The organism is Mesorhizobium sp. B2-3-12 (assembly GCF_006442205.1).
In the GTDB taxonomy this organism is placed as follows: Bacteria; Pseudomonadota; Alphaproteobacteria; order Rhizobiales; family Rhizobiaceae; genus Mesorhizobium.
Genome location: NZ_VFVR01000002.1, coordinates 503,216 through 615,104 on the forward strand (window position 1 = coordinate 503,216; position 111,889 = coordinate 615,104).

The window sequence follows — 111,889 nt, forward strand, 5'->3', positions numbered from 1 at the left end:
AGAATTATGACCGGGATCTCGACCCGATGGCCAGGACCATGCTCGGCCAAGCGCTGTCCTGCGCCGTCGTCGGCTCGCCCGAGACGGTCCGGCAAGGCATCGATGCCTTCGTGCGCCGCACCGGCGCCGACGAGCTGATGGTCACCGCGCAGATATTCGATCACGCCGCCCGCGTGCGCTCCTTCGAGATCCTCGCCGAGGCGCACAAATCGCTGTCGCAAGCGGCCTGAAACAGGGTCCTAGAGCTTTTGTCGAGATCAATGCTCTGCTACGTGCGGGGTATCCTTCGCAACAGCGAGCCTTGCCTTGCCCCATGATCTCGATAGACGCGAGCAGTTTGCCATCGAACTGGCGCGGCGCGCCGGCGAACTCGGGCTGAAATATTTCCGCGATCTCGACAGCCTGACCATCGAGAGCAAGGGCCATCAGGACCTGGTCTCGCAGGCCGACCGCGAGGTCGAGCTGTTCATCCGCGCGACCATCGCCGCCGACTATCCGCGGGACGGCATCGTCGGCGAGGAACACGCCTCGGTCGCCGGCGCGACCGGTTATTCCTGGGTGATCGACCCCATCGACGGCACCGCCAATTTCGTGCGCGGCATTCCGGCCTGGTGCGTGGTGATCGCTTGCGCCAGGGATGGAGAGACGGTCGTCGGCGTCATTCACGAGCCGTCGACTGGCGAGACCTTTCATGGCCGGCTCGGCGGCGGCGCCTTCGTCAATGCCAAGCCTATCAAGACGAGTGCGGCGACCAGCCTGGAAGAGGGCTCGGTGGGAACCGGGTTTTCAAACCGGGCCGAGGCCGAAAACATCGCCGTGCTGATCAAGAAAATTCTCGCCGAAGGCGGCGTCTTCTTCCGCAACGCGTCCGGCGCCCTGATGCTTGCCTATGTCGCCTCGGGCCGCCTGCTTGGCTATGTCGAGGAACACATGAACGCCTGGGACTGCGTGGCAGGCATGCTGTTGATCGAGGAGGCCGGCGGCACGGTGCTGAAGGCGGATCCCAAGACGGTGCTGCAAAGCGGGACACAGGTCATCACGGGCGGCAAGGGTGTGTTTTCCAAGCTGCAGCAGCTGTGCTCCGGCGTCTTTTAGTCGATGCGCGGACGCCTGTTCAGGCACTCACGCTCTGCACAACCGCAGCCAGTGGGCGGCATGAATTGCGGATCATCAGCCGGCCCTTGAGCACCAGCTTGCGCGGCGGCGCATCCCTGTTGCCAGCGAGACGGTCGAGCAGCAGATTGGCCGCCTGTTCGCCGATCGCCTGCACCGGCTGCGCCACCGTGGTCAGCTGCGGCTGGAACACATCGGACCAGGGAAAATCGTCGAAGCAGGCGACCGAAATGTCCTCCGGACAGGACAGGCCGATATCGCGGATGGCCTTCATGGTGCCGATCACCATCGGGTTGTTGGCCGAGAAGATCGCGCTTGGCCGGTCGTGCAGCGACAAAAGCTGCATGGTTGCGTTGTAGCCGTCGATCTCGTGGAAATCGCCGGAGCGGATCAGTTCCTCGGCCACGGGCAAGCCGGCGGCCTGGAGCGCCTCGCAATATCCGGTCATCCGGTCATGCATGGGTGAAATATCCGAGGTGCCGGTGATATAGCCGATGCGCCGGTGGCCGAGATTGACCAGATAGCTGATGGCGTCGAACACCGCGCGCTGGTTGTCGAGAACCACGGCGTCGGTGTCGACGCCCTCGCACAGGCGATCCAGCAGCACGACGGGCACATTGGCATCGGCGACGATCCGCTCGAGGATCGCGCCGTCACCGACGCGGGCCACGATCAGCCCGTCGACCATGCGGTCGAGCAGCAGCCTGATCTGGTCGTCCTGGGTATTCAGATCCTCGTCCGTGCAGCACAGCATGACGGCATAGCCGGCGCGATCGAAGGCCTGCTGGATAACCGAGACGACGGCGGTGAAGAACGGGTTGGTGATGTGCGGAACGGTCAAGCCGATGGTGCGCGTCGTCCCCATCTTCAGGCTGCGGGCGATGGCGTTGCGCTTGTAGCCAATATCGCGGATCGCCTGTTCGATGCGAGCGCTGAGTTCGGGGCTGACGGTCGCCGTGCCATTGATCAGCGCCGACACGGTGGCGACCGAGACACGCGCCGCTTCCGCCACGTGAAGCATGGTGGGCGCGGTGGATTTTCGCTGCTTTTTTCGCCCTGACCCTGTCATTTTCGAAACGTTTCGTCACCCCTTTGTCACCAATACGTACGGAATCCTGTCCTTTTAGGCAAGAATCGAAATGCATCAAACTTCCGACACCTGATATCGGCTTGACACATTCGAAACGTTTAGATTAGCTTTTATAGACGTTGACGACGACGGAAGGGAGGCCGCCATTGTCATGGAGCAGAGCAGTTCCCTTTCCTCGACGCAGGGTGCGGCATCGGATCGCTCGGATACGGTTCTGAGCGCCGAGCACATTTCCAAGAGTTTTGGCGGCATCGCCGCCCTGATCGATGTCGGCTTCGAACTGCGCCGCGGCGAGGTCCATGCGCTGATGGGCGAGAACGGCGCCGGCAAGTCGACGCTGATGAAGATCCTATCCGGCGTCTATACCGGCTACGAAGGCACGGTCCGCATCGACGGGCAGCCGGTCAGCTTCGCCGGCGTGCGCGATGCCGAGGATGCGGGCATCGCGATCATCCACCAGGAACTCAATTTGGTGCCGGAGCTCAGCGTCGCCGATAACATCTTCCTCGGGCGCGAGAAGCTGATCGCGGGACTGATCGTCGACCGCAAGGCGAGCAGCCGCGCCGCAAGCGCCCTTTTGCAGCGCCTCGGCATCGAACTCGATCCGGACGCACGCGTCGGCGCCTTGCGTGTCGGCGAACAGCAACTGGTCGAGATCGCCAAGGCGCTGTCGATGTCGGCGCGAATCCTGATCATGGACGAGCCGACCTCGGCGCTGTCGCCAGCCGAATGCCAGCGGCTGTTCCGCATCATCGGCCAGCTTGCCGACAGCGGCGTCGCCATCGTCTACATCTCGCACCGCATCGACGAGGTGATGCATCTGGCCGGCCGCGTCACCATTTTTCGCGATGGACGCCATGTGCTGACGCGGCCGATGGCCGAACTCGACGAGAATGCCATCATTTCGGCGATGGTCGGACGGGACCTGCTCGCATCCTCCCAAGACGAGCGGGATCCCGGCGGCCGTACCGTGCTTTCGGTCAGCGGTCTGTCGCTGTCGAAGCCCGACCGCCAGGGCTGGCGGCAGGTGATGGAAGGCGTCAGCTTCGATCTGGCCGCCGGAGAGATTCTGGGCATAGGCGGGCTGCTGGGCTCGGGCCGCACCGAGATCATGGAAGCGATCTTCGGCTCGAGCGATGGCCGCGCCGGCGGCGAGATCAGGCTCGACGGCCAGCCGGTGGATATTCGTTCGCCACGTGACGCACGGCGGCTGGGCATCGCGCTCGTCACGGAGGACCGCAAGACACAAGGTCTGCATCTGCAGGCGTCGATATCGGACAATGTGGCACTGCCGCTGGTCGGCGCGCTGGCGCGCTTCGGCATCCGCTCGCTGGCCGGCGAACAGGGGCTGGCGCGGCAGGCGGTGAAGGCGCTCGGCATACGCTGCCGCGACATCGACCAGCCGGCCGGCACGCTGTCCGGCGGCAACCAGCAAAAGGTGGTCATCGGCAAATGGCTGTCGACCAGGCCACGCGTGCTTTTGCTCGACGAGCCGACGCGCGGCATCGATGTCGGCGCCAAGCGCGAGATCTACGACCTTATCTTCCGGCTTGCGGGCGATGGCTTGGCCATTGCCGTCATCAGCTCCGAGCTGCCGGAATTGCTGCATCTTTCCGACCGCATCCTGGTGATGGCCGACGGCCGCCAGACAGGCATTCTTACGCGCGGCGCGGCAAGCGAGGAGGCCATCATGCGTCTCGCCGCACCGCGCCGGACCCTATCGAGACCCGCCGCATGACCGCACTGAAACTCCTGTCGCGCACCAAGCTCTACTGGGGCCTGATCGCCATCTTCCTGATCGGCGTGCTGGGCTCGCCGGTCAGCTCCAAGGGCAACAACATCTTCCTGTCCTATGGCAATCTGCTCGACGTGCTGCGCCAGGTGTCGACCACCGGGCTGATCGCGACCGGCATGACGGCTGTCATCATCACCGGTGGCATCGATCTTTCCGTCGGCTCGCTGATGGCCATCTGTTCGGTGGTCTGCGCCATGCTGCTGACTGTTCCGGGCGTGACGCCGGGCGTCGTGCTGGGCTTGCCGACCGTTGCCCTGGTGGCGCTGTGCCTCGGCTTCGTCGTCACCCGCTTCGTCTTCCTCAATTTGGAGAAGTCCCGCGCCGGCGCCGATGCCATGGCCCGCGACGTCAGGCTGGACACGGTTCGTGGCCTGGTCACGCCGGCAATCGTCGGCATCGTCCTGTGCTGCCTTTCGCTCTGGTACCTGCTGCCGCAGATCGAGCCCAAATTCGGCGTCCTCGGCGTGCTTTTGGTGGCGCCCTGCGTCGGCCTGCTGTTCGGCGCCATCAACGGGTTCATCATCGTCGGCGGGCGGCTGCAGCCCTTCATCGTCACGCTGGCGATGATGGTGACGGCGCTCGGCATCGCCCGGCTCACCGCCGGCCAGAACAATGCGGTGCTGCCGGTCTATACCGGCTCCAACGCCACCGCCGATTTCGAGCTGCTGCGCTCGCTGGTGTTCGGCGTCATCCCGATGCCCGGCCTGTTCTTCCTCGGCGCTATCGTCATCTATGGCGCGGTGCTGCGCTTCACCCCGTTCGGCCGCTATGTCTATGCCATCGGCGGCAATGAGGAGGCGGCCAGGCTTTCCGGCATCGCCGCCGGCCGCGTCAAGATCGCCACCTATGCCATATCGGGACTGCTCGCCGGCATCGCCGCGGTGCTCTACGTGGCGCAGTACCGGCAAGGCAAGCCGGACGCCGGCGCCGGGCTGGAGCTCGACGCCATCGCCGCCGTGGTCATCGGCGGCACCAGCCTGATGGGCGGGCGCGGCAGCCTGATAGGCACCTTCTGCGGCGTGCTGATCTTCGGGCTGCTCTCCAACATATTGCAGCTCCACAACATCAATTCAAACCTTCAGCTGGTGCTGAAGGGGATGATCATCATCGGCACCGTGCTCGTGCAGGAGCGCAATGCCGGCGATCTCATGGCCTATCTGCGCCTGCCCGGAGCGGCGCACAAGGAAACGGCCGCCGCGAAACGGCCGTCGCAGGAGACACCGTCTCTCAATCTCGGAGGAAACAAGAAATGAAACGACGTGACATGCTGAAGCTTGCCGCATTCGGCGCGGCCCTGCTGACCACCACGGCACTGCTCTCCACCGGCCATGCCTTCGCCCAGGACAAGAAGTGGAAGATCGGCTTCTCCCAGGTGACCACCATCGAGCCCTGGCGCGCCCAGTTCAACAAGGACATCATCGCCGAGGCCGCCAAGCATCCGGAAGTCGAGCTGATCATCACCGACGGCGAGGACAAGACCGAGAAGCAGGTCGCCGACGTCGAGAACCTGATCCGTCAGGAAGTCGACGCGCTTCTGGTGTCGCCGAAGGAATCGGCCGGCCTGACCGGTGTCGTGCAGCAGGCGATCGACGCCAAGATCCCGGTCTTTGTGCTCGACCGCAATGTCGATACCAAGGACTACACGCAGTTCGTCGGCGGCGACAATGCGCTGATCGGCCGCGCGGCCGGTGAATATGCCGTCGAACTGCTCGGCGGCAAGGGCAAGGCGGCGGGCAATGTCGTCGAGATCTGGGGCGGCATGGGCACCCAGCCGGCGCATGACCGCCATGACGGCTTCCATGAATTCACCGACAAGGAACCGGGCATCAAATACCTGCTCGACCAGCAATCGGGCGACTGGAAGCAGGACCAGGCCTACAATCTGATGGCCAACGCGCTGAAGACCAACGAGAAGATCGATCTCGTCTACGGCCACAACGACCCGATGGCGTACGGCGCTTATCTCGCCGCCAAGGATGTCGGCCGCGAGAAGGACATCAAGTTCATCGGCATCGACGGCCTGCCCAACGAAGGCGTGCAGATGGTGAACAAGGGCGAACTGACGGCGACCTTCACCTATGTCACCCCAGGTGCTGAAGGCCTGCGCCAGGCGATCAAGTTCCTCAATGGCGAGAAGGTGGAGAAGACCATCACCTTGCCAACCGAGAAGATCACCAAGGAAAACGCCGCCCAGGTGCTGAAGGACAACGGGCTGTAAGTTTTCACGGGAGATACGTGCCGGCCCAGGGTCCAGCTTGGCACCCTTCCTCTCCCCCGTCGATCGGGGGAGAGGTGTCGAGCGCAGCTCGACGGAGTGGGGGTCGACCCTTGGCGCAGTGCGGAAGATTCTTGCGCCCTTGTCCCCTTTTGAGTATCCGTCGGCGGCGGTTGCCAAGTGGTTCCCCCACTCCGTCGCTGCTTCGCAGCGCCACCTCTCCCCCCTCCGGAGGGAGAGGAAACGACTCGTACCTTACGCCAGCTTCGCCAGCAGCTTCATGAAAGTGGCGATCTCCTTGGCCGAGAGCGGCGCCAGGGTTTCCTGCGTGATCTCGCGGGCCAGCGGTATCAGGCGCTCGATCGCGTCGCGGCCCTCCGGCGTCAGGTTCACCAGCAGCCGCCTTTTGTCGACCTCATGCCTGGAAAGCTCGACCAGGCCACGCGCCTTCAGCCGGTCGATGACGCCTTTCACCGTGGCGGCATCCATGGCGATCAACGTGCCAAGCTGGTTCTGCGAGGTCTCGCCAACGTCGCGCAATTTGGCGAGCGCGGCGAATTGCGGCGGCGTCAGGTCGGCGATGCGGGCGGCGAAGATCGAAACATGGCGCTGATGCGCCTTGCGCAGGATGAAGCCGACCTGCTCCTGCAGGAGGTAGTCGTGATCGTCGACCTCCTCGGCCTCGACCAGCTTGAGCAGATTGTCCTCGGCGCTCACCGCAGCCCGTCCCAGGCTTTTATCCCGTCCGCCGCGAGGCCACCCATGCGATTGTGGATGCGCGGGCCGCAGGTCATGGCAAGGCAGAACAGGATCTCGTCGGGACGCGGGCCGTCGCTGATGCCGATTTCCATGGCGTCGAAATGGCTGCGCACATAGGCGGCGTTGATGTGGCCGAGCGGCACGTCGAGCTTCGAGCCGAAGGCGCCGACCTTCTTCGCCGACGGCACGATTGCCTTGGCATCGCCCAGCCGCTCGCGCATAGCGTAGCCGCCTGGCACATGCCACAGCGCACCGTGTTCCAGCTCGCCGGCGCTGCCGACGATGGCGCCCTTGCCGTAACCGTCGATCTGTTTGACGTCACCGCCAAGCGCGGCGATGAGCTTGTCGGAGAGCAGCAGACCGAGCGGCTTCAGATCCTCCATCGCGCTTTGCAGATCCTCGACATAGCGCCCGGCGAACGGATTCCTGACCACGGCCATGGCCGCGGCACGCCGGCGCGGCACCTCAGCGACAGGCCCGCCCTCATGAAAAATTTCCTCGCTCAGCACCGCGACCTTGCGGATCGGGAATTCAGGCATGGGCAACTTCCTCCGGTTCATGCTTGTCGGGCGCGCCGAGTGCCACTGCGCCGCTGATGCGGGTCTCCCCACCCAGAAACAGCGCCGATGCGGCAATCAGGCCGCGGCGGCGAAAATCTTCGGCGACGGCAAGGCCATTGTCCAGGGCGCGTGCCACTTCATCAGGTGCAAGCGTGCCGACGGCTTGTGTCACCAGACGCGTGCCAAGATCGCTGTCTGGCGACAAGTCGCGTGCGGGAACGCGTCTGATGGCGGGATTGCCTGGCAGGTCCACCGCATTGGCGATGAGCGTCGCCGCCGCATCTGCCTCGGCGCCGGTCCGCGCCAGCACGGTGACGGCGTCGGCGATGCCGAGCGAGAAGGAGCGGCCTCGCCAGCCGCTGGTGGCAACGCCACGCACGCCATCCGCCGCGCGGATCGTGATCCGGTCGGCCATGCCGTTGCCCGTGCCGGCGACCGCCAATCCCATCGAACGGCCCTTGCCGATGTGCAGGGCGCTGTCGCCGCCATTGTTGACATAGGCGCGATCGAGCTTGCGCCCGGCAAGCAGCGCGGCGAGCATTTCGTCGGCTACCGATCCGGCCACGGCGGCCATCGGGGTGATGAAGCATTCGGCCAGGGGCATGACGGCTGCTTCCATGCGGCGCGCCGTCGGGCCGGCAAAGGCGCGCGGCGCCAGGAAAAACGCCGGGAGGCGCAGGTCGGGGAGCTCTTCGACCAACTCCATCAGGATGGTCTGGAAGCGAGCGACGGCCTGCTCATAGGCCAGGCGGCTTTCATTCGCCTCGCCAAAAGCCTCGACGATCAGGTCGATCGGCCCGTGGTTCAGATGTAGCCGCTTGCCGTCCTGCAGCCAGTGCGCTTGCGGGCCTTGCATCACCCGGCCCCGTTCGAGCCGGCGCGGCGCAATTGCGCCAGCGGCGGCCACGGATTGCCGGCAGGCGCATCGCCGCCGCGGCGCGGATTGAGATATTCGCCGCCCTTGGCAACGATGTCTTCGACGCTGCGTATCTCGGCCTCGTAGCCGCCGAGCCTGACATAGTCGTCGCGGCGCAAGGTAAATTCGATCGGCGCCACCAAGGCCGGCGTCGGCACATAGCCGAAGGCGCCTTCCGGCACCCTGGTGACATCGACCATCAGCGTGATGCCGCCACCCGGCCAGACATAGACCGGCGCGCCGCCGACCGTCACGTAGGTCTTCAGGCCTTGCACCGAGCGGGTGAGATTGACGGGGTTTTCGGTGACGCCGGCGCGCAGCGAGCCGCCGGCGCCGCCGATGAACAGCACGGTGCACAAGGCCGGCTCGCAATTGTCCTCGATCAGATTGACGGATTTCCGCAACCGCTCCGGAAACGGTTTTTCGACCGGCTTCAGCTCGTCGTCGAGTTCGTAATAGGCGAACTGCTCGCCGGTGGTCGAAACCATCAGCAGCGACAGGCCCGGCCGTGCGCCCTTCTTGGCGTTCCATTCGCCGAGGATCGACAGCGGATCCGATATGCTGGTGCCGCCCCAGCCTAGGCCTGGCTCGGAGACCTTGAAATAGCGGCCCGGCGTCGAGCGGCGGCCGACGATCTTGATGCCGGTATCCTGCCAGCCCAGCACCTTGCCGGCCTGGTGTTCGGAGACGACGCCGGTGATGTGGTCGTCGACCACCACGACCTCGTCGACCAGTCCGCGCCATTGCGTGGCGAACATGCCGATGGTCGCCGAGCCGCAGCCGACCCGCATGCGGTGTTCGGCCTTGCCGTCGATGACAGGTGGTTTGCCGGCTTCGACGATCACCGTCGCGCCGCCGTCGATGGCGAGTTCCACCGGCTTGCGGTTGCACAAATCGAGCAGCGCATCACAGGTGGCGCGGCCCTCCGCCTTGGAGCCGCCGGTCAGGTGATGCACGCCGCCCAGCGACAGCATCTGCGAGCCATATTCGCCCGTGGTGACATGGCCGATGGCCTCGCCTTGCGACCGCACCACAGCCGTTTCGGGTCCGAGATGACGGTCGGTGTCGATCTTCACCTTGACGCCGCAGTAGGAGAAGATGCCTTCGGTTACCACCGTGACGAGATCGACGCCCTCGACCTCCTGGCTGACGATGAAGGGTGCGGGCTTATAGTCGGGATAGGTGGTGCCGGCGCCGATCGCCGTCACGAAGCGGCGGGCGGTGTTGACCAGTTCGCCATCCCACTGCTCGCCCTCGGCGACAAAGGGCACCATGGCAGCCCCGGTCTCGGCCGCATGGTCGAGGATGGTCAGCGGGTCCATGCGCACGATCTGGCCGGCGACATTGCCATAGCGGTCGCAGGCGCCGGTGCGGCCGTCGGCGATGTAGCACATGACCGGACAGGCATCGCAGCGGATCTTTTCCGCCACCAGCTTCTCGCCGGGATCATGGGTTTCGAAGCGCTCGGCAAGCTCGCTCATTGGCGTGCCTCCTTGTCGCGAATGGCCGCCAGGATGCGGCTTGGCGTTGCCGGCACCTTGGTGACCAGCACGCCGGTGGCGTGACGGATGGCGTTGAGGATCGCCGGCGCCGTCGGGATCAGCACATGCTCGCCCAGACCCTTGGCGCCGAACGGCCCTTCGCGATCGGGAACCTCGATCAGGATGGTCTCGATCGGCGGCACGTCGCCGATGGTCGGGATGAGATAGTCGTGCAAATTCTCGGTGCGGCCGGGGATGTATTCTTCCATCAGCGCCATGCCGATGCCTTGCGCTATGCCGCCCTCGATCTGGCCCTCGACCAGCAGCGGGTTGATCGCCTTGCCGACATCGTGCGCGGCGGTGATTTTCAAGAGCTTCACCGTGCCGAGCTTGAGATCGACCTCCAACTCGGCGATCTGCGCGCCGTAACCATAGACAGCATAGGGCTTGCCCTGGCCCTTCGCGTCGAGCGGCAGCGTCGGCGGGTCGTAGGTCTCCTCGGCGCGGAAGACGAAGCCGTCGGCATCGGCGTCGAGCGCGGCGAGGTCGATGCGGCGGGTGGCCTCGCCCTCGCGGATGACGATCGCCGCGCCATCCAGTCGCAGGGAAGCCTTGTCCGAGACATTGGCGAAGCGCAGGATTTTTTCGCGCAAGGCGCGGCCCGCCTTTTCGGCCGCCTTGCCGGTGACGAAAGTCTGTCGTGAGGCAGAGGTCTTCCCGGCGTCGGGGCTGATTGCCGTATCGGCGCTCTTCAGCTGGAATTTCTCCAGCGGCAGGCCGAGCGCGTCGGCGCAGATCTGGGTGATGACGGTGTTGGAGCCCTGGCCGATGTCGACGGCGCCCTGGTGCAGGATGACGGCGCCCGAGGGTGCGATGCCGACCCTAATGGTCGACGGATTGGGCAGCGAGGTGTTGCCGCAACCATACCAGCACGAAGCGACGCCGACGCCACGCTTTCTATCGATGCTGGCGCTGTTGAACGCATCGGCGTCAGCCGTCGCCCGCGCCCAGTGCGGCCGCAGGGCTTCGAGGCATTCGGCGATGCCGACGCCAGACTCCAGACGCTGCCCGGTAACCGTTTCGGAGCCGTTCCGAAGGCAGTTCGTCAGGCGAAACTCGAGCCGATCCATACCGAGCTTGCCGGCGAGCTCGTCATAAAGCGTCTCCTGCATGATCGTCGCCTGCGGCACGCCGAAGCCACGGAAGGCGCCAGCAATCGGGCCATGGGTGTGGATGGCGCGGCCCTCGGCGCGGTAGTTGGGCGTCGCATAGGGGCCGGACGCATGCACCGGCACGCGGTTGGCCACCGTCGGACCCCAGCTTGCATAGGCGCCGGTGTTGAAATCGCCTTCGAAGACCATGCCGGTGACATGACCGTCGGCATCGACACCGATGGTGGCCTGCATTTCGGCGGGATGGCGCTTGGTGGTCGACATCATCGATTCGTTGCGCGTGTAGGCGAGCGCCGCCGCCCGCCCGGTCTTCAGCGCCACAAGACCGATGAGGGGCTGCAGGGAAACGTCGAGCTTGGAACCGAAGCCGCCGCCGGTCGCGGTCGGCACGATGCGCACCTTGTCGACGGCAAGGCCAAGCACTTTGGCCGTATCGTCGCGGTCCATGTAGGGTGCCTGGGTGCAGGCGACGACGACCAGCGTGTCGCCGTCGAGATAGGCATAGCCGGCTTCCGGCTCGATATAGGCATGCTCGACATAGGAGGTCTCGATCGCGCCGGTCGCGGTGACGGCCGCATCGGCAAGCGCTGCCTCGGGATCGCCGCGCTCGACAAAGCCCTTGGTCAACAGATTGGCCGGGCGGTTTCCGTGGATCAGCGCCGCGCCCTCGGCCTGCGCGTCGCAAGGCTGGAGAACATGCGGCAATTCGGTCCAGCGAATCGGGAAACCCGACAGATCGAGATCGGCAATCGCCTCGCGCTCGCCGGCGACCAGCGCCACCGCCTCGCCGCGAAGCCGGGCAAAGCCTTCGGCCAGCGCCGGCTGGTCGGCGAATGGGCCGATAACGCCGAAACAGTTTTTTCCCGGGATGTCGGCGGCTGTGAAAACGCCCGCGATGCCTGGATGCGCCTTCGCCCAGCCATCGATGTCGCCGAAGGCGAAGCCGGCATGGTAATGGGGCGAGCGGATCACCAGCACGGCAAGCGCATCGGCCGGAAAGGAATCGCCGCCGAACTTTTCGTCGCCGGTGACCTTGGGAACGCCGTCGAGCCTGACCGGTGACGCGCCAATGGCGTGGCCGGCCCGAGGCAGACGGAAATCCAGGCTGGCGGTCTGGAGGGAGGCCTCCATCACAGCGGCGATGATCTTGCGGTAGCCGGTGCAGCGGCAGAGGATCCCGCCCAGCGCGTCCTGCACCTCGGTTTCGGTCGGCCTGGGTTCGGTATCCAGCAGCGCGGTGGCGGCGACCAGCAGCGCCGGCGTGCAGATGCCGCATTGCGCGGCGCCATGCGTCAGGAACGAGGCTTGCAGCGCCGACAGCCGGCCATTGGCCAGTCCTTCGACCGTCGTCACCGCGGTGCCAGCGGCCGAGGCCGCCGGCATCAGGCAGGCGCAGACGGGGTCGCCGTCGACCAGCACCGTGCAGGCGCCGCAATCGCCGGCGTCACAGCCGACCTTGGTGCCGGTGAGCCGCAACTCCTCGCGCAACACCGAAGACAGCCGGCGCAGCGGCGGCACGCTGACCGAGACAGCGGCGCCATTGACCGCGAAGGCGATATCGGCGCGATCCATGCTCATGCAGCCACCTTGTCGTCCGTCGGCATCGATGCCGCCGCAAGCACCGCGCGCGCAACGATCTCGCGCACGGCGTCGAGCCTGTATTCGGCGCTGCCGCGCACATCGGCGATCGGCGACAGTTCCGTCATCGGCGCGGACCGGACAGCCTCGGCAAGCCCAGTGCCCACTGGCAGCCCGCGCAATGCCGCCTCGACCCCAGCAAGCCGTCTGGCTACGGCCGAGCAGGAGCCGACGGCGACCGCCGCATCCGCGACAACGCCGTTCTCGACCACCAGACGCGCCGCCACCATGGCGATGGAGATGACGAGATAACGCCGGGCGCCGAGCTTGACGAAAGCCGATGTGCCGGCGGGTTTCGGCACGCGGATGGCCGTCAGCATCTCGCCGGGCTGCAAGGCCGTACGGCGGTTGCCGAGGATGAAATCCGACAAGGGCAGATGGCGTGTCGCCGCCGCCGAGCGCAGTTCGACCTCGGCGTCGAGCACGAGCAGCCCCGGCACGCCGTCGGCGGCCGGCGAGGCATTGCAGAGATTTCCGGCGACGGAAGCAACGTTCTGGATCTGCGGCGAGCCGACCTCGCCTGCGGCCTGTTTCAGCGCGTCAAAGGCTGGCGGCAAGGGATGGCGGATGACATCGGTCCAGGTCGTGCGCGCGCCGATCACCCAATGGGTATCGGTCTCGGCGATGCCGCGCAACGCGGCGAGGCCGTTGATGTCGAGGACATTGACGCGAAACGGCCTGCTGCCCTGCGCCGGATAGAAATCCGTGCCGCCGGCAAGGATGCGCCAGGCGCCCTCGCCAAGCAGCGCGAGCGCCTCGTCGACCGTGGTGGGTTTCGCGTAACGGGTCACGCTTTGCCTTCCCAACAAGATGGGCCTTCCCCGAAAGTGCCCGCCCAAGGCGCTTACCTCGGGACAATTCCCGGTTTTTGACCCGGAAATTCATTCGTATGCAAATGATATCAAGACGGCGGAAATTGTCAAAGCCAGAGTTTTGCTCACCGTCCTTGCCGGAACGCGGGCAACGCGATTGTTATGTCTTCGGAGGTTGACGCGGCCGGCCATCTGGTCAAGTTTCTGCGTCCGGTCGCGTCAGCGGCATCTTTCTACTGGAGCCTGATCCCAACACAGAGAAGAAGGAGGCCCCATGGCCGACGAAGCGCTTGTCGTCATCGACCTGCAGAATGATTTTTGCCCGGGCGGCGCGCTGGCCGTTACCGGCGGCGACGAGATCGTGCCGCTGGTCAATGACATGATCCGGCGAACCGACCATGTCGTGCTGACACAGGACTGGCACCCCGCCGGCCATTCCAGCTTCGCCTCCAGCCATCCGGGTGCACAGCCCTTCACGATGATCGAGATGCCCTACGGCCAGCAGACGCTGTGGCCGGACCATTGCATCCAGGGCAGCCTCGGCTCGGATTTTCACTCCGGCCTTGCCTGGACCAAGGCCGAACTTGTCATCCGCAAGGGATTTCGCCCTGATATCGACAGCTATTCGGCTTTCTTCGAAAACGACCGGAAAACGCCGACCGGGCTCGCCGGCTATCTCAAGGAGCGCGACATCGATACGCTGACGCTGGTCGGGCTGGCCACCGATTTCTGCGTCGCCTTCTCGGCGCTGGACGCCGTCAGGCAAGGGTTCAAGACCACCGTGCGGCTCGATGCCTGCCGTGCCATCGATCTCAATGGCTCGCTGGAGACGATGCTGCAACGGATGCGCGACGCCGGCGTGACGCTTGAAGATCCTGTGTCGGACTGAACAGGCCGTGAGGGTTTCGATAAAGGTTTCACTCGTTGCGACGGGGGTGATGGCAGGTGCGGTAGTCGCCAGCACCATGCTGCTTCCTGCACAGGCTTTCGCGGCAGAAGACCACGGCCTGCCCGGCGACACCATGTCGCTCTGGTGGGCGCTGCCCTTTGCCGGGCTGCTTTTGTCGATCGCCACCGGTCCACTGCTGTTCCACCATGTCTGGGAACACCATTACGGCAAGATCGCAGCCTTGTGGGCGGCGCTGGTGATCGTGCCGCTCGCGGTCGCCTTCGGTGCTCCGGCCGCAACCGAGGCGGTGCTGCACGCGCTGCTCACCGAATACATGTCGTTCATCGTGCTGCTGTTCGCGCTCTATACGATTTCAGGCGGCATCCTGCTTGCCGGCAACATCCACGGCACACCGCTGGTCAATGCCGGACTGCTGATCGTCGGAGCGCTGCTTGCCTCGGTCATCGGCACGACCGGCGCCTCGATGATCCTGATCCGGCCGATCCTGCGCGCCAACGATGCAAGGCCTTTCAACGCCCATGTCGTCATCTTCTTCATCTTCCTGGTGTCCAACATTGGCGGCTCGCTGACGCCGCTCGGCGACCCGCCGCTGTTCGTCGGCTTCCTGCGTGGCGTCGACTTCTTCTGGACGACGACGAATCTCTGGCGCGAGACGCTGTTCGTCGGCGTCGTCGTGCTGGCGGTGTTCCTGGCGATCGACATCATCCTGCACCGGCGCGAGGCTGGCACACCGAAGATCAAGGATCCGACACCCGATACGAAGGTGCGGCTGCGCGGCCTGGCCAACCTCCCGCTGCTGGCGGGTGTGATCGGCGCCATCCTGCTGTCGGCGGCCTGGAAGCCGGGCGTGAGCTTTTCCGTGTTCGGCGTCGGTCTCGAACTGCAGAACCTGGTACGCGACGCCGTCATCCTCGCGCTGGCCCTGCTGTCGCTTCCCCTTTCCTACAAGAGCCACCGCGAGGCGAACGGCTTCAACTGGGGCCCGATCGCTGAAGTGGCCAAATTGTTTGCCGGCATCTTCATCTGCATCGTGCCGGTCGTCGCCATTTTGAGAGCCGGCCATGACGGCGCGCTGGCGCCTCTGGTCGCGCTGGTGACCTCGGCGCAAGGCACGCCCAATGACCTCGCCTATTTCTGGCTGACCGGGGCGCTGTCGTCCTTCCTCGACAACGCGCCGACCTATCTGGTGTTCTTCGAGCTGGCCGGCGGCGACCCTCAGCACCTGATGACCGAGTTGGCCTCGACGCTCGCCGCGATCTCGGCGGGTGCCGTGTTCATGGGCGCCAACACCTATATCGGCAACGCGCCTAACTTCATGGTCTATGCCATTGCCAGGCATCGCGGGGTGAAGATGCCGGGCTTCTTCGGCTATATGCTGTGGTCCGGGCTGGTGCTGATCCCGACCTTTTTGATCGCGGGTTTTCTGTTCTTTGGTTGATCAACCGACCCCAACATAGCGCCTGACCGCCGACGGGTCGGCGCGCAGTTCCTCGACTTCGACCGTTTCGCGGTTGCGGCCGTTTTCGATGAAACAAACGCGGTCGGCGACCGACAGAACGGCATCGACCCGCTGCTCGACCAGGATGGTAGACACGCCCATCTCGCGCAGCTTCGACACCGTCTCGCGGATTTTCCCGATCATCGATGGCATCAACCCTTCGGTCGGCTCGTCGAGCAAGAGCACCTGCGGCTCGAGACAAAGCGCACGCGCCATGGCCAGCATCTGCTGCTCGCCGCCCGACAGCGTGCCGGAGCGCTGCCGCAGCCGCTGACGCAGCAGCGGGAAGAGGTCGAGCACCTGCTCCTTCGTCGCCTTGCCCTTGCCGCGCGCCATCAGCCCGATCTCGATGTTCTCGGCCACCGTCATCTCGGCGAACAGCCGCCTTCCCTGCGGCACATAGGCGACGCCGGCCTTCGGCACTTCATGCGCCGGCAGGCCGGTCAATTCCTTGCCGGCAAGGCTGATCGAACCGGCACTCGCCGGAACCAGGCCCATGATCGCCTTCAGCGTCGTCGTCTTGCCGGCGCCGTTGCGGCCGAACAGGCACAGCACCTCGCCCTTGTTCAGCGCGAGGTCGAGCCCGTAGAGCACCTGGACCTCGCCATAGAAGCAATTCAGCCCCGAGATCGCCAGTGCTTCCGCCTTGCTGGTCTCCGCCTTGTTCGTTTCGATCATGGGGCGGTCCCCAGATAGGCTTCCTGCACCGCCTTGTTTTCGCGGATCGCCTCGGGCGTGCCTTCAGCCAGGATCCTGCCGGCGTTGAAGACCGTGATGCGGTCGGCAAGCTGCATGACGACCGGCATGTTGTGCTCGATCAGAAGGACGGTGGCACTCTTGGCGATATCGCGCACGAGTTCGATGAAATTATCGATCTCGCCATCGGCCAGGCCTTGCGTCGGCTCGTCGAGGATCAGCAGGCGCGGCTTCAACGCCAGGCCCATCGCCACTTCCAGCAACCGCTGATGGCCGTAGGACAATTGCCCGGCCGGCATATGAGCGCGGTCGGCCAGCCCTGTACGTTCGAGCGCCGACATGACGCCCGTGCGCAAAGCATCCTTCGAGCGGATGTCGCTCAGTGTGAGCTGCACCGGCAGCGCGACATTGTCATATACGCTGAGGTTGGCGAAGACACTGGTGATCTGGAAGGTGTAGGCGATGCCCCGTCGGACCCTGACGTAGGTCGGCAGACCGGTGATGTCGGCGCCGTCGAAGACGATCGTTCCCGCAGATGGCTGGATACGGCCGCTAATCAGGCTGACGAAGGTTGTCTTGCCGGCGCCATTGGGGCCAATGACGGCGCGAATTTCGCCGGGCATCAAGGCGAAGTCGACATTGTCGACGGCGCGCAGACCGCCGAAGCTGCGCGACAGGCCCTTGGTGGTCAAAAGCGGTGTCATGGCAGCCATCCGAGCCAGCGCTGGCGGATGGTGCCGAGAATCCCTTTGGGAAAAAACAGCACCAGCAGGATCAGCGCGATGCCGACGATCAGCAGATAGGCCGATGTGTAGCCGCTGGTGAGGTCGATGACATAGTACATGAACAGCGTGCCGATCAGCGGTCCGAGCGTCGTGGCGGCACCGCCGAGCAGGACCCACAGTAGCGGCAGGATCGAATACTGCACCGAAGCGAAGCTCGACCCGACATAGCCGAACAGCAGCGCATAGGCGGCCCCCGAGGCCGCGCAGATCGTGCCGGAGACGACCACGGCGGCCAGCTTGTTCGAGAAGGTGTCGTAGCCCAGCATCCTCGTGCGTTCTTCGTTTTCACGGATGGCGACCAGCACGCGGCCATAGCTGGAGCGGACGACGGCAAGCGTGATCAGCAGCACGAGCGAGAACAACCCGAGTGCCGTCATGTAGCGCATGGTCGGATTGGTGAGATCGAGCGACGTCGCGCCGAAGGTAAGGACACGCGCCGGCTGCGGCACGACCTGGCCTTGATCGCCGCCGGTCCACGCCGCGAAATAGAGGATGGCGAGGTAGAAGACCTGGGCGAACATCATGGTGACGATCATGAAGGCGACACCCGTGGTGCGCAGTGCCAGCAGGCCGATGATCAGGGCGAGAGCGGCGCCGCAGGCGAGACCAGCGGCGAATGCCGCCGGCACGCTCCAGCCCAACTGGATGATGGCAAGCCCGGCGCCATAGAGCCCGGCGCCGAAGAACATGGCGTGGCCGAGGCTGAGCAGGCCGACATAGCCGAACAGCATGTTGTAGCCCATGGCAAAGACCGCCAGCACCATGATGCGGGCAAGCAGGCCGTGATAGTAGTCGGGCAAGAGGAAGCTCAGCACGAAGAGCAGGACGATGACGCCGAGATGGAGCGCGTAGGCCTTTGCCGGCGAAGCTTCGCTCATCGCGCTGCCGTCCCGAACAGGCCCTGCGGGCGGAACACCAGCACCATGGCGACCAGCAGCGTGGCGATGATCTTGGCCAAGGTCGGCGAGAAGAACATCGAGATGATGCCGTCGGACAGGCCGATCAGCACGGCGGCGACGACGGTGCCGCGCAGCGAGCCCAGCCCGCCGATGATGACGACGATGAAGGACAGGAGCAGCGGATCCTGTCCCATCAGATAATGCGCCTGGCTGATCGGCACGATCAGCACCGCGGCGATGGCCGCCAGCATGGCGCCGAGCGCGAAGACGCCGCCATAGACGCGGCCGACCGGGATGCCGAAGGCCTGCGCCGTCTCGCTGTCATACTGCGTGGCGCGCATGATCAGGCCGATTTTCGTGCGCGTCAGCACCAGCCATGTCGCGATCAGCAGCAGTGCTGAGGCGGCGATGATCGACAGCTTGTAGCCGGAATAGCCGAACCACGGCAGAAGGATGCGGTAGCTGAAGGGCGGCTCCACCGGGCGCGCTTCGGGACCATAGAACGTCAGCGCCAGCTGCTGGATAATGTAGAGCATGCCGATGGTGGCGACGATGGTGGCTTCCGGATTGTAATTGAGCCGGCGCAGCACCAGCCGCTCGGCGACCAGCGCGATGGCGCCGACGATCAGCGGCGCGATCACCAGCGCCGCCAGGAAGCCGAGCGCCGGGTGGCCCGAGATCGCCGTGGTGATCGCCCAGGCAAGCACGGCACCGAGCATGAAGAATTCGCCATGGGCGACGTTGACGACACGCATGACGCCGAACACCAGCGACAAGCCCAGCGCCGTCAGCGCCAACACGGCAGACGTGACGAGGCCTTCGAGGGTTGCCAGGAGGAGATGGGGTCCGAAGTGCATTGATTACACGCTTGAGAGGGCGGCACGAGGCTCCTCCCTCTGCCCTGCCGATTCCGGCAAGACAGAGGGGGGTGCCTTGGCGCTCACGCTCGGAGAATGGCCAAGCTCACAGTGCCTGCGTCGTGTAATCGCCTTCGGCCTCGTAGAGCCCGTCCTCGATCTTGGTCTTGTGGACGACCTTGAGCTTGCCGCCTTCGACCTTGGAGATGTTCTGGATGCCGAAGCACTGGTGGATCTTGCCGTTGAAGGTTTTTGCACCTTGCGGATGCTCCGGCCCTTCGGCGAATTCCTTCAGCGCCTCGGTCGCCTCGACCAGCTTGGCGCGGTCTTCCGGTCCCTTGTAGCCGGCATCCTCCATCGCCTTCTTGACGACGTAGAGCGTTTCCCAGCAGCCGAACATATGCGCGGCGGTGGAGACGTCCTTGGGATCGCCGACGGCGGCGCCATTGTCGTCGATGCCGACCGCGGCGCGATAGGCTTTCTGCGCTTCGGTGTCATCGGCCTGGGCGTAGCGCGGCGAGCCTTCCCAGAAATGGCTGCCGTCGAGGAATTCCAGCCCAGGGCTGTTGATGTCGACGGCTTCCAGCGAATCGATGAAGCCGAACAGCTGCGGCCGGTTCGAGCCGTAGAACTCGCCGAGTTCCTTGACGAAGGTGAGCACCGCCGGGCCAACCATAACGTGATAGATGACCTCGGTCTCGGCCGGGATCTGCGGGAAATATTTGGTGAAGGAGGATTCCGTAGGTGGAATGGCGATCTGCGCGATCACCTCGGCGCCTTGCGCCTTCAGCGCCGGCGGCAGGTAGTCGCGATGGTCGTAGCCGAAGGCGAAATCGGGGAAGATCTGCGTCACCTTCTTGCCGGCATTGGCCGCGATCCACGGCGCCATCGACTGGATCTGGCTCTTCACGTCGGTGATGCCGGGCTGGAAGACGTAACGGTTGAGTTTGGTCGAGGCGACGTGGTGGCCTTCGCTGACGACGAAATAGGGCATCTTGGCTTCGCCGGCGGCAGGCGCCGAGCCGATGACGACATGCGAGAACAGTGTGCCGAAGACGATGTCGGTCTTATGCTGGGTGGCGAACTTGCCGACCACCTCGGCGCCACGGCCGGGGTCGGTGCCGTCATCCTCGATGATGACCTCGACCTGGCGGCCGTTGATGCCGCCGGCGGCGTTGATGGCCTTGATCGCGGCAGCGGTCGTCTTCTCGTACCAGCGGCCATAGGCGGCGCCGATGCCGGTGCGGTGCGACTGGAAACCGATCTTGATCGGCGCCGAGCTTTGGGCCTGGGCGTAGCGGACGAAGCCGGGCGCCACGGCAAGGCCGGCACCTGCCGCGAGTCCCTTCAGTGCGGTGCGACGAGTGAAGCCTGACTTGGAGAGGTCGAAAAATCCGTTCTTGTCAGTCACGTTCGTTCCCCTGTTTTTGCGTTTTGACCAACGATAAGGCGGCTCGAACATCCTCGGCAAGAGGATGCAAAATTGCATGTGTACAAACTAAATCACCAAAGACCTGGCCTGGCAAGCGAGCTTTCCTCGGGGCATGCCCACGGGATCGCTTGTGTCATCCGACCGTCGGCGTGGCAAGCAGCCAGAGACCGAAAATGGTGTAGGCGATCATCAAAACGGTGAGCGGGAACTGGCTGAGCGCGGCGCGGGCGGGTTGGGGGTGCAGGCGCCAGGCAAAGCCGTGGGCGACAAGAACGGCCAGCACATGGCCCGATATGATGGCGCCGGCCTGGATGTTCCACAGCCACCAGGCGGAGCCAGCGCCGGCAACGATACCGGCCTCGACCTGCATGTCGGCGGTGCCGAGCAGGTTCCAACCCAGCGCCAAGGGGTCGGACAGGGAGGCCAAGGCATACTGGCCGTCGACGAGCAGCGCCGTCAGATAGTGCGCGACATGATAGGCGAGCGCGATCGGCACGATCGACCACACCAGCAGCCCCGCCGCCTGGGCGAGAGGTCTATCGCTGCCGGCCAGACGCTGGCCGAGCAAGACCGCGAGCAGGAACGCGCCAGCGAGCAGCACGAATGTCAGCACAAGACCCAGGCTACCGCTGCCGATCACGGCCGTGCGGCCGGGAAATTCCAGCGGATTGATGCCGAACAGGCCGAGCCAGAAGAAAGTCTTCGACAGGCCATCGAAGGAGACCGAGGACAAAGCGAGCAGCAGGAAGGCGATGCCGCTGGCCGGCAAGGGTTCGGCCGCCAGCAGCTTGGCACCCGGCCAGCACAGGCCGAGACGGCCCTGTTCATCGCGTCCGACAGGGGCGAAACGCGCCACCATCGAAAAGAACATGGTCAGGAATTCGCCGCTTCGGCTCCACTTGTCGTAGCCGAACAGCAGCATGGCGATGAGGGTAAACAGCCAATAGAGCCCGGCGGCAAAGGCAAGCCGTGCCGGATCATCGGGTGCCGGATCGATGAGCTCGAACCAGGCAAAGGCGAAAAACAGAACAACGGCCGGCCAGCAGCCGAGCCATTGCGGAAGACGCCAGGCCCCCACATCGCCTCTGCCGGTCAGGCGCGACAGCAGCCGCCACGGCCCGTACCAGGGGTTGAGCCACGACCAGAGATCGCCGAACACGCCTTGCAGCAACGTCAGGCCGGCCCAGAGCAGCGTCCAGATGACCAGCGGTAGCGGGTTGGAGAGTGGGTCGCGGCTGCCGAAGAGGCCGGCGGTGATGAGGATTGCAAAGCCGGCAAAGGAGATCAGGCTGACGATGGTGCGGGCACTGTCGTTGAATGTGAAAAGCGGCAGGCGCCGACGCCAGAAACGGCCGAGGGGGTCGGGCGGTAGCAGGGCAAGGACGAGGAAGCTGATGGCCACCGCGAAGGCGCCGCCGATCAGGTAGTAGCCGGTGGGGAGGAGGAGGACGTGACCACGGTCGGAGGCGTGGGCGAAGGCGGGGGGGGGTAAGAGGACCAAGGCAAAGGAGATAGGAACGAGGCCGCAAAGATAGCGCTCTATGGCTTGGCACCCTTCCTCTCCCCCGTCGATCGGGGGAGAGGTGTCGAGCGAAGCTCGACGGAGTGGGGGTCGACCCTGGCGCGGATCAAGACGCTGCGTACACGCGATCCTCTTTCCTATGTCAGTTGCGGCGGTTTCTAGGTGGTTCCCCCACTCCGTCGCCGCTTCGCGGCGCCACCTCTCCCCCCTCCGGAGGGAGAGGAAAGGAGCCAGGGAACTCGACCTATTCAAGAGCCCCGTTACCTCACACCTTGACCAGCTGCTCCACGCGGTCCTTCTGCCCGAAAATCCGCAAATACCGCTCGATCTCCTTCTTGTCCCCCGTCGCCTTGGCCGGATTGTCGGAGAGCTTGACCGCCGGGCGGCCATTGGCTTCGGTCACCTTGCAGACCAGCGATATGGCGTCCAGGCTGTTGGTTTCGGTGGGCGCGCAGCCTTCGAAGTCGTTGGTCAGGTTGGTGCCCCAGCCGAAGGACATGCGCACCTTGCCCTTGAAGTGGCGGTAGGTCTCCTCGATGGTTTCGACCTCGAGCCCGTCGGAGAAGATCAGCAGCTTCTGCCTGGGGTCCTTGCCCTTCTCGCGCCACCAGTCGATGATCTTTTCGCCGCCTTCGATGGGCGGAGCGCTGTCGGGACGGAAGCCCGTCCAGTCGGCGACCCAGTCCGGCGCGTCGCGCAGGAAGGAAGCGGTGCCGAAGGCGTCGGGCAGCACGATCAGCAGATTGCCGCCATAGTAGCGCTGCCAGTCCTGCAGCACCTTGTAGGGCGACTGCTTCAGCTCTTTTTCCGAATTGGCAAGTGCCGCAAACACCATCGGCAGTTCATGCGCGTTGGTGCCGAGCGCTTCGAGGTCGTTGTCCATGGCCAGAAGCACATTGGAGGTACCGGTGAAGGCTTCGCCAATGCCTTCCTTCAGCGCCTCGACACACCAGCGCTGCCAGAGGAAGGAATGGCGCCGCCGGGTGCCGAAATCGGAAATGCGGATGCCGGGCAGCGCCTTCAGCCGTTCGGTCTTGGCCCACATCTTGGCCTTGGCGCGGGCATAGAGCACATCGAGCGCGAACGGACCGAAGGCCCGCATGGCCGCGCGCGAGCGCAATTCGTTCATGATGGCGAGCGCCGGGATTTCCCACAGCGTGGTGTACATCCAAGGCCCGCTGAAGGTCAGCTCATACTGGCCGTCGCGCTTGGAGAGTTCGTAGTCGGGCAGCCGGAAGCCTTCGAGCCAGGCGAGGAATTCGGGCTCGAAAATCTGCTTGCGGCCGTAGAAATTGTTACCGCCCAGCCAGATCATCTCCTTCTTGGAGAAGCGTAGCGTGCGGGCATGGTCGAGCTGTTCGCGCAACTCGCCTTCGTCGATCTCGTCGGCGAGCCGAACCGAGGTGGTGCGGTTGATCAGCGAGAAGGTGGCATCGACCTTGGGGTACATGCCCCAGATCATCTGCAGCATCAAAAGCTTGTAGAAGTCGGTGTCGAGCAGGCTGCGCACGATCGGATCGAGCTTCCAGGTGTGGTTGTAGACGCGCCGCGCAATATCGGTCCTGGCCATGTCTCGTTACCGCCTTCGCTGCCCTGCCACCACAATAGCGACAGGCCTCATAGCATCGAATTGGCCAGAACGCTGCCCGCTTTCAGGCTGGCCCGACAAAAAGAGAGCCCTGCGTATGTCTATGAAGATTTGCCGCCCATCACCTTGAGCGCGGGACGTTTGCGGCGGGTGACGAGGCGGCCCGCCACCGGGGCGTCGGCGCGGCCGTCATCCCCGGCCTTCTCGGCGAACAGCCAGTCCATGAACACCTGCACGATCGGCGTCGCCCGCATTTCGTTGCGGCAAACGACATAGAAATCATCGACCGCCGGCACCGACAGGCTGAACGGAGCGACCAGCATGCCCCTGGCCAGCAGCGCGCTTGCCGTTACCGAGTCGCCCAGCGCCACGCCATGGCCGTGCACCGCGGCTTCCGCCGTCATGCGCGCATCGCCCAGATGATGGCGGCGGCCGCGCTCCAGGTCCAGTGCGTCGGCGGCGGCCAGCCAGGTGTGCCACTCGCGGCCATCGTCGCCATGCAGCAAGACATGGTCGGCAAGGTCGCGAACATTGCGGATCGGCCGGTTGTTGATCAAGGTCGGGCTGACCACCGGGAACAGCTCCAGGCCCGACCATTTGCGCATCCAGCAATCGGCCCAGCTGCCATCGCCATAGTGCACGCAGATATCGATATGTGGCGCACGGATATCCCTTGGGTCGTTGGAGGGAATGAGCGTCAGCTGGATGTCGGGATATTGCGCGGTGAAGCTGCCCAGCCTCGGCGTCATCCACAAGAGCAGCAAGGCGGGCACGCAGGACACCGAAAGCGCGCCGCTGCTTGCCGGCCGCGTCAGCCGCTGCGTGGCGGCGGCGATGCCGTCGAAGGCCGTCGAGACCGCCGGCAAGAGTTCGGCGCCATGCGGGGTCAGCTTGACGCGCTGGCCGACGCGTTCGAACAGCTTGACGCCGAGCGACTGCTCGAGCGCCTTGATCTGGTGGCTGACGGCGCCATGCGTGACATTCAGCTCACTCGCCGCCTTGGTCAGCGAAGCATGGCGCGCCGTGGCCTCGAAGGCGCGCAGCGGGTTGAGAGGGGGCAGGCGCTTGGCCATGGATGCTCGGCTTCATTGTGAGATTTTCTCACAGAAACCACCCTAACAATATCAATTGCTTTTTCAATGCGGCTGCCGGACACTTTTGCCTGGAACAAGCACCAAGGCGTGAAATTGCAGGCAGCCAGCGGGGCAGCGACCGACCGGGCGACGGCCGGTTTGCCTGGAGTCGCCGACGGTCGTACTGCGCCAGTCCAGGAGGAGCGGATATGGGTTACAACAGCGACAAGCTCGACGCGTTGCGGCGCAAATATGGCGAGAGCCATGGCGGCGAGATGTTCGACCCGAAATTCCGCAAAGTCGCCGACAAGATCTTCAACAAGGCGGGCACACGCCTTGCCCCCTATTCCGGCATCCCGACCTTCCTTGCCGCGCCCTACCGCGAGATCGCGGCCGAGAACCCGGATTTCGGCGACCTGCAGGTGGCGATGATAGGTGTGCCGATGGATCTCGGCGTCACCAACCGGCCGGGCTCGCGCTTCGGGCCGAGGGCGTTGCGCGCCATCGAGCGCATCGGCCCCTACAATCACGTGCTGGAATGCGCCCCGACACATGAGCTCAGGGTCGCCGACATCGGCGACACGCCGTTCCGCAGCCGCTACCGGCTGGAGATCAGCCATGAGGATATCGAGCGCCGCACCAACCAGATCGTCGATGCCGGCGTCATCCCGCTGTCGGTCGGCGGCGACCATTCGATCAGCCATCCGATCCTGAAGGCGGTCGGCAAAAAGGCGCCCGTGGGCCTCATCCACATCGACGCCCACTGCGACACCAGCGGCCTGTTCGACATGACCAAGTTCCACCATGGCGGGCCGTTCCGCAACGCGGTGCTCGACGGCGTGCTCGACCCGACCCGCACCATCCAGATCGGCATTCGCGGCTCGGCCGAATACCTCTGGGAGTTTACCTACGAGTCTGGGATGACCGTGGTCCACGCCGAGGAGGTGACCGGGCTCGGGATTCCCGCCATCATCGAAAAGGCGCGCAAGATCGTCGGCGACGGTCCGACCTACGTGTCCTTCGACATCGACAGCGTCGATCCGGCCTTCGCGCCGGGCACCGGCACGCCAGAAATCGGCGGGCTGACCACGCGCGAGGTGCTTGAACTGCTGCGCGGACTCAAGGGCCTCAACATCGTCGGCGGCGACGTCGTCGAGGTGGCGCCGCAATATGACGCGACCACCAACACCGCGCATGCCGGCGCCCAGGTGCTGTTCGAGATATTGAGCCTGATGGTGTTCAGCCCGGCCGTGACCGGCAAGGGAGCCTGACGATCAGAACCAAGGCGGCCGCCGCGCTGGAGCCGGCGGCCGACCCAAACAATCAAAAGCTTCCAGAAGGGGAATGACAATGACAATCCACTCGACACTGAAATCATCCATTGCCGCCATCCTGGTGCTGGGCGCCACCGGTCTTGGCTTTGCCACGCAGGCAGCCAATGCCGACGCGCTGGCCGATATCACCAAGGCCGGCACCATCAATGTCGGGGTCTTCGCAGACTTCCCGCCCTTCTCCTCGGCCAGTGCCGATATGAGCCTCAAGGGTTATGACATGGACGTCGCGCAATACATCGCCGACACGCTCAAGGTGAAGCTCAACACCGTCGCCGTCACCGGCCAGAACCGCATCCCATATCTCAACGACCACCGTGTCGACCTGCTGATGAGCGTCGGCTACTCGAAGGAGCGTGAGCAGGTCATCGACTTCGCCGCCGCTTATGCGCCCTATTACATCGCGGTGATCGGTCCCGCCGCAATGAACGTCAAAGGCAAGGAAGACCTTGCCGACAAGTCGATCGCCGTCAATCGCGGCACGCTCGAGGACACCTCGCTGACCGAGGCCGCTCCCGCTTCCGCCGACATCAAGCGTTTCGACAATTACAATTCGGTGATCCAGGCCTTCATCTCCGGCCAGACCCAGTTGATGGTGGTCGGCAACGATGTCGGCGCCCAGGTGCTGGCCAAGCAGGACGCGCTGAAGCCGGAGCAGAAGTTCCAGCTTCTGACCTCGCCCTCGCATATCGGCCTCAACAAGAATGAGGATGCCCTCAAAAAAGCGGTCAACGACGCCATCGCCAAGATGCTCGCCGACGGCAAGCTGGATGAAAGCTCGAAGGCCTGGCTGAAGACGCCGCTCAACCCCGACAATCTCAAGGATTGAGTTGCCGTGGCCTTCGGCTGGCTCCCGGGTGCCGTGGGCGACATCGCGCATGGCGCCGCCACGACGATCCTCTTGATCGCCGTGACCACGCTGGCGGGAACGCTGCTCAGTATCCTGGGCGCCGCCGGACGGCGAAACGGCCCCGCGCTGCTGCGCCGGGCCATCGCCTGGTATGTCGAGGTGATGCGCAACACGCCCTTCCTGGTGCAGCTGTTCTTCATCTTCTTCGGCCTGCCGAGCCTCGGCATCAGGCTCGATCCGATCCTGGCCGCCATGCTGGCGATGACGCTCAACATGGCGGCCTATACGATCGAGATCGTCGGCGCCGGGCTCGACGCCGTGCCGCACGGACAGACGGAAGCGGCCCTGGCGCTCGGGCTGCGGCCGCGTCAGGTGTTCATCAAGATCGTGCTGCCGCAGGCGCTCAAGATCATCTATCCGGCGCTGACCAGCCAGATCGTCATCATGATGCTGGAATCGGCCGTTGTGTCGCAGATCGCGGTGCGCGAGCTGACCTATGAAGCCGACATGCTGCAGGCGCGCACTTTTCGCTCGTTCGAGACCTATTTCGTCGTCACGCTGGTCTATCTCTTGATGTCGATGGCCCTGCGCCGGCTGCTGGTGACAGGCGGGCGCCGCGCGCTCGGAGCTGGTGTGTCATGATCGAGTTCACGCTCTGGGACATCATACGCAACCTTCTGCTCGCGGCCCGCTGGACGGTGCTTTTGTCGCTGGCCGCCTTCATCGGCGGCGCGCTGGTCGGAATGGCGGTGCTGTTCTTCAGGATCTCTGAGAATAAATGGAGCCGGCGCCTTGCCTCCGGCTATATCGCCTTGTTCCAGGGAACGCCGCTGTTGATGCAGCTCTTCCTGATGTTCTTCGGCCTGCCGATGCTCGGCCTGCGCATCGAGCCCTGGACGGCCGCCGTGCTGGGCCTGACCTTCTTCGCCAGCGCCTATCTGGCCGAAATCTGGCGTTCGGGGGTCGACGCGCTGCCGCTTGGCCAGTGGGATGCCGGCGCCAGCCTTGGCCTGCACTACCTCCAGGAACTGCGGCTGATCATCCTGCCGCAGGCGTTCGCGATCACCCGCGCCCCGACGGTCGGCTTCCTGGTTCAGTTGATCAAGTCGACGGCGCTGACATCGATCATCGGCTTCGAGGAACTGGTGCGGACTTCGAATGCCATCAACAACGCGACTTTCGAACCGTTCAAGGTCTATGGGCTGGTGGCGCTGATCTTCTTCCTCATGTGCTTCCCGCTGACGCAATATGCGCGCCGGCTCGAACAGCGCGCGGCGCGACACTGAGTCGAAGGATTGAAGGCGCGAATGGCTACTTTGCGCCGCATCCCGGTCATTCGGCGAGTTGCCAGTCTTCCAAAAAGCGGACGTTAGTTCGTCGATGACCATGCGCCCATATAAGCAGCCGCCCCTTACCTCAGGGAGCCAGGCCGTGCTTCCTCAAGTAATACCCGGTGATCGTGAGGCGTGCCTGATTGCCAATCGAATAGACAAATGCGGTGCCGCGTATCTGGGCTGGGTGCTTTCGGCAATCAGTTCGGAAAGCAGACCATCAGGTTCCGGCCCCGTTCCAGCCGTCCAGGGGGCGGCCGGTAAGAGCGCCCACTAACTTGGTCGTCAAAGCCGCGTTCGCCGATCTGCTCTCCGCATCGAGCGAGCTCCGATTGCCGCGACGCTCGTAACTCGTCTTGCCGTGCCCGCCCTTTATCCTCGACTGGCCTGGTGCTCTGGTGCCGCGCCGAGCCGGAGCACTATCCGGCGGACAAGGACGCCAGGGGCGGTCACAGCCCCAGTGCCGTAGCGACCCGTTCCTGGAAATACTGCACTCCCCGCTCATGCCGCCCCGAAAGCGGGCCGGAGCTATAGGCCCCGGCGGCATAGTTGCGATGCGTATCGGCGCAGATGGTGTAGTCCTCGCGTACGACGGCCAGAGTGCCTTGCACGGATTTTGCCCTGCTCTCGGATGCTTCCGCAGAGGTGTCGGCAAAGAAGAAATGGTAGTGCTGGTCTGTATAATGCGGTGAGGTTGGGTTGATCCGGCTAACGTTCATGCCGCCATCGAAAAGCGACAGCGTCCAGTTCGGCCACATCCAAAGCCATTTGCCGCGATAGAACAGACCGTCTTTCGGCGGTGCGGTCATCCGGACATAACCGGGATGGGCGGTGGTCTGGAAAGCTTCGAAGTCGATGGCAGCGTAGAACGAGGGGTGCGTGCCAGGGATGTGGTAGCCTTCGACGAAATTGTCGGTGTAGATCTTCCAGTTCGCCGCAAAGCTGACGGTGGCCTGATCGGTGGCGGCATAGGTCTCCAACGGCTCGTCCGCCAGTTCGGCGGGCAGAGAGCCAAGTTGATCCAGAAGACTTTCTTTCGGGTCGAGTGCCGCGAAGAGCAGCCCGCGCCATTCGGACAACTGCACCGCCTCCAGCGGCCAGTCCTCGGCGATGATCGCGGGATCCTTGCCATACCACGGGGCCTGCACCAGCCGTCCGGTGTCGGCAAAGGACCATTTGTGATAGGGACAAACGATCAGCCCACATTTGCCCGCGCCATCGGCCAGAAGTTTCGCCCCCCGGTGGCGGCAGACATTCTTGAATCCGCGCAAGGTCCCGTCCCGGCCCCGGATGGCGAAGACCGGCGTGCCGGCGATGTCGATGGCAAGGTATTGACCTGATGTCGCGACTGAGGCGACAGGCCCCATGAACTGCCAGGTGTGCGCGAAAATGCTGCCCCGTTCCTGCTGCCAGATGTCATCGCGGACATAAAGCGAAGGGTCCAGGTTCAGGTATTGCACGGGCGGATTGTCGAGTGGCAGGTGGTCGGGCCGCAAAGTGTCTGGCGTCATAGGCTAACCTCGAGTTGCTGCCATCCTGTCGTAAGCGGGGCGACATCGCAAGGGATGGGCTCTGCTGCGCACAGCCTGTAAGCCGGTGTGCAATTTTGCTTTAGCGCAGATTTGCTGGAATTGCGGTCCCATTCGCCGACCTGGTAGTCGACCGCGATCATCACCTCGGATGCCTTGACCTCTGCACAGGTTCCAGCCCGACTTCGAGCACAGTTCGTCGTCCGCTTGATGAGCGCCCGGTATCAGTGTGGTGCGGTTCGCTCGCGAACGACGAGAATGGGGTCGTCAGCTGACGAGGCAAACTTTGCCCGATGACTGTGAACTCGAACGGCAGCTTACCGACGAGCGCTTCCTAGAAGCAGACCGTCCGGATGCGGCCCTATTGAGATGTCCCTGCCGCCGCACCGGCGACCCCCTTTGCCTTCAGCGCCCAAACGCCAGCGACGGGGCGATGCGGTCGCGGCGCAGCCAGCGCGCCAGCAGCAGCGCCGCCACCACCGCCAGCCCTGTCGACAGGCCGATCCAGATGCCGACGCCGTGGAAGCCGAAATGGAAGGCGAGCAGCACGCCGAGCGGCAGGCCGACGCCCCAATAGCCGATCGCGGCGTAGATCATCGGCACCTTGGTGTCGTGCAGGCCGCGCAGCATGCCGGCGGCAACCGCCTGCGCGCCGTCGAAGACCTGGAACAGGGCGGCGAACACCAGGAACGACACGGCAAGCGCGATCACCCTGGCATTGGCGGGATTGCCAAGGTCGATGAAGGCGCTGATCAGCAGATGCGGCCAAAGCACCATCACCAGGCCCATCAGCGCCATGAACGAGACGCCGATGACGAAGGCGGTCCAGCCGGCGCGCGACACGCCCTCGGGATTGCCGGCGCCATGTGCCAGCCCGACCCGCACCGTCACCGCCTGGTTGAGCCCGAGCGGGACCATGAAGGAGATCGAGGCGATCTGGATGGCGATGGCGTGCGCGGCCAGCGAATCGGCGTCGATCAGGCCCATCAGCAGGGCCGCCGCGTTGAAGATCGTCACCTCGAAGGCAAGGATACCGGCGATAGGCAGGCCGAGCCGCAACAAGCCCTTGAAGCGCGGCCAGTCGGACCGCCAGAAGCGGCCGAACAGATGGTAGCGCCGGAACTTCTTCTCCCACATCACCACGACGGCCATGCCGACGAACATCAGCGTGCTGGACAGCGAGGTGGCAAGGCCGGAGCCGGCGATGCCCATGGCCGGAAAGCCGAGATTGCCGAACATGAATACCCAGTTGGCAAACACGTTGAAAGCCACGGCGACGAAGACGATGACCAGAGCCCAGCCGGGCCGCTCCAGCGCCGAGATGAACGAACGCAGCACGATGTAGCCGTAGAAGGGCAGTACCGCCCATTCGAGCCAGCGCAGATAGATGCCGGCCTGGTGCGCGAGCGCGGGCTCCTGGCCCATGGCCAGCAGAAGCCCCTCGCCGTGCCACAGCACGAGCCAGATCGGGATCGAGATCAGAATCGCCAGCCACAGGCCCTGGCGCACGGTGCGGCGCAGGTCACGCACCGAATGGCGGCGGCGGCCAAGTTCGGTGGCGATCATCGGCGAGGTCGCCAGCATCAGTCCGAGGCCGAAGATCAGCGGCATGAAATAGAGGTTGGCGCCCAGCGCGCCGCTGGCCAGCGTGTCCGCTCCGAGCCGCCCCATCATCATGACGTCGGTGGCGGTCATCGCCGTCTGGCCGAGATTGGTCAGCACCATCGGCCAGGCCAGCGCCAGCGTCGCCCTGATTTCCTGACGCCAAAGGTTTTCCGGCGCGCGGGCGCCGGCTTCGATCGCGGACATTGTTCCGTCTTTCAGAACACGGCGCATCGGGACCAGGCCCGGAAGCCGCACAGCAACGGCACAAAATGGCGCCGTTTGCGCCGTCTATTGAACGAGATGCGACATGAAGGCAAGAGAGGAGGCGCGGGAACAGATTGAGCCAGCGCCGTTGCCGGGAACCGCCGTCTCGTTCCCTTGCCGGCCCCGGACTGCTACGGATCAGATATCGGCAACCGGCGAATGTGGGAGGCGGGATGGCGTTCAGGCGCAGAAAGAACACGGCCGCGATCCCGCGCACGGCGCCTTCCTTCGAGCATATCGTCACCGAGGCGAGCGAGAGTTTCCTGTGGCGCCTGGATGACTATCCCTGGGAGCGCAATGTCTGGAATTTCCATCCCGAATACGAGATACACCTGCTGCGAAAATCCTCCGGCGTGGTGTTGGTCGGCGACCATATAGGCGAGTTCGGTCCGGGTTACCTCACCATCGTCGGTGGCGGCCTGCCGCATGACTGGGTCACCGCGGTGCAGCCGGGCGAGTTGATCGAGGGCCGCGACATCGTGCTGCAATTCGATCCCGAGCGGCTGCGCGGGTCGGCCGACATGCTACCGGAACTGCGCGAACTGGAGCCATTTCTGGAGCGGTCGCTGCGCGGCATCGTCTTCCATGGCGAGACTGCGCTGGAAGGCGCCGCGCTGATGGAGCGGATGGGCGCGGTGCATGGGCTCGCCCGTTTCTGCCTGTTCCTCGAACTGGTCGACCTGCTGGCCAGGACCGATGAGTATGAGCTGTTATCATCGCCGGACTTCCAGCCGGTCCTCGACGCCGCCTCGCTCGACATCATCCAGCGCACGCTGACTTATCTGTTCCAGCACTTCGCCGAGGATCTGAAGCTGCCTGAAGTGGCCGAGCTCGCCGGCATGAGCGAAAGCACTTTTTCGCGCTTCTTCCAGAAGAACACCGGAAATTCCTTCAGCGACCATCTTGGCAAGCTCAGGCTCTGGCAAGCCTGCAAGCTCTTGGCCGACACCGATATCCCGATCACCGACATCTGTTTCCAGGTCGGCTACATGAACATCTCCAACTTCAACCGCGCCTTCCTGCGCAAGCACAAGATCACGCCGTCCTCCTACCGCAAGCTGTCGCGGCAGCGTCTGGCGATGCGCGCATAAGCGCAGCCTAAATCACCGTTTCCCACCGGATTGATACTCGTGTGACAGGCTCGCCGGGTCGACGTCTGTTTTTGCGCTGCACAATGCATAAAAGTACAGGTCTGGTGCAACGGGGCTTCTAGCTTGACCCGTCGCAACCCCGCATTTTGGCGATGGGTGGCATGTCGCTCGGGCGATGGTGAGGATCGCGAGACCCGAGGATTTGCGTTTCCTGCGACATATTCCTGGAGGAGAAAAGATCATGAAACCAGTTCGGCTCGCTGCCAGCCTTGGCGCAGCTTTCGTGCTTTCCGCTACCGTTTCAACCCTAGCCCTGGCGCAGGCGCCGGTCTGCTCGGCGCCGGTCAAGGTGCTGGCGCAGCCACGCGACGGCCTGACGCTTCTGGAGGACTCCAAGGCCGAGTTCGAGAAGCTCTCCGGCGCGAGCTTCAAGATCGATTATCTCAACGAGAACGACCGCCGCGCCAAGTCGCGCGCGGACGCGTCCACTGTCGGCAATTACAATGTCTATTACGTCGATGAAGCGAATGTGGCGCTGTTCGCCTCGTCGAAATGGATCGTGCCGCTGACCGATTATTATCCGGCTGACTATGACTATGCCGACTTCGATCCCGGCCGCCAGAAAGTCGCCACCTATGACGGCAAGGTCTGGTTCGCGCCGCTGACCGGCGGCGGCGACCTGATGGTCTACCGCAAGGATGTGCTGGAAGCCGCCGGCATCCAGCCGCCGAAAACGCTGGACGAACTGATCGCCGACGTGCCGAAGCTGACCAACGCCGACAAGGGCATGTACGGCATCGCGCTACGCGGCGCGCGCGGCTCGGGCGCCAATGTCTGGCGCTGGATGCCCTTCTTCAAGGCCTATGGCGGCAAATGGTTCGACGGCGACAAGCCGGCCTTCAACTCGGAAGCAGCCGTCAAGGCGACCGAGGCCTATCTGAAGCTGTTCAAGGATTCGGCACCGGGAACGCAGACCGGCAGCTGGGACGAATCGACCGGCGCCTTCCTGTCGGGCCAGGTCGCCATCCTGGTCGAATCGACGCCGCTTTCGGGCATGGCTGTCGACCCGAAGACCTCTCAGGTGGTCGGCAAGATCGGCTTCCTGCCGCCGCCCTCGCCGCTTCCCGGCGGCGGTTACGGCCACGGCCTCGCCATCGCGGCAAAAGCCAATGCCGATGACGCTTCGAAGAAATGCGCCGGCCTGTTCATCGCCTGGGCAACATCGAAGGAAAACGAGAAGCGCCGGCTCGACGCTCACCAGTTCGGCGAGTTGAACCGCACCAGCATCCTGTCCAGCAAGGAATTCGCCGATATCTACGGCGCCGATCTCGGCCAGGCACTTGCCGAAACCGGCAAGGTGACGGCGGTGAACTTCTGGCAGGATCCGCGCTGGCCCGATCTCGGCGACCGCTGGGGCATCATCCTCGAAGAGCTGATCGCCGGCACACGCACCGACGTTAAGGGCAGCCTCAACGAGCTCGAGGCCTATGCCAATGAGCTGGTGAAGAAATAGGCCCCTCCCTCTTGCGGCGCACGGTCCACGGCATTCCCGGGAATGCCGGGACCTGTGTGTCGCAGGAGGGCCTGCCTTTCCCCCGAGCGCGCGACGGTTCCGCCACGCCCGGACATTCGAGACACAGCAAGGCCTGAGACCAATGCCTCGACGTTCATCCCTGCCGGTCACCTTTGTCGTGCCGACGCTGGTCATTCTGCTGATCCTGTCGATGGTGCCGACGCTTTACGCGATCATCATCGCCTTGCAGAACCGCGAGCTGAGTTCAACGGCCTATTCCTGGGTCTGGTTCTCGAACTTTTTCGACCTGTTCTCCGACCGCCGCTTCCTCAACGCCGTCTGGGTGTCGGTGAAGTGGGAGGTGGTCACAGTCGTCGCGACGATGGTCGTCGCGATCGGGCTCGGCGTGCTGATGTTCGAGGTTGCGTCGCAGCGCCTGCGCAATGTCTACTGCCTGCTGTTCATCATCCCGGTGCTGCTGCCGCGCGTCTCGGCCGCCTTCGTGTGGAAATTCGCCTACCATCCGCTCTACGGCATCGCCACCTACCCCTACCGGCTGCTGACCGGCGGGCTGATCTTCGACCCGCTCTCCAAGCCTTCGACTGCCCTGTTCGCCGTCGCTTCGGTCGATGTCTGGCAGTGGGGCCTGTTCTTCGCCGTCATCGTGCTGAAGCTCCTGGAAACCCTGCCTCCGCAGCCGATCGAGGCGGCACGTCTCGACCACGCCAAACGCTGGCAGATCCACGCCTATGTCACCTTGCCGATGCTGAAGGCGCCGTTGGTCAGCCTGATGTTCGTCAAGATGATCGAGTCGCTGCGCTCCTTCGACCTGATCTATGTGATGACCCGCGGCGGGCCGGGCGTGGCGACCGAAACGCTCGACATGTACGCCTTCTCGCAAGGCTTCATTGAATCCGGCAAGGTCTCCTATGCCTCGGCCATGGCGGTGCTGATGATGATCGCCACCGTCATCACCTTCACCATGCTGTGGAAGCGGGTGCAGGCATGAAGCCCGGCCGCATCATCGCCAAGGCCGTCCTGGCCTTCGCCGGTTTCCTCGCCGTGTTCCCGCTGCTGTGGACGGCGCTGAACTCGCTGAAGAACAGCGTCGACATCATCACCCGCGTGCCACGCCTGGTGTTTACGCCGACATTGGCCAACATCAGCTACATCCTTGGCCGCGACAGCGTCATCACCGGCCTCTACAATTCGGTCGTCGCCTGCGGCTCGGCCGTGCTGATCGGCGTCGTGCTCGGCCTGCCCGCGGCTTACGCGGTGGCGCGCTATCCCAACCGCTGGGCCGGCGACATCCAGTTCTTCGTCCTGTCGCTGCGTTTCCTGCCGCCGGTGGCGGTCGCGATCCCGCTGATGGTGATCTGGCTGCAAATCGGCCTCTACGACACTTTGCCGGCTTTGATCGTCACCTATTCGCTGCTGACCATTTCGGTCATCATGTGGCTCGCGATCCCCGCTTTTCAGGGCGTGCCGAAGGAGGTCGAGGAAGCGGCCTTCGTCGACGGCTACGGCGCCTATTCGGTGTTCTGGCGCATCGCACTGCCGGTCGCGGCGCGCTCGCTGATCGGCGCGGTCGCCTTCAGCTTCGTGCTGGTCTGGAACGAGTTCCTGATCGCACTGATGCTGTCGAGTTCCAACGCCAAGACCTTGCCGATCGTCGCGTCCGAACTCTCCCAGCAAGGCATGAACGTGCCGTGGGGAATCTTGAACGCCTCGGTCGTGCTCCTGTCGCTGCCGCCGCTGCTTTTCCTCGGCGTGCTCAGCGGCTTCCTGAATTCCGTTTTCCGGCAAAAGAAGAATTGAAGTGAGGCTTACCGCGATGCGAGCACTGGTGCTTGAGAAAAAAGGTGAATTGTCGCTGCGCGAGATCGCGTTGCCGTTCGATGTCGGAGCCGACGACGTCAGGATCGCCATCCACACGGTCGGTGTCTGCGGCAGCGACGTGCACTATTACACGCATGGCGCCATCGGCAGCTATGTCGTGCGCGCGCCGATGGTGCTCGGCCACGAGGCCGCAGGCACGGTCGTCGAGGTCGGCGCCAATGTCAGGAGTCTGAAGGTCGGCGACCGCGTCTGCATGGAGCCTGGCGTGCCGAACCTGTCGTCGCGCGCGACAAAGCTCGGCATCTACAATGTCGATCCGGATGTCACTTTCTGGGCGACCCCGCCGGTACACGGCATTCTTGCGCCCTATGCCGTGCACCCGGCTGCTTTCACCTACAGGCTGCCGGACAATGTCTCCTTCGCCGAGGGCGCGATGGTCGAGCCCTTCGCCATCGGCATGCAGGCGGCAAGCCGCGCCCGCATCGTCCCGGGCGATGTCGCCGTCGTCGTCGGCTGCGGCCCTATCGGTATCATGATCGCGCTTGCCGCCCTTGCCGGCGGCTGTTCGAAAGTGCTGATTTCCGACTTTTCCGCGCCCAAACTGAAGATCGCCTCGCAATATGCCGGCATCGTGCCGGTCAATATCGGCGAGCAATCGCTGGCCGATGCCGTCGCCGCCGCGACCGGCAATTGGGGGGCCGACATCGTCTTCGAGGCGAGCGGCAGCCCGAAAGCCTTCGCCGATCTGTTCGACATTGTGCGCCCCGGCGGCGCGGTGGTCCTGGTCGGGCTTCCGGTCGAGCCGGTAAGCCTGAACGTGCCGGCGGCGATCTCGAAGGAAGTGCGCATCGAAACAGTGTTCCGCTACGCCAACATCTTCGACCGCGCCCTGCAGCTCATCGCCTCCGGCAAGGTCGACCTCAAGCCGCTGATCACTGGCACCTACGCTTTCTCCGACAGCATCAAGGCCTTCGAACGGGCCGCCGAAGGCAACCCGCAGGACGTCAAGCTGCAAATCCTGCTGACCGACGAAAAGGGCTGACCATGTCCGCGATCGTTTGCTCCCATGTCGACAAGGCCTATGGCGCCACCACGGTGATCCGCGATCTCAACCTCTCGATCGAGGAACACGAATTCGTCGTCTTCCTCGGCCCGTCCGGCTGCGGCAAGTCGACCTTGCTGCGCATGCTGGCCGGGCTGGAGGATATCAGCGGCGGCGAGGTCTCGATCGGAGGCAAGGTGGTCAACGACCTCGACCCGGGCGATCGCGGCATCGCCATGGTGTTCCAGAACTACGCGCTCTATCCGCACATGACGATCTTCGACAACATCGCCTTCGGTTTGCGGCGGCAGAAGGTGCCTGCGCCCGAGATCGACAAGCGGGTCCGGGCGGTGGCGGCGACGCTGGGGCTCGACCCCTATCTCGGCCGCAAGCCGGCCGAGCTTTCCGGCGGCCAGCAGCAGCGCGTGGCGATCGCACGCGCCATGATCAAGACGCCGAAGGTTTTCCTGTTCGACGAACCGCTGTCCAATCTGGACGCCAAATTGCGCAACCATATGCGCGTCGAGATCGCGCGGCTGCACCAGTCGCTGAAGACCACCACCGTCTATGTCACACACGACCAGTTGGAGGCGATGACGCTCGCCGACCGTATCGTGCTGCTCAAGGACGGCGTCATCGAGCAGATCGGCTCGCCGGCGGAAATCTACGGGCGGCCGGCCAATATTTTCGTGGCCGGCTTCATCGGCACGCCGAACATGAATTTCATCGAGGTGACGGTCGCCCGAAGCGGGAACGGCTGGACGTTGACCGGCGCCGGAACGGCGCTGTCGATAGACGGGGCGGGCTTTCATCTGCAGCCGGGCGGTCGCGCCGTGCTGGGCATCCGGCCTCCGGACCTGAAGACAGCCCGTGATGGCGACGCCGGCATATTGCAAGGCACCGCCGATCTCATCGAATTCCACGGAAATGATGCGCTGGTGACATTCGGCTCCGGCGGCAAGGAGATCAGCGCCCTGGTTCCGGCCCGCGAATGCCCGGTGCTGCATGCCCCTGTGCGATATATGTTCGAGGAGGCAAACATCCACCTGTTCGACGCCACATCGGGCGCATCCCTGCGCCAGCAATAGCGCGAAAGTCTAACGGATCGCGTCGAGCACCTGCCGCTGCCGATGCATTTCCAGGAAAATCCGGTAGTCGCGATCGAAGCGGGCGCCGGCGGCCGGATTGGCGGCGCGTGTCTTGCCGCCCTGCTGCATGGCAAGACAAGCGGCGTTGAGATCGGGGAAAAGCCCGGCGGCGGTTGCCGCCACCATGCCGGTGCCGAGCAGCACCGCCTCATCGGCCAGCGGCTCGACCACCGTGCAGCCGGTGGCATCGGCATAGAGCTCCATCAAGAGCGGGTTCTTGGTGTGGCCGCCGGTGACATGCAGCGTGTCGATCAGATAGCCGTTCTCGTTAAGCGCCTCCAGCACGTGGCGCACGCCAAGCGCGATGCCGACGGCGGTGCGCCAGTAGAGCTTGCACAGGCTGTCGAAGGACGAATCCAGCGTCAGACCGCTGACCACGCCGACCGCGTGCGGATCGGCGAGCGGCGAGCGGTTGCCATGGAAATCCGGCAGCACGTGCAGCCTCGCGGCAAGGCTCTCGCCCTCTGCGGCGCGCAGTTCGGCGACGCGCGCGGCGATCCTGAAATGCATGGCGGCGTTCGGCTCTCCGCCGGCGCCATGCCAGCGGATGATGTGGTCGAGCAGCGCCCCGGTCGCCGACTGGCCACCCTCCGACAGCCACAGCTGCGGCAGCGCGGCGCCGTAATAGGGACCCCAGACCCCGGCGAAAGGCTGCGGATCCGGCGACATTGCCATGACGCAGCTTGATGTGCCGGCGATCAGCGCCAGATGGCGGCCGATATTCTCTTCGTCGCCAGCGAAGCCGCCGAGCACGCCAAGCGCTCCGGCATAGGCATCGATGACGCCGGCGCCGACGCGGCAGTTTTCGGTCAGGCCGAGTTCCGCCGCCGCCTGCGCCGTCAACGGGCCGATATCGGCGCCAACCGGGCTTGCCCTTTCGGGTAGACTGCCATGGTCAAAAAGGTCGTCAAGGCCGACGAGATCGAAGAAGTCTCGCTGCCATGCGATTTCCTGGTGCGCCAGATAGGTCCATTTGGCGGTCAGCGTGCATTGCGAGCGCGCCAGCGAGCCGGTCGCCTGCCAAGTCAGGAAATCGGCAAGGTCGAATAGAGTGCCGGCCTGCGCCCACGTTCCCGGCAGGTTACGCTTCAGCCACATCAGCTTCGGCGTCGCCATCTCGGGCGACATGACGCCGCCGATATAATTCAGCACCTCGTGGCCGCTCGCCGTGCATTCGTCGGCCTCGGCGATGGCGCGATGGTCGAGCCAGACGATGGTGTCCCACCGCCTGTCGCCGGTGGTCGAGACGCTGAGCTGGCCGCCTTGGCTGTCGCGCACGACCAGCGAACAGGTCGCATCGAAGGAGATGCCGGCAATATCTCCGGCGGCGACGCCGGCCTTTTCCCGAGCGGCGCGCACTGCGGCGCAGACGGCGGACCAGATATCGCGTGAATCATGCTCGGCATGATCGGGCTTTGGCTGGTTCATGGCGATCGGCCGCTCGGCGCGGCCAAGCAAGGTGCCACTGGTATCGAGAATGCCCGCGCGAGCGCTCCCGGTGCCGACATCGACCGCGCAGACAAACTGTTTCGTCAAGATGCTTTAACTCTCGCTCCCAGGCCTGCAATCAGATCGGGCAATTGCAGCATGTCAGCGAATATAAAGTCCGGTTCGGTCGACGCAAGCCGCGCTTTCAGTGCCGGGTTGCCGGCGTGGGCGCCACCGGTGAAGGCAAAGACGCGCATACCGGCCGCGCGCGCGGCCGCGACGCCGGCCGGACTGTCCTCGATGACCAGGCAATGGCGCGGATGCGCCCGCATACTGGCGGCGGCGTGGAGGAAAAGATCGGGCGCCGGCTTTCCCTTGGCCACCATGGCGGCGCTGAACAGATGCGGCTCCATCAGCGTGAGCAGGCCGGTGACGTCGAGCGCGTAGCGAATCCGTTCCAGCGTGCCGGAAGAGGCGACGCAGAACGGCAGGCCGAGCTTCGGCAGCATTTCCTTGACGCCGACGATCGGCTTCAACTCCTCGCGGAACTTGTGCATGAGGTCGACGCGCATGGCGGTGAGATGCTGGTCACTGATCTCCAGGCCGAAGTCGCGGCCGAGGATCTCGCGCACGCTCTTCATGCTCTTGCCGAGGAAATGCTCGTAGGCGGCGTCCTCGCTGAGACTGCCGCCGGCAAGTTCGATCATGCCGAGCAGCGCCGAGACGGAAAGCGCCTCGCTGTCGACCAGCACGCCGTCGCAGTCGAAGATGACCAGTTCAGGCGCCACGATGTCGACTGGCTCTCAGAGCTTGCCGGCGAGGTAGCGCGTCAGCGTGCTGCGCGTGCCATTGGCCCACAACACGCTGAGCGCATGGCTGAAGGCCTCGACGAAGGCGGTGGCGCGGCCGACATCGCCATAGATGTCGTCCATGGCAAGCCAGGCCGCGGGCGCGTCCTTTGCCGCCTTTGCCGTTGCTTGCAGCCGGTCCCAGCTCGGATCGTTGGGTTCGATGACGGCGCCGCTGTCCGTCGTGCCGAAGCAGTAGCGGCACCATAGCGCCGATTCCAGCGCCAGACCGGCAACCCCTTTGCCCGCCTTCAGCCGGTCGGCGATGGTCGGGATGATGAATTTCGGCTGGCGGTTGGAACCGTCGAGGCAGAGCCGGCGCACGGTGTCGCCGATCTTGGGATTGGAGAAGCGCTTCTCGATGAGCTGGTAGTAATCCTCGAGCACCGTGTCCGGCACCGGCGGCACGGTCGGGATGATCTCGTCATGCTCGAGTTTGTCGAGGAAACCGCGCACCAGCGGCTCCTGCATCGCCTCATGGACGAAGTGGATGTCCATCAGCCCGGCCGGATGGGCGATGGTGGCATGGCCGCCATTGAGGATGCGGATCTTCATCAGCTCGTAAGGGGCGACGTCTTTGACGAACTGCACGCCGACCTTTTCCAGCGGCGGCCGGCCGTCGGTGAAATGGTCTTCCAGCACCCATTGCCGGAACGGCTCGCAGAACACCGGCCAATTGTCCTCGAGGCCGAAATCGTCGGCGAGGATCTTGCGCTCGCGATCGCTGGTTGCCGGCGTGATGCGGTCGACCATGGCGTTTGGAAAGGCCACCTTCTCGCTGACCCAGTTCGCCAGATCCTCGTCGATCAGGCGGGCAAGGCCGATCACGCCATCCGACGTGACATGGCCGTTATGGGGGATGTTGTCGCAGGACATGACGGTGAATGGCACGATGCCGTCCTGGCGGCGGCGCACCAGCCCGGCCAGGATGATGCCGAACACAGTCTTTGGTGTCGCGCCTTGCTGAGCATCGGCGACGATGTCGGGATGGGTCGGGTTGAACACGCCGGAGGCCGGATCGATGAAGTAGCCGCCTTCGGTGATGGTCAGCGAAACGATCCTGATCGCCGGGTCGGCCAGCCGCTCGATGATGGCGGCGGCATCGCCCGGTGTCAGGAAATCGATCATCGCGCCAGTGACGCGGGCGCTCATATGGCCTTCATCCTGCTCGACCACCGATGTCAGCCAGTCCTGCTCTTCGAGCTTGCCGCGACCGATCTTCTCGCCATCGAACACGCCGGCGCCGACCAGCGCCCAATCATGGCCGATGCCCTGACCGAACAGGTCGTCGAGATAGACGGCCTGATGCGAGCGGTGGAAATTGCCGACGCCGAAATGCACGATGCCGGCTTTCAGCGCCGACCGGTCATAGTTCGGACCCGCGACCTTGGACGGCAGCCTGGCGAGGTTCGAGGAAGAGAGTTTCACGGTCATCTGCTTTACCCTTTGGCCGATTTGCAGCCCGACTGTTTCGCCTCCTTGGGGAGGGCGAGGATGAGGGGCCGCACCTGATGTTCCAGCATGCGGCCCCTCACCCGCCCCGCGGCGCCTTCTCCGGAGGAAAAAAGAGAAGCGCCTTCGCCCTCAACCCATCCTTTTCAACTCATCCATTGGCCGCCATCGACATTGTAGGTCTGGGCGACGATGTATTCGGCCTCGTCGCTGGCAAGGAACACGGCCATGCCGGCGAGATCTTGCGGCTTGCCCATGCGGCCATACGGCACGCCCTCGCCAACCAGCCGCTTCTTCTCGCCTTTCGGCCGGTTCTCGTATTTGGCGAACAGGGCGTCGACCTCGTCCCACATGTCGCTGTCGACGACCCCCGGCGCGATGCCGTTGACGTTGATACGGTGCTTGATCAGGTCGAGCCCGGCCGATTGGGTGAGCGAGATGACCGCGGCCTTGGTGGCGCAATAGACCGCGACCAGCGGTTCGCCGCGACGCCCGGCCTGGCTCGCCATGTTGATGATCCTGCCGCCCTTGCCCCGCGCGATCATCGACCTGGCGGCGGCCTGCAGCGTGAACAGCGTGCCGGCGACATTGACGGAAAACAGTTTTTCGTAGCTCGCCCGGGATATCTCCACGATCGGCGCCAGATCGAACAGCGCGGCGTTGTTGATCAGGATGTCGAGGCCGCCGGTCTTGTCCTCCACCGCCTTCACCGCCGCGTCGATGGAGGCCTGGTCGGTGACGTCAAGCTTCAGCGCATAGGCGTGATCGCCGATTTCAGCCGCGGTCTTGCGCGCCGCCTCCAGGTTGATATCGGCAATCGCCACGGTGGCGCCTTCACGCACATAGGCTTCGGCGAAGGCCCTGCCGATGCCGCGTGCCGATCCGGTGATCAGCGCCGATTTGCCTTTCAGCCTCACTGTCCCATCCCTCACTGGGCCATCGCTTTTCCGTCGGGGCCGAAGCGGTGCAGCTTGGCCTTGTCGGGGGTGAGATAAATGGTGTCGCCGTGATGAACGCTGAGTTCGCCGTCAGCTCGCACCGTCAGCGGACCGACGCCATCCGCCTGGACGTGCAGGAAGGTGTCGGAGCCGAGATGCTCGGCCACGCCTACCGTGGCCTTCCATTCGCCCGCCGTGGTCGAGATCTGCATATGCTCGGGCCGGATGCCGATGGTCTTGGCGCCGTATTTGGCCGCCGGCGCGCCCTCGATCAGGTTCATCTTCGGCGACCCGATGAAGCCGGCGACGAACAGGTTCTTCGGCGTCTTGTAGAGTTCCATCGGCGAGCCGACCTGCTCGATATTGCCGGCGTTCAAGACGACGATCTTGTCGGCCATGGTCATGGCTTCGACCTGGTCGTGGGTGACGTAGATCATGGTCGTCTTCAGTTGATGGTGCAGCTCGCTGATCTCGAGCCGCATCGTGCCGCGCAGTGCGGCATCGAGGTTGGACAGCGGCTCGTCGAACAGGAAAGCGGTCGGCTGACGCACAATGGCGCGACCGATGGCGACGCGCTGGCGCTGGCCGCCGGAAAGCTGCCCGGGACGGCGTTCGAGGTAATTGGTGAGGTTCAAGACGCGCGCCGCGTCTCCCACCTTCTTGTCGATGGTGGCCTTGTCTTCGCCGGCCATCTTCAGCGGGAAGCCGATGTTCTTGGCTACCGTCATATGCGGGTAGAGAGCGTAGGACTGGAACACCATGGCGAGCTTGCGCTTGGCCGGCGCCTCGCCGGTGACGTCACGGCCGTCGATGTTGATGCTGCCGCCGCTGGTGTCCTCCAGCCCGGCGATGAGCCTGAGCAGCGTGGACTTGCCGCAGCCCGACGGGCCGACGAAGACGACGAACTCGCCATTCTCGATCACCAGGTCGAGGCCGGGGATGATGGACGTCGATCCAAAGGATTTGGAGACGTTCTTGAGCGTGATGTTTCCCATGGTTTCCTCCCCGAGGGTTCTTTTTCGCCGATTGCTTCAGGCAAACGTCTTACTTCACCGCGCCGAAGGTCAGGCCGCGCACCAGCTGCTTCTGGCTGAACCAGCCCATGATCAGGATCGGCGCGATGGCCAGCGTCGAGGCCGCCGAAAGCTTGGCCCAGAACAGGCCTTGCGGGCTGGAGAAGGAGCTGATGAAGGCGGTGAGCGGCGCGGCGTCCGTGGTCGTCAGCCGGATCGTCCAGAACGCCTCGTTCCAGGCCAGGATGATGTTCAAGAGCATGGTCGAGGCGATGCCCGGCACCGCCATGGGTGTGAGCACATAAATGATCTCGTTCCACAGCGATGCGCCGTCCATGCGCGCCGCTTCGAGGATCTCGCCGGGGATTTCGCGGAAGTAGGTGTAGAGCATCCACACCACGATCGGCAGGTTGATCAGCATCAGCATGACCATCAGGCCCATGCGCGAGTCAAGCAGGCCGGCGTCGCGGAAGATCAGGTAAATCGGGAACAGCACGGCGACCGCCGGCATCATCTTGGTGGACAGCATCCACATCAGGATGTCCTTGGTCCGCTTGGTCGGCGAGAAGGCCATCGACCATGCCGCCGGGATGGCGACCAGCAGGGCCAGGATGGTCGAGCCGACCGACAGCAGCACCGAGTTCAGGAAGAACTTGAAGTAGCCGCTCTGCGCCTGGACCTCGGAATAGCTTTCGAAGGTTCCCGACGGGATCAGGTTGAAGCCCTGGATCGCCTCCTGTTCCGACTTGAACGAGGTGATGATCGTATAGAGGATCGGGAAGAAGATCAGCAGGGCGACGATCCAGGCGGCAATTGTCGCGATTGTCTTGTGCTGGGTGGTGACTGAGCGTGCCATCTTGACCTCCCTTACTTGTCCAGGTTCTTGCCGACGGCGCGCATGGCGAAGAAGGCGACGATGTTGGCGAGAATGACGGCGATCACGCCACCGGCGGATGCCTGGCCGATTTTGAACTCCAGCAATGCCTTCTGGTAGACGAGGAAGGGCAGGTTGGTGGAGGCGTAGCCGGGGCCGCCATTGGTGGTCACCAGGATCTCGGCATAGACCGAGAGCAGGAAGATCGTTTGGATCAGGATGACCACGGTGATGGCGCGCGACATGTGCGGCAGCGTCAGGTAGATGAAGCGGCTGATGAAGCCGGCGCCGTCCATCTCGGCGGCTTCCTTCTGCTCGCCGTCGAGAGACTGCAGCGCGGTGAGCAGGATCAGTGTCGCGAAAGGCAGCCACTGCCAGGCGACGATGATGATGACCGCCGTCATCGGATGCTGCCCGAACCAGTCGATCGGCTGGGCCCCGAAGAAGCGCGCTATATCGGCGAAGACACCATATTGCGGGTGCATGATCATGTTCTTCCAGACCAGTGCGGCGACCGGCGGCATGACGAAGAACGGCGAGATGACGAGGATGCGCACGATCCCCTGACCCCACATCGGCTGGTCGATGAGCAGCGCCAGCAGGATGCCGCCGATTACCGTGATCAGAAGCACGCTGACCACCAGGACAAGCGTGTTGAGGATCGACTGCAGGAAGGCAGGGTTGGAATAGAACAACGCGTAGTTCGAGAGGCCAACGAAGCCATCGCGGACCGGGTTGAGCGGATTGTACTGCTGGAAGGAGAACCACAGCGTGAGCGCCAGCGGCACGATCATCCAGACGAACAGCAGCACCACGGAAGGCGCCATCATGAAACGGGCAAGCGAACGGGTCTGCTGAGTAGCCATGACGGTCACCCTTCAAGGATCAGACTGAATTTTCACAGGCGTTGGAAAGGCGGCCGCCCGAACTGGGTTTCGGGCGGCCGTTGCCGGTCGAGGAGGTGACCGGCATTCGGCACCGGGAGGAGCCTACTTGATGTAGCCGCCCTCGGTCATCGCCGCGGTCGCGGCGTCCTGGGCCTGCTTCAGTGCGTCGTCGACGCTCGACTGGCCGGCAAGGGCCGCCGAGAACAACTGGCCGACGGTGGTGCCGAGGCCCTGGAACTCAGGGATGGCGACGAACTGCACGCCGACATAAGGCACCGGCTTGACGGTCGGATGCGTCGGGTCGGCGGCGTTGATGGAGTCCAGCGTCATCTTGGCGAACGGCGCCGCCTTCTGGTACTCGGCATTCGCATAAAGCGAGGAGCGGGTGCCAGGAGGAACGTTGGCCCAGCCTTCCTTCGACGCGACGAGCTCAGCGTAATGCTTGCTGGTCGCCCAGGAGACGAACTTCTCGGCTGCATCGGCCTTCTGCGTACCGGCGGGAATCGCCAGCGACCACGCCCACAGCCAGTTGCCGCGCTTGCCCAGGCCGTTGTCGGGCGCCAAGGCATAGCCGACCTTGTCGGCGACGGTGGAGTTCTTCGGATCTGAGACGAAGGAAGCGGCGACGGTGGCGTCGATCCACATGCCGCACTTGCCCTGCTGGAACAGCGCCAGGTTCTCGTTGAAGCCGTTGGACGAAGCGCCTTCCGGACCGTCGGCCTTCATCAGGTCGACATAGAACTGCAGCGTCTTCTTCCATTCCGGCTGGTCGAACTGCGGCTTCCAGTTCTCGTCGAACCAGCGGGCGCCGAAGGAATTCGACATGGCGGTCAGGAACGCCATGTTCTCGCCCCAGCCGGCCTTGCCGCGCAGGCAGACGCCGTTCACGCCATTGGCGCGGTCGGTCATCTTGTCGGCGGCCTGCTTGATGAAATCCCAGGTCGGCGCGTCGGGCATCTTGAGGCCGGCCTTCTCCATCAGGTCCTTGCGGTACATGACGAAGGAGCTCTCGCCGTAGAAGGGCGCGGCGTAGAGCTTGCCGTCGACCGAGAGGCCGCCAGCGATGGCCGGGATGATGTCCTTGGCGTCGTAGTCGTCGCCGAGCTTGTCGAGCGGCAGGAGCCAGCTCTGCTTGGCCCAGATCGGAACCTCGTAGGTGCCGATGGTCATCACGTCATACTGGCCACCCTTGGTGGCGATGTCGGTGGTGACGCGCTCGCGCAGCACGTTCTCTTCGAGCGTGACCCAGTTGAGCTGGATATCGGGGTTGGCCTTGGTGAAGTCGTCGGTCAGCTTCTGCATGCGGACCATATCGCCATTGTTGACGGTGGCGATGGTGATGGATTCGGCATGTGCGGCGAACGCCAGCGCGCTGGCCGAGCACAAGCCCAGGATGAGCGTACGAAGTTTCATCAAATTCCTCCCATGGACCAAGATGAGCATTTGCCTTGGCTGTGGGCAATTACTCACTAAGTGTGAATTATGTCAAGCCGGATTCGATGCTGCAGCGCAGCAGCGGGCTTGCCGATGGACAACCGACGGATGAAAATGGAGGCGGCGAGCCGCGCGCGCCGGACATCAGGCAACGGGACAGCAAGGAGTCCAGTATTGAAGCGGGCGCGACGGACCGGTCAGCAGGCGATCTCGGCCAGCAGCCAATCGCGGAAGGCGCGGATCTTGGGCACGTTGCGGCGGGCTTCCGGATAGACCAGCCAATAGGCGTGGCCGTCGTCGCCGACCAGGTCGAATGGCTGGACCAGGCGACCGTCGGCGAGTTCGGCCTTGAACAGGGCCCGGGTCAGGATCGCCACGCCATGGCCCGATATGGCTGCGTTGGCTTCATAGGCTTGCGCGCCCATGCTGCTGCCCGGCCGCTTGGCAAGGTCATGGCTGTGCACGCCGGCGGCCTCGAACCATTGCGTCCACCAGATATCGCTGGGATCGAGGATCGGCAGCTTGAGCAGATCGGCCGGTTCGTTGATGCCGCCGATGCTTGCCGCAAGCTTCGGGCTCAGCATCGGGGTGAAATCGGCATCCAGCAGCTTATGGGCTTCCAGCCCCGGCCATTTGCCGCCGCCCGAGCGGATGGCGAGGTCGACGTCCTCGCGGGCGAAATCCGTCAGCCGGCTCGACGTCTCGAGCCGCACGGCAAGCGCGGGATGCGCGATCTGGAACGCGCCCAGATGATGCGCCAGCCAATTCGAGGCGAAGGTCAGCACCGTGGTGACACATAGCAGCCCGTCCGCGCCGCCGCGCGCGGCGGCGTAGGCCTGGCTGAGGATGGCAAAGGCCTCGCTGACCGCCGGCGCCAGGCGCTGGCCCGCTTCGGTCAGTTCGATCTGCCGCGGCCGGCGCAGGAACAACGGCGCGCCGACGCGCTCCTCCAGCACCTTGATCTGATAGCTGACCGCTGCCTGCGTCATGGCGAGTTCGCCGGCAGCCTTGGTGAAGGAAAGATGCCGGGCCACCGCCTCGAACACCCGGATCGCCTGCAATGGAGGCAGCTGCGAAACCTGCGACGTGCTGAGGTCAGGCATAAGGCGTCCTTATGGGTCGTTATCGACGTTCGATTGGCAAAGGCGGCCGGCAAGGCCGACATTCACCTCAACCCGTCATTCGGGTTTCAGGATAGCGAAGGTTGACGATCATGACCATGACGCAGCAAAAATGCCCTCCCGCCCCCGATCATCGCTGGATTTCGTGGCTTGTGGACGGTTTCGGCTGGTTCGGGACCAGGAAAAAGGCGCATCTCGATATCAGGGACCTGTCGCCGCATCTGCAGCGCGACCTCGGTTTCCTCGATGGCAACGACCCTTTCGGCCGTCACCAATAGCCTTGGCGGCTTTATCGCAAAACAGTCAGATGCCGCCCAGCAGGGCGGCGGCCGTGCGCTCGTCGGTGATGAGCCCGTTGACCAGCCGGCGGTTCACGGCGGCCAGGATGCCGGGCAGCTTGCGCTCGCCCATGGCGAGCGCGATGACCAGGGACTTCTCGCGCGACGGCAGCGCCGCCGACGACACCCGATCGTTGGTGATGCCTTCGATCATGCGGCCCTCGCGATCGAACACCCAGCCGACGATTTCTGCGACGCCACCCGCCTTCTGCAGCGCTTTCAGTTCGCTTTCGGAAATGAAGCCGTCCTCGTAGAGCGGCGCCTTCGGGCCGAGGTCGCCAATGCCGATGAAGGTGACGTCGGCTTCCGCCGCAAGCGCCAGCGTCGGCTGGATCATCGGCTGGTTGAGCAGCATTTCGCGCTCCTGCGGTGAGGAGGCGATGACCGGTAGCGGCATCGGGAAGGACCGCGCCTTGACCCTGTCGGCCATGGTGAAGATGACGTTGTAGAAGGCGGCCGAACCGTCCGGCGAGATGTTGCCGGTCAAGGACACCACCTTATGCTGCGGACATTCCATCGGCGGCAGCTGTTCGATCGCCGCTTTCAGCGTGCGCCCGGTGCCGATGCCCATGACGATTGGTGTCGGCGATCGCAGCCGCCGTTCGATCTCGGCGGCGGCGGCTTCGGCGATACCGATGGTGGTGGAGGATGAATTGGGATCGCTCGGCACCACCTCGACAAGGTCGAGCGCGAAGCGCGATTTCAGCCGCGCCGCGAGGTCCAGGCAATTGGCGATCGGATGATCGACGCGGACCTTGATCAGGCCTTCCGACACCGCCAGCGACACCAGCCGCTGCGCCGTCTGGCGTGAGATGCCGAGCGTGGCGGCGATCTGGTCCTGTGTGTTGCCGGCAACATAATATAGCCATCCGGCGCGCGCCGCGTCGTCCAGCCTGTTGCTGCCGCCATCCTGCCGGGTATTCACGTGCTGCCTCCCCGAAACCCGCCGATCAGGCGGTCCCTATCAGTTTCGCAGGGAATGACCAACTGCGCAATTGTCAATCTCAGGAGCAAATGCTTGCCCTGCACACATGGAAATTTCTCCACCAACATCTGTTCGGAGCAAGCGCGACGGGGTTCCCTTTCCGTCAGCGGCCATGTTCTATCGCCGTCAAAGGTTTATCTCCCGGCGCAAACCCTTTAAGGGATCGCAAAAAGGAGCGCTGCATGACACCGAAGGCGGTTTTCTGGGACATGGACGGCACGCTGGTCGACAGCGAACCGCTGCACGAGGCGGCCCTCATCGCGGCGATGCGCAATGTCGGCCTGACGCCGCCCGACGACCTGCATGAGCGCGTGCTGGGCGTTGCCGCCTGGCCGGTCTACGAAATGATGCGCGACGAGTTCGGGCTGCAACTGCCCTTCGACGAGTGGATCGTTCATAAGTATGAGCATTACCTGCCGCTGGTCGAAGGGCTGAAGCCGCGCCCGGGCGCGATCGAGGTCTTCAATGAATTGCGCGCGCTCGGCGTGCAGCAGGCGGTGGTCTCCAACTCGGACCGGATGATCGTCGACGCCAATCTGCGCATGGTCGGTCTCACCTATCCCGGCATGAAGACGATCAGCCGCAACGACGTGCGCGAAGGCAAGCCGCATGCCGAGCCTTTCCTGCGCGCCGCCTATCTGGCCGATGTCGATCCCGCGCACGCCGTGGCGGTCGACGACAGCTGGCCGGGCGCCATGGCGGGGCTGGCGGCGGGAATGAAGACCATCTTCTGGCCTGAAAAGCCGATGGAAGGACCGCCCGGCGCCCTCGTCATCAACAGCGCCGAGGAATTGCGCAGAGAATTGGGGTTGAGCTAAGCAGGGCGTCTGCCGCGCTGGTCGACCCCCACTCCGTCGAGCTTCGCCGAGCCACCTTGCCGGGGCGAGCCACGGGTCTCGCCCGTCCTTCGGACCCCCCGATCGACGGGGTAGAGGAAAGGCGCCAAGACTTTGCCGTTAACGCTTGTCAAGTAAGATTCCCTTCCTTTCCCTCGGGAGGGGGGAAAGGTGGCGCTGCGAAGCAGCGACGGATTGGGGGAACCACGTGGCAATCAAGCGTCGCGCCGATTAGTCACGCAAGTCACAGAAGATATGTACATAGCGTAGCGTAAACGGCGAAAGGGAAGAGTCCGGTATCAGTTCCTGTACACCGGCTCTTCTTCGTCGAGGATCGCCTTCAACTCGGCGAGGTGACGCTCGGCCTGGCCGGGATAGTCGTCCATCTCGCTCGCCGCCTTCTCGGCGATGGCATCGGAGAGCGTGCGCAGCGGTCGGCCGGTCCACAGCGCCTTGATGTAGGTCTCGGCGGCGCGCTCGAAATAGAACATGCGGTTGAAGGCGTCGGCGACGGTGTCGCCGATGACCAGCACGCCATGGTTGCCCATCACCATCACCTTGACCTTGGGGTCGGTGAGAAGCTGTGAGCAGCGCTCGCCCTCCTCCTCGAAGGCCAGTCCGCCATAATGGGCGTCGACCACGTGACGATTGAAGAACATCGCCGAATTCTGGTCGATCGGCGGCAGCGTCGAGTCGGCGAGCGAGGCCAGCACGGTGGCGTGGATCGAGTGGACGTGCATGACGCAGCGCGCGTGCGGCACATTGCGATGGATGGCGCCATGCAGGCCCCATGCCGTCGGGTCGGGCGCATTCGGCCCGGAAAGCGTTTCGGGGTCGTTGGCGTCGATTTCGATCAGGTCGCTCGCCTTGATGCGCGAGAAATGCACCTGGTTCGGGTTCATCAGGAACCTTGTGCCGTCCTCGTTGACGGCCAGCGAGAAATGGTTGGCCACCGCTTCGTGCATGTTGAGCCGCGCCGTCCAACGGAAGGCGCAGGCGAGATCGACGCGCTCTTCGTAGAAGGGCAGGTTGGTCAGCGTTTCCTTCTGCAGGCGGGCAATGCTCATCGTAAGAAATCCTCCGGTTTCGGCAAGAATGCCGCGCCGCGCTGGTGCCCGCAACCGCTTTCGCTTGGTGCAGGAGACCAGCTATGCCGCCGTGCTCGCGGCGCCAATGGTTCGCAGCCCGCCATGCTCGACGATGAAATCGATGACCTCCCGCAGGCCCTTGCCGCGCGAAAGATCGGTGAAGCCGAACGGACGCTTGCCGCGCATGCGGCCGGCGTCGCTCTCCATGACATCGAGATTGACGTTCACATAGGGCGCCAGGTCGCTCTTGTTGATGACGAGGAAATCGGAGCGGGTGATCGCCGGGCCGCCCTTCCTCGGGATCTCCTCGCCCTGGCAGACGGAGATGACGTAGAGCGTGAGATCGGCAAGGTCCGGCGAGAAGGTGGCGGCCAGATTGTCGCCGCCGGATTCGATGAAGATGATGTCGAGATCAGGGAATTTGCGGTTCAGCTCAGCGATGGCCTGCAAATTGATCGAGGCGTCCTCGCGGATGGCGGTGTGAGGGCAGCCGCCCGTCTCGACGCCGACGATGCGGTCCTCCGGCAGGGCCTGCAGCCGGGCCAGCATCATCGCGTCTTCCCTGGTGTAGATGTCGTTGGTGACGACGGCGATGGAAAACTCGTCACGCAGCGCCTTGCAGAGTTTTTCGGTGAGCGTCGTCTTGCCGGAGCCGACGGGGCCGCCAATGCCGATGCGAAGAGGACCGTTCGGTTGTGTCATGCCGGAAACTCCATGATGGCGAGGACCGCGAAGCCGAGCCCGATCAACAGGCACAGCGGCGAATAGAGACTGGTATCGAGCCGGGCGAAAGGCTGCTGCGGCGCCAGCCGTCGCCACCAGGGCGTGAACCCGGCAATGCCGCGTCCCAGGAACACCAGGCCGATCAGCATCGCCGTGGCGGCAAGCCCCTCCCTTGGAAAGGGCGAGGCAAAGAAATCGATGAGGGCGAGAGGCCACAGCGTTGCCAGGCCAAGGCAAGCGGCAACGGCGAAACTGGCTGATGGCGTCGGCATTTCGTCGACGCCGCGAAAGCCGACGACGGCATGGGCGCAGGACGCGGCGTCGCTGCCCGGCCAGATGCCGCCTATGCCCCAATAGACATGCAGCGCCGTGATCAGCAGCAGGACGAAGGAGAGGACGAAGGCGAGCAGGATCATGAACGGAACAATCTTGAATATTGTGTTTCGTGTTTCATCGCCATGATGTCGGAGACGAAGGCGCAGCCGCCGAGGTCGTCGGGCGAGGACCTCGCGGCGCGGTCGGCGGTCGCAATGGCCAGTCCTTCAAAGCCGGCTAATAATGCGGTCGCATCGTTCTGGCCGATCACGCCGAGCCGAATCGCGGCCTGGACGAGGTTGGAGAAGAAGGCTTGCAGGAAGGCGGACAGCGCGTCCCGCAGCGCAATGCCGTTGCCGCCAGCGACAGCGCCGACAGCGATGCAATAGGCGCATTCGGCCGGCAAGTGCTCCAGCACGGAATTGGGCCAGGCGCCGGCCGCTTTCAGGAAGGCCGCTCCCTGCAGCATGGTCTCGGCGTGGCGTTCGCGCGAGCCGGCCAGTGCCTCGGCCAGCGCGGCGACATCGGCCAGATCGCCGCCTTCGTGGGCGCGGCGCCAGCTCTCGGCGAACAGCACGGCATCGTTCCAGCCCGATCCCATCTCGACCAGCGTCTCCAGCCAGGACGCGAGGCTGTCGCCGTCGCTCACCAGCCCGTCATGCACGGCGCGCTCGAGGCCATGGCTGTAGGAGAAGCCGCCAACCGGAAAGGCCGGTGACAGCCACGCCATCAATCGCAGCAGGGCGATGCCGGACGGCTGATCAGTCATGGTCGTGGTGGTGGTCATCATGTGAATGGGAATGACCATGCGCTTGGCTGTGCGCGTGGGCGTGCGACTCGCCGTGCGCGTGGGAATGGGCTTCAGCATGGCTGTGGGCATGGCCATGATCATGCCCTCCCCCATGGCCGGAATAGGCGCCGCGCACCGGCTTGAACGGCTCCAAGACGTCGCGCACCGTGGCGCCGAGCCCCTCCAGCATCGCCTTGATGACATGGTCGCGCAGAATGAGGATGCGGTGCGCCTCGATGCTCGCGGCGAGATGGCGGTTGCCGATATGCCAGGCAATTTCGGTCAGATGCACCGCGTCGCGGGCGCGGATGTCATAGACCTCCTCGGGCGCCGCGACGATCTCGATTTGGCCGCCATCCTCCAGCACCAGCCGGTCGCCATCGTTCAGGGCAACAGGCTCGGGCAGGTCGACCAGCACCTTACCGCCATCGGCAAGTTCGATGGCGCGGCGGCGCAGATGCCGCTCGTCATGGGCGAGAACCGCACGGCCCGATGGCGCGGTGGTCGCGGCCGTGCCGGCTGACAGCACCGAGACGGCACGCGGAAATTTGGTGAAGTCGGTGTTGAGATTGAGCTTCATTTCATGGAGCCTCCGTTAGCCTTTGCCCGCGCCCGGGCGGGGCGCGAAAGCACGCGATCGAAATAGGCGTTGACGCGATCGGATTCGATCGGGAAGCGGCCGGCGCGGGCCCAACCGCCCATATCGCCGAGCATCACGTCGACGGCGGAAAACCGGTCTCCGAGTGCGAACGGCTTGTCGCCGAGCCGCCGATCCAGCGCCTTGACTTCCGTGGCGAAGTCATAGGCCGCCGCGGGGCCGACATCCACCCGCACTTCCCTGGGCAGGAGGAAACGATGACGCAGCTTGTTCCACAGCGGCGCTTCGAACTCCGACTGGGCAAAATGCATCCAGGAATCCATTTCGGCGCGGCCAGCGAGGCCCGGATTGGCGCCCAAGCCTCTGTCGGCGTGTTTGTCGGCGAGATAGACGCAGATCGCCGCCGAATCCGTCACCGTCAGTTCACCGTCGATGAGGATCGGCACCTTGCCCGACGGGTTGAGTTCGTAGGCTTCCGGCGAGCGGAACTTGACCTCGACGAATTCATAGGGCTGCCCGAGTTCCTCGAGCATCCAGAGGACGCGGCTGACCCGGGATCCGCGCGATCCGACGGCCTTGTACATGGTTGAACCCTGCATTCGCGGGAACTTTAGACCATCCCGCGCGGTCATACGATGGTGTCGAACAGCCGCAGGATGAACGATATCTGATAGATCAGCGCCGCCGTGACGAAGGCGATGTGGAAACGGCGTTCGCGCACCAGGATCGCGGCGATGCAGAGCGCGACGAAGATCGGCGTTCGGAACAGATATTCATTGCCGAAGCGGGCGAAATGCTCCGGCCCTTTCAACAGCGTGTCGATGACATCGAGCAGATAGGTCGCGCCCAACAGGCCGAAAAACCAGCCTCGGCGCGAATAGAAATAATCCTCGTAGCTGGTGTAATCGAGCATCGAATCCGGGAATAGCAGCGCGCACAGCAGGAACAGCGTGATGGCGTAGAAGATGATGAAGAGGTATTTGCCGAAGGTCCAGGTTTCGATGGTGTAGAGGCCGAACTCCCACCACCAGAAATGCACCAGCATCAGCAGCACCGAGGCGACCCAGGCCAGATGCACGGGATAGAGCCGGTACTGGCCTGGATGCTGGACGATGCGCGCCACCCCCGACAGCAGGCGGGCGACGCCAAGCCCGATCACCATGCCCATGACGATGCGGATATGCGGGAAAATGTCGTGGGGAGAAGCTATCTCGGTGGCCATGCCTAGTCGCGAATGAGTTGATCCGGCAACCAAGGGACGCCAGGGAAAAATTCCTGATCGAGCACGTCGGCGATTTGATAAGGACAATCGATCGGGAAATTCCTTCCAGACATACCCGTTTCGTCAATTGCTTTCAGCCTGGCAAACTCGAACTCGCTGGAAAGCTGCTTTCCCGGATAGGCCTTCATGCTTGGGCTTTCATCTATGAGCTTCTTGATCTGATACCGCTGCTCCCGAATGGTGAGCAACCAACCTGCCTTGCGTCGCTCTGCTTGGAACTGCCACTTCAGCAATGCAAAAGCAGCGTCCCAAGTCGGTTCGCAATCTCCCTCTTGTCGCTCCGCCCCAAGCTCTCGATCTCCTCGGCAAGATTCTCGCGATCGAGGTCGGAAAGACGACCTTGGCGCAGCAGCGCGCCCTGCTCGGCGCACCACTGAGCATAGTCGGCCTCAATGGGTGTAGACTTATGCCGCTGCTGTATCTGGACCTTGTTCATGGTCGCATAATGCGCCGTTTTAGGCCCCAAGCCAATCGCCGTCCGCCAATCACTGTTCGCGTCAAAACAGAAAATACCTTTGCGCCATCGGCAGCACCGTCGCCGGCTCGCAGGTCAGCAACTCGCCATCGGCGCGCACCTCGTAGGTTTCGGGATCGACCTCGACATGCGGCGTGGCGTCGTTGAGCACCATCGAATGCTTGCCGATGCCGCCGCGGGTGTTTTCGACAGCCATGAACTGCTTGTCGACGCCAAGCCGGCCATGCAGCCCTGACTCCAGCGCGGCTTTCGAGACGAAGGTCACGGACGAGTTGGTCCGGGCTTTGCCATAAGCGCCGAACATCGGCCTGTAGTGCATCGGCTGCGGCGTCGGGATCGAGGCGTTGGGATCGCCCATCGGGGCGGCGGCGATCATGCCGCCGATCAGCACCATGTCGGGCTTGACGCCGAAGAAGGCCGGGTTCCACAGCACCAGGTCGGCGCGCTTGCCGACCGCGACCGAACCGATCTCCTTCGACAGGCCATGCGCGATCGCCGGATTGATGGTGTATTTGGCGATGTAGCGGCGGACGCGGAAATTGTCGTTGTCGCCCGTCTCCTGCGGCAGCGAGCCGCGCTGGCGCTTCATCTTGTCGGCGGTCTGCCAGGTGCGGATCGCCACCTCGCCGACGCGGCCCATGGCCTGGCTGTCGGACGAGATGATCGAGAAGGCGCCGATGTCGTGCAAAATGTCTTCCGCCGCGATGGTCTCCTTGCGGATGCGGCTCTCGGCGAAGGCGATGTCCTCGGGGATCGACGGCGACAGGTGATGGCAGACCATCAGCATGTCGAGATGCTCGGCCAGCGTGTTGACCGTGTAGGGCCGCGTCGGGTTGGTCGAGGACGGGATGACGTTGGGCAGGCCGCAGACCTTGATGATGTCGGGCGCGTGGCCGCCGCCGGCCCCCTCGGTGTGGAAGGCATGGATGGTGCGGCCCTTGATGGCCGCTACCGTGTTCTCAACGAAGCCGGATTCGTTGAGCGTATCGGTGTGGATCATCACCTGCACGTCGTGGTCGTCGGCGACCGACAGGCAGCAATCGATCGCCGCCGGCGTGGTACCCCAATCCTCGTGCAGCTTCAGCGAACAGGCGCCGCCCAGAACCATCTCCTCGAGCGCCGCCGGCAGCGAGGCATTGCCCTTGCCGGACAGGCCGATGTTCATCGGGAAGGCGTCGAAGGACTGGATCATGCGCGCCATGTGCCATGGCCCCGGCGTGCAGGTGGTGGCCAGCGTGCCATGCGCCGGGCCGGTGCCGCCGCCGAGCATGGTGGTGATGCCCGACATCAGCGCCTCCTCGATCTGCTGCGGGCAGATGAAATGGATATGCGCGTCGAAGCCGCCGGCGGTGAGGATCTTGCCCTCGCCGGCAATGATTTCGGTGCCGGGGCCGATGATGATGGTGACGCCATCCTGCGTATCGGGATTGCCGGCCTTGCCGATCGCCGCGATGCGGCCGTCCCTCAGGCCGATATCGGCCTTGAAGATGCCGGCGCTGGCATCGATCACCAAAGCGTTGGTGATGACGGTGTCGACCGCGCCGCCAGCGCGGGAGACCTGGCTCTGGCCCATGCCGTCGCGAATGACCTTGCCGCCGCCGAATTTCACCTCCTCACCGTGGATGGTGAAATCCTTTTCGACCTCGATGAAGAGTTCGGTGTCGGCGAGCCGTACTCTGTCGCCGACCGTCGGGCCGTACATCTGGGCGTAGGCGGCACGGGTTAGTCTGGCCATCAGCGATTGCTCCCGAAATGCGGTGTTGGTGAAGCCGAGCTGCACATTGCCGCCGTCCAATGGTCACGCAATGACCCGCTGGGCGACACCTTCCGGACCCATTTGGCGGTTGAGGTTGGGAGGTCACCCCCCAACGACCGTTTGCCCAATCGATGGAAGGAAAATCCATGCGCAAAACGATAGTTCTTGCAGCCGCCGCCAGCCTGATGCTGGCGGGCGCCGCCAGTGCCCAGCAGCAGCCCGCGCAACAGCCCGCTCCGACTGCCCCCGCCCCGGCCGCCCCTGGCGGTCAGCAAGCCGCGCCGGCAATCCAGAGCGTCAACGTCATCGACATCAGCGAGCTGCCGAAGGACACCCAGACGCAGGTCAACCAGGTGATCGCCCAGCGTGGCGACGCCGGCCTGCAGAAACTGCGCAGCTCGATCGATGCCACGCCCAAGGTGAAGTCCGCCCTCCAGGCCAAGGGCATGACCTCGGCTCAGGTGGTCGCGGCCAGCATGGAGCCGAACGGCGCGCTGACCCTGATCACCAAGAAAGCCAGCTGACGAACCGGCGCGGCGGGCCGACATCCGGTCCGCCGTCCGGACCGCGGAGGGAACCCTGACAGGGCCGGGGGCGTTTCGTTTTCCAGGTCTTGAAGCAAACCGCGAAAGCGAACGATGACCATCACCACCCTGCCCGATATCAGATGGCTGCATGCCCTTGCGGCGGCTGCCTTTCTGGTGGCGAGCGCTCCCCATGCGGTGCTGAACGCGCAGGGTCTTGAAAGTCCGGAGACCGTCGACCGCATCGTCGGCTCGCAGGTCAATGAGGAAGAGGCCAAGGCAACCGCGGAAATCGGCAAGGTCAGTTCCGCGATCGACCGCACGCGCGAAAACATCAGCACGGTGCGCAAGACGTCCAAGCTCGACAAGGTCGATATCGTCTTCCTGACCGACGCGGCCCGCAGCGAAGGCGGCCCGCCGCCGGCCATCGAGAACAAGGTTCGGCAGCATCAGGACGATGTCGCCGAACTGCGCAAGGAAATCGAGGCCAACGCGCTGCTTTTCAACGCCATCGATTCGCGGCGTGTGCTTGCCCAGGATGTTCTGGCCGTGGAGTTCGACGATCCCGGAAAGATCGTCATCTACGCGGCCGCCAAGCCCTCGGACTGAGCGACGCGCAGCGCTCGTGCCTGCGCTGAAGCCACTCCTCGCGCGCCACGCGATAGACGCCCTCACAGCTTGCCCATTACCTTCTGCTGGAATCCGTAGACCTCGCGCTTGCCGCCAAGCGGCACCAGCGTAACGTCCCGCTCCTGCCCGGGTTCGAAGCGCGTGGCGGTGCCGGCGGCGATGTCGAGGCGCATGCCGCGCGCCTGTTCGCGGTCGAATTTCAGCGCCTCATTGGTTTCGAAGAAATGGTAGTGGCTGCCGACCTGGACCGGCCGGTCGCCACTGTTGGCGACTTTCAGGGTGAGGGTCGGCAGACCCTTGTTGAGTTCGATGTCGCCTTGGGCGGGGATGATTTCGCCGGGGATCATGGAGCCTCACACGACGCCGAAGGCGAGGCCGACGCCGATCGCCGCGCAGGCGGCACCGGCGATGCGGGCCACGCGGCGAAACCTCGTGCCGAGGCCAAGCCCGGCGGCGATGCCGATGGCATGGAGCAGCATGGTGGCGATGGCAAAGCCGGCCATATAGTCGAGCCCACCGGCATTTTCGGGCACTTCCGTGCCATGGGCGTGGCCGTGGAACAGCGCGAACAGGCCGAGGATGGCGACACCGGCAGAGACAGGCAGATCGACCGCCAGCGCCACCAGCAGACCGAGCGCCACGACCGAGGCCAAAATGCCCGGTTCGACGAAGGGCACCGGCACATGGGCCATACCAAGGGCCGCGCCGGCCAGCATCACGCCGACAAAGGCCGCCGGCCAAGCCCACATCGCCTTGCCGCCCTTCAGCGCCGCCCACAGCCCGACCGCGATCATCACGGTCATATGATCAAGGCCGGACAAAGGATGCATGAAGCCGGCGGTGAAGGAGGAGGTCGTGCCGATGCCGACATGGGCGTAGGCAGGCATGGCCGCCGTCACGAGCAGGAGCGCAGAGAGGCACAGGCGTTTGACAGGGATCATTTACTTGCCTTTCGTTTTGCGATGTCAGGCGGCCTTGGCCGGCCCGCAGCCCTCGGCCTTGAGCACGCGTTTGGTCGAAGCCGGATATTTCTTCAGCATCGCGGCGGGGCGGATCGGCCGCGCCGTAAAATTGCCGCCGCAGTTGGGGCAGACGCCGCCAAGCACGGTTTCGGCACAGCCGGCGCAGAAGGTGCACTCAAAGGTGCAGATCCGCGCATCCCTGGCTTCCGGCGGCAGATCCTTGTCGCAGCATTCACAGTTCGGGCGCAGCTCCAGCATTTTTCTCTCCTCACCGGATCGGTTCGTGCACGGTCACCAGCTTGGTGCCATCGGGGAATGTCGCTTCCACCTGCACGTCATGGATCATCTCGGCGATGCCTTGCATCACCTGCGCGCGGCTGACGATATGGGCGCCGGCCTCCATCAGTTCGGCCACCGGGCGGCCGTCGCGGGCGCCTTCGACGACGAAATCGGTGATCAGCGCGATGGCTTCCGGATGGTTGAGCTTGACGCCGCGCTCCAGCCGCTTGCGCGCCACCACCGCCGCCATGGCGATCAGCAGCTTGTCCTTTTCCCTTGGCGTCAGGTTCATGCGGCTTCCTGAAATGATGCGGAGATAGTCACAGTGACCATAATTTGGGCAGCCCGGCCTTTCCGTTGAGCAATCCTACGAGCGGGACCAGCCGCTGGCGCAGCTGGTAGCCGTCCTCGGCGCAGAGCCTCGCAAGAAGCTTGCCAGATGTCTTCACGCTCCAGACGCTGGCGCCGCCCTGGTCGCCGATGATCTCGCGAACCGGGTCGAGCAAGGCTTCCGCCCGCGGCGACACCAGCAGCAGCGTTGCCACGGCGATCGCGCCGCCTGTTATCGCCGCGCGGCACAGGGTGTCGGCGATGCCAGGTCCGATGCGAAAATCCTCGGCATGGATGAGGGTTCCTTCCCTGCGGACACGCCAGCGGTCGTGAAAAATGCCCTGTGCTGCGCGTTCGCCCATGGCCAGGCGACCGAAGACGGCCGCTTCCAGCACCAGCGCCTCGGCGCCGGCCGCAAGCTCGACATTGAGCGTGCGGGCAAAGGCGGCGCGGTCGAAGACGATGGTTTCCTGCGGCAGCCAGGCAACACTGCCGTTCTCGCCGACGGTCAGCTTCACGCTGACTTCGGCATGGTCCGACGCGGCGCGATAGACTTTTTCACAGGCTTGGGTTGTGACCGTGGCGCTGGCATCGGCGCCGACATCGACCTCCCAGCCGAGACGGTCGCCGCCGGTCAGCCCGCCGGCGGTGTTGATCAGGACGGCCTCCAGCGGACCGGCCGAAACGGCCGGCAGCCTTATCTTGGCGGAGCCGTCCTGATAGAGGCGCCGCAGCCGCGTACGGCCGTCGCTGCTGGCGCAGCCAAGCTGCGCCTTGCCCGCCGCGCGCTGGGCCAACTGACCTGAAAACTTCGTATTCTCGATCGTATCCACGCCGCCAAGTTAAGCACTGTGGCGCTTTTGTCGACATAATAGCTTGTTGCTTGATGGCGTTTCCGTTTCTATAGAGGGAACCACCTTGGTACGGTCAGGCGACGCTTGGCGGAGGTATAAGGCGAAGATCGCGGCCTGATATCGAGGAAAAGAAGGCGCCGTTCAGTTGGCGTCGGGAAACGACACAGTGGGGAAGAAACCGAATGGCTGACCAGCTGGCAACGGACATCATCGAGAAGATCAAGGCCCATGCCGAGCCGGGCGGCGAGGAAATCACCACGACAACCGAACTGACGGCGCTCGGCATCCATTCGCTGGAGCTGACCGAGATCATCTTCGACCTCGAGGAGCAGTATGGCATCGAGATCGAGATGAACACGGTCGATGCCTGGAGCAATCTGAAGAATGTCGGCGACATGGTCGAGGCCGTTCGCGCGCTGATCGCGAAAAAAGCCTGACCGAATGCAGAAACGCGTCGTCATCACCGGCCTTGGCGGGATATGCGGGCTCGGCACCAACATGCCGGCAATCTGGGGCGAGATGCGTGCCGGGCGTTCGGCGATCGGTCCTATCGGCAGCGATTTCCAGAGTGAACTGAAGGTCAAGACCGGCTGCGAAATCAAGGAACTGCCCGACCACGGCATCGAGCGCAAGCAGCTGGTGTCGATGGACCGCTTCAGCCTGCTTGCGGTGATCGCGGCGAAAGAAGCCATGCTGCAGTCCGGATTGGTCCCGCATGCGGACAATACCTATCGGATGGGGACCGTTATCGGTGTTGGCGTCTGCGGCTTCGAGACGGTCGAGGAGAACTATCGCGCCATCCTGATCGAGGGCAAGAATCGCGCCGGTATCTTCACCGTTCCCAGGGTCATGCCGGGCGCCGCCGCCGGCCAGGTCAGCATGCATCTTGGCTTGCGCGGACCGGTGTTCGGCGTCACTTCGGCCTGTTCGTCGGCCAACCATGCCATCGCCTCGGCGGTCGACCAGATCAGGCTCGGCCGCGCCGATGTCATGGTGGCCGGGGGCACCGATGCGCCGCTGGTGTGGGGCGTGCTGAAGGGCTGGGAGGCGCTGCGCGTGCTGGCGCCCGACACATGCAGGCCGTTCTCGGCCGACCGCCAGGGCCTGGTGCTGGGCGAAGGCGCCGGCATGGCGGTTCTGGAAAGCTACGACCATGCGATGGCGCGCGGCGCCACCATCCTCGCCGAAATCGCCGGCGCCGGCCTTTCGGCCGACGCCTCCGATATCGTCGCGCCGACTGTCGAGGGGCCGGAGGCCGCGATGCGCTTCTGCCTCGCCGATGCCGGGCTCAATCCCGAGGATATCGATTACCTCAACGCGCATGGCACCGGCACCAAGGCCAACGACCAGATCGAAACCCTCGCGATCAAGCGCGTCTTCGGGGAGCATGCGCGCGCGCTCTCGGTCTCTTCGACCAAGTCGATGCACGCCCATTGCCTTGGCGCATCGGGCGGACTGGAGATGATCGCCTGCGTCATGGCGATCCGCGAAGGCGTCGTGCCGCCGACGGCGAATTACCGCGAGCCCGATCCCGATTGCGATCTCGACGTGACGCCGAATGTCGCGCGCGAGCGCAAGGTGCGCGCCGCCATCAGCAATGGATTTGCCTTCGGCGGCACCAATGCGGTGCTGGCCTTCAAGGCCATCTAATCCGGGCGCTCACCACCTGCTCGGGCGGTCACCACCTGCGCCGACGGTTGCTATCCGCCCGGGCGGTCCGATCGGTTGACTATCCGTGCATGGTTAAAGCGTCGCCGCCATATTGATCCGGCCCGACCGCAGCTCTAATTCTTGGCCGACCCGCCAACACCGCGCCCTTCGCGCGCATCCCCGCCCAGGAGTTCCCGATGGCCGACCTGTCCGCCTTTCCGATCGCAACCCGTTGGCCGGCCCAGCATCCCGACCAGATCCAGCTCTATTCGGCGACGACGCCGAACGGGGTGAAGATATCGATCGCGCTGGAGGAACTGGGCCTGCCCTATGAGCCGCATCTCATCAACATCGGCAAGAACGAGAGCTGGACTCCGGAATTCCTGTCGCTCAACCCCAATGGCAAGATCCCGGCGATCATCGATCCCGACGGTCCGGACGGCAAGCCGATCGGCTTGTTCGAATCCGGCGCCATCCTGCTTTATCTTGCGGAAAAGACCGGCCTGCTCATGCCCGTTGACGCTGCGCGGCGCTATGAAGCGATCCAATGGGTCTTCTTCCAGATGGCGGCGGTCGGGCCGATGTTCGGCCAGGTCGGCTTCTTCCACAAATTCGCCGGCCGCGAGATCGCCGACAAACGGCCGCTGGAGCGCTACCGCGACGAATCGCGACGCCTGCTCGGCGTCCTCGATGTCAGGCTGAAGGGCCGCAAGTGGATCATGGACAATGACTACACCATCGCCGACATCTCGTTGCTCGGCTGGGTGCGCAACCTGATCGGTTTCTACGAGGCGCGCGATCTGGTCGGTTTCGACGATTTCGCCAATCTGGCGAAATGGCTGGAGCGCGGACTGGCGCGGCCGGCGGTGCAGAAGGGCCTGACCATTCCGGCCCGGCCCTGAACCCCGCCAGAACGGGGAAGGCGGGGTTCTACTTCGCTTTCGCCTTGGATCCGCCCCTGCCGACCACCGAGGCGGCAAGGGACGCCACGCCTCGCGCCGTGGCCACGACCGCTCCGGCGGCGACATTGGCTGCCGTGCGAACCTTGGAGTCGGCGCCCGCCGCCGGTTTGCTCGCCCGGGGGGTCTTCGCCGCCGATTTAGGCGCGGCCGCTTTCGCCGTGCTACCCGACACGACTTTTTTAGGCGCCGCCTTGCCAAAGGCCTTCGCATCCTTGGAGCGCTGGGCGATCGCGGGGCCGGCCCCAGCAGTCGATTGCGGCGCTTTCGGTTGAGCTGACTTGCCCCTGGCGGGCTTTTTTGCCTTGGTTGCCATCGGATGGAATCCCTCTTCTGGCATGATTGCCTGACCGGGATAACGCCTTGTAAGTCTTAAGGTTCCCGTCGAAAAATACTGAAGATTGATCGGGTTAACCAATGACCAGGTCGGCCGCCCGGCGCCGGGCCAGCACGCGTTCGATGTTGGGCATGTCGTTGGAGGCGATCCAGGCGCGTGCATCCGCCTCGGAGCGGCCATGCTCGTGCCAGCGTTCCATCAGGCGGCGCTCGAGTTCGTTGCGCGGCACGTCGACGAAAATCGAGAAATCGAACAGCGGCGCCAGCCGCGACCACGGCTCCTCGTCGAGCAGCAGGTAATTGCCTTCCACCAGGATGAACTTGGTCTCGGTACCGACGATCGCGGCCGCGGCGCGCGACAATTCCATGCTTCGGTCGAAGACGGGAATGGCGATCTCGGCCTCGCCGGCCCGGATACGCCTCAAAAGTGCCTCGAAGCCGGCAAAGTCGAAGGTTTCCGGCGCGCCTTTTCGCGCGCGCAGTCCGCGCGCGTCGAGCACGATGTCGTCATAGTGGAAGCCGTCCATCGGCACGACTTCCACCACACCCTCCGGCAAGAGGTCATGCAGGCTTGCCGACAGTGTCGACTTGCCGGCACCCGGCGGGCCCGCGATGGCGACGATGAAGCGCTTTGCCTGGCCGGCGCGCTTGAAGATGGTGGCGGCGAGGTGGGCGATTTCGGACATTTGGCTCTTCCCGCACGATTTCGGACGCATCTTGTCGGCAGTTGGCGGAAATTTCAAACCCTGCCGTCAGGCAATTTTCCTTATGCGGCCGCCGGCCGGCCGATGCGCAGGAATTCGCTGTCGAACGGGACCTCCACCGCGGTGGCGCCGACCAACCGCAGGCGGCCATCCGCCGTGGTAACCTCCCGCGGCGGCTTTCCGCCCGGCAGCGGCAAGGCACCGATGACGTGCCGGAACGAGACGGCGCGGCCCTCACCAAGATCGAATGCCGTGGCCACGCCCTCGCGCTTCAGCCAATTGTCGCCGAGCGAGGCGGCGTGGCCGATCGCCGTGCGCCCATCCTCGATGCCGAGCACGCCGAGGTGGCGGCCGCTCCACGGCGCGTAGTCACGCCCGCCATTCGAGAACCACAGCATCGTGACCGGCAGTTCGGCCGGGTTCTTCAGCACCAGCACCAGATCGTCCTCTGCCTGGCGCGCCAGCGCGGTCCAGCCCGGCCCGCCATGGTCGGCCTCGACCAAGGTAAGGAAATCCTCGCGCCGATCCTCCATGCGATAGTCCGTGAGATCGAGCGTACCGCCGCCGGCGGCGGGAAAATGCCCGAGGTCCGACGACCGACCGGGATACGCCAGCATGAAGCGGCCGCGCGCGGGGTCCGGCTCCAGCGGATCGGCCGGCGTGGCGGCAAAACGCTTCGGCGAGAAGGCCAGCCTGCCGCCGCCTCTCATCGCCGTCATCGGGTGATGAGCGACCGAGATCGCGCCGCGACCGCCGGAGAAAACATGTTCCTGGTAGAGGAAGGGATGATCGTCGATGAGCGTGAGAATCTTGTCGACGCTGGCGCCCATCACCTTGTGGCGCAGGCGGAAGACCGCGCGCCAGCCGCCCTGCGTGGCGCCGTTTTCCACCACATCCCAGGCGCTGTTGGCCGGCCAGCCATGCAGCGGCGCCTCCTCGACATCGCTGCGCGAAAACGGCGCGCAAAGAAAATCGCCGGAGAGCCGGACGGTGCCTTGCGGCAGGTCTGGAGGCAGCGTCTCGCTTGCGTCCACCCATGGCGCGCGATGCAGCGGCCGCAGCCGGCGCCCGCCGCTGTCGACGGTCATGTCGGCGATGTGGCCGACGGTGAGGTCGAGCGAAACCGAAATGCCCTTGGCGTTGATCGTGACCATATCCACCCTGCGATTCTGGAGCCGCCCACCAAACCCGCTTGGCGCACCTTGCGCAAGCGCGGCGACAGGCATTTCGCATCAAGGCAACGCCGCCGCCCCTCACAGCCTCCTCGCCCTGCCAAGGGCGGGGAGAGGAAATCAGGCCGTACCGCTCTCGACAATCCCTGCTCCAACCGCCATTAACCAAATGGACGCATCCGCCGCGTTACGTTAGCTTCGCCTCATCTCAGCAACAGCATCGCCAGAACAGTCCAGCCCTTGTCCTTTCCGCGTCTCTTTCCGCTCCTCCAGAAAATCCTGGCCGCGCTCGCCTTGGTGGCCTTAGTGGCCGGCTGTTCGACCACGGCCCCGCCGGACTCGGTCCTGGCCGTGCCGGCGGCACCGCAGAAATACGCGGCCATCGTCGTCGACGGAAAGAGCGGCAAGCAGCTGTTCGAGGTCAATTCGACGGCGCAGCGCTATCCGGCCTCGCTGACCAAGATGATGACGCTCTATCTGCTGTTCGAGGCGATGGACACCGGCCGCGTCACCAAGGAGACGCAGATCCCGGTTTCCGACCACGCCGCCTCGCAGCCGCCGACCAAGATGCGCTTCCGGCGCGGCGAGACGATCGACGTCGATTCCGCCATCCGCGCCATTGTCGTCAAATCCGCCAACGACGTGGCGGTTGCGGTGGGCGAATATCTGGGCGGTTCGGAGGACCAGTTCGCCGCCATGATGACGGCAAAGGCGCGATCGCTCGGCATGACCAGCACCACCTTCCGCAACGCGTCCGGCCTGCCCGACGATGGCCAGATGACCACGGCGCGCGACATGGCGGTGCTCGGCATGTCGCTGCAGCGGCGCTTTCCCCAGCATTTCCACTATTTCTCCGAAAGCGACTTCATGTTTCGCGGCCGGCTGGTGCGCGGCCACAACGACATGCTCGGCCGCGTGCGCGGCGTGAACGGCATCAAGACCGGCTATATCAGGGCGTCCGGCTTCAACATCGTCACCTCCTACGACGCCGACGGCCGCCAGTTGATCGTGGTGGTGATGGGCGCCGACTCGGCCCGCCAGCGCAACGACCATGTCGAAGCGCTGATCCAGCGCAGCCTGTCGCCCAGCATGGACGCCACCAAGACGCGGCTGATGTTCGCCGAACAGCAGTAGGTGAGGAGTGGTCCGCGCAGCGGACGCCCTGAACCTGCGAAGGGCGCCGTGCGCCCCCCGACCTCGGGTGCGCCCCTCAGCAGGCGAGGACCGTCGGCCAGCCACCGACCGTGTGAGCGCTCCCTGAAAACCCTCAGCCGGCTATTGTCTTGCGACTGTCACGCAATCGTGCGGAAGACGTGGCATAGGCTGCGAAATCCGACGGTGGCTATGCCCCGTCACCTCGGCGTATCCTAATTTGCAGCGCAGGAGCCCATGATGAGCACCGTTCCCAAGACATCCGAGCAGAAGGCGGCGGACAATGAGAACGACAGCGGCGGCGAATATTTCGAGGCGCCGACCACGCAGGAGGATTTGAGCGAGGTTTCGGACGAGCATTTCGACATACCCGAAGTGCCGGATTCCGAACCGACAACCTCCGGCGCGTCGCGCATAAAGCCGAAGAAGAAACCGTCGGCGATCTCGGGCCGCAAATTCCGCAAGCGCGACCTGGTGCGCATCGACACGCTGCGCCCGAGCCTCGCCGACCGCATTCATTCGGACCACCCCGACCTGCCCAAGGGCGCCCGCATCAGCCGCGAGGAGCTTGGCCGCTACCGCATGCGCTACATGGAGGAGCTCTTACAGCAGGAGCACGGCGAATTCTCCGAGCTCGACCGCCAGGTGGTGGAATCGATCGCCCGGCAGGATACGATTTCGGAGAACAGCGAAGAAGAATTCGAGGAGCACCGGACGTTCGCCGACCGCGTCTCCGACGGCATGGCCGCCTTTGGCGGCAGCTGGTGGTTCCTGATCTCGTTCGGCAGCGTTCTTCTGGTGTGGATCGGCATCAACCTGTTCGAGGGCACGACCGGCGCCTTCGATCCCTACCCCTTCATCCTGCTCAACCTGCTGCTCTCCTGCATCGCCGCCATCCAGGCGCCGATCATCATGATGAGCCAGAAGCGCCAGGAGGTGAAAGACCGCCTGCGCTCCTTCAACGACTACCGCGTCAACCTCAAGGCCGAGCTCGAAGTGCGCCATTTGCACGAAAAACTCGACTATCTGATCTCACGCCAATGGACGCGGCTGGCCGAGATGCAGCAGATGCAGCTCGACGCCATGCACGAACTGGCCAGCGCCAAGAAGGCGAAGCGGACGGTGCGCGGGCGAAGGGCGGTGAAGAGCGGGGTGGGGCAGTGAGGGGGTGGTGGACAACTAACTGGAGAATCTGCCTTTATCAGTTCCAGCGAGAATAACCGCACGGGGGAGCGAGCGTGTCGGTCAAGATAGTTGTCGCCGTGACGGACGGAGACTGGTTCCAGCAGCTTCGCCACATCCCTCAGTTGACCGAAGTCAATTTCTGGTCACCGTCGCCAAGGACCTTTCGGGCCCTACAGCCGGGCGAGCTATTTCTGTTCAAGTTGCACGCACCGATCAACATGATCGTGGGAGGTGGAATTTTCGCTTCTTCCACTGTCATGCCGCTGTCGTTGGCATGGGAGGCGTTCGGAGCAAGCAACGGCGTCTCAAGCTTGACCGAAATGCGATCGCGCATTCTGCGCTATCGTAAGCTCGACACGAGCACAACCGGACCCGTCGAGATCGGCTGTCGCATCCTCACCCAACCCTTCTTTCTTGACGAGAACCGTTGGTTTCCTCCTCCGCCATCTTGGTCGAAGAACATTGTTTCGTTTACGACTTACGGAACTGACGAACCCGAAGGTGCGGCTCTGTGGAACACGATGCAAGATGCGATGAGTCCAGCGCTTTCTAATCCGGGATTCTTCGAGCAACAATCGCGGTTTGGAGAACCTATGCTGATCCGGCCAAGGTTGGGCCAAGGAGCTTTCAGGTTGATGGTGACGGACCTTTATGAAAGGCGTTGCGCGATAACGAAGGAACGCACCCTGCCGGCTTTGGAAGCCGCCCATATCCGCCCTTATGCCGACGGCGGGGAACATTCGCCAAACAACGGCATTCTCATGCGGCGGGACATCCATAGCCTCTTTGATCAAGGCTATGTGACGGTCACGCCGGACCACCGCTTTGAAGTGAGCCGACGCATTCGCGAAGAGTTTGAGAACGGTCGGCACTATTACGAACTGCATGGATCGGCAGTCACTATTCCCTTGAAAGTCGGCCAGCAGCCCGACGCAGGTGCGTTGGCATGGCATAACAACGACCGATACCTTGGATAGCTCGCTTGAAGCCCGGGCCCGCTTCCGCTAAGAAGCCGTGACTTGCCGGTTCACCGGCTGGTTCGTTTTCCGGGCTCCTTGTCCTGAAAGCACCCGTAGCTCAGCTGGATAGAGCGCTGCCCTCCGAAGGCAGAGGTCACAGGTTCGAATCCTGTCGGGTGCGCCAGTTCGTCGATCTGTCGCTTCGCCTTTGAGAAACGCACCAGAAGAGTCATCTGGGCTATGCAGCAGAGCGTAAGTCGATGGCGTCGATTTCGCGCACTGCGGCTAGTGCTGACAATCCAGCCGCATAGCCGAGGATCGGATGGACCGCGTCGCCGATCCATTTGGCGAGATTCTTCCGTTTCAAAGGCAGGTCATCTGGCGCGAAGTCGAACCAGTCGGGAAATCCTTGGATGCGGGCTGCTTCCCGAGGAGTGATGACCCGCCGCCTGAGAGAGTGAACATAGCGGCCCTGCCCGGGTGTTCCGAAGCCCGTCGTTATGGTCTGAGCTGGACGATCCCAGTGCATCCGGCCGTAAACGGCGGTGTATGACGTGCCGTTTTTGTGGCAGTCCGGCCGTTGGTCATCGGGAAGGTCGAAGATATCATGTTCGAAAAGGTAATCGATTCTTGCCAAGTTGACCGGCGTCAGTGTCGGCGCAATATCCAACAGACTATCGGAAGACTTGTCGACTAGGTCGCCGATTGCCCACGACAATGGCATGGCTGGAGCGGAAAGCCTCTTTCCGATCAAGGCAAGATAGGTGGCGCCAATATTGCGGCCTCGGACGGCCAAAAGGAAATGGCGTGCACGTCTTTGCGCAGCGCCGAGTTCGTCTGCACGAATAACGGTCATAGATACCCCATAGCCCGCCGATCGAAGCAGACCTGCGGCGGTTGCCACCACGTCGGAATGGGAATTCTGAACCGTCGGGACGTTCTCAAGGAGGATCACCTCTGACCCCAACGCGACCCCCAACGCTACGGCGGTCACATAGAGGTCGTTGCGGGGGTCCTGTCGACGGGTATGGTTGTTGAGATTCGAATGCCCCTGGCACGGCGGTCCGGCGATAAACATATCGACGGAACCGACCCGACCTAGTTCCTCGTGCACGATCTCCGGCTTGTAGCCGAAGCTTGCGTTCTCCCCGGTTTCAAGCACATGGAAATCGACGAGAGAAGCCACGCTCGCCGCGAAATGTTTCCTCGCGCCGAGGTTGTGCCGATGGATGTGGACGGCAGTTGCATCTGTATCGACAATCGCGGCGAAATCGACTGCTCTGCCAATCGCCTCGGCAGCCAACGTCACGCCTAATCCCAAACCGCCGGAACCACAGAAAGCGTCTACAACACGAAGCGGCATTGCATCCTTTGCTTGAGCGATCTTACTGCCCCGGAGCATCGACTGCCAGAATGCAGCCTCATCGTTCAGTTCGACATCAGCTATGTCGTTGACTGCCGTTTCATAGACTTCACCGCCTAAATGAACCCCCCGCATGATCTGCTGTCCGAGTCTTTTAAACGCTTGCTGCAATTCCAACCTCACCCACTCGTTAGCGCGAGCCGCCCCCACTCTGATTCGATGAACTCGACCGCTCGCGCTTCGGACATTACCTCAAACATCAAATTGGATCGAGCCCTTTTGAGATGTTTTGCGAGGGCCCGAATCTCAAGTATTTTCAGCTTGGGCTTACGCTGGGCTTGCGCTGGGAATTGGAATTCCAACAGCGCACGAGCGAACCCTCGCGCGTCGGCATAGCCCTGCCGGAAGATATGACTCCGCCAGAAGTCGATATCGCCAAAGCGAGAGAGAGCGTATCTGTCCTTGGCGCTGGCATCGTAGGCGATTTCCGCTCGCAACCAGAGCCGATACAGCAGGTTCTCACCCGCGCCGCCAATGCCGAAATTCTTGGCATTTTGCGATCCGGCGTAGCGCCGATCGACGATCTCTTCGCAGTGTGTGACGGCGAGCCAAATCCAAAACTCGGGATCCGCCAAGGCGGGATGAGAGGGCATACGCTCGTGGATTTCCTCGCTTGCCGCAGCCTCGAAATCGCTTCCGTCGACCTTCCCTTTGTCCGTCATATGCTTGTCCGCTAGGGCCAGCAACGCTGCGGCGATACCTTCTGCGATTGATGTCCAATCCAAATCGGGTCCACCGTCGGCTAGCCTTGCTATCGGAACGGGAGGCTTGTCAGCGCCTTCTTCGACAACGAGATAACTCCGTGCCTCAGCTTTGCTCAGGATGGGATAAGGCATGTTAGGTTCCTATTTTATCCCGCGAACGACCGAGAGGCGATCTTGAAGTACGGCGCGAAGCCTTGATGGATCGTTAGCAAGTTTCTTCAATGTATCGAGTGTAAGTGGTTCGGCATCGCCTAGTTGCCTTGAAAGAGTTTCGAGTGGGCTGGAGGGGACGAATTCGTCCAGATCCTTCCATTCGGACTTGCTGGCTGTAACGATACTGAGGATGATTTCGCTCGCTAGAATGGGTTGTAGCGGCGCACCGATTGGCGAGTTCACCATCCCATTGTGCGCATCGATATGGATGTACACGGTTGCTACTGAGCTTCCGTCATCCATTTCTCCCGCGATGCCGCCGGCATAGTCGACTGCGAAGAAAGTCTTCTCTGGATATCCGGCGGCCTTCCACGCCTCATCCGTACGGGTCTGAAGATCGAACAATGCCGGAAGCGTGCGTGACCGCAGAAGGAAAGTCTTCCGCGCGAGCCAATGCCCGGGAACGAATGGGCTGCCCGGGGTCGGCGGCCGGTCGGTGGCGAGGCACAAAGCCAGTGTGAACTGGACATTGCGGCCGCCGCCCAGCTTCGCAAGGAGTTCGGAGCCGATGGGGAAATACGTTGGGATAGGTTCGGCGAGAATCGAGCGGGCGACGATCTCCGATCGCTTCAAAAACGAATTTTTGGCTATCAGCACCAATTCGAGGTCCCGGGCTGTTAACCCTTCTGGCATCCATTGGGTCGGATCGACCAGAACTGCATGGATAATCGGCTCGAGCTTCTGGAAGTCGATCTCATCAAGATCAAACGAAGTATCCCGAGACGTATCGCCCTTGGCGAAGAGACAGATACCGGAATCGTCAAGCGCATTCTCCGCCTTCGCCGTCTCGAAAAACGGTCGAACCTCGCGGGGCTCTGTTCTATGCCAAGCGACACTCATTGGCTGCTCTCCACGGGCTCGACTTCAGGTACGAAGCGGACCGTCCACATCGGATCATAAGGCACCGTTTCACACTCGAAACGCGCGATCTGCGATTGCGTTAGTTTGAAAGTTTTCCAACCGGGCCGTTGTACGTCGTCGGTCAGCGCGACATCCGACACGATTGTGAGACCAAGGTCGTCACCGACACTGCCGTCTTCGATAACCGGGCAGCTGACGCGGACGCGGATGTCGACGTCTTCAATATTCTCGTCGGCTTTCAATTTAACGCTAAATGCGGCCTTCAATCTCAACTCACCGCCGGTCGCTTCCGGGCGAGGCTCTTTGACGTAAGTCAGGTGAATGGGGGCCGGAGAGGGGTCCGGATTTGGCTGTGGTCCCTTCTTTGAGGGGGTCAGAAAGTTTGCCAGCGTCCGCTCCAAAAGCGAGAGGCGCTTCGGGCGGGGCGACGGCGGTGGTGACGCAGCATTCTGGCACTGCTTCAACGACCGGTGGATGCCTCCCAGCACCTTGTTCACAATGCTGCGCTTCCGTCCCGTCGCATCTTGAAGACGGCGCGCGTCTTTGTCCCATCGATCGTGAGCTGGCGGCTCTGCCGCGCGCAGAATATCGTCGATATCGTCGGCCGCGAAAAACGCACCGGCCATCGGTGGGTTACCAATGGTCCATTGCCGATGATAGGCAACCACCATTAGAGGCGTCCGGACCAGCGCCACTGTGTCGACGCGATCGTCCGGGACGAACAGCTTCATTTTGTCGTCCTGTTCGAGAACGACAAAACCGCAATTCCCAATACTCATGCCTTCCGACTTATTGAACGCCCTCTGGAAAGTCCTTTTACTGTCGGCCGGAGACTTCCCGGTGGCGGTCTCGAATGCCTCCAAGAATGGCCTCAAGTCGTTGCGCTTGCGCGGTCTTGGGAAGCCGATTCCACCTTCGGCATCGACAACACGTATGTCGAGCAGGTTTGAGAGCAAGCGCGGCCACCACCAATCCTCTACGCCGGTCAAAATATCTCCAGTGTTGACCATCGCGTCCACAATCAGCACCGACGTTCCTAGGTCGCCCTCCGATCGTTCGTCGAATCCCAACTTCGCAGCCATTGCGTCTGCCGCCGCGTCTCGCATTGGCGCTACTATCTGATAGGCGTTTGTGTGCTCGTTGGTGTTGTCGTGGCCGAACCAAGCGCGACCTGTGAAACCTTCGTCATGATACTTGTGCTTCCGATAGTAGCCGCACCCGAACAGCAATGACATCGGTTTGTCGTTGCCATCCTTGGTGCGGCTATAGGCAAAAATCGTCAGGATGCCAGAGTTGGAGCTATAGACCGATTTTCCGAAGCCGTAGGAGCCGCCAGTTCCGTGTTCGCTATGTTCTTTCCCTCCGTCGCCAAGGGACAGGAGGAAGCGACTGAATTTCGATTCCGAGTCCAAGGGGTCGCCAGCGAGGCCGGTGGTATTGTAGTCGTTTACGAACAGCAAATCGAGCGGCCTCTTCGCGTTCTCCAGATCGGCAATGCAGTTCGGCTCCTTGAAGCCTAGCCGATCTGCGCGGGCTGCGATTTTGTCCAAGCCCGCAGCGGCGACGAAAGCAGTCTTTTCCTTGCCCTTGACTGCCTTGGCAATGAATTCAACACGCACTTTTTGGTCGAGGCCGGCTTTGGCATCTACGCTGTTCTGGATCGCCTCCCGTGCCAAAACCGACGCCGGAGCCATTCCTGACGAAGCAAGCGTGTTCGTAAATGCTTCGCCGGTAGCACCGCCCATCGGCGGATTGTTTTCGAATACCCATCCTCTGGCGGATTGCCCGCTTGTTAGCACCGAAACCACCTTCGTCATCATGAACCCTTTTGATTTTTCACTAGGCGAGATTCCGCCGTAGTGCCCCCGCCGTTCAGGAACGCTTCAATGTCGTCCAGCGCGCCCCCTTCATCCTGTAAATCGCATTGCCATATAGTCATGACCCGCCATCCCCGTTCCACCAACTGGTCCACCTTTCGAGCGTCTCGCGCCCGATTTCCTGCTATCTTCGTCGACCAGAATTCGGGGCGCGTTTTGGGCAATCTGCCAAGTCTGCAGTGGTGACCGTGCCAGAAACAACCGTGAACAAACAAAGCGACCCTGCGACTTCCGAACACGATATCGGGTGTTCCGGGCAACCCACCCCCATGAATTCTGTAGCGCCACCCGGCGGCATACAGCATTCGACGGACGATCAACTCGGGTTTCGTATTCTTCGGCCCAATGCGCGCCATCAATTTGCTTCGCCGCTCCGGCGTGAGCGGGTCGGTCACCGGCATTACTCTAAGGTAAAAACCTGATCGGACGACGTGCCATTTTCGGAGAATCGTGCTTTTGTTGTATCCACTGCTCGCTGGAGTGCTTTAACGATTTTCTTCGTGTCCTCCTCCGTGAAGTCATAAGCGGCACGGTTAGACAGATTTCCGACTAGACGGATTTGATCGAGTGCCTTTGTGACGCGCTGGCTGGCCAGCTGTACGAACTTCGAGCGTTTGTCTCGCATTCAATCCTCCTGAAGTAGGCCGGACATATGATGCAAGTGTGCCGCACTGTCAACGCATAGACCGTACATTTCCAAAATATATGAAGAATGTGTCGAGTATGAGCACTGTCGAACCGCGATCAATCGAGCTTTAAGAGCGCCCTCGCTTCGAATTTGACGGGAGCTGAAGTTGCAGCTGTAAGTAAGGAAGGCCGAAGGGGTAGCTTGACAATCTCTTGACATCAACCACATCCAATCCGGGCACCCCATGCGCCACCGCGTTGCAGATCGCGGCCTTCGGCCGCGTTCATCAAGCGGCAAAGCAATACCCTCGCAAGGAGCCTGACTTGCCCACAACCACTCCCAAAACCAGGCGTGTCCTGATCACCGGCGCCGGCGCTGTCGACGGCATCGGCTTTGCCATTGCCCGCCAGTTTGGGCAGGCCGGGCATGCGGTTTTCCTGACCGGCGCCAGTGCGCGGGTGCTGGAGCGCGCCCTCGGGCTTCGCGGCGAGGGCATCGATGCCATGGCCGCGGTCGCGGATCTCACCATTGCCGCGGAGGTGGAACGGCTTCGGGCCGAAGTCGGCGCTGTCGATATCCTGGTCAACAATGCCGGCATGGGATCGCTGGCCTCGCCATCCGTCGACAAGGCTTTCCTGGCGATGAGCGAGGCCGAGTGGGATCGGGGCATCGAGACCAGCCTGAAGACCGCGTTTCTCGTCACCAGGGCGTTTCTGCCGGCGATGGTCGAAACGGGGTATGGGCGCATCGTCAATGTCGCGTCGGTGACCGGGCCGCTGGTCTCCTACCACGGCACCGCCGCCTATTCCGCGGCGAAGGCCGGGATGGTCGGCCTGACCCGGACATTGGCGCTGGAGGTCGCGCGACACGGCGTCACCGCCAATGCCGTGGCGCCGGGCTGGATCGAGACAGGCGCATCGAGCGAGCCGGAGCGGATAGCGGCCCTGCATGCGCCGCCGGGCCGCGCCGGCCGGCCGGACGAGGTCGCGGCGGCAGTCGTGTTCCTGGCCTCCGAAAGCGCCAGCTATATCAACGGCGCCTTGCTGGTGGTCGACGGCGGCAACAGCCTTGAAGAACGCAAGGGATAGACCCCTTGGATTAGCCCTTTGCCTGGGTGGATTTCGACTTTCTGGCGCAGCTCCTTCCACCCGAAATGAACTTGGCCCGTCGGAAGAAATTTCCACGCAGTCAGACTGAACCTGCGAGACGCCTCCAAGCTTGACTCTATCATCAGTCCAGACTAATGATAAGTCATGACTGTTGATAACGCGCAGCTCGCCGCCCTGGGCGATCCGACCCGAAGGCAGATTTTCGAACTTATCGCGGAGCGGCCGCGCTCGGTGGCGGATGTCACGCGGCAAGTCAGCGTGTCGCAGTCCGCGGTGTCGCAGCACCTGAAGGTGCTCAGGGATTCGCGGCTGGTGCGCGCGGAGCCGAAGGGCGCCAGCAACGTCTACCACATCGATCCGCACGGGCTTGGCGAAATGCGCGCCTGGCTCGACCGGTTCTGGAGCAAGACGCTCGCGGCCTACAAGCTGGCCGTCGAGACCCCACCAGAGGAGTGACCATGAACACCCAGATCCCCATCGCCTCCGTAAAACAGTCCGTCGTGGTCGAGGCGCCGATCGAGCGCGCCTTCAAGGTTTTCACCGAGGATTTCGGCAGTTTCAAACCGCCGGAGCACAACCTGCTTAAAACCGAGATCGCCGAGACGGTGTTCGAGCCTCGGGTCGGCGGCCACGTCTATGACCGCGGCGTCGACGGCAGCGAGTGCCGCTGGGCACGCGTGCTGGCCTATGAGCCGCCCAACCGCGTGCTCCTGAGCTGGGACATCAGCCCACAATGGCGCATCGAGACCGACCCGGCCAAAACCAGCGAGTGGGAAGTGCGGTTCACCGCCGAAACGGCTGAGCGTACCCGCGTCGAGATCGAGCATCGCAACCTGGAGCGCCATGGCCAGGGCTGGGAGGGCGTGCGCGACGGCGTCGCCGGCGATCAGGGCTGGCCGCTCTACCTGCAGCGCTATGTCGACCTGAATGCGCGGCAGGCCTGATAGCAGCATTTAATGGCGCTTCACTGCGGGGCGGTCAGGGCACCACGCCCCTGCACGCCCAAGCGACATTGGCAAACGATCTCGGCCCGTCCGGTCGTCCGGCCTGATAGGCATCGCGGACGGCAGTTTCAGTGCGCTCGCGCTCGGCTGCCTCCAGCGTGGTCATGTATTTGCCGAGCGGGCCTTCGCCCGCTGATATCGGCGCCCAATAATCGGCGAAGTCTTGGTAATCCATGCGGATCATCAGCTCGGTTTCGGTCACGTCGGCCAGTCCCTGCTCGATGAAAGTCCGCTTCATCTCGCCGGGCTGCATCATCGGCTGAAAGCAATAGCGGCTGCGCATCTGGCGCCCGCTTTCGCTGAGCGCCGCCACCGTGTCGATCATCATACGCATGCCCGCCATGCCGCCGAGATGATCCCACACCACGGCTGCGACCACGCCGCCCGACCGCGTAACACGGCGCATTTCGGCAACCGCCTTGCCGGCTTCCGGCACGAAATGAAGCACCAGCAGGGCCAGTGCACGGTCGAACGTGCTGTCCGCGAACGGCAAGGCGGTGGCGTCAGCCTGCTGGATCTCGATGCGCGGATCGCTGTTGCGCCGCTTTGCCGCCTCTACGAAAACAGGCGAAAAGTCGATTGCCGCGATCGCCGCGAGTTCGGCGGATTTCGCAAGCTCGAACGTCAGGCTGCCGGTGCCGCAACCGACGTCGAGTATCTTTTCGCCAGGGGCGAGTCCGGCGAAGCCGATGAATTTGGGCGCGAGCTTTCGGCTCCATCGGCCCATGAGTTGCTCATAGCCGGACGCGTCATGAACGGTGAAACTCGATGTCATATGGCCCTCCCCTGCTGCAGGCGCAGGCTAGACCTCTATAGGGATGAAGCCAAGACGCGGGGAGTGCGGTTAATGCCTGCATGCGGGACGGGACAAGAGGACCGGTGGTTTATGCGACGCCCTTGAACGTCGCCACACTCTCCCGCTCCACCAGCGGGCATTCCAGCTTGGTGATGGGATAGCGCCCCCGTCCCGCCACCGCCGGCGCTTCCAGTTGCTCGATCGCCCATTGCCCCATGGCCATATGCGGCAGGATCGAGGTGGTCAGTGGCGGGAACAGATGGCGGGCGATTTCCTCGTCGTCGTAGCCGACGACGGAGATGTCGGCGGGGATGTGCAGGCCGGCTTCCTTCAGGGCTTCGTAGCAGCCGATGGCGGTGCGGTCGTTCTGGCAGAAGATGGCAGTGGGGCGGTCCTTGAGCGCCAGCAGTTTTACCGTCGCGGCGTAGCCGGCGCTGGCCGACCAGTCGCCCTCGACCACCAATTCGCCGTCGAAAGGGATGTCGGCGGTGGCGAGCGCGCGGCGGTAGCCCTTGAGGCGGTCCTGTGCCGCCTGCATCCAGGGTTCGCCCGTGATGGTGGCGATGCGGCGGTGGCCATGGCTGATCAGATGCCGCGTCGAGCTCTGGCCGCCGGCGATCTCGGAGGGAACCACGGCTGGGAAAGCGTAATCCGACGTGTAGCAGTTGAGCAGGATGACCGGGATGTCTAGGCCATAGAGAAAATCGGGCGCGGTGATCTCGCGGGTGAAGATGGTCATGTAGATCAGCGCCGAGATGCCGCGCCGGGTCAGCGCCGAGATGGCGCGCGGCTCCATCACGGCGTCGCCCATGGTCTGCGCCACCAGAAGCACGTTGCCGGCGTTCCACGATGCCTGGCGCGCGCCCTCGATGGCGACCACGGCTTCCGGGCTGGTGGCGAGCTGGTCGACGGCGAAACCGATCACGCCGTCGAGCCCGTCGGAGGCTGGCCCATAAAAACCGGGCCCACCGAAGGCGGCAGGCGGCTTCTCCAGCGCCGAGAAGGCGGGGGCGCTGTAGCCGAGAGCGCGGGCCGCCTCGATCACCCGCTCGCGGGTCTGCTGCGACAGGCGGATACCCGGCGAATTGTTGAGCACGAAGGAGACCGTCGCCTGCGAGCAACCGGCGGCGCGCGCGATGTCGGTCATGGTGACGCGGCCCTTGGGCTTTGCCGGCGCCTTGCGGCGCCTGGCGGTCGCGATGGCCGGATCCGTCGTCTCACTCATGCGGCAGATGTTCCCCAATCCCAGGCCTGTCTAGCGTCGGCCCGCCGGGCCGACAAGATGGCGCGACGCTGCCGATCCCCGAGAACGTCGACTTCGTTTATAGTTATTATCACGCACGCATTCCAACAGTCATGCAGACGCAACGCACCTTTCAAACCCGGGGATTGCTGGTCTTCGACTCGGCACATAGGGATCGCGGCAGCGGCAGAGCCGTGCAGCCATGGCACTTGCCGACCGCGATGTCGAGCCTTTGCTAATAGTGTTTACTAATACAAGAATGCGCTGTACCGTCAATCCATCGCATCCAGCCCGGCTGGGTCCGGGGCGCGGTGGAAATGTCCGTGAACGGTCCGATGGCGAGCGGATATTGCCTGCGCGATCCATGTCTCGGATACGTGATATGTCAGACAAATCGGACTATTTACGAACGAAGAATGGTTGTCTAAAGTCCGTGGCGTGGCTGCAAATGACGCCATTCTTCAGTGCCGGGAACCCTTGAGGAGGAGGGGCGTCCAAGCCGCGAACGGCAATTCAGGTGAGCAAGGCAATTTTAGTGAGCAAGATGGGTCAGCCCGATGGCTGCACCAAAACGGGAGGTTGAACATGAAATCCTTGATACGCAATGCATCCGTGGCCGCCGCGGCCCTGGTTGTCGGCCTGACGGCGACGGCTATCGCGCGCGCCGACGACAAGCCGACACTGGCCTTCGTCGTCAACGGCGCTTCCGACTTCTGGAAAGCGGCCGAAGCCGGCGTCAAGAAGGCGCAGGGCGAACTGCCCGACTACACGCTCGAACTCAAATATCCCGAACAATCCTCGGTCGCCATCCAGCAGCGGCTGATGGACGACCTGGTCACCGCCGGCGTCAAGGGCATCATGGTCTCGGCCGTCGATCCCAAGACCTCGACCGACGGGCTGAACAAGATCGCCTCGGAGACGGCGCTGTTCACCACCGACTCGGATGCCCCGCAGACCAAGCGCGTCGCCTATATCGGCTCGTCCAATGTCGACGCCGGCAAGCAGGCCGCCGAAATCGCCAAGAAGGCGATGCCGAACGGCGGCAAATGCCTGGGCTTCGTCGGCTTGCTCGGCGCCGACAACGCCAAGGAGCGCATACAGGGCATGAAGGATGGCCTGGCCGGCACCAAGATCGAACTCGTCGACGTGCGCGGCGACGACATCGACCAGGCGCGTGCCAAGAAGAATGTCGAGGACGCGCTGGTCGCCAGCCCCGACGTCACCTGCATGGTCGGCTTCTACTCCTACAACACGCCGCGCATCTATGAAGCGCTGCGCGACGCCGGCAAGCTCGGCTCGATCACCGTCGTCGGCTTCGACGACGATCCGATCACGCTGGGCGGCGTCAAGGAAGGCACCATTGCCGCCACCGTCGTGCAGCAGCCCTTCGAATGGGCCTATCAGGGCATGAAGCTGATGGCCGCCTATCTCAAGGGCGACAAGTCGGGCATCCCGGCCGGCAATCTGATCATCATCCCGACCAAGATCATCGGCAAGGACGACGTCGACGCCTATGCCGCCAATCTCAAGGCGATGGCAGGAAACTAAGACCACAGGCAGTTCAGCCGGCTCAACTCACTTGAGCCGGCTGTTCGCATTGACGAACCCGGCCGGGGTCGTCAGTCTGCAGAACGGGCCGTTTTGGCCCACCGGCTGCTGTCAGGCATGATGAATTATTCCGACACCTCCATCGCGGCGACCACTCCGTTCCTCAGTCTCGAGAACGTACGCAAGACCTATCCGGGCGTCGTGGCGCTGGACGGATTTTCCATGGAGGTCAGGCCGGGCGAGGTCATCGGCCTGGTCGGCGAGAATGGCGCCGGCAAATCGACGCTGATGAAGATCCTCGGCGGCGTCACCACGCCCGATACCGGCACCATCACGGTCGACGGCACCGCCCATAACAGCCTGAGCGTGGAGGGCAGCCTGGGTTCGGGCATCGCCTTCGTCCACCAGGAACTCAATCTGTTCGAGAACCTCGATGTCGCCGCCAACATCTTCTTTGGCCGCGAGCCGCTGCGCGCCGGGCCGCTGAGGCTGGTCGACCGGGCGAAGCTGCGCGACATGGTGGCGCCGCTGTTGAAGCGCGTCGGCGCCAATTTCTCCGCCGACACCCAGGTCGCGGATCTGTCGCTGGCGCAGCAGCAGATGGTCGAGATCGCCAAGGCGCTGTCGATCAAGGCCAGGCTGGTCATTCTCGACGAGCCTACATCGAGCCTGCCGCTCGCCGAGACCGACAAGCTGCTCGACGTCATCAAGGCGCTGAAGGCCGACGGCATCAGCGTGATCTTCATTTCGCACCGGCTGCACGAGATCGAGCGCGTCGCCGACCGCGTCGTCGTGCTGCGCGACGGCATGCTGGCCGGGACGCTCGGCAAGCGCGACATCAACCACGACCAGATGGTCAAGCTGATGATCGGCCGCATGCTGAAGGAGCGCGAAAAGGCCTCCGAGGCGGCGCGGGCGCCGGGCGCCGTGGCGCTGTCGGCCAAGGCAATCCGCACCCCAACCTATCCCGGCCGGCCGGTCGATCTCGATGTCAGGCGCGGCGAAATCCTGGGGCTCGCCGGCCTCGTCGGCTCCGGCCGCACCGAATTGGCGCGCGTGTTCTTCGGCATCGACGCCAGCCTTGGCGGCGCGCTGGAGCTCAACGGCAGGCCGCTTACCCTCGGCTCAGCGGCCGACGCCGTCGCGCAAGGCATTTTTCTCGTGCCGGAAGACCGCAAACTGACCGGCATCCTGCTCGACCTCTCGATCGCGCAGAACATCTCGCTGCCCAACCTGCCGGCGCATGCCAGGCGGTCCCTGGTTTCGGCGAGCGCCGAGACCGCGACCGCGGAGAAGCAGAAGAAGGACCTCGGCATCAAGGCGCCTTCGGTGCAGACGCGCACCGGCACGCTATCGGGCGGCAACCAGCAAAAGGTCGTGCTCGGCAAATGGCTGGCCATGAACCCGAAAGTGATGATCCTCGACGAGCCGACGCGCGGCATCGACATCGGCGCCAAGGCGGAGATTTACGGGCTGATGCGGGCGCTGGCCGATGCCGGCGTCGCCGTGCTGATGATCTCCTCCGACATGGAGGAGGTGATCGGCGTTTCCGACCGCATCGCCGTCATGCATGAGGGCCAGATCTCGGGCATTCTCGACAAGGACCAGTTCAGCCAGGAAAACGTGCTTTTGCTCGCGGTGGGCAAGCAGCCGAAATAATTTGCCTGGGTCGCGCAAGCGCGATCCGTCCAGGCCGGCATTGGGGAGAAGACGATGACAAAGAAAGATCTCGGCCTGCTGATCCTGATCCTGGTGGTCGGCGCGATCGTTGCCATCATCAATCCGCGCTTCCTGTTGCCGATCAATCTCGCCAACACCTCGAACCTGATCGGCCTGTTCGGCATCCTGTCGATCGGCCAGGCTTTCGTCATCATCACCGGCGGCATCGAACTCTCCGTCGGCTCCGTCGTCGCGCTGCTGGGCACGCTGTTCATCGACTTCATCGCCGTGCGCGGCATGGGATGGCCCGTTGCCTTCGTGCTCATCCTGGTGCTCGGCGCCATCATCGGGCTGGCGCATGGCTGGCTGATCACAAGGCTGAAATTGCAGCCCTTCGTGGTGACCTTGTGCGGTCTGTTGATCTATCGCGGCGTCGCGCGCTTCTATACCGCCGACGGCACGGCGGGTTTTGCCTTCGGCCAGAATTTTCCCGATCTCGAATTCCTCACCGCCGGCCGCTCCTGGGGCGTGCCGAACTCCTTCTTCGCGCTGATCGTGATTTCCATCGTCATGTGGGTGGTGCTGCACCGCTCGGTGTTCGGGCGCTATCTCTACGCCATCGGCAAGAACGAGGAGGCGGCGAAATATTCGGGCATCCGCACCGGGCGTGTCGTCATGGCGGCCTATGTCATCTGCGGCGTGCTCACCGCGCTGTCGGCGATCTATTTCGCCATGTATACGCGCTCGATCTCGCCGGCCAGCCATGGCCAGTTCTACGAGCTCTACGCCATCGCGGCGGCGGTGCTAGGCGGCTTCTCGCTGCGCGGCGGCGAGGGCTCGCTGATCGGCGTCCTCCTGGGCACGGTGCTGCTGCAGGAATTGCAGAACCTGGTCAATCTGCTCGGCATCCCGTCCTCGCTCAACTTCGCGGTGATGGGCGGCGTCATCCTCATCGGCGTGCTGGTCGACCAGCAATGGGGCGTGTTCCGGGCACGCCGGCGGATGGTCGATGCCGCCCGCAAGGGCGCGGTCGGCGCGGCTGCGGAATAAGTCCCGCGCCCGTGTAACTGCTTGTCCCAGCCGCCAGATTATTATAATAGCATAACCGGTGCTGGCGGGGGAGCTGACGGGACATGCGCTGCGATTTGCGAGGCAAGGTAGCGTTGGTCACGGGAGCCGCCGGGGCGATCGGCGGCTCGATCGCCAAGCGCCTGTCGGACAATGGCGCGGCGGTCGTCGTCGCCGACATCAATGGCGAAGGCGCAAAAGAAGTTGCGGCCGGCTTGGGCGATGCGATGGCCTGCGCCACCGATATCCGCGACCCCGCCTCGGTGGACGCCGCGATCGCCGTGCTCATGCAGCGCTATGGCCGCCTCGATATCCTGATCAACAATGCCGGCGTCAACACGCTGGCGCATCGCGTCACCTTGGAGGAATTCCCGACCGAGGAATGGGACCGCATCACCGGCATCGACCTCGACGGCCTCTACATCGTGAGCCGCGCGGCACTGGCCCCGATGCTTGCCGCCGGCAAGGGCGGGCGCATCGTCAACATCGCCTCGGTGGTCGGACTTGCCGCCATGCGGCTGCAAAGCCCGTTCGTCGCCGCCAAGGCCGGCATCATCCATCTGACGCGCTCGATGGCGATCGAACTCGGCGGCAGGGGCATTCTCACCAACGCCATCGCGCCGGGTTCGGTGATGACGGCGCTGACCGCCAAGCTGTTCTATGGCGAGGACGGCAAGTTCGCCGGGCGCACGCAGGAATTCCTCGCCCATTTGCCGCTGGCCCGGCCGGCCCAGCCGGAAGAGATCGCCGAGGCGGTGCTGTTCCTGGCCTCGCCGGCGGCCAGCTATGTCAATGGCCAGGTGCTGGCCGTCGATGGCGGCTGGACGGCGGGATACATGATGTGAGCGGGGCCATGGAAATCGATCTCGCCGGCGCGACGATAGAACTGGAAGGCGCCAGCAATCCGGTTGCCGAAGCCGCACTCGCCGCCTTGCGCGCCAATGGCGGCCGCATCACCGAAGGGGCGCGGGCCGCCGGGGTCCCGCCCCCCGACATCGTTCTGGTGTCATGCCCGTTGCGTCCGGGCACCACGGCGGAAAATCCCGGCACCTTGTATGCGGCCGCGCGCAAGGCGGCGGTGGCCATGACCGAGCGCGGCGGCGGACGCATCGTCTTCCTGCTTTCGGTGGCCGCCGGCATGCCGATGCGTCGCCATCCGCGCTTTTCCATGGAGAACGCCTCGATCCTGGCCGGCATGCGCACGCTGGCCATGGAGTTCGGCCCCAAAATCCTGGTCAATGCCGTCGGTGTCGGCTTGGTTGAGGACGAGGCCATGGTTTCGGGCGACAAGGCTATGCTCAGCCACGTCCCGGTCGACCGCGCCGGCAATATCGAGGAAGCGGTTGCGGCCGTGCTGTTCTTCTGCGATCCACTCAACACCTATACGACGGGCCAGATGCTGGGCGTCGACGGTGGATGGATGGCGGGCTATGGGCGTAATTTCTGAACCGCTGACACTGAAGGCCGGCGCGCTCGAGGTCGGGCTTGTGCCTGACATCGGCGGCTCCGTCAGTTCACTGCGCTGGCGCGGCGTCGATCTGATGCGCCGGCTTTCGGAGGATGATCGCAAAGCCGGCAATGTGCTCGGCGTTGCCATGTTTCCGATGACGCCCTATGCCAACCGGATCGCCGGAAATGTCTTCGATTTCGCCAGGAAACGCTGGCAGGTCGCGCCCAACAACCCGCCGGAAAAATACAACGTGCATGGCAGCGGCTGGCAACAAGCCTGGACCGTGGTGGAGGCAGGAACAGCCAGCGCGATCCTGACACTGGATATCGCCGCCGGAGCCGACCCTTATTTCTATCGCGCGACGCAAGCTTTCGTCGTTTCCGGTGGAGGGCTTGGTGTGACCATGACACTGACCAACACCGGGCCGGTTGCCCTGCCGTTCGGCTTCGGCCTGCATCCCTGGTTCGACCGCGATCCGGATGTGACGCTGCAATTCAAGGCCAGGCGTTTCTATCTCGAAGAGCCCGACGGCGTTTCCGGCGATCCCATCGGCTTGCCACCCGAACTCGACTTCGCCGAAGGCCGGCCGCTGCCGGCGGGCTGGCGCAACAATGATTATGGCGGCTGGAACGGCGAGGCGATCATCCGCTTTCCCTCGCGCGGTGCTGGGCTGCGGATCACGGCCGATCCGATCTTCAGGCATCTGATGCTCTATGCCGATCCGACCAAGCCATATTTCTGCGTCGAGCCACAGACCAACGCATCCGGGGCCTTCAATCGGGGCCAATGGGATGATCCGGAAGAGGGCGTCATCGTGCTTGGCCCGGGGGAAAGTGCAGCCGGCGCTGTTTCGTTCATGCCCTTCGCGCTTCAATCCTAAAGCAGCCGCGCCAGCAGACCGCCATCCACTTGCATGGCGCTGCCGGTGACGAAGGACGCGGCGTCCGAGATCAGAAAGCCTATCGCCGTGGCGATCTCCGAGGGATTGGCGATGCGGGCGATCCGGTTGGGCTCGAAGGAGAGGCCCAGCGCTTCCGCGCCGCCGGCGGCCTCCAGGCCGTCGAGCGTCATTCTCGTGGCGACCGAGCCGACCAGCACGGCGTTGACGCGGATGCGGTCGACGGCATAGTCGAGCGCCATCTGCCTGGACAGGCCGACGACCGCTGCCTTGGTCGCCGCATACGCCGGCACGCCTGGAACCGTGGCGTCGGCATGCACGGAGGCGATGTTGACGATCGAGCCGCCGCCCGTCGCGCGCAGCAGCGGCAGGGTTGCCCGGCAGACCCGGAAGATCGCGGTCAAATTGACGGCGATCGTCCTGTCCCAATCCTCGTCGGAAAGCTCTTCCAGTCGCTTGCCGGTCGGATAGATGCCGGCGCAATTGACGACCGCGTCGAGCCCGCCAAACCGCTCTTGCGCCGCCACCACGGCGGCCTGGACGTCCGCTTCGCGGGTGAGGTCGCTCTCGCGGAAGATCAGCCGGCTTTCGCCATAGCGGCTTGCGAGTGCCTTGCCGTCATCGCCGTCCAGCCCGGCGCCAAGGACCTTGGCGCCCTCGGCGACAAGATAGTCCGCCGTCGCCCGGCCGATCCCCGTCGCCGCGCCAGTGACGAAAACGCGTTTGCCGGCAAATGTCATGCCGTAACCTGTGCCTGGCGCTCGGCCTGCGCCTTGGTCACCGAACGCAAGACGCGGCCCTCGCCGCCTTCGCCACGGCCGAATTCGTCGACGATGCGGCCATCGGCGACAACGAGGCAGCGGTCACAGAGGCCGATCAGTTCCTCAAGTTCCGAGGCGACGATCAGCAGCGCGACGCCCTTGTCGGCCAGCTCGACCACCAGCCTATAGATCTCGTGGCGGGTTGCGGCGTCGACGCCCTTGGTCGGCTCGTCGAGCAGCAGCACCTTCGGCGCCCGCATCAACACGCGGGCAAACAGCAGTTTCTGCTGGTTGCCGCCCGACAGATGGGTGACGGCGGCCTGCGGCGACGAGGCCTTGACGTTGAGAGCGCGCATGGCTGTAACGATGGCGCCGCGCTCCAGCCCGCCGCGCACCACGCCGTGCCGCGACAGGGGCGCGAGATTTCCGATGGTGATGTTGGCGCCGACCGGCAGGTTGAACAGCAGGCCGTCGCGCTTGCGATCCTCGGTCAGCAGCGCGATGCCGGCGGCACGGGCATCCCTGGGCGATTTGATCGATACGGCTTGCCCGCCGACATGGATCTCGCCCTCGGCCGGCACCCGGCCGTAGATGCCGTGCAGGATCTCGCTGCGTCCGGAGCCGAGCAGACCCGCCAGCCCGACGATCTCGCCGGCCGCGACGGACAGGTCGATATCCTTCGCGCCATGGACGGCACCGCCATGGCCGGCGACGGTGAGATGGCGAACCTCTAGCGCGGCCGGCGCGCCCACAGGCGCGGCGTGCTCGGGGAACAGCCGCTGCAACCTTTGGCCGGACATCGAGAAGATGAAGGTCTCGGCGTCGAAATCCTCGCGGGCAATGCGCACCGCCACCTGCCCGTCGCGCAGCACGGTGGCGCGGTCGCAGATGGCGAGCACCTCCGGCAGGCGATGGGTGATATAGATCATCGCCACGCCTTGCGCCTTGAGCCGGCGCAGCACGGAAAACAGCGCATCGACTTCGGTGCCCGAGAGCGAGGCGGTCGGCTCGTCCAGCATCAACACGCGCGGCTTCAGGACGATGGCACGCGCGATCATCACCAGATGGCGCTGCGCCGAGGTCAGCGACGCGACATAGGCCCTGGGGTCCATATCGATGCCAAGATCGGCAAAGATCTCGGCCGCCCGTTGCTCGAGCCTCCGCTGGTGAACCAGCACGCCGTCGCCGAGACCCGTGCGACCGGCAAAGACATTCTCGGCGACGGAGAGCTGTTCGAGAACCTCGATTTCCTGTGGAACGTAACCGACACCGTTCGACCGCGCGTCTGCCGGCGAGGCAAAGCTGACGGGCCGGCCGTCGAGCTGGACGGTGCCGGTGTAGGAGCCGGCCGGATGTACGCCGTTGAGAATCTTGACCAGCGTCGACTTGCCGGCGCCGTTCTGGCCTAGCAGAGCGTGGATTTCACCAGGGACCACGTCGAAATCGACCCCGCGCAACGCCTGCACGCCGCCGAAATTCTTGGTGATCGCGGTGGCTGAAAACAGCGGCGCTTGGGTGCTCGACACAATTGTCCCTCGGGATGTTGCCGGGTCCGCGGGATGCGGGCCCGGCGGCAGGTGTTACTGACCGGCGCTGTCCAGCATCTTGTAGTAGGGATCGAGGTCGGCCGCGGTGATCACCTTGGCCGGCAACGGATTGCTGTAGGGAACCGTCTTGCCCTGGGCGAGGTCGCCGAGCAGCTCGGCAACCTTGGCACTCTCCTCATAGAGCGGCTGCGCGACGATGCCGTAGGCGGCGCCCGATTTCACCAGGTCGAGGTTCTGCCTGATGTAGTCCATGCCGATGATGACGACGTCGCGTCCGGCCTTGCGGGCGGCGCCCGACCAGGTCTGGATGCTGTTGCCGGTGGTGCCGAAGGCGGCGGTCACGTCGGGATTGCCCTGCAGGATGGCCACCGCCTTGGCTTCCGCCGCCGAAGGCTCGAAGCCTTCCATCTGCGTGTTGAGCACCTTGATGCCGGGATACTTTGCCGCGATGGTCTTGCGGAAGGCGTCCGACATGGCGTTTTCGGTGTCGTTGGAGGCGCCTTGCGTCAGCGCCACCGTGCCCTTGCCGCCAAGCTTGTCGCCGATGGCGATGGCCGCATTGGCGCCGACCTCGGCGATGTCTTCGCCGGTCGCCGCCTTGAGGCCGTTGACGGTGCCTTCCGGCGGCAGGACGTGCCAGGTGACGATGGGAAAGCCTTCCTTGGCCAGTTTGGTGATGTAGGAATAGATCGCCGGATCGACGCCATAGACGCCGATGGCGTCATATTTGGTGCGGGCGAGTGCTGCCTCGGCAAGCGGCAAGGTCGCGGGAATGTCCCAGTTGGTGGCGCTCGGGTCGCCGACGACCTCGCAGGTATAACCGAGTTCCTTGCATTTGTTGAGGAAGCCCGCCTGCATCAGCCTGTGCACGGGGTGATCCTTCATCGCCTGCACCCAGAGCAGGTGGACGTCGGCCGCGCGGGCTAGGCCCGCCGAGCCCAGTGCGGTGGCGACCGTCGCCGCCAGCAGCGCGGCGCGGATCAACCTTTTCTTCAAGTGAATTCCCATGCCTTACCTCCCTTGGTTCGCCGGCATTTTTGCCGGCGCAATATATCCCGACCGGCTCAGGCGCCGGCAATGAAGTAGCGGCGGCGCACGATGTCGAGGCCAACGGCCATGACCATGATCACGCCGACCGCGATCTGCTGCCAGTTGGAGTTGACGCCGATGACGACGAGGCCGCTCTGCACCACCTTCAGCATCAGGATGCCTACGACACCGCCGGCGACCGTGCCGGCGCCGCCGAACAGGCTGACGCCGCCGACCACGACACCGGCGATGACGGTCAGTTCCCAGCCGCTGCCGATCGAGGTGCCGCCGCTGCCGAGATCGGCCATGACGAACATGCCAGCGATCGCCGACAGCGCGCCGACGGTGATGAAGGCGCCGATCTTGTAGGCACTGGTGTTGATGCCGACGAGATGCGCTACTTCCTTGTTGCCGCCGGTGGCGTACATGTTGCGGCCGAGCACGGTGCGCCGCAGCACAAAATCGGCGACCACGGCGGCGATGATGAAGAAGGCGAAGCTCCAGCCGAGGCCAAAGGCGAGATCGGTGCCGCCGATCGTATTGATCGCCTCCGGAAGCGGATAGACGGGATAGCCGCCGGTCACCACCTGGATCAGGCCCTGGCCGATGAACAGCATGCCGAGCGTCTGGATGAAGGCCGGAATGCCGAGCCTGACTACGATCAGGCCGTTGAGAAGGCCGATCAGGGCGCCGACGCCGATGCCGCCCAGGATGCCGACGCCCACCGGTAAAGCGGCCGCGGTCATCAGCTTGGCGGCAACCACCGCCGACAGTCCCGCGACCGAGCCGACCGACAGGTCGAACTCGCCGGCAACCAGCAGAATCGTCTGGCCGATGGCGATGATGCCGACGAACGACACGACGTTGAGAATGGCGCGGATGTTGCGTTCCGACAGGAAGGCAGGTTCGAGCAACCAGAAGAAGGCGACCAGCAGCGCCATCGCCGCCAAAACGCCAACTTCGCCGACGGCAATGAAGCCGATCAATCGCCGCCGGAACGATTGCGCATCCCGGGGCGGCGAGCTCACCTCAGCCGCACTGTTCATTCCTGACCTCCCTGGCGGCGCCTTCGGCGGCCTTGGGCCGCCGATCGCACCTACGCCGATCCGGCGCGCTCCTCTCCGGCATTAAGATTATAATATTATAACTTGTCAACGTAGAAATGTTCAGGCGGTGCATTAGCCGGTCCATCGCTGGAAAGCATCGGCGGCAAACGCTATGAATGGGCGTTGCAGCGCGATCACCGGCCCATTGCCATGGTGGATCGTCGGCGCTTTGGAGCCATTCGAGATGACCGATCGGCCAGGGGACGGCCCAGGCGGAAAGAAACCGCCGCGACGCCTCGGCGTGCGCGAGATCGCAAAGCGCGTCGGCGTTGCACCGATGACGGTGTCGCGCGCGCTGTCCAATCCCGACATGGTCTCGCCGGAGACGCGCGCCAAGGTGCTCGAGGCCATCGAACAGGCCGGCTTCGTGCCCAACCGGCTGGCCTCGAGCATGCGCGGCAATGGCCGCATGATCGGCACGGTGGTGCCGCCGCTGATCAATTCGGGCATTGCCGAACAGGTGCAAGGCATGTCCGACGAATGCCACGAGAGCGGCTATTCGATGCTTTTGGTGCAAGGTGAATTCACGCAGGAGGCCGAGGACAAGGCGATCCGGGCTCTGCTCGGCTGGCGTCCGGTCGGCATGATCCTGCAGAGCTTCGTGCAAAGCGAGACCGCGCGGGCCTTGCTGAAGAACAGTGGCGCGCCGGTGGTGGAAATATCAGAGATCAAGGGTCGCAAACCGATCGACATGGTGGTCGGCGTCTCCAATTTCGAGACCGCCTATGCCATGACCATGCATCTGGCGGCCAAGGGCTACAAGCGCATCGGCTTCGTCTCGACGCCGATCCATGGCAATGACCGTCTGCGGCAGCGCCGCACCGGCTACCACGCAGCATTGACCGAACTCGGCTTCAAGAACCATGCCGACCTGGAGGTCGAGGTGCCGATCACCGCGCAGGGCGGTGCGGAAGCGCTGGTGACGCTGACCTCCCGCCACAAGGATATCGACGCGATCTTCTTTTCCAGCGATACGCTGGCCGTCGGCGCCGTGCAGGAATGCCACCGGCGCGGCTGGGCGGTGCCGGGAAAAATCGCCATTGCCGGCTATGGCGACATGGATCTGGCCGCGCAGCTTCATCCGCCGCTGACCACGGTGAAGGTCAACCGCTACGAGATGGGCCGGCGCGCCGTGCGGCAATTGCTGGCAAGGCTCGGCGGCGACACCAAGGTGCCGACCATCACCAGCCTCGGCTTCGAGATCGTCGACCGGGAGAGTGCTTGACGTCTTGATGTTAGCCGAGACGCGCTCTCCAGCTTCGTCATGCTAGGGCGGAGCAGCCGCAAAGCGGCGTCGCGGAGACCCTAGGATCCATTCCGTGACCTCAATCGAGGGCGCGGTGGAGCAGAATTCTTCACCGTTTCCAACGCTTTAGCGTTACGGCATGGATCCTATGGTCTGCGCCGCGTCGCTGCGCTCCTTGCTCCGCCATAGGATGACGAAGGCAGTGAGGATCGGTCATCTCGAAGACTCGCGATTTGCTTTCCAACGGTCATCACTATCCGAGATACCTAACCACGCATCTCCGTCTCTTCCCGCCGCCCCAACCGCTTCTCCCAACCCTGCGCGTGAACATTGAGATAGGCGTTGGGGTCGTAGGGATGATCCTTGATCGCATCGATGTCGAGGTCGATGCCGAGCCCCGGCGCGTCGGGCAGGGACAGGTGGCCATTGTCGGGATTGACGGTCGGATGCCAGCTGACAAGCTCGCGCGTCCAGGGGTCGTTGAAGGCGTCGAAATGCTCCTGGATGAGGAAGTTCGGCACTGCCGCCGCCAGTTGCAGGCACACCGCCGTCGCCACCGGTCCGCCGCTCTGATGCGGCGCGATGTAACTGCCATGGGCAAGCGCCAGGTTGGCAACCTGCATGGATGGCGCAATGCCGCCGAGCGACATCGGCTCGGGCTGGAAGATGTTGACGCCGCCGCCCGCGGCCAGCGTATAGAACTGACCGACCGTGTCGTACATCTCGCCCGTCGCCACCGGGATCGGCGAGCGGTGCGCCACTTCGTGGACCGTCTCTTGGCGGTCGCGCGAGGTCGGCTCTTCCCACCAGTAGATGTCGAGGTCGGCGAACTTTTGTGCCGCCTGCAGCGCCGCGATTTCGGTGAAGCGGGCGTGCACGTCGATCAGGATCAGCGTGTCCTTGGGCAGGTGATCGCGCAATGTCCGGCAGATCGCATAGGAGAGATCCAGTTCCTCGCGCGAAATAAAGCCTTGCGCGGTGCCGAACGGGTCAAGCTTGAACGCCTTGAAGCCCTTGGCCAGCACAGCCTTCGCGGCCTCGAGAAAGGCTTCGGGCGTGCGCTCGGTGCGGTACCAGCCATTGGCATAGCCGAGCACGCTGTCGCGCACCTGGCCGCCGAGCAGTTGGTGGATCGGCACGCCAAGGCTCTTGCCCAGTATATCCCAGCAGGCGACCTCGATGGCCGCGATCACCGTGCGATGGATGTGGCCACCGTCGAGCGAGACGCTGTCCAGCATGCGCTTGGCCAGCGCGTTGATGCGGCGTGGGTCCTGGCCGATGGCGAGATGTTTCAACTCGTGCACGCCGGCTTCGGTGGTCTTGATGAAACCGTTCAGCGTGCCTTCACCGATCCCATGGATGCCCTTGTCGGTATGCACTTTGACGAACAGCCAGTTCTTCCAGCCGGCGCCGACGGCAAAGGTCTCGATTTCAGTGATCTTCATTTGGCAGTCCTAATCCAGCGCGGCAATGGTCGCGATGACGGCCTCGGTCGTCAGGCCGTATTTCGCCTGCAAGGTCGGCACCGCGCCGCATTCGATATAGCGGTCCGGCAGGCCGATGCGCGTCACTGTCTTCGCAATGCCGGCGTCGAACAAGGTCTCGACCACAAGGCTGGCAAGGCCGCCGACGACGACATGGTTTTCCACTGTCACGATACGGTCAGCCGATGCGGCGAATTCGGCCACCGCCCCGGTGTCGAATGGCTTTATGGTCGGCACATGCAGCACGCCGGCGGCAATACCCCGTTTTTGTAAGGCATCGGCTGCATCCAATGCCCTTTCGGTCATCAGGCCGGTCGAGATAATGCCGACATCGCTGCCATCGCGCAGGCGGCGTGCCTTGCCGATCTCGAAGACATAGCCGGGCTCGAGCACGATGGGCACGCTGCCGCGCAGCAGGCGCATATAGACCGGACCCCGATAGTCGGCGATCGCCTCGGTCGCGGCCTCGATCTCGGTCGCGTCGCAGGGGTCGATGATGGTGAGGCCGGGGATCATGCGCATCAGCGCCAGGTCCTCGATCGCCTGGTGGGTACCGCCATAGCCGGTCGTCAGACCGGGAAGGCCGGCGACGATCTTGACGTCGAGGTTGGAGTGGGCGAGCGCGATGGCGACGAAATCATAGGCACGCCGGGTCGCGAACACGCCATAGGTGGTGGCGAACGGCACCTTGCCGGTACGCGCCAGACCGGCGGCGACGGCCACCAGATTCTGCTCGGCCATGCCGACATTGAAGAAGCGGTCCGGGAAAGCGTCTCGGAACGGCAGGATGTCGGTGTATTTGCCGAGATCGGCGGTCAGCCCGACAATGTCGGGGCGGCTCTCGCCGAGCCTTGCCAATGCCCGGCCGAAAGGTGCCTCAACGCTGCGCCGTCCGCCGCCTACGGCCTCGTCCTGGCCCATGGCCAGCGTGCGGCCGGCCTCCATCGCCGCGCCGCTCATTGGCTCGCCCCCACGGTTTTCTCGAACTCGGCGATGATGCCATCCCATTGCGCCACGTCGATGCGGAAGAAGTGCGATTTCTCGGAGGTTTCGATGCGCGGCACGCCCTTGCCGGGCAGTGTGCGCAGCACGATCGCCTTCGGCTTGCCGTTGCGGTTTCTCGCATCCGCCAGCGCGCCAACCACCGCTGCCATGTCGTTGCCGTCGATCTCCGATGTCTGCCAGCCGAAGGCGCGCCATTTGTCGGCGACCGGCTCCATGTCGAGCACGACAGGCCCATCGGCCTGGATGCCGTTGCAGTCGATCAGCGCCACCAGCCCGTCGAGCTTGAAGTGGCTGGCCGACATGGCTGCTTCCCAGGTCGAGCCCTCCTGCATCTCGCCATCGGACAGCTCGACGAAAACGCGTGCGTCGGAACGGTCGATACGCAAGCCGAGCGCCTGGCCGACGCCTTGCCCGAGGCCGTGACCGAGCGAGCCGCCGATCATTTCGACGCCGGGCGTGGTGTCGAGCGTCGACATTTCCAGCCGGCTGTCGTCGGCGCCATAGGTGACGAGTTCATCGACCGGAAGGATGCCGGCTTCGGCCAGCGCTGCCCACAGCGCGATGGAATAGTGCCCGGTCGACAAAAGGAAACGGTCGCGGTCGGGCCACGCCAGATTGGCGGGATCGTAACGCAGTTCGTGAAAGTACAACGCCGCCAGGACATCGGCGATGCCGAGGCCCTGGCCGATATAGCCCTGGCCCTGGCCGCGCGCCATGGTCAGCATATGGCGGCGCAGCAGCATTGCCTTGCGTTCGAGCGCGCCGATATCGGCGCTGCCGGGGGGAGAGTTTCGCGGCATCTGGATCAGTCCTTGTCGAGCCCGCCCGACATGTTGAGCCGCTCGGCGGTCATGTATTTTGGCGCGTCGAGGCAGAGCCACACCACGGCCTCGGCCACCTCGGAAATTTCGGCGCGACGCCCGATCGGGATCCTTCGCGTGCGTTCGTCGAGGAAGGCCTGCAGGTCGTTGCGGCCATTGGCACGGGCCAGATCGATTTCGGTCGAGCGCTGCATTTCGGTGTCCATCATGCCTGGCGCCAAGCTGTTGACCAGTACGCCATAGGGCGCGAGCGCGACCGCCGCGGCGCGGGTGATGGAATCGACGCCGGCCTTGCTCGCGGTGTAGGCGGTGTAGTCGGGCAGCGCCATGCGCGAACCCGGCGAGGTGATGTTGATGATGCGCCCCGAGCGCTGCTCGCGCATCACCCGGCCCGCCGCCTTGCAAGCCATGGCAAGCGCAGTGACATTGAGCGCCAGCGTGCGCGTCCAGGCCTTGAAGGTGGCGTCGAGGAAGGGTTCGATGACGCCATAGCCGGCATTGTTGACCAGAATGTCGATGCCGCCCCAGCGCGCGACGACTTTTTCGACCGCCGCTTCCGGCGCGCCTTCCCCGGTGAAATCGCTGACGATGCTTTCGGCCGGCGCGCCGGTGCCGGCAATCTGCCTGGCGGTCTCGGCAATCCCATCGCTGTTGATATCGGTCACCGCGACGAAACAGCCGCGACGCGCTAGCTGGATCGCCACCTCGCGGCCGAGGCCGCCGGCGGCGCCGGTGACCAGGGCTCGCTTTGACGTCGTGTTTTGATTTTCGGCAGGCAAGCGAACACCCTCCCCGATAGCCATCTTGACGTAATTGATACCGGTACCATAAATGCCTGTCAACGAGGATATGCTATTGTCCTGTCGACCGATCGGTCCGTTGGAGTGGGGAGAGAAAGATGAAAGTCGTCGCGCTCGAAACGCTGCAGCTGGCGGAATTCCCGTTCCTGTTCTGGTTGCGCGTCCACACCGACGCTGGCTTCGTGGGCACCGGCGAGACCTTTTGGGCGCCAGGTCCGGTCGCCGCCTATATACATGACAATGTCGCGTCCTATCTCCTGGGCAAGGACCCGCGCGACATCGAGCTGCATGACCGTACGCTCGGCAGCGTCTATGTCGGCGCGCGCGATTCCGGCGCCGAGGTGCGCGGCAATTCCGCCGTCAACATCGCGCTGTGGGACATTTATGGCCAGGCGCTCGGCGAGCCGGTCTGGCGGCTGCTTGGCGGGCGCACCCACGGAAGCGTGCCTATCTACAACACTTGCGCCGGCTACAAACATGTCCGTGCCACCAAGAAGAACGCGCTGTTCGAACGCGGCGAGGACTGGTCGCTCAAATCTGGCGATTCGAATGAAGGTCCATATGAAGACCTGCTCGCCTGGCGCTACAATGCCGGCGATCTCGCCAGGAGCCTGAAGTCGGAAGGCATCGGCGCCATGAAGATCTGGCCGTTCGACATCGCCGCCGAGGCCTCGAACGGCACCCGCATCTCGCTTGTCGATCTCGACAAGGCGCTGGAGCCCTTCCAGAAGATCCGCGACGCCGTCGGCCGCGACATGGAGATCATGGTCGAGCTGCACGGGCTGTGGACCTTGCCGCCTCTGCTGCGTATTGCCGAGGCGCTGAAACCCTACGACGTCGCCTGGCTGGAGGAGCCGATCCGCTACAATGAACTTGACGCCATGGCCGAGCTCGCCCGCCACACCTCCATCCCGATCGCCGCCAGCGAAAGGCTGGCATCGCGGCAGATGTTCAAACAACTGATCGACAAGCGCGCCGCCAGCGTCATCATGATCGACCTCGCCTGGTGCGGCGGCCTCTCCGAGGCGCGCAAGATCGCCAACATGGCCGAAGCCAGCGAACTGCCCGTCACCTTGCACGACTGCACCGGGCCGATCGTCTATGCCGCGAGTTGCGCCTTGTCGGCGACCTTGCCCAACGTCAACTACCAGGAAGCGGTACGCGCCTATTTCACCGGCTGGTACAAGGAAATCGTCGCCGACATCCCGCCGGTCAGCGATGGGCAGGTCGCGCCCCTCGAAGGGCCGGGGCTTGGTCTCAGCCTGCGGCCGGAGCTGTTCCAGCGGCCGGACGCCACCGTGCGGATCACCAGAATCTAGCTTCTTACGCGGCTCTTTCGGACCCAGTAGACATTATGCTATTATAATCTATGATGCGTCGAAGCGGGCGATCAACAAGCCCGCCGCCGGCGCTCTGCCGCCCGGTGCCAGACGCATTCAGGGAGGCTTTGGTGGCAATGTCTGCGGCACGCGCACGCGAGGATTCCAGGAGTGCGTCAAATCTGCCCGACCGGAAAATCCTGCTCGACCTGTTCGAACGCATGGTGCTGCTGCGCCGCTTCGAAAGCATCGCCCAGATCGCCTGCCGCAAGGGCGAAACGCCCGGTTTCCTGCACCTCTATATAGGCGAGGAGGCGACCGGCGTTGGCGTCTGCGCGCATCTCAGGCCAACCGACTGGGTGACGTCGACCCATCGCGGTCACGGCCATGCACTGGCCAAGGGCGCGGACCCGGGACGGGTCATGGCCGAACTGTTCGGCAAGATCGACGGCATCTGCGGCGGGCGTGGCGGCACCATGCATCTCTACGACCGCTCGGTCGGCCTGTTCGGCACCAACGGCATCGTTGCCGCCGGCATCGGCCATGCCGTCGGCATCGGCATGAGCGCGCGCCAGCAGGGCCGCGACGACATCGGCGTCGCCTTCTTCGGCGACGGCGCCGCCAACCATGGCGGCTTCCACGAGGCGCTCAATTTCGCCGCCGTGCAGCGTGCGCCGGCGGTCTTCGTCTGCGAGAACAATCTCTACGCCACCGCCACGCCGCTCAAATCCGTCACGCTCAATCCCGAGATCGCCAGCAAGGCAGCGTCTTATGGCATGCCCGGCGTGGCGGTCGACGGCAACGACGTGTTCGCCGTCTGGCTGGCGATGAAGGAAGCCACCGAACGCGCCCGCGCCGGCAAGGGCCCGACGCTGATCGAGGCCAAGACCTACCGCACCGTCGGCCACCATGAGGGCGACCCCGTCATCGGCACCTACCGCACGCAGGAGGAACTCGACGCCTGGATCAAGCGCGATCCGATCGACATGTTCCGCAAGAAGCTGATCGAGGATTACGGTATTGCCGACGCCGAAGCCCTCGCCGCCATCGAAGCCCGCATCGAGAAGGTGGTTGAAGAAGCGCTGACCTTCGCGCGCAATTCGCCGGAGCCTGATCCGGCAACGGTGCGCCTGCATGTTTTCGCCGATCCGATCAATCCGCCCGCCGCCCTGCAGCCACGCGCGGTCGGCGAGACGCGCATGCAAGGCTGGCTCGAAGCCGTGCGCGACGGCATCGCCGAGGAAATGCGTGCCAACAAGGCGATCCTCTATTTCGGCGAGGGCACCGGCGAGCGCGGCGGCAGTTTCGCGCACACCAAGAACCTGTGGCAGGAATTCGGCGCCGAGCGGATGGTCGATACGCCGATCTCCGAACAGGGTTTTACCGCCGCCGCCGTCGGCGCCTCGGCGACCGGCGCGCGAACAGTCTCGGACCTGATGTTCGCCGACTTCGCTTTCGAGACCGCCGGCCAGATTTTCCTGCAGGCCGCCAAGCTGCGCTACATGACCAGCGGCCTGATGAGCGCGCCTATGGTGGTGCGCGTCGGCGCCGGCGCGCTGCGCAGCTCTGGCCCGCATCACAGCGGCATCTACCATCCGGTCTTCGCCCACATGCCCGGCCTCATCGTCTGCGTGCCTTCGACCCCGGCCGATGCCAAGGGGTTGATGAAGACGGCGCTGCGGGCCGGCGATCCCGTCATCATGCTGGAGCCCAAGGCGCTGTTCGCGTCCAAGGGCGAGGTGCCTGTCGGCGAACATTATGTCCCGTTCGGCGTCGCGCGCATCGCCCGGGCGGGCACCGACATCACCATCGTCGCCGCCGGCCAGATGGTGCAGCGAGCGCTGGAGGCCGCGGAAACGCTGGCCAGCGACGGCGTCGAGGCGGAGGTGATCGACCCGCGCACCATCATGCCGCTCGACATCGACAGCATCGTCGCCAGCGTGCGCAAGACGCATCGCCTGCTCGTCGTCGACGAGGCCTGGGCGATGTGCGGCCTTGGCGGCGAGATCGCCCAGGCGATCAACGAACTCGCCTTCGACGAGCTCGACGCGCCGCCCGGACGATTGCACACGGCGCCGACCTCGCACCCTTTCGCCCCGGTGCTGGAACGCGCCATGCTGGTCGACACGGCCCGGATCTCACAAGGTGCGCGCGACGTCATATCGGGCAAGCCGCCGGTCCCGGATCACTGGTACACGGTCGGTCTGAAGAGTGCTGCGCCGGCTAAGCCAGCCCCCGCCCCCGCCAAGGCGGCGCCACCCGCGCCATCGGCCCAGACGCCTGTCGCCGGCAGCGACGACGAGCCGATAACGATGCCGTTCGGCGACCTCACCGTCAGCGAAGGCACGGTCATCAAATGGCTGAAGGCGGTGGGTGACTCGGTGAAAGAGGGCGAGCTGATCGCCGAGATCGAAACCGACAAGGCCGTGGTCGAGATCGAAGCGCCGGTCGGCGGAACGCTTGCCGCCATCGATCAGCCGGTCGGTGCTGTCGTGCCGATGGGCGGCCGCATTGGTGGCATCAAGAAATAGATCGTTTTCGACCACGAGATCCGAAGGACCGGCATGAAAATCCTGTGCGCCAACTGGCAAGCCGCCGACGAGGCCGAACTCGAGCGCGAGCATTATCCCCACATCGAGTTCATCCTCGCCCGCTCGACCAATGACAGGGCCGCCACGCTCGATCCTGCGGTCTGCGAGAGGGTCGACGCCGTCATCAACTATTCGCCGACCCACAATGTCGCCGCCGCTCCAACAGCCTTTCCCAAGGCGCGCATAGCGGTGCGCTCAGGCGTCGGCTTCGACAACATCGATACGGCTGGCTGGGGCGCACGCAAGATTCCGGCCTGCAACGTGCCCGACTATGGCACGACCGAGGTCGCCGACCACGCCATCGGCCTGATGCTGGCACTGACGCGCGGCACATCAGCCTATGGCGCGGAACTCCGCGGCCATGGCGCCGAAGGCTGGCATTTCTCCAAGGCGCCGCTGGTGCGCCGGCATAAAGGCGCCACCTTCGGCATTGTCGGGCTTGGCCGTATCGGACTCGCCACCGCGCGCCGTGCCGCAGCCTTCGACATGAAGGTGGTGTTCCATGATCCACACCTTCTGTCCGGCGTCGACCTGTCGACCGGCTACGAACGCGTCCATTCGCTGGCCGAACTGATGGGACGGGCCGATGTGGTGAGTGTCCATGCGCCGCTCAGTGAGGAAACCCGCCAGCTGCTCGGCGCGGCGGCCTTCGCCGCCGCCAAGCCAGGCCTCGTGCTCATCAATACCGCGCGCGGCCCGATCGTCGACCTCGATGCGCTGGAGACGGCGATGCGCGACGGCATCGTCGGGGGAGCAGGGCTCGACGTGCTGCCGAACGAACCCGGCGATCTCGACCACCCGCTACTGGCGGCATGGCGCCGGCGCGAGCCGTGGATCGTCGATCGGCTGATCGTCACCCCGCACGCCGCCTTCTACAGCCCGGCATCGATGCGCGACCTCCGGCTGAAGTCGATCGAGGTGGTGCATGCCTATCTCGCCGAGGGCCGGCTCACCAATTGCGTCAACGCTGAGTTCCTGAAATGAACATGGCCGTTGCGCCGACCCGGCGGCTGGCCGTTTCGCCCTATGCGCGGCGTCTGGCGCGTGAGCGTTCGCTGCCGCTCGAAGCGCTCAGCGGCAGCGGCCCCGGCGGCCGCATCCTGGCCGCCGACGTGATGGGCTTTGTACCGGTCGCCGTAGCGGTCGTTTCGCCCGAACTCGCCCTTCCCGCAGCGACGTCTTCGATTGCCGCGCCCCGCATCGCGGCCTTCGCGACTTCCGTCGCGCTGGGCGCGCTGAAGGAGCTTCTGGCGGCGCTCGAGAATTCGGGGCGCGCATTCGATATCGATGATGTCCTGCTACGCGCCGCCGGCCGCGCATTTGCCGAGGTGCCGGACGCCGTGGCTGGCGAGGCGGCGGTGGCCCTTGAACTGGCAGGAAGGCAGGCTGTTTTCTCGATGGTCCCAGAGGTGCCGCTGACATCGCTGCGCGCGATGCGGCTTTCGGCCTTGGGCGACAGTCGTGACGCGGCGGAAAAGCCGGCGGTGCTGTCCCTGCGGATGCTGCCCGCAAGCGACATCCGGCCGGTGATGATGCCGCTTCTGCCGGGCCGGGCCATGCGTCTGGCCGTCTCGATCGGCACGCCAGGCGACCATGCCGAATGCCTGTTGACGGTGGATGCCGCAAGCATCGATGAAGCGACAGCAGCCTTATGGCTTTCGGCGCTGAAATCGACCATCGAACATCCGCTCAGGCTCTTCGTCTGAGACGGTTGACGATCGTCGGCCTTACCTAGCCTCGGGCGACGGAAGCTATTATAAAAGCTTCGACACAGGCGCGACGAGGCACATGGACCATTCCGTTCCCACCATCGAAAGTCTTCCCAAGCGCACGCTCGGCCGCGCCAACGGGCCACTTTACCGGCAGCTCGCCGATATCCTGCGCGAGCCGATCGGCAACGGCACCTTCCCGGTCGGCGGCGAGTTGCCGAAGGAGGCGACCATCGCCGAGCATTTCGGCGTCAGCCTGATCACCGTGCGCCAGGCGCTGCGCGATCTCGAGGCCGACGGCCTGATCAGGAAGCGCTCGGCCAAGCCGGCGGTAGTCGCGGCGCGCAGCCCCTCGGTCAATCTGAGCTGGAAGTTCAAGAATTTCGCCGACATGGCGGCCTTCACCAAGGACGCCAAGCTGGCGGTGAAATCCTACCGCAAGGAAGTTTCGCCCGTGCTCCAGCGCCATTTCGGCATGGGCAAGGACGAGGCCGGCTATTGCCTGCGCAGCGTGCTGTCGATCGGCGAGCAGCGCAAGGCGCAGATCACCACCTATTTTCCGCCCGATGTCGGCGCCCGGTTGAAGCGGGAGGACTTTTCCGACGTGCTGATCTTCCGCTCGGTGCAGAAACATCTTGGCCTGCGGCTCGATGTGGCGCATGTGACGGTGCGCGCCGAGATCGCCGACGAGGCGGTTGCCGCCGACCTCGGTATTTCACTTGGGGCCGCCGTGCTGACGGTGGAGATGCTCTACCAGTCGGCGGACCAGCGCAGCATCGAATTCTCCGTCGCGCGTCACCCCGCCGACATTTTCAGCATCACCTATGATGCGCCCAACGACCTGTCCTGAAGCCCGCCCGAGGCGGTATTTTCTGATGTTGTCCGCATAGACAGGACCATAAAATTATAATAGCATGATAGCTAGGCTGAGATGCCTGCTTCGGGAGGCGTCGCTGGGGAGGAATCCGGCGAAATCTTGCCTGCAGGCGTAGCCTTGGGAGAGCCCCGGTCAAATTGACATCTGTAATTGGTACCGGTATCATGCAAACACCTTCTCAACTGATCAAGATGGCGCAGTCCGTCACCGGCTGGGTAGGAACACAGGGAGGAGACCATGAAATTGAGGAGCTTGAGCGCCTGCTTCGTGGCGTTTGCAGGGTTCGCGGTGTCTATGTCCGCCACGCCTGGCCATAGCGAAGACAAGAAGCCCTACACCATCTATCTCTCGAACAATTTCGTCGGTAACGACTGGCGCCAGCAGATGGAGCGCGTCGCCAATGTCGCGACCACCAAGGGGCCGCTGAAAGGCCGTGTCGACCTCAAGATCGAGAACGCCGAAAACACCGTCCAGGCGCAGATCAATTCGCTGAACAACATCATCCGCCAGAAGCCCGCCGCCATCCTGATCGATGCGTCGTCGGCCGAGGCGCTCAATCCGACCATCAAGAAGGCCTGCGACGCCGGCATCGTCGTCGTCAGCTTCGACCAGACCGTGTCGGCCGAATGCGCCTACAAGCTGCATTCCGATTTCGACATCATGGCCAACAACCAGGCCGAATGGATGGCCTCCATCCTCGGCGGCAAGGGCAAGGTGCTGATGGACCGCGGCCTTGCCGGCGCGCCGATCTCGGAACAGTTCGAGAAGAATTTCGGCGCCGTGCTGAAGAAATACCCCGGCATCGAGATCGTCGGCTATTTCAACGGCAATTACGCCGCCGGCCCCGAACAGGAAGGCGTTGCCAGCCTGCTTGCGGCGCATCCGGAAGTCGATGGCATCTTCTCGCAGGGCTATGGCACCGGCGCCATCAAGGCGCTGCAGAATGCCGATCGGCCGCTGGTGCCGATCGTCGCCGCGGCCTTCAACGGCACTGGCGTCACCTGCGCGCAGACCAAGGGCGCCAAATGCTGGCTCGGCGCCAATCCGCCGTCGCTTTCGGCCGAGGCCATCAAGCTCGCGGTCGACATACTCGACACCGGCAAGAAGCCGGCCGACACCACCGTGCTGTTCAATTCACCCGGCCTGACCACGGATCTGGTCGACGCCAAATACGCGCCGAATTCCTCGGCGGCGAAGATCGAATTGGGCAAGACCGTATTTCCCGATCTGGCGCCGGGTCTGTCCTTGCCGGTGTCGCCGAACTGGGTTGAAATCACGCCCAAGGAGGCCTCGGGAACCTGACTTTGCGGATGCAATGCGCCACTGTCCGGCGGCGCTGTTTCGAAACGAAAAACTGGGAGGAGAAAATCATGAGAACATTGAGCCGTAACATCGGCCTTGCGGCACTTGCCGTCGCCATGACGGCGATCGGCATGCAGGCCGGTCACGCCGAGGACAAGAAGCCCTACACCATCTATCTCTCCAACAATTTCGTCGGCAATGACTGGCGCCAGCAGATGGAGCGCGTCGCCACCGTCTCGGTCAACAAGGGGCCGCTGAAAGGCCGCGTCGACCTCAAGATCGAGAATGTCGAGAACACCGTCCAGGCGCAGATCAATTCGCTGAACAACATCATCCGCCAGAAGCCGGACGCCATCCTGGTCGACGCCGGCTCGGATTCGGCGCTCAACCCGACCATCAAGAAGGCCTGCGACGCCGGCATCGTCGTCATCAGCTTCGACCAGGTGGTGACCGAACCCTGCGCCTTCGCCGTCGCTTCCGACTGGGACCGCATCCCCTCCGTGATGGCCGAATGGATGGCCACGCAGCTTGGCGGCAAGGGCAACATCATCCTCGACCGGGGCCTGGCCGGTGCGCCGATCTCGGCGCAACTGCAGGGCGGCTATGAAAAGGTGCTGGCCAAATATCCCGACATCAAGGTGGTCGGCTATTACAACGGCAACTACGCGCTTGGGCCGGAACAGTCCGGTGTGGCGGCGCTGCTGGCCGCCAACCCGAAGATCGACGGCATCATGACGCAAGGCTACGGCTCGGGCGCCATCCAGGCGCTGAAGGATGCCGGCCGGCCGATCGTCCCGGTCGTCGGCTTCTCCTACAATGTCGCCGCCGTCACCTGTGCGCAGACCCAAGGGGCCAAGTGCATCCTTGGCTCCAATCCGGCCTACCTTTCCTCGGAAGCGATCAAGCTGGCGGTCGAGATCCTCGACACCGGCAAGAAGCCGGCGGAACGCTCTGTCTCGGTCAAGGGTGATTTCGTCACCACCGATCCCTTCGAGTCCAAGCTCTATCCCGGCACCAAGATGATCAAGATCGCGGTCGGCGAAAACGCCTTCCCCGACCAGGCGCCCGGCCTGACGCTGCCGATCACGCCCGACTGGGTCGAGATCACCGCTGCGGAAGCGGCCGGCTCGAAGTAACATCGCGAGACCACGACCCTGTCTCCCGGCATCGCAAGATGTCGGGAGAGCTTTTCGAAGGCGCTTCCATGGACCTCGTTACCGTCACAGGCCTGTCCAAACGCTATGGCGGCATCGTTGCGCTGAGCGATGCGACATTCAGTGCCCGCGCCGGCGAGGTGCATGCGCTGCTCGGCGAGAACGGCGCCGGCAAAAGCACCTTCATCCAGATCCTGTCGGGCGCCGTACAGCACGATGGCGGCTCGATCCTGGTCGACGGGCAGGATTATCGCCCGGTCAATCCCGACGCGGCGCAGGCGCGCGGCATCGCCGCCGTCTTTCAGGAACTGTCGCTGGTCCCCGACCTCAGCGTCGAACAGAACATCTGGTTCCGCCACGAGCCAAGGACGTGGCTTGGCACCGTCAACCGCGCCGAGATGCGCCGCAAGACACTTGCCTTGCTCGAAAAGTACAATTTTCCGGCCCTGCGCCCCGACCAGGAGTTGCGGCGGCTGACGCTGGCCGAACGCCAGATCGTCGAGATCGCCAAGGGGCTGGCCAAGGACCCGCGCATCCTCATCCTCGACGAGGCGACTTCGGCGCTGCCCGCGCGTGAAGCCGAATGGCTGCTGAAGCTCACCCGGCAGCTGGCCGCGGAAGGCAGGCTGGTCATCTTCATCTCGCACCGCATGGCCGAGGTGCGCGCCATCGCCGACCGGCTGACCATCTTTCGCAATGGCGCCACAGTCGCCGCGCACGAGGCCAACGCCGTGTCCGACACCGAGATCGTCACCCAGATGATCGGCCGGCATCTCGACCGGCTTTATCCCGAGCGGGTGGCCACGGCAACGGATCGCGTCGCGCTAAGGGTCGAGGGCCTATCGAGCGGCAGCCGGCTCTCCGGTGTCGACTTTGCCTTGCGCGAAGGCGAGGTGCTGGGCGTCGGCGGCCTGCAGGGCCATGGCCAGCGCGAACTGTTCCAGGCGCTGTTCGGCGCCAGCAGGGCGAGCGGCGCCGTTAAACTCTGGGGCAAGCCGGTCTCGATCAACAATCCACGCCAGGCCTTGACCGGCAGGGATGGTATCGCCCTGGTGCCGGAGGACCGGCGCGGGCAAGGTCTGCTGCTGACCAAGAGCGTGCGCGAGAACCTGACGCTGTCGGTGATCAGGCGCTTCACCGAAAACGGCTTGCTCAGCCGGCAAAAGGAAGCGGCGCTGGTCAAGGAAATGGTCGATTTCCTGCGCATCAAGGCCGGCACGCCCGAACAGCTCGCCGGTACCCTGTCGGGCGGTAACCAGCAGAAGGTGATCTTCGGCAAGATGCTGCTGACGCAGGCGCGCGTGCTGTTGCTCTACGACCCGACGCGCGGCGTCGATGTCGGCACCAAGGGCGAGATCTTCCAGCTGATGCGCGACCTCGCCGCGAAGGGTTATGCGATCCTGTTCCATTCCAGCGACATGCCGGAACTCGTCCACGTCGCCGACCGCGTGATGGTGATGCGTGACGGGCGTGTCGCCGCGACGCTGGAAGGCGATCGCATCTCGGAGGCCGGTATCTTGCGCGCCGCCATGCTTGAACGCGAGGCGGCCTGAGGCATGGTGATGGCGAGCGCGGAGCAGACTGGCGAGACGATGCAAAGGCCGGCCGATATGAAATCAACCACGCCGGCCATCGGCTGGCGCGGCCGCGCGCTCGACCGTGCGCCGTTCCTGGTTGCCTGCCTGATGCTGGCGTTGATTGTCGGTATCTATGGCAGCCTGCAATCCGGCGTCTTCACGCTGGACGAACTCAATCTCGACACCGCGGCGGCGATGACGCTGATGCTGGCGGCGACGGGCCAGACCATCGTGCTTTTGCGCGGCGGCATCGACCTGTCGATCGGCGGCATGATCAGCCTCGGCACGGTGATCGCCGCGACGCGGTTCACCGATGATCCGTCGACCACCGCGCTCTGGGCGTTGGCTATCCTTGCACTCGGTTTTGTCATCGGTGCGCTCAACGGCCTGCTGATCTCGCTGCTCAAGCTGCAGCCCTTTCTCGTCACGCTCGCAACGTGGTCGATCCTCAACGGCGTCGCCATGATCATCCTGCCGACGGACGGCGGCAGCGTGCCTTCCTGGTGGGTTGGCTTTGCCTCCACGCAGCTCTTCGGCCTCACAAGCCCGGTCTGGATGTTGCTGGTCCTGCTGCTGTTCTGGTGGTGGTTCCGCGCCACTCGGGTCGGCATTTCGATCCAGGCAACCGGATCGAACGAAAAATCGGCCTTCCTGTCGGGTGTCTCCATCACCCGCGTCAATCTCGTCACCTACGGCCTGTCCGGCCTGTTCGCGGCGGGCGCGGCGCTGTTTTTGGTGACACAGACCGGTGCCGGTTCGCCGACCATCGGCAAGGACTACATCCTGCCCTCGGTGGCGGCGGCGGTCATTGGCGGCGTCAGCCTGTTCGGCGGCCGCGGTCACCTCGCCGGCACGCTGATTGGAGCCTTCGTCCTCACCCTCATCGGCAACCTCGTCTTCGTGCTGCATGTGTCGAGCTACTGGCAGCCGGTCGCGTCGGGTGTCATCCTGCTGCTCTCGGTGCTCGCCAGTTCCGTCGCCGAAAAGGCCGCAAGGGGCCGCGTCCAATGAGCGCTTTTCTCGCCCGCAACCGGCTCATCGTGCTCGCCTATGCCGGCATGGTCGTGCTGCTCCTGGTCACGGCGCTGTTCTCGCCGGGCTTCCTCTCCGTCTCCAACATGCGCTCCACCGTCGTGCTGGCGGCCTTTGTCGGCATCGTCGCGCTCGGACAAACCTTCGTCATCATCGGCGGCGGCATCGATCTCTCCGTGCCCTGGGTGCTGAATTCGGCGGCGATCATCATGGCGCTGCTGTGCGGCGGGCAGGACCTGCCGCTCACCTGGGTGATGCCGCTGCTGCTTGCCGGCGGCGCCTTCATCGGGCTGGTCAACGGTGTCGGCGTCGCCCGGTTCGGCGTACCGCCGATCATCATGACGCTGGCAACCAACGTCATCCTGCAAGGCCTGATCCTGGTGCTGACCGGCGGTTCGCCGACCCCCTCGGCGCCGGCCCTGATCCAGTTCCTGTCGGTCGGCCGCATCGGCGGCTTCCCGGTCATCGCGCTGATCTGGCTCGCGCTGACGCTGGCGGCGACCGTGCTGCTGTCCAAGGCAGCCTTCGGCCGCCATCTCTACGCGCTCGGCACCAGCGCCACCGTGGCCGAATTCTCAGGCGTCCCGACGGCACGCACCACCATCCTCACCTATGTGATTTCGGGCCTTACCGCCGCCTTCGCCGGCATGCTTTTGACCGGCTATTCCGGCCAGGCCTATCTCGGCATGGGCGACGCCTATCTGTTCACCTCGATCGCCGCGGTCGCCATTGGCGGCGCCTCGATCCTCGGCGGCAGCGGGCATTATCTCGGCACAGTCGCCGGCGCCATGGTGCTGACCATCCTCACCGGTCTTTTGCCGGCGCTCAACCTGTCGAGCGGCGCGCTGCTCATCGTCTATGGCGCGGTGATCCTGCTCACCGTCTCGATCGGCAGCGAGGCCTTTGCCGGCCTCGGCGGCAAGCTACGCAGAAAAGAGGGCTGACCATGGTCGAAATCACCTGTGTCGTCGATGCCGGGGCCGAACTTGGCGAAGGCACGCTCTGGGATCCCCAGGCCGGAGTGCTCTGGTGGATCGACATCTGGAAGAAGCTGATCCATCGCTACGACCCCGCGACCGGCCAGGACGAGGTCTTCGAGACGCCTGAATATCTCGGCTGCCTCGGTCTGCGCGAAAAGGGCGGCCTGGTGCTGACCATGACCGACGGCTTCCATTTCTTCGACCCGGCGACCGGCCGGTTCGAGGCGATCGTCGATCCGGAAGCGCGTATGCCGAAGACCCGCTTCAACGACGGCAAGCCGGACCGCCAGGGACGCTTCTGGTCGGGCTCGATGTTCGAGGTGCCGGGCCAGCCGATCGAATTCATCGGCGCGCTCTACCGGCTCGATGCCGATCTCTCCGTGCACAAAATGATCGACGGCATCGGCTGCTCCAACGGGCTGGCCTGGAGCCCGGATTCAAAGACAATGTATTTCTCCGACAGCCATTCCGGCGCGGTATGGGCCTATGATTTCGATCCTGCCACCGGCGATATCGAGAACCGCCGCACCTTCATCGACATGACCGTGACTGGCGGCGTCGCCGACGGCGCCACCGTCGATGCCGAGGGCTGCTACTGGGTGACCATCCCTGTGACCGGCAAGGTCTGCCGCTACGACCCCGACGGCAGGCTGATGCAGACGGTGCTGCTGCCAACGGACCTGCCGACCTGCTGCGAGTTCGGCGGCAAGGACCTCGACATCCTCTATGTCACCTCGGCCGTGCTGAAGCGCCCGGCCAGCCATTTCACCGGCCAGAAGAATCCTGGCGGATTGTTCGCGCTCGAGGTCGGCGTCAAGGGCCTGACCTTGCCGGCGTTCAAGGGATAGGCAGCTTCGCTCAGACCGCCGACATCACCAGCGACGTCTCGACCTTGCGCGTCATTCCGGTAGCGAAACGACGTTCGAGATAGCCGGCATAGAGCGACAGCGGCCAGCACAGGGCGAAATAGATCAGCGACACCGTGCCGAACACCATCACCGGCTGGTCAGCGGCTTCTCTACGAGTTATAACGGTATGCTATTATAATGTTATTCGCCTGTTCATGAGCGTCCTGGCGTGATGGTTCCTTGTGATTTGATACTGGTACCATAATTTTTCATTCGGCCCTGACGTCAAGGCGTCGGGGCGTGGCGCGACGGCCTGCCTTTTCGGCGCGCCCGCTCATGGGCGCTGCCGGGTAATCATTGAAAGATGCGGTGGGAGCCTGTTGACGAGCGCTACCGACGGGTCTGGCGTGCCGCGCGACGAACGCTTTGCAAAAGGATGGCCAGACAGCCGACCAGCAGCAGCGCACCGCCAAGCAGTGGCGGCAGTGCCAGGAGCTTCACCCCCGCGGTAACGGCGCCCACCAGGACCAGCGCCAGCAGCGCCAGACTGCCGTCGTCGACGAACATGCCGAGGAATTCCCTGGCGACAAGACGAAGGACGTTCATCGGGCGAGCCCTCCGGCGGCTGTGGGATTGGTGCCGCGCAGCCAGCGCACCATGGCGAAGGATGCCAGCGCGACGATGGCGAAGATGGCGAGCAGAGCAAGATCGTCGCCAGGCCAGTCGGCGCCGATGCCTTCGCCGGTCCAGAAGATGCCGAAGCTGGTCAGCATCAGCCCGACCACGAATTTGAGGGCGTTTTCCGGCACGCGCGCCAGCGGCCGGTGGACAGCGAGGCCAACAAGCATCACCAGGACGAAGGCGGCCAGCGCGCCCATGCCGGCGTAAAATGTCTGTCCATGCGCGGCGCCGACGGCGATGACGATGAACACCACCTCCACACCCTCGAGCAGCACCGCCTTGAACGAGGCCAGCCCGGCGAGGTAGTCGGCGCGGCGGTCGTTGGCCTGCCGGTTCAGGGCGGCGGTTTCCTTGGCGAAGGCCGCCTCTTCGTCATGCAGGGCGATGACGCCGACGCTGCGCAGAATGGCTTTCCGCAGCCAGCGCATGCCGAACAGGATCAGCAGCACCCCGACGACGAACTGCAACGTGGTGATCGGGACAAGCGCCAGCAGCGGCCCGAACGCCAGCACCAGGGCCGCCAGGACCGCCAGCGCCAGCGCGGCGCCCGTCAGTGCCGGACGCCAGCTGCGTGTCACGCCGACCGCGAGCACGATGGTGAAAGCTTCGACGACCTCGACCAGGGAGGCGAGAAATGCCGCCGTGACTGTCGAGAGGATGGGTGTCAGTGTCTGCATGAAACTTCCTGTCTGGCTCGACCTCATTTCGAGGTCGCGGATCGTAATCCAGAATCACCCTGTGCGGCCAGCAGCCCGGAGCGTTTCGAGCGACAGCGCAAGCAGGCGAGTGAAACAGGCCCGGATCAGATCAGGCCAGACATATCGGAGAAGGCCATAGCCTTGCGCAGCACTTCGGCGAAGCGCTCGCCGGCCACCTCGCGCGGGCCGCTGTTGTCGATCGACGTCACGCCAGGACCGGACAAGGTCACATTGGCGCCGCGCGCCAGGCGGGCCAGCACTTCGCCGCGCGACTCGCGGCCGCGCATGGCCAACCGCTCGGCCAGCACCTCGGGCGAGGCGGTGATCTCGACAATCGCCAGATTGGCATAGCGTTCGCGCAAGGTGGGGATGATCGCGCGCGACACGTTGGCGACGGCCACGTGGCCATTGGAAACAGACCAGTCGACATCGGCGGGCAGGCCATAGCGCAGGCCATGCGCTTCCCAGGACACGGCGAAGGCGCCGTCGGCCTCGGCCTCGGCGAAGGCGGCGTCGGCCAGCGTGTCGTGGTCCTCGCTCGCCGCGTCGCTCGGCCTGGTGATGACGCGGCGCACGAACTCCAGCTGCGTCTCATCGGCGAAAAGCGCCTTGGCGTAGCCGATCACCGTGTCCTTGCCGGCACCGCTGGGTCCGACGACGGCGACGAAGACGCCGTGACGGATCGGAAAGGTCTCGGCGGACAGTTCGCGTTCGATCAAGGCCGACACCATCATGCCACCCGGCGTCCCTGCCGCCAGACGGTGCGCACGACCGGAACGTGATCGTCGACGCGCACCCGCACCAGATCGGCGCGACGGCCCTGCTCGATGACGCCGCGATCGTCGAGGCCGACGGCTTGCGCCGGGTTCTTCGACACCATGGCGACGGCCTGCGGCAGCGAAATGCCCTCGACCATGTCGCCGAGGAAGAAGGCCGACTGGATCAGGCTGAAGGGGATGTAGTCGGACGACAGGATGTCGAGCAGGCCGTCGCTGGCCAAGGTGCGGGCCGAAACATTGCCGGAATGCGAGGCGCCGCGCATGACATTGGGCGCGCCCATCAGCACGCCGAGCCCGGCGGCCTTCGAGGCCCGCGCCGCTTCCTCGGTGGTGGGGAACTCGGCGACCCGTACGCCCTGCTCGATGGCCTCGTCGACATGAGCCGACGTGGCGTCGTCATGGCTGGCGAGCACGATGCCGCGCTCCTGGCAGGCGGCGGCGATGAAGACGCGGTTCGGTCCTGAATTGCGTGCCGATTCGCCCATCCGCTTCTCGCAGAATTTCTTGAAATCCTGATCCGAGAGCTTCAACTTGCGCTGGTAGTAGTAGGCATAGGTTTCCAGATTGACGAACTGGCGCTGGCCCGGCGCATGGTCCATCAGCGACGCCAGTTTCACCCTGTCGTCGGTCTCGAAATTAGCGAAGGCTCTCAGGCAATCCGGTGCCGAGACCTCGCAGCGCAGATGGATGAAATGGTCGGCCCGCAGCCGATCCTGCTGGACACTGTCCTCGATCGCGTCGGCGAGCTTGCGGATGTCGTCCGAAGTGAGGTCGGCGTCCTCGTCCATGCCGACGCGGAGCGCATCGAGCACCGTGGTGATGCCGGCGGTC

At 64.1% G+C, this 111,889-nt stretch carries 113 protein-coding genes, 1 tRNA gene and 1 pseudogene (2 of these 115 cut by a window edge); 49 read left to right on the forward strand and 66 right to left on the reverse strand.

Annotated features, from left to right (window positions below):
• Together FJ948_RS07755 and FJ948_RS07760 are read left to right on the forward strand one after the other, a co-directional pair.
• Positions 1 to 230, forward strand: the 3' portion of a protein-coding gene (locus FJ948_RS07755; protein ID WP_140703072.1) for an LLM class flavin-dependent oxidoreductase. The gene continues 772 nt to the left of window position 1, outside the view; only the last 230 of its 1,002 coding nucleotides appear in the window; the start codon falls outside the window, past its left edge; it ends in the stop codon at positions 228 to 230.
• A 76-nt stretch (positions 231 to 306) separates the two neighbouring features.
• Positions 307 to 1,095: an inositol monophosphatase family protein gene (locus FJ948_RS07760; RefSeq protein ID WP_140703074.1), complete on the forward strand. Its 789-nt coding sequence runs from the start codon at positions 307 to 309 to the stop codon at positions 1,093 to 1,095.
• Positions 1,096 to 1,114: 19 nt separating this feature from the next.
• On the opposite strand, the gene FJ948_RS07765 is transcribed toward FJ948_RS07760, so the two are convergent.
• Entirely contained in the window at positions 1,115 to 2,134 is a 1,020-nt protein-coding gene (locus tag FJ948_RS07765; RefSeq protein WP_140703075.1) for a LacI family DNA-binding transcriptional regulator, read from the reverse strand.
• A gap of 220 nt (positions 2,135 to 2,354) precedes the next feature.
• Here FJ948_RS07765 and FJ948_RS07770 point away from each other — a divergent pair, with 220 nt between their 5' ends.
• From FJ948_RS07770 to FJ948_RS07780, 3 genes are read left to right on the forward strand one after another with little or no spacing between them, the layout of a single operon-like run.
• Positions 2,355 to 3,941 carry a sugar ABC transporter ATP-binding protein gene (locus FJ948_RS07770; RefSeq protein WP_140703077.1) on the forward strand — a complete coding sequence of 529 codons (1,587 nt, stop codon included), beginning with the start codon at positions 2,355 to 2,357 and terminating at the stop codon, positions 3,939 to 3,941.
• Positions 3,938 to 5,251 (forward strand): ABC transporter permease, encoded by a 1,314-nt coding sequence (locus tag FJ948_RS07775; RefSeq protein ID WP_140703078.1) that lies wholly within the window; start codon positions 3,938 to 3,940, stop codon positions 5,249 to 5,251. The genes FJ948_RS07770 and FJ948_RS07775 overlap by 4 nt, the downstream gene beginning before the upstream one ends.
• A complete protein-coding gene (locus FJ948_RS07780; RefSeq protein WP_140703079.1) occupies positions 5,248 to 6,216 on the forward strand; it encodes a substrate-binding domain-containing protein in 969 nt (322 codons plus the stop codon). The genes FJ948_RS07775 and FJ948_RS07780 overlap by 4 nt, the downstream gene beginning before the upstream one ends.
• Positions 6,217 to 6,468: 252 nt before the next feature.
• Here FJ948_RS07780 and FJ948_RS07790 read toward each other — a convergent pair whose 3' ends face one another.
• From FJ948_RS07790 to FJ948_RS07815, 6 genes are read right to left on the reverse strand one after another with little or no spacing between them, the layout of a single operon-like run.
• Positions 6,469 to 6,930: a MarR family transcriptional regulator gene (locus tag FJ948_RS07790; protein WP_140703082.1), complete on the reverse strand. Its 462-nt coding sequence runs from the start codon at positions 6,928 to 6,930 to the stop codon at positions 6,469 to 6,471.
• Positions 6,927 to 7,511, reverse strand: a complete 585-nt coding sequence (locus FJ948_RS07795; RefSeq protein WP_140703083.1) for an amino acid synthesis family protein — start codon at positions 7,509 to 7,511, stop codon at positions 6,927 to 6,929. The genes FJ948_RS07790 and FJ948_RS07795 overlap by 4 nt, the downstream gene beginning before the upstream one ends.
• Positions 7,504 to 8,388, reverse strand: a complete 885-nt coding sequence (locus tag FJ948_RS07800; protein WP_140703085.1) for a UPF0280 family protein — start codon at positions 8,386 to 8,388, stop codon at positions 7,504 to 7,506. Before FJ948_RS07800 ends, FJ948_RS07795 begins: the two co-directional genes overlap by 8 nt.
• Positions 8,388 to 9,929, reverse strand: coding sequence for a 6-hydroxynicotinate reductase (locus FJ948_RS07805; RefSeq protein ID WP_140703086.1), 1,542 nt, complete (start codon positions 9,927 to 9,929; stop codon positions 8,388 to 8,390). The genes FJ948_RS07800 and FJ948_RS07805 overlap by 1 nt, the downstream gene beginning before the upstream one ends.
• The gene (locus tag FJ948_RS07810; RefSeq protein ID WP_181173627.1) at positions 9,926 to 12,673 is read right to left on the reverse strand and encodes a molybdopterin-dependent oxidoreductase; all 2,748 of its coding nucleotides are present in this window, start codon (positions 12,671 to 12,673) and stop codon (positions 9,926 to 9,928) included. Before FJ948_RS07810 ends, FJ948_RS07805 begins: the two co-directional genes overlap by 4 nt.
• A gap of 2 nt (positions 12,674 to 12,675) precedes the next feature.
• Positions 12,676 to 13,530, reverse strand: coding sequence for a xanthine dehydrogenase family protein subunit M (locus FJ948_RS07815; RefSeq protein ID WP_140703089.1), 855 nt, complete (start codon positions 13,528 to 13,530; stop codon positions 12,676 to 12,678).
• A gap of 295 nt (positions 13,531 to 13,825) precedes the next feature.
• On the opposite strand from FJ948_RS07815, the gene pncA reads away from it, so the two are divergent.
• Together pncA and FJ948_RS07825 are read left to right on the forward strand one after the other, a co-directional pair.
• A complete protein-coding gene (gene pncA / locus FJ948_RS07820; protein WP_140703090.1) occupies positions 13,826 to 14,440 on the forward strand; it encodes a bifunctional nicotinamidase/pyrazinamidase in 615 nt (204 codons plus the stop codon).
• 49 nt (positions 14,441 to 14,489) lie between these two features.
• Positions 14,490 to 15,899 (forward strand): sodium:proton antiporter, encoded by a 1,410-nt coding sequence (locus FJ948_RS07825; protein WP_140703092.1) that lies wholly within the window; start codon positions 14,490 to 14,492, stop codon positions 15,897 to 15,899.
• On the opposite strand, the gene FJ948_RS07830 is transcribed toward FJ948_RS07825, so the two are convergent.
• The 8 genes from FJ948_RS07830 to gcvA (FJ948_RS07865) form a co-directional block, all read right to left on the reverse strand.
• Positions 15,900 to 16,637: an ABC transporter ATP-binding protein gene (locus tag FJ948_RS07830; RefSeq protein WP_140703093.1), complete on the reverse strand. Its 738-nt coding sequence runs from the start codon at positions 16,635 to 16,637 to the stop codon at positions 15,900 to 15,902.
• The gene (locus tag FJ948_RS07835) at positions 16,634 to 17,359 is read right to left on the reverse strand and encodes an ABC transporter ATP-binding protein (RefSeq protein ID WP_140703094.1); all 726 of its coding nucleotides are present in this window, start codon (positions 17,357 to 17,359) and stop codon (positions 16,634 to 16,636) included. Before FJ948_RS07835 ends, FJ948_RS07830 begins: the two co-directional genes overlap by 4 nt.
• On the reverse strand, positions 17,356 to 18,318 hold the full coding sequence (locus tag FJ948_RS07840; RefSeq protein WP_140703096.1) for a branched-chain amino acid ABC transporter permease: 963 nt from the start codon (positions 18,316 to 18,318) through the stop codon (positions 17,356 to 17,358). Before FJ948_RS07840 ends, FJ948_RS07835 begins: the two co-directional genes overlap by 4 nt.
• Positions 18,315 to 19,196: a branched-chain amino acid ABC transporter permease gene (locus tag FJ948_RS07845; protein ID WP_140703097.1), complete on the reverse strand. Its 882-nt coding sequence runs from the start codon at positions 19,194 to 19,196 to the stop codon at positions 18,315 to 18,317. The genes FJ948_RS07840 and FJ948_RS07845 overlap by 4 nt, the downstream gene beginning before the upstream one ends.
• A 106-nt stretch (positions 19,197 to 19,302) precedes the next feature.
• Complete coding sequence (locus tag FJ948_RS07850; RefSeq protein WP_140703099.1) at positions 19,303 to 20,607, reverse strand: ABC transporter substrate-binding protein; 1,305 nt, start codon at positions 20,605 to 20,607, stop codon at positions 19,303 to 19,305.
• A 154-nt stretch (positions 20,608 to 20,761) separates the two neighbouring features.
• Positions 20,762 to 22,141, reverse strand: coding sequence for a hypothetical protein (locus tag FJ948_RS07855; protein WP_246677492.1), 1,380 nt, complete (start codon positions 22,139 to 22,141; stop codon positions 20,762 to 20,764).
• Between the two features lie 274 nt (positions 22,142 to 22,415).
• Positions 22,416 to 23,720, reverse strand: a complete 1,305-nt coding sequence (pncB, locus tag FJ948_RS07860) for a nicotinate phosphoribosyltransferase (RefSeq protein WP_140703101.1) — start codon at positions 23,718 to 23,720, stop codon at positions 22,416 to 22,418.
• A 119-nt stretch (positions 23,721 to 23,839) separates the two neighbouring features.
• Positions 23,840 to 24,811, reverse strand: a complete 972-nt coding sequence (gene gcvA, locus FJ948_RS07865) for a transcriptional regulator GcvA (protein WP_140703102.1) — start codon at positions 24,809 to 24,811, stop codon at positions 23,840 to 23,842.
• 209 nt (positions 24,812 to 25,020) lie between these two features.
• Here gcvA (FJ948_RS07865) and speB point away from each other — a divergent pair, with 209 nt between their 5' ends.
• The 4 genes from speB (at position 25,021) to FJ948_RS07885 (ending at position 28,278) form a co-directional block, all read left to right on the forward strand.
• On the forward strand, positions 25,021 to 26,082 hold the full coding sequence (gene speB, locus FJ948_RS07870; RefSeq protein WP_140703103.1) for an agmatinase: 1,062 nt from the start codon (positions 25,021 to 25,023) through the stop codon (positions 26,080 to 26,082).
• A gap of 79 nt (positions 26,083 to 26,161) precedes the next feature.
• Entirely contained in the window at positions 26,162 to 26,971 is an 810-nt protein-coding gene (locus tag FJ948_RS07875; protein ID WP_140703104.1) for a transporter substrate-binding domain-containing protein, read from the forward strand.
• Positions 26,972 to 26,977: 6 nt separating this feature from the next.
• The gene (locus FJ948_RS07880; RefSeq protein WP_140703105.1) at positions 26,978 to 27,634 is read left to right on the forward strand and encodes an amino acid ABC transporter permease; all 657 of its coding nucleotides are present in this window, start codon (positions 26,978 to 26,980) and stop codon (positions 27,632 to 27,634) included.
• Positions 27,631 to 28,278, forward strand: a complete 648-nt coding sequence (locus FJ948_RS07885; RefSeq protein ID WP_140703106.1) for an amino acid ABC transporter permease — start codon at positions 27,631 to 27,633, stop codon at positions 28,276 to 28,278. The genes FJ948_RS07880 and FJ948_RS07885 overlap by 4 nt, the downstream gene beginning before the upstream one ends.
• Positions 28,279 to 28,772: 494 nt before the next feature.
• Here FJ948_RS07885 and FJ948_RS07890 read toward each other — a convergent pair whose 3' ends face one another.
• Both FJ948_RS07890 and FJ948_RS07895 read right to left on the reverse strand, forming a co-directional pair.
• Positions 28,773 to 29,819: an aromatic ring-hydroxylating dioxygenase subunit alpha gene (locus tag FJ948_RS07890; RefSeq protein ID WP_181173591.1), complete on the reverse strand. Its 1,047-nt coding sequence runs from the start codon at positions 29,817 to 29,819 to the stop codon at positions 28,773 to 28,775.
• 438 nt (positions 29,820 to 30,257) lie between these two features.
• A complete protein-coding gene (locus tag FJ948_RS07895) occupies positions 30,258 to 31,661 on the reverse strand; it encodes an MATE family efflux transporter (protein WP_140703109.1) in 1,404 nt (467 codons plus the stop codon).
• Positions 31,662 to 31,894: 233 nt separating this feature from the next.
• Between FJ948_RS07895 and FJ948_RS07900 the strand changes: the two genes are divergently transcribed.
• From FJ948_RS07900 to ugpC, 6 genes are all read left to right on the forward strand, one after another.
• Entirely contained in the window at positions 31,895 to 32,812 is a 918-nt protein-coding gene (locus FJ948_RS07900) for an AraC family transcriptional regulator (protein ID WP_140703110.1), read from the forward strand.
• 241 nt (positions 32,813 to 33,053) lie between these two features.
• A complete protein-coding gene (locus FJ948_RS07905) occupies positions 33,054 to 34,325 on the forward strand; it encodes an extracellular solute-binding protein (protein ID WP_140703112.1) in 1,272 nt (423 codons plus the stop codon).
• 142 nt (positions 34,326 to 34,467) lie between these two features.
• Positions 34,468 to 35,334, forward strand: coding sequence for a sugar ABC transporter permease (locus FJ948_RS07910; protein WP_140703114.1), 867 nt, complete (start codon positions 34,468 to 34,470; stop codon positions 35,332 to 35,334).
• Entirely contained in the window at positions 35,331 to 36,143 is an 813-nt protein-coding gene (locus FJ948_RS07915) for a carbohydrate ABC transporter permease (RefSeq protein WP_140703116.1), read from the forward strand. The genes FJ948_RS07910 and FJ948_RS07915 overlap by 4 nt, the downstream gene beginning before the upstream one ends.
• Positions 36,144 to 36,159: 16 nt before the next feature.
• Positions 36,160 to 37,206, forward strand: a complete 1,047-nt coding sequence (locus FJ948_RS07920; protein ID WP_140703923.1) for an NAD(P)-dependent alcohol dehydrogenase — start codon at positions 36,160 to 36,162, stop codon at positions 37,204 to 37,206.
• Between the two features lie 2 nt (positions 37,207 to 37,208).
• Complete coding sequence (gene ugpC / locus FJ948_RS07925; protein ID WP_140703118.1) at positions 37,209 to 38,294, forward strand: sn-glycerol-3-phosphate ABC transporter ATP-binding protein UgpC; 1,086 nt, start codon at positions 37,209 to 37,211, stop codon at positions 38,292 to 38,294.
• Between the two features lie 9 nt (positions 38,295 to 38,303).
• Here ugpC and FJ948_RS07930 read toward each other — a convergent pair whose 3' ends face one another.
• The 9 genes from FJ948_RS07930 to gcvA (FJ948_RS07970) all read right to left on the reverse strand — a co-directional run bounded on the left by FJ948_RS07930 (position 38,304) and on the right by gcvA (FJ948_RS07970) (position 48,331).
• A complete protein-coding gene (locus tag FJ948_RS07930; RefSeq protein WP_140703120.1) occupies positions 38,304 to 39,890 on the reverse strand; it encodes an FGGY-family carbohydrate kinase in 1,587 nt (528 codons plus the stop codon).
• Positions 39,887 to 40,570 (reverse strand): HAD-IA family hydrolase, encoded by a 684-nt coding sequence (locus tag FJ948_RS07935; RefSeq protein ID WP_140703122.1) that lies wholly within the window; start codon positions 40,568 to 40,570, stop codon positions 39,887 to 39,889. The genes FJ948_RS07930 and FJ948_RS07935 overlap by 4 nt, the downstream gene beginning before the upstream one ends.
• A gap of 15 nt (positions 40,571 to 40,585) precedes the next feature.
• The gene (locus FJ948_RS07940) at positions 40,586 to 42,064 is read right to left on the reverse strand and encodes a mannitol dehydrogenase family protein (RefSeq protein WP_140703124.1); all 1,479 of its coding nucleotides are present in this window, start codon (positions 42,062 to 42,064) and stop codon (positions 40,586 to 40,588) included.
• Positions 42,065 to 42,228: 164 nt separating this feature from the next.
• Positions 42,229 to 42,999 carry an L-iditol 2-dehydrogenase gene (locus FJ948_RS07945; protein ID WP_140703126.1) on the reverse strand — a complete coding sequence of 257 codons (771 nt, stop codon included), beginning with the start codon at positions 42,997 to 42,999 and terminating at the stop codon, positions 42,229 to 42,231.
• An 11-nt stretch (positions 43,000 to 43,010) separates the two neighbouring features.
• Positions 43,011 to 44,015: an ABC transporter ATP-binding protein gene (locus FJ948_RS07950; RefSeq protein ID WP_140703128.1), complete on the reverse strand. Its 1,005-nt coding sequence runs from the start codon at positions 44,013 to 44,015 to the stop codon at positions 43,011 to 43,013.
• 49 nt (positions 44,016 to 44,064) lie between these two features.
• Positions 44,065 to 44,889 carry a carbohydrate ABC transporter permease gene (locus FJ948_RS07955; RefSeq protein WP_140703130.1) on the reverse strand — a complete coding sequence of 275 codons (825 nt, stop codon included), beginning with the start codon at positions 44,887 to 44,889 and terminating at the stop codon, positions 44,065 to 44,067.
• 11 nt (positions 44,890 to 44,900) lie between these two features.
• Positions 44,901 to 45,773 carry a sugar ABC transporter permease gene (locus FJ948_RS07960; protein ID WP_140703132.1) on the reverse strand — a complete coding sequence of 291 codons (873 nt, stop codon included), beginning with the start codon at positions 45,771 to 45,773 and terminating at the stop codon, positions 44,901 to 44,903.
• A 123-nt stretch (positions 45,774 to 45,896) separates the two neighbouring features.
• Positions 45,897 to 47,207: a sugar ABC transporter substrate-binding protein gene (locus FJ948_RS07965; RefSeq protein WP_127871260.1), complete on the reverse strand. Its 1,311-nt coding sequence runs from the start codon at positions 47,205 to 47,207 to the stop codon at positions 45,897 to 45,899.
• A 218-nt stretch (positions 47,208 to 47,425) separates the two neighbouring features.
• Positions 47,426 to 48,331 carry a transcriptional regulator GcvA gene (gcvA, locus tag FJ948_RS07970; protein ID WP_140703133.1) on the reverse strand — a complete coding sequence of 302 codons (906 nt, stop codon included), beginning with the start codon at positions 48,329 to 48,331 and terminating at the stop codon, positions 47,426 to 47,428.
• A gap of 110 nt (positions 48,332 to 48,441) precedes the next feature.
• Here gcvA (FJ948_RS07970) and FJ948_RS07975 point away from each other — a divergent pair, with 110 nt between their 5' ends.
• On the forward strand, positions 48,442 to 48,627 hold the full coding sequence (locus FJ948_RS07975) for a hypothetical protein (protein WP_140703925.1): 186 nt from the start codon (positions 48,442 to 48,444) through the stop codon (positions 48,625 to 48,627).
• Between the two features lie 25 nt (positions 48,628 to 48,652).
• Here the strand turns inward: FJ948_RS07975 and FJ948_RS07980 are convergent, their stop codons facing one another.
• Positions 48,653 to 49,612: a sugar-binding transcriptional regulator gene (locus tag FJ948_RS07980; protein WP_140703135.1), complete on the reverse strand. Its 960-nt coding sequence runs from the start codon at positions 49,610 to 49,612 to the stop codon at positions 48,653 to 48,655.
• A gap of 242 nt (positions 49,613 to 49,854) precedes the next feature.
• Between FJ948_RS07980 and FJ948_RS07985 the strand changes: the two genes are divergently transcribed.
• Complete coding sequence (locus FJ948_RS07985; protein WP_140703137.1) at positions 49,855 to 50,490, forward strand: HAD family phosphatase; 636 nt, start codon at positions 49,855 to 49,857, stop codon at positions 50,488 to 50,490.
• A gap of 317 nt (positions 50,491 to 50,807) precedes the next feature.
• On the opposite strand, the gene FJ948_RS07990 is transcribed toward FJ948_RS07985, so the two are convergent.
• From FJ948_RS07990 to ureC, 10 genes are all read right to left on the reverse strand, one after another.
• Positions 50,808 to 51,575: a class II aldolase and adducin N-terminal domain-containing protein gene (locus FJ948_RS07990; protein WP_140703139.1), complete on the reverse strand. Its 768-nt coding sequence runs from the start codon at positions 51,573 to 51,575 to the stop codon at positions 50,808 to 50,810.
• A gap of 81 nt (positions 51,576 to 51,656) precedes the next feature.
• Positions 51,657 to 52,298 (reverse strand): urease accessory protein UreG, encoded by a 642-nt coding sequence (gene ureG / locus FJ948_RS07995; RefSeq protein ID WP_140703141.1) that lies wholly within the window; start codon positions 52,296 to 52,298, stop codon positions 51,657 to 51,659.
• A complete protein-coding gene (locus FJ948_RS08000; RefSeq protein ID WP_140703143.1) occupies positions 52,295 to 52,735 on the reverse strand; it encodes a DUF3995 domain-containing protein in 441 nt (146 codons plus the stop codon). The genes ureG and FJ948_RS08000 overlap by 4 nt, the downstream gene beginning before the upstream one ends.
• The gene (locus FJ948_RS08005; RefSeq protein ID WP_140703927.1) at positions 52,732 to 53,403 is read right to left on the reverse strand and encodes an urease accessory protein UreF; all 672 of its coding nucleotides are present in this window, start codon (positions 53,401 to 53,403) and stop codon (positions 52,732 to 52,734) included. Before FJ948_RS08005 ends, FJ948_RS08000 begins: the two co-directional genes overlap by 4 nt.
• Positions 53,396 to 54,004, reverse strand: coding sequence for an urease accessory protein UreE (locus tag FJ948_RS08010; RefSeq protein ID WP_140703145.1), 609 nt, complete (start codon positions 54,002 to 54,004; stop codon positions 53,396 to 53,398). The genes FJ948_RS08005 and FJ948_RS08010 overlap by 8 nt, the downstream gene beginning before the upstream one ends.
• A complete protein-coding gene (locus FJ948_RS08015; protein ID WP_140703147.1) occupies positions 54,001 to 54,606 on the reverse strand; it encodes a glutathione S-transferase family protein in 606 nt (201 codons plus the stop codon). The genes FJ948_RS08010 and FJ948_RS08015 overlap by 4 nt, the downstream gene beginning before the upstream one ends.
• A 44-nt stretch (positions 54,607 to 54,650) precedes the next feature.
• Positions 54,651 to 55,244, reverse strand: a complete 594-nt coding sequence (locus FJ948_RS08020; RefSeq protein ID WP_140703148.1) for a hypothetical protein — start codon at positions 55,242 to 55,244, stop codon at positions 54,651 to 54,653.
• A gap of 2 nt (positions 55,245 to 55,246) precedes the next feature.
• A complete protein-coding gene (locus FJ948_RS30515; protein WP_246677470.1) occupies positions 55,247 to 55,537 on the reverse strand; it encodes a DUF29 domain-containing protein in 291 nt (96 codons plus the stop codon).
• The gene (locus tag FJ948_RS30520) at positions 55,531 to 55,740 is read right to left on the reverse strand and encodes a DUF29 family protein (RefSeq protein ID WP_246677471.1); all 210 of its coding nucleotides are present in this window, start codon (positions 55,738 to 55,740) and stop codon (positions 55,531 to 55,533) included. Before FJ948_RS30520 ends, FJ948_RS30515 begins: the two co-directional genes overlap by 7 nt.
• A gap of 61 nt (positions 55,741 to 55,801) precedes the next feature.
• Positions 55,802 to 57,517: an urease subunit alpha gene (ureC, locus tag FJ948_RS08030; protein WP_181173628.1), complete on the reverse strand. Its 1,716-nt coding sequence runs from the start codon at positions 57,515 to 57,517 to the stop codon at positions 55,802 to 55,804.
• A 164-nt stretch (positions 57,518 to 57,681) separates the two neighbouring features.
• Between ureC and FJ948_RS08035 the strand changes: the two genes are divergently transcribed.
• Both FJ948_RS08035 and FJ948_RS08040 read left to right on the forward strand, forming a co-directional pair.
• On the forward strand, positions 57,682 to 58,059 hold the full coding sequence (locus tag FJ948_RS08035) for a hypothetical protein (protein ID WP_140703152.1): 378 nt from the start codon (positions 57,682 to 57,684) through the stop codon (positions 58,057 to 58,059).
• 114 nt (positions 58,060 to 58,173) lie between these two features.
• Positions 58,174 to 58,668: a hypothetical protein gene (locus tag FJ948_RS08040; protein WP_140703153.1), complete on the forward strand. Its 495-nt coding sequence runs from the start codon at positions 58,174 to 58,176 to the stop codon at positions 58,666 to 58,668.
• Positions 58,669 to 58,730: 62 nt separating this feature from the next.
• On the opposite strand, the gene FJ948_RS08045 is transcribed toward FJ948_RS08040, so the two are convergent.
• From FJ948_RS08045 to FJ948_RS08065, 5 genes are read right to left on the reverse strand one after another with little or no spacing between them, the layout of a single operon-like run.
• The gene (locus tag FJ948_RS08045; RefSeq protein ID WP_140703155.1) at positions 58,731 to 59,036 is read right to left on the reverse strand and encodes an urease subunit beta; all 306 of its coding nucleotides are present in this window, start codon (positions 59,034 to 59,036) and stop codon (positions 58,731 to 58,733) included.
• 6 nt (positions 59,037 to 59,042) lie between these two features.
• On the reverse strand, positions 59,043 to 59,630 hold the full coding sequence (locus FJ948_RS08050; RefSeq protein ID WP_140703157.1) for a HupE/UreJ family protein: 588 nt from the start codon (positions 59,628 to 59,630) through the stop codon (positions 59,043 to 59,045).
• A gap of 24 nt (positions 59,631 to 59,654) precedes the next feature.
• Entirely contained in the window at positions 59,655 to 59,909 is a 255-nt protein-coding gene (locus FJ948_RS08055) for a DUF1272 domain-containing protein (protein WP_140703159.1), read from the reverse strand.
• Positions 59,910 to 59,919: 10 nt separating this feature from the next.
• The gene (locus FJ948_RS08060) at positions 59,920 to 60,222 is read right to left on the reverse strand and encodes an urease subunit gamma (RefSeq protein ID WP_140703161.1); all 303 of its coding nucleotides are present in this window, start codon (positions 60,220 to 60,222) and stop codon (positions 59,920 to 59,922) included.
• Positions 60,223 to 60,250: 28 nt separating this feature from the next.
• Positions 60,251 to 61,093, reverse strand: coding sequence for an urease accessory protein UreD (locus tag FJ948_RS08065; protein ID WP_140703162.1), 843 nt, complete (start codon positions 61,091 to 61,093; stop codon positions 60,251 to 60,253).
• Positions 61,094 to 61,296: 203 nt separating this feature from the next.
• Here FJ948_RS08065 and FJ948_RS08070 point away from each other — a divergent pair, with 203 nt between their 5' ends.
• The 3 genes from FJ948_RS08070 to FJ948_RS08080 all read left to right on the forward strand — a co-directional run bounded on the left by FJ948_RS08070 (position 61,297) and on the right by FJ948_RS08080 (position 63,666).
• Positions 61,297 to 61,551, forward strand: a complete 255-nt coding sequence (locus tag FJ948_RS08070; RefSeq protein WP_027145432.1) for an acyl carrier protein — start codon at positions 61,297 to 61,299, stop codon at positions 61,549 to 61,551.
• A 4-nt stretch (positions 61,552 to 61,555) separates the two neighbouring features.
• On the forward strand, positions 61,556 to 62,764 hold the full coding sequence (locus FJ948_RS08075) for a beta-ketoacyl-[acyl-carrier-protein] synthase family protein (protein ID WP_140703164.1): 1,209 nt from the start codon (positions 61,556 to 61,558) through the stop codon (positions 62,762 to 62,764).
• Between the two features lie 197 nt (positions 62,765 to 62,961).
• Positions 62,962 to 63,666, forward strand: a complete 705-nt coding sequence (locus FJ948_RS08080; protein ID WP_140703166.1) for a glutathione S-transferase N-terminal domain-containing protein — start codon at positions 62,962 to 62,964, stop codon at positions 63,664 to 63,666.
• Positions 63,667 to 63,694: 28 nt separating this feature from the next.
• On the opposite strand, the gene FJ948_RS08085 is transcribed toward FJ948_RS08080, so the two are convergent.
• The 3 genes from FJ948_RS08085 to FJ948_RS08095 form a co-directional block, all read right to left on the reverse strand.
• Positions 63,695 to 64,039, reverse strand: coding sequence for a hypothetical protein (locus tag FJ948_RS08085; protein WP_140703929.1), 345 nt, complete (start codon positions 64,037 to 64,039; stop codon positions 63,695 to 63,697).
• A 94-nt stretch (positions 64,040 to 64,133) separates the two neighbouring features.
• Complete coding sequence (locus FJ948_RS08090) at positions 64,134 to 64,745, reverse strand: nucleoside triphosphate hydrolase (protein ID WP_140703168.1); 612 nt, start codon at positions 64,743 to 64,745, stop codon at positions 64,134 to 64,136.
• An 80-nt stretch (positions 64,746 to 64,825) separates the two neighbouring features.
• Entirely contained in the window at positions 64,826 to 65,923 is a 1,098-nt protein-coding gene (locus FJ948_RS08095; RefSeq protein WP_140703169.1) for a hypothetical protein, read from the reverse strand.
• Between the two features lie 252 nt (positions 65,924 to 66,175).
• On the opposite strand from FJ948_RS08095, the gene FJ948_RS08100 reads away from it, so the two are divergent.
• The 4 genes from FJ948_RS08100 (at position 66,176) to FJ948_RS08115 (ending at position 69,415) form a co-directional block, all read left to right on the forward strand.
• Positions 66,176 to 67,069, forward strand: coding sequence for a D-alanyl-D-alanine carboxypeptidase family protein (locus FJ948_RS08100; RefSeq protein WP_140703171.1), 894 nt, complete (start codon positions 66,176 to 66,178; stop codon positions 67,067 to 67,069).
• A gap of 258 nt (positions 67,070 to 67,327) precedes the next feature.
• Positions 67,328 to 68,251, forward strand: a complete 924-nt coding sequence (locus FJ948_RS08105; RefSeq protein WP_140703932.1) for a DUF1003 domain-containing protein — start codon at positions 67,328 to 67,330, stop codon at positions 68,249 to 68,251.
• Positions 68,252 to 68,325: 74 nt separating this feature from the next.
• Complete coding sequence (locus FJ948_RS08110) at positions 68,326 to 69,249, forward strand: HNH endonuclease (RefSeq protein ID WP_140703173.1); 924 nt, start codon at positions 68,326 to 68,328, stop codon at positions 69,247 to 69,249.
• 89 nt (positions 69,250 to 69,338) lie between these two features.
• Positions 69,339 to 69,415, forward strand: a tRNA-Arg gene (locus tag FJ948_RS08115).
• A gap of 54 nt (positions 69,416 to 69,469) precedes the next feature.
• On the opposite strand, the gene FJ948_RS08120 is transcribed toward FJ948_RS08115, so the two are convergent.
• The 6 genes from FJ948_RS08120 to FJ948_RS08145 are packed head-to-tail and all read right to left on the reverse strand — an operon-like array spanning position 69,470 to position 74,934.
• Positions 69,470 to 70,771 (reverse strand): DNA cytosine methyltransferase, encoded by a 1,302-nt coding sequence (locus tag FJ948_RS08120; RefSeq protein WP_140703175.1) that lies wholly within the window; start codon positions 70,769 to 70,771, stop codon positions 69,470 to 69,472.
• A gap of 2 nt (positions 70,772 to 70,773) precedes the next feature.
• Entirely contained in the window at positions 70,774 to 71,490 is a 717-nt protein-coding gene (locus tag FJ948_RS08125) for a DUF6339 family protein (RefSeq protein WP_140703176.1), read from the reverse strand.
• Positions 71,491 to 71,499: 9 nt separating this feature from the next.
• The gene (locus FJ948_RS08130; protein ID WP_140703178.1) at positions 71,500 to 72,411 is read right to left on the reverse strand and encodes a hypothetical protein; all 912 of its coding nucleotides are present in this window, start codon (positions 72,409 to 72,411) and stop codon (positions 71,500 to 71,502) included.
• Entirely contained in the window at positions 72,408 to 74,252 is a 1,845-nt protein-coding gene (locus FJ948_RS08135; protein WP_140703180.1) for a hypothetical protein, read from the reverse strand. Before FJ948_RS08135 ends, FJ948_RS08130 begins: the two co-directional genes overlap by 4 nt.
• Positions 74,249 to 74,710, reverse strand: coding sequence for a very short patch repair endonuclease (locus tag FJ948_RS08140; protein ID WP_140703182.1), 462 nt, complete (start codon positions 74,708 to 74,710; stop codon positions 74,249 to 74,251). The genes FJ948_RS08135 and FJ948_RS08140 overlap by 4 nt, the downstream gene beginning before the upstream one ends.
• Positions 74,710 to 74,934 carry a hypothetical protein gene (locus FJ948_RS08145; protein WP_140703183.1) on the reverse strand — a complete coding sequence of 75 codons (225 nt, stop codon included), beginning with the start codon at positions 74,932 to 74,934 and terminating at the stop codon, positions 74,710 to 74,712. The genes FJ948_RS08140 and FJ948_RS08145 overlap by 1 nt, the downstream gene beginning before the upstream one ends.
• Before the next feature lie 326 nt (positions 74,935 to 75,260).
• Here FJ948_RS08145 and FJ948_RS08150 point away from each other — a divergent pair, with 326 nt between their 5' ends.
• From FJ948_RS08150 to FJ948_RS08160, 3 genes are all read left to right on the forward strand, one after another.
• Positions 75,261 to 76,025 (forward strand): SDR family NAD(P)-dependent oxidoreductase, encoded by a 765-nt coding sequence (locus FJ948_RS08150; RefSeq protein ID WP_140703185.1) that lies wholly within the window; start codon positions 75,261 to 75,263, stop codon positions 76,023 to 76,025.
• A 165-nt stretch (positions 76,026 to 76,190) separates the two neighbouring features.
• Positions 76,191 to 76,502 carry a metalloregulator ArsR/SmtB family transcription factor gene (locus FJ948_RS08155; RefSeq protein WP_140703187.1) on the forward strand — a complete coding sequence of 104 codons (312 nt, stop codon included), beginning with the start codon at positions 76,191 to 76,193 and terminating at the stop codon, positions 76,500 to 76,502.
• Positions 76,503 to 76,504: 2 nt separating this feature from the next.
• A complete protein-coding gene (locus FJ948_RS08160) occupies positions 76,505 to 76,990 on the forward strand; it encodes an SRPBCC family protein (RefSeq protein ID WP_140703188.1) in 486 nt (161 codons plus the stop codon).
• A 34-nt stretch (positions 76,991 to 77,024) separates the two neighbouring features.
• On the opposite strand, the gene FJ948_RS08165 is transcribed toward FJ948_RS08160, so the two are convergent.
• The gene (locus tag FJ948_RS08165; protein ID WP_140703189.1) at positions 77,025 to 77,825 is read right to left on the reverse strand and encodes a class I SAM-dependent methyltransferase; all 801 of its coding nucleotides are present in this window, start codon (positions 77,823 to 77,825) and stop codon (positions 77,025 to 77,027) included.
• Between the two features lie 109 nt (positions 77,826 to 77,934).
• Positions 77,935 to 79,071 (reverse strand): LacI family DNA-binding transcriptional regulator, encoded by a 1,137-nt coding sequence (locus FJ948_RS08170; protein ID WP_181173593.1) that lies wholly within the window; start codon positions 79,069 to 79,071, stop codon positions 77,935 to 77,937.
• A 603-nt stretch (positions 79,072 to 79,674) separates the two neighbouring features.
• Here FJ948_RS08170 and FJ948_RS08175 point away from each other — a divergent pair.
• The 6 genes from FJ948_RS08175 to FJ948_RS08200 all read left to right on the forward strand — a co-directional run bounded on the left by FJ948_RS08175 (position 79,675) and on the right by FJ948_RS08200 (position 85,694).
• Positions 79,675 to 80,637 (forward strand): sugar-binding protein, encoded by a 963-nt coding sequence (locus tag FJ948_RS08175; protein ID WP_140703191.1) that lies wholly within the window; start codon positions 79,675 to 79,677, stop codon positions 80,635 to 80,637.
• 120 nt (positions 80,638 to 80,757) lie between these two features.
• Entirely contained in the window at positions 80,758 to 82,296 is a 1,539-nt protein-coding gene (locus FJ948_RS08180) for a sugar ABC transporter ATP-binding protein (RefSeq protein ID WP_140703936.1), read from the forward strand.
• A gap of 54 nt (positions 82,297 to 82,350) precedes the next feature.
• On the forward strand, positions 82,351 to 83,346 hold the full coding sequence (locus tag FJ948_RS08185) for an ABC transporter permease (protein WP_140703193.1): 996 nt from the start codon (positions 82,351 to 82,353) through the stop codon (positions 83,344 to 83,346).
• A gap of 83 nt (positions 83,347 to 83,429) precedes the next feature.
• Positions 83,430 to 84,209 carry an SDR family NAD(P)-dependent oxidoreductase gene (locus tag FJ948_RS08190; protein ID WP_140703195.1) on the forward strand — a complete coding sequence of 260 codons (780 nt, stop codon included), beginning with the start codon at positions 83,430 to 83,432 and terminating at the stop codon, positions 84,207 to 84,209.
• 8 nt (positions 84,210 to 84,217) lie between these two features.
• Entirely contained in the window at positions 84,218 to 84,811 is a 594-nt protein-coding gene (locus FJ948_RS08195; RefSeq protein WP_140703197.1) for an SDR family oxidoreductase, read from the forward strand.
• On the forward strand, positions 84,795 to 85,694 hold the full coding sequence (locus FJ948_RS08200; RefSeq protein WP_140703199.1) for an aldose 1-epimerase: 900 nt from the start codon (positions 84,795 to 84,797) through the stop codon (positions 85,692 to 85,694). The genes FJ948_RS08195 and FJ948_RS08200 overlap by 17 nt, the downstream gene beginning before the upstream one ends.
• Here FJ948_RS08200 and FJ948_RS08205 read toward each other — a convergent pair.
• From FJ948_RS08205 to FJ948_RS08220, 4 genes are read right to left on the reverse strand one after another with little or no spacing between them, the layout of a single operon-like run.
• The gene (locus FJ948_RS08205) at positions 85,691 to 86,452 is read right to left on the reverse strand and encodes an SDR family NAD(P)-dependent oxidoreductase (protein ID WP_140703201.1); all 762 of its coding nucleotides are present in this window, start codon (positions 86,450 to 86,452) and stop codon (positions 85,691 to 85,693) included. The genes FJ948_RS08200 and FJ948_RS08205 overlap by 4 nt on opposite strands.
• Positions 86,449 to 87,999 (reverse strand): sugar ABC transporter ATP-binding protein, encoded by a 1,551-nt coding sequence (locus FJ948_RS08210; RefSeq protein WP_246677473.1) that lies wholly within the window; start codon positions 87,997 to 87,999, stop codon positions 86,449 to 86,451. The genes FJ948_RS08205 and FJ948_RS08210 overlap by 4 nt, the downstream gene beginning before the upstream one ends.
• Before the next feature lie 54 nt (positions 88,000 to 88,053).
• Complete coding sequence (locus FJ948_RS08215) at positions 88,054 to 89,028, reverse strand: substrate-binding domain-containing protein (RefSeq protein WP_140703205.1); 975 nt, start codon at positions 89,026 to 89,028, stop codon at positions 88,054 to 88,056.
• Positions 89,029 to 89,084: 56 nt separating this feature from the next.
• The gene (locus FJ948_RS08220) at positions 89,085 to 90,095 is read right to left on the reverse strand and encodes an ABC transporter permease (RefSeq protein ID WP_140703207.1); all 1,011 of its coding nucleotides are present in this window, start codon (positions 90,093 to 90,095) and stop codon (positions 89,085 to 89,087) included.
• A 244-nt stretch (positions 90,096 to 90,339) separates the two neighbouring features.
• On the opposite strand from FJ948_RS08220, the gene FJ948_RS08225 reads away from it, so the two are divergent.
• Complete coding sequence (locus FJ948_RS08225) at positions 90,340 to 91,380, forward strand: LacI family DNA-binding transcriptional regulator (protein ID WP_140703209.1); 1,041 nt, start codon at positions 90,340 to 90,342, stop codon at positions 91,378 to 91,380.
• A 287-nt stretch (positions 91,381 to 91,667) separates the two neighbouring features.
• On the opposite strand, the gene FJ948_RS08230 is transcribed toward FJ948_RS08225, so the two are convergent.
• The 4 genes from FJ948_RS08230 to FJ948_RS08245 are packed head-to-tail and all read right to left on the reverse strand — an operon-like array spanning position 91,668 to position 95,490.
• Positions 91,668 to 92,846 (reverse strand): mandelate racemase/muconate lactonizing enzyme family protein, encoded by a 1,179-nt coding sequence (locus tag FJ948_RS08230; RefSeq protein WP_140703211.1) that lies wholly within the window; start codon positions 92,844 to 92,846, stop codon positions 91,668 to 91,670.
• Positions 92,847 to 92,855: 9 nt separating this feature from the next.
• Positions 92,856 to 93,845 (reverse strand): transketolase C-terminal domain-containing protein, encoded by a 990-nt coding sequence (locus FJ948_RS08235; protein WP_140703213.1) that lies wholly within the window; start codon positions 93,843 to 93,845, stop codon positions 92,856 to 92,858.
• Positions 93,842 to 94,690 (reverse strand): transketolase, encoded by an 849-nt coding sequence (locus tag FJ948_RS08240; protein WP_140703215.1) that lies wholly within the window; start codon positions 94,688 to 94,690, stop codon positions 93,842 to 93,844. Before FJ948_RS08240 ends, FJ948_RS08235 begins: the two co-directional genes overlap by 4 nt.
• A 5-nt stretch (positions 94,691 to 94,695) precedes the next feature.
• Entirely contained in the window at positions 94,696 to 95,490 is a 795-nt protein-coding gene (locus FJ948_RS08245; RefSeq protein WP_140703217.1) for an SDR family oxidoreductase, read from the reverse strand.
• A 119-nt stretch (positions 95,491 to 95,609) separates the two neighbouring features.
• Between FJ948_RS08245 and FJ948_RS08250 the strand changes: the two genes are divergently transcribed.
• The 11 genes from FJ948_RS08250 (at position 95,610) to FJ948_RS08300 (ending at position 108,900) form a co-directional block, all read left to right on the forward strand.
• On the forward strand, positions 95,610 to 96,830 hold the full coding sequence (locus FJ948_RS08250; RefSeq protein WP_140703219.1) for a mandelate racemase/muconate lactonizing enzyme family protein: 1,221 nt from the start codon (positions 95,610 to 95,612) through the stop codon (positions 96,828 to 96,830).
• A gap of 137 nt (positions 96,831 to 96,967) precedes the next feature.
• Positions 96,968 to 99,361, forward strand: a complete 2,394-nt coding sequence (locus FJ948_RS08255; protein ID WP_246677474.1) for a thiamine pyrophosphate-dependent enzyme — start codon at positions 96,968 to 96,970, stop codon at positions 99,359 to 99,361.
• Between the two features lie 33 nt (positions 99,362 to 99,394).
• A complete protein-coding gene (locus FJ948_RS08260) occupies positions 99,395 to 100,405 on the forward strand; it encodes a C-terminal binding protein (RefSeq protein WP_140703222.1) in 1,011 nt (336 codons plus the stop codon).
• Positions 100,402 to 101,127, forward strand: a complete 726-nt coding sequence (locus tag FJ948_RS08265) for an E3 binding domain-containing protein (RefSeq protein ID WP_140703224.1) — start codon at positions 100,402 to 100,404, stop codon at positions 101,125 to 101,127. Before FJ948_RS08260 ends, FJ948_RS08265 begins: the two co-directional genes overlap by 4 nt.
• A gap of 82 nt (positions 101,128 to 101,209) precedes the next feature.
• Positions 101,210 to 101,980, forward strand: coding sequence for a GntR family transcriptional regulator (locus FJ948_RS08270; protein ID WP_140703225.1), 771 nt, complete (start codon positions 101,210 to 101,212; stop codon positions 101,978 to 101,980).
• Positions 101,981 to 102,244: 264 nt separating this feature from the next.
• The gene (locus FJ948_RS08275) at positions 102,245 to 103,309 is read left to right on the forward strand and encodes a substrate-binding domain-containing protein (protein WP_246677475.1); all 1,065 of its coding nucleotides are present in this window, start codon (positions 102,245 to 102,247) and stop codon (positions 103,307 to 103,309) included.
• Between the two features lie 68 nt (positions 103,310 to 103,377).
• Positions 103,378 to 104,445: a substrate-binding domain-containing protein gene (locus tag FJ948_RS08280; RefSeq protein ID WP_140703227.1), complete on the forward strand. Its 1,068-nt coding sequence runs from the start codon at positions 103,378 to 103,380 to the stop codon at positions 104,443 to 104,445.
• A gap of 68 nt (positions 104,446 to 104,513) precedes the next feature.
• Positions 104,514 to 106,016: a sugar ABC transporter ATP-binding protein gene (locus FJ948_RS08285; protein WP_246677476.1), complete on the forward strand. Its 1,503-nt coding sequence runs from the start codon at positions 104,514 to 104,516 to the stop codon at positions 106,014 to 106,016.
• 57 nt (positions 106,017 to 106,073) lie between these two features.
• Positions 106,074 to 107,051 (forward strand): ABC transporter permease, encoded by a 978-nt coding sequence (locus FJ948_RS08290; protein ID WP_224694435.1) that lies wholly within the window; start codon positions 106,074 to 106,076, stop codon positions 107,049 to 107,051.
• Positions 107,048 to 108,016, forward strand: a complete 969-nt coding sequence (locus tag FJ948_RS08295) for an ABC transporter permease (RefSeq protein WP_140703233.1) — start codon at positions 107,048 to 107,050, stop codon at positions 108,014 to 108,016. The genes FJ948_RS08290 and FJ948_RS08295 overlap by 4 nt, the downstream gene beginning before the upstream one ends.
• Positions 108,017 to 108,018: 2 nt before the next feature.
• Positions 108,019 to 108,900: an SMP-30/gluconolactonase/LRE family protein gene (locus FJ948_RS08300; RefSeq protein ID WP_140703235.1), complete on the forward strand. Its 882-nt coding sequence runs from the start codon at positions 108,019 to 108,021 to the stop codon at positions 108,898 to 108,900.
• Between the two features lie 10 nt (positions 108,901 to 108,910).
• Here FJ948_RS08300 and FJ948_RS08305 read toward each other — a convergent pair.
• From FJ948_RS08305 to FJ948_RS08325, 5 genes and pseudogenes are all read right to left on the reverse strand, one after another.
• Positions 108,911 to 109,054: pseudogene (locus FJ948_RS08305) on the reverse strand (amino acid ABC transporter permease); the annotation flags it as partial.
• A 236-nt stretch (positions 109,055 to 109,290) separates the two neighbouring features.
• Positions 109,291 to 109,506 (reverse strand): hypothetical protein, encoded by a 216-nt coding sequence (locus FJ948_RS08310; protein ID WP_140703237.1) that lies wholly within the window; start codon positions 109,504 to 109,506, stop codon positions 109,291 to 109,293.
• Positions 109,503 to 110,258, reverse strand: coding sequence for a COG4280 domain-containing protein (locus FJ948_RS08315; RefSeq protein WP_140703239.1), 756 nt, complete (start codon positions 110,256 to 110,258; stop codon positions 109,503 to 109,505). The genes FJ948_RS08310 and FJ948_RS08315 overlap by 4 nt, the downstream gene beginning before the upstream one ends.
• Positions 110,259 to 110,383: 125 nt before the next feature.
• Positions 110,384 to 111,013: a phosphonate metabolism protein/1,5-bisphosphokinase (PRPP-forming) PhnN gene (gene phnN / locus FJ948_RS08320; protein WP_181173594.1), complete on the reverse strand. Its 630-nt coding sequence runs from the start codon at positions 111,011 to 111,013 to the stop codon at positions 110,384 to 110,386.
• Positions 111,010 to 111,889, reverse strand: partial view of an alpha-D-ribose 1-methylphosphonate 5-triphosphate diphosphatase gene (locus tag FJ948_RS08325; protein WP_140703241.1) — the 3' portion only. The gene runs 260 nt beyond the window's last position; only the last 880 of its 1,140 coding nucleotides appear in the window; its start codon lies off the right edge, out of view; it ends in the stop codon at positions 111,010 to 111,012. The genes phnN and FJ948_RS08325 overlap by 4 nt, the downstream gene beginning before the upstream one ends.

Bases quoted from the DNA above. Each gene is read 5' to 3' on its own strand.
- FJ948_RS07765 (WP_140703075.1), bottom strand. From the start codon at position 2,134: ATGCTTCACGTGGCGGAAGCGGCGCGTGTCTCGGTCGCCACCGTGTCG.
- FJ948_RS07770 (WP_140703077.1), top strand. From the start codon at position 2,355: ATGGAGCAGAGCAGTTCCCTTTCCTCGACGCAGGGTGCGGCATCGGAT.
- FJ948_RS07775 (WP_140703078.1), top strand. From the start codon at position 3,938: ATGACCGCACTGAAACTCCTGTCGCGCACCAAGCTCTACTGGGGCCTG.
- FJ948_RS07780 (WP_140703079.1), top strand. From the start codon at position 5,248: ATGAAACGACGTGACATGCTGAAGCTTGCCGCATTCGGCGCGGCCCTG.
- FJ948_RS07795 (WP_140703083.1), bottom strand. From the start codon at position 7,511: ATGCCTGAATTCCCGATCCGCAAGGTCGCGGTGCTGAGCGAGGAAATT.
- FJ948_RS07800 (WP_140703085.1), bottom strand. From the start codon at position 8,388: ATGCAAGGCCCGCAAGCGCACTGGCTGCAGGACGGCAAGCGGCTACAT.
- FJ948_RS07805 (WP_140703086.1), bottom strand. From the start codon at position 9,929: ATGAGCGAGCTTGCCGAGCGCTTCGAAACCCATGATCCCGGCGAGAAG.
- FJ948_RS07810 (WP_181173627.1), bottom strand. From the start codon at position 12,673: ATGGATCGCGCCGATATCGCCTTCGCGGTCAATGGCGCCGCTGTCTCG.
- pncA (WP_140703090.1), top strand. From the start codon at position 13,826: ATGGCCGACGAAGCGCTTGTCGTCATCGACCTGCAGAATGATTTTTGC.
- FJ948_RS07825 (WP_140703092.1), top strand. From the start codon at position 14,490: ATGGCAGGTGCGGTAGTCGCCAGCACCATGCTGCTTCCTGCACAGGCT.
- FJ948_RS07830 (WP_140703093.1), bottom strand. From the start codon at position 16,637: ATGATCGAAACGAACAAGGCGGAGACCAGCAAGGCGGAAGCACTGGCG.
- FJ948_RS07835 (WP_140703094.1), bottom strand. From the start codon at position 17,359: ATGACACCGCTTTTGACCACCAAGGGCCTGTCGCGCAGCTTCGGCGGT.
- FJ948_RS07840 (WP_140703096.1), bottom strand. From the start codon at position 18,318: ATGAGCGAAGCTTCGCCGGCAAAGGCCTACGCGCTCCATCTCGGCGTC.
- FJ948_RS07845 (WP_140703097.1), bottom strand. From the start codon at position 19,196: ATGCACTTCGGACCCCATCTCCTCCTGGCAACCCTCGAAGGCCTCGTC.
- pncB (WP_140703101.1), bottom strand. From the start codon at position 23,720: ATGGCCAGGACCGATATTGCGCGGCGCGTCTACAACCACACCTGGAAG.
- gcvA (WP_140703102.1), bottom strand. From the start codon at position 24,811: ATGGCCAAGCGCCTGCCCCCTCTCAACCCGCTGCGCGCCTTCGAGGCC.
- speB (WP_140703103.1), top strand. From the start codon at position 25,021: ATGGGTTACAACAGCGACAAGCTCGACGCGTTGCGGCGCAAATATGGC.
- FJ948_RS07875 (WP_140703104.1), top strand. From the start codon at position 26,162: ATGACAATCCACTCGACACTGAAATCATCCATTGCCGCCATCCTGGTG.
- FJ948_RS07885 (WP_140703106.1), top strand. From the start codon at position 27,631: ATGATCGAGTTCACGCTCTGGGACATCATACGCAACCTTCTGCTCGCG.
- FJ948_RS07895 (WP_140703109.1), bottom strand. From the start codon at position 31,661: ATGTCCGCGATCGAAGCCGGCGCCCGCGCGCCGGAAAACCTTTGGCGT.
- FJ948_RS07900 (WP_140703110.1), top strand. From the start codon at position 31,895: ATGGCGTTCAGGCGCAGAAAGAACACGGCCGCGATCCCGCGCACGGCG.
- FJ948_RS07905 (WP_140703112.1), top strand. From the start codon at position 33,054: ATGAAACCAGTTCGGCTCGCTGCCAGCCTTGGCGCAGCTTTCGTGCTT.
- FJ948_RS07910 (WP_140703114.1), top strand. From the start codon at position 34,468: ATGCCTCGACGTTCATCCCTGCCGGTCACCTTTGTCGTGCCGACGCTG.
- FJ948_RS07915 (WP_140703116.1), top strand. From the start codon at position 35,331: ATGAAGCCCGGCCGCATCATCGCCAAGGCCGTCCTGGCCTTCGCCGGT.
- FJ948_RS07920 (WP_140703923.1), top strand. From the start codon at position 36,160: ATGCGAGCACTGGTGCTTGAGAAAAAAGGTGAATTGTCGCTGCGCGAG.
- ugpC (WP_140703118.1), top strand. From the start codon at position 37,209: ATGTCCGCGATCGTTTGCTCCCATGTCGACAAGGCCTATGGCGCCACC.
- FJ948_RS07940 (WP_140703124.1), bottom strand. From the start codon at position 42,064: ATGACCGTGAAACTCTCTTCCTCGAACCTCGCCAGGCTGCCGTCCAAG.
- FJ948_RS07950 (WP_140703128.1), bottom strand. From the start codon at position 44,015: ATGGGAAACATCACGCTCAAGAACGTCTCCAAATCCTTTGGATCGACG.
- FJ948_RS07955 (WP_140703130.1), bottom strand. From the start codon at position 44,889: ATGGCACGCTCAGTCACCACCCAGCACAAGACAATCGCGACAATTGCC.
- FJ948_RS07960 (WP_140703132.1), bottom strand. From the start codon at position 45,773: ATGGCTACTCAGCAGACCCGTTCGCTTGCCCGTTTCATGATGGCGCCT.
- FJ948_RS07965 (WP_127871260.1), bottom strand. From the start codon at position 47,207: ATGAAACTTCGTACGCTCATCCTGGGCTTGTGCTCGGCCAGCGCGCTG.
- gcvA (WP_140703133.1), bottom strand. From the start codon at position 48,331: ATGCCTGACCTCAGCACGTCGCAGGTTTCGCAGCTGCCTCCATTGCAG.
- FJ948_RS07975 (WP_140703925.1), top strand. From the start codon at position 48,442: ATGACCATGACGCAGCAAAAATGCCCTCCCGCCCCCGATCATCGCTGG.
- FJ948_RS07985 (WP_140703137.1), top strand. From the start codon at position 49,855: ATGACACCGAAGGCGGTTTTCTGGGACATGGACGGCACGCTGGTCGAC.
- FJ948_RS07990 (WP_140703139.1), bottom strand. From the start codon at position 51,575: ATGAGCATTGCCCGCCTGCAGAAGGAAACGCTGACCAACCTGCCCTTC.
- ureG (WP_140703141.1), bottom strand. From the start codon at position 52,298: ATGACACAACCGAACGGTCCTCTTCGCATCGGCATTGGCGGCCCCGTC.
- FJ948_RS08000 (WP_140703143.1), bottom strand. From the start codon at position 52,735: ATGATCCTGCTCGCCTTCGTCCTCTCCTTCGTCCTGCTGCTGATCACG.
- FJ948_RS08005 (WP_140703927.1), bottom strand. From the start codon at position 53,403: ATGACTGATCAGCCGTCCGGCATCGCCCTGCTGCGATTGATGGCGTGG.
- FJ948_RS08010 (WP_140703145.1), bottom strand. From the start codon at position 54,004: ATGAAGCTCAATCTCAACACCGACTTCACCAAATTTCCGCGTGCCGTC.
- FJ948_RS08015 (WP_140703147.1), bottom strand. From the start codon at position 54,606: ATGTACAAGGCCGTCGGATCGCGCGGATCCCGGGTCAGCCGCGTCCTC.
- FJ948_RS08020 (WP_140703148.1), bottom strand. From the start codon at position 55,244: ATGGCCACCGAGATAGCTTCTCCCCACGACATTTTCCCGCATATCCGC.
- FJ948_RS30520 (WP_246677471.1), bottom strand. From the start codon at position 55,740: ATGAACAAGGTCCAGATACAGCAGCGGCATAAGTCTACACCCATTGAG.
- FJ948_RS08035 (WP_140703152.1), top strand. From the start codon at position 57,682: ATGCGCAAAACGATAGTTCTTGCAGCCGCCGCCAGCCTGATGCTGGCG.
- FJ948_RS08040 (WP_140703153.1), top strand. From the start codon at position 58,174: ATGACCATCACCACCCTGCCCGATATCAGATGGCTGCATGCCCTTGCG.
- FJ948_RS08045 (WP_140703155.1), bottom strand. From the start codon at position 59,036: ATGATCCCCGGCGAAATCATCCCCGCCCAAGGCGACATCGAACTCAAC.
- FJ948_RS08050 (WP_140703157.1), bottom strand. From the start codon at position 59,630: ATGATCCCTGTCAAACGCCTGTGCCTCTCTGCGCTCCTGCTCGTGACG.
- FJ948_RS08055 (WP_140703159.1), bottom strand. From the start codon at position 59,909: ATGCTGGAGCTGCGCCCGAACTGTGAATGCTGCGACAAGGATCTGCCG.
- FJ948_RS08060 (WP_140703161.1), bottom strand. From the start codon at position 60,222: ATGAACCTGACGCCAAGGGAAAAGGACAAGCTGCTGATCGCCATGGCG.
- FJ948_RS08070 (WP_027145432.1), top strand. From the start codon at position 61,297: ATGGCTGACCAGCTGGCAACGGACATCATCGAGAAGATCAAGGCCCAT.
- FJ948_RS08075 (WP_140703164.1), top strand. From the start codon at position 61,556: ATGCAGAAACGCGTCGTCATCACCGGCCTTGGCGGGATATGCGGGCTC.
- FJ948_RS08080 (WP_140703166.1), top strand. From the start codon at position 62,962: ATGGCCGACCTGTCCGCCTTTCCGATCGCAACCCGTTGGCCGGCCCAG.
- FJ948_RS08085 (WP_140703929.1), bottom strand. From the start codon at position 64,039: ATGGCAACCAAGGCAAAAAAGCCCGCCAGGGGCAAGTCAGCTCAACCG.
- FJ948_RS08090 (WP_140703168.1), bottom strand. From the start codon at position 64,745: ATGTCCGAAATCGCCCACCTCGCCGCCACCATCTTCAAGCGCGCCGGC.
- FJ948_RS08105 (WP_140703932.1), top strand. From the start codon at position 67,328: ATGAGCACCGTTCCCAAGACATCCGAGCAGAAGGCGGCGGACAATGAG.
- FJ948_RS08125 (WP_140703176.1), bottom strand. From the start codon at position 71,490: ATGCCTTATCCCATCCTGAGCAAAGCTGAGGCACGGAGTTATCTCGTT.
- FJ948_RS08130 (WP_140703178.1), bottom strand. From the start codon at position 72,411: ATGAGTGTCGCTTGGCATAGAACAGAGCCCCGCGAGGTTCGACCGTTT.
- FJ948_RS08135 (WP_140703180.1), bottom strand. From the start codon at position 74,252: ATGATGACGAAGGTGGTTTCGGTGCTAACAAGCGGGCAATCCGCCAGA.
- FJ948_RS08140 (WP_140703182.1), bottom strand. From the start codon at position 74,710: ATGCCGGTGACCGACCCGCTCACGCCGGAGCGGCGAAGCAAATTGATG.
- FJ948_RS08145 (WP_140703183.1), bottom strand. From the start codon at position 74,934: ATGCGAGACAAACGCTCGAAGTTCGTACAGCTGGCCAGCCAGCGCGTC.
- FJ948_RS08155 (WP_140703187.1), top strand. From the start codon at position 76,191: ATGACTGTTGATAACGCGCAGCTCGCCGCCCTGGGCGATCCGACCCGA.
- FJ948_RS08160 (WP_140703188.1), top strand. From the start codon at position 76,505: ATGAACACCCAGATCCCCATCGCCTCCGTAAAACAGTCCGTCGTGGTC.
- FJ948_RS08165 (WP_140703189.1), bottom strand. From the start codon at position 77,825: ATGACATCGAGTTTCACCGTTCATGACGCGTCCGGCTATGAGCAACTC.
- FJ948_RS08170 (WP_181173593.1), bottom strand. From the start codon at position 79,071: ATGAGTGAGACGACGGATCCGGCCATCGCGACCGCCAGGCGCCGCAAG.
- FJ948_RS08175 (WP_140703191.1), top strand. From the start codon at position 79,675: ATGAAATCCTTGATACGCAATGCATCCGTGGCCGCCGCGGCCCTGGTT.
- FJ948_RS08180 (WP_140703936.1), top strand. From the start codon at position 80,758: ATGAATTATTCCGACACCTCCATCGCGGCGACCACTCCGTTCCTCAGT.
- FJ948_RS08185 (WP_140703193.1), top strand. From the start codon at position 82,351: ATGACAAAGAAAGATCTCGGCCTGCTGATCCTGATCCTGGTGGTCGGC.
- FJ948_RS08190 (WP_140703195.1), top strand. From the start codon at position 83,430: ATGCGCTGCGATTTGCGAGGCAAGGTAGCGTTGGTCACGGGAGCCGCC.
- FJ948_RS08195 (WP_140703197.1), top strand. From the start codon at position 84,218: ATGGAAATCGATCTCGCCGGCGCGACGATAGAACTGGAAGGCGCCAGC.
- FJ948_RS08200 (WP_140703199.1), top strand. From the start codon at position 84,795: ATGGGCGTAATTTCTGAACCGCTGACACTGAAGGCCGGCGCGCTCGAG.
- FJ948_RS08205 (WP_140703201.1), bottom strand. From the start codon at position 86,452: ATGACATTTGCCGGCAAACGCGTTTTCGTCACTGGCGCGGCGACGGGG.
- FJ948_RS08215 (WP_140703205.1), bottom strand. From the start codon at position 89,028: ATGGGAATTCACTTGAAGAAAAGGTTGATCCGCGCCGCGCTGCTGGCG.
- FJ948_RS08220 (WP_140703207.1), bottom strand. From the start codon at position 90,095: ATGAACAGTGCGGCTGAGGTGAGCTCGCCGCCCCGGGATGCGCAATCG.
- FJ948_RS08225 (WP_140703209.1), top strand. From the start codon at position 90,340: ATGACCGATCGGCCAGGGGACGGCCCAGGCGGAAAGAAACCGCCGCGA.
- FJ948_RS08230 (WP_140703211.1), bottom strand. From the start codon at position 92,846: ATGAAGATCACTGAAATCGAGACCTTTGCCGTCGGCGCCGGCTGGAAG.
- FJ948_RS08235 (WP_140703213.1), bottom strand. From the start codon at position 93,845: ATGAGCGGCGCGGCGATGGAGGCCGGCCGCACGCTGGCCATGGGCCAG.
- FJ948_RS08240 (WP_140703215.1), bottom strand. From the start codon at position 94,690: ATGCCGCGAAACTCTCCCCCCGGCAGCGCCGATATCGGCGCGCTCGAA.
- FJ948_RS08250 (WP_140703219.1), top strand. From the start codon at position 95,610: ATGAAAGTCGTCGCGCTCGAAACGCTGCAGCTGGCGGAATTCCCGTTC.
- FJ948_RS08255 (WP_246677474.1), top strand. From the start codon at position 96,968: ATGTCTGCGGCACGCGCACGCGAGGATTCCAGGAGTGCGTCAAATCTG.
- FJ948_RS08260 (WP_140703222.1), top strand. From the start codon at position 99,395: ATGAAAATCCTGTGCGCCAACTGGCAAGCCGCCGACGAGGCCGAACTC.
- FJ948_RS08265 (WP_140703224.1), top strand. From the start codon at position 100,402: ATGAACATGGCCGTTGCGCCGACCCGGCGGCTGGCCGTTTCGCCCTAT.
- FJ948_RS08270 (WP_140703225.1), top strand. From the start codon at position 101,210: ATGGACCATTCCGTTCCCACCATCGAAAGTCTTCCCAAGCGCACGCTC.
- FJ948_RS08275 (WP_246677475.1), top strand. From the start codon at position 102,245: ATGAAATTGAGGAGCTTGAGCGCCTGCTTCGTGGCGTTTGCAGGGTTC.
- FJ948_RS08280 (WP_140703227.1), top strand. From the start codon at position 103,378: ATGAGAACATTGAGCCGTAACATCGGCCTTGCGGCACTTGCCGTCGCC.
- FJ948_RS08285 (WP_246677476.1), top strand. From the start codon at position 104,514: ATGGACCTCGTTACCGTCACAGGCCTGTCCAAACGCTATGGCGGCATC.
- FJ948_RS08290 (WP_224694435.1), top strand. From the start codon at position 106,074: ATGAAATCAACCACGCCGGCCATCGGCTGGCGCGGCCGCGCGCTCGAC.
- FJ948_RS08295 (WP_140703233.1), top strand. From the start codon at position 107,048: ATGAGCGCTTTTCTCGCCCGCAACCGGCTCATCGTGCTCGCCTATGCC.
- FJ948_RS08300 (WP_140703235.1), top strand. From the start codon at position 108,019: ATGGTCGAAATCACCTGTGTCGTCGATGCCGGGGCCGAACTTGGCGAA.
- FJ948_RS08310 (WP_140703237.1), bottom strand. From the start codon at position 109,506: ATGAACGTCCTTCGTCTTGTCGCCAGGGAATTCCTCGGCATGTTCGTC.
- FJ948_RS08315 (WP_140703239.1), bottom strand. From the start codon at position 110,258: ATGCAGACACTGACACCCATCCTCTCGACAGTCACGGCGGCATTTCTC.
- phnN (WP_181173594.1), bottom strand. From the start codon at position 111,013: ATGATGGTGTCGGCCTTGATCGAACGCGAACTGTCCGCCGAGACCTTT.